The sequence below is a fragment of the Paenibacillus sp. FSL R7-0345 genome, assembly GCF_038595055.1.
Classification (GTDB): Bacteria; Bacillota; Bacilli; order Paenibacillales; family Paenibacillaceae; genus Paenibacillus_AQ.
Window position 1 is genome coordinate 5,607,672 of the sequence record NZ_CP152002.1, and the last position, 115,343, is coordinate 5,723,014.

96 protein-coding genes, 2 tRNA genes and 1 other annotated feature (2 of these 99 cut by a window edge) are annotated in these 115,343 nt (G+C 49.5%); of the genes, 20 read left to right on the plus strand and 78 right to left on the minus strand.

Annotated elements, in window-relative coordinates:
- The 28 genes from NST84_RS24155 to lonB form a co-directional block, all read right to left on the minus strand.
- Positions 1-19: the start of a hypothetical protein gene (locus NST84_RS24155; protein ID WP_342562644.1), read on the minus strand. Its footprint begins 137 nt before the window's first position; the window shows 19 of its 156 coding nt (coding positions 1-19); its start codon is at positions 17-19; its stop codon lies beyond the left edge, outside the window.
- A gap of 648 nt (positions 20-667) precedes the next feature.
- A complete protein-coding gene (locus NST84_RS24160; protein ID WP_342562645.1) occupies positions 668-1,210 on the minus strand; it encodes a serine acetyltransferase in 543 nt (180 codons plus the stop codon).
- 65 nt (positions 1,211-1,275) lie between these two features.
- Positions 1,276-2,289 carry a UDP-glucose 4-epimerase GalE gene (gene galE / locus NST84_RS24165; protein ID WP_342562646.1) on the minus strand — a complete coding sequence of 338 codons (1,014 nt, stop codon included), beginning with the start codon at positions 2,287-2,289 and terminating at the stop codon, positions 1,276-1,278.
- A gap of 20 nt (positions 2,290-2,309) precedes the next feature.
- Positions 2,310-3,530: a nucleotide sugar dehydrogenase gene (locus NST84_RS24170; protein ID WP_342562647.1), complete on the minus strand. Its 1,221-nt coding sequence runs from the start codon at positions 3,528-3,530 to the stop codon at positions 2,310-2,312.
- Positions 3,531-3,541: 11 nt separating this feature from the next.
- The gene (locus NST84_RS24175; RefSeq protein WP_342562648.1) at positions 3,542-4,687 is read right to left on the minus strand and encodes an acyltransferase; all 1,146 of its coding nucleotides are present in this window, start codon (positions 4,685-4,687) and stop codon (positions 3,542-3,544) included.
- Positions 4,688-4,706: 19 nt separating this feature from the next.
- On the minus strand, positions 4,707-5,969 hold the full coding sequence (locus NST84_RS24180; protein WP_342562649.1) for an oligosaccharide flippase family protein: 1,263 nt from the start codon (positions 5,967-5,969) through the stop codon (positions 4,707-4,709).
- A gap of 21 nt (positions 5,970-5,990) precedes the next feature.
- Positions 5,991-7,253: a glycosyltransferase gene (locus NST84_RS24185; RefSeq protein WP_342562650.1), complete on the minus strand. Its 1,263-nt coding sequence runs from the start codon at positions 7,251-7,253 to the stop codon at positions 5,991-5,993.
- A gap of 48 nt (positions 7,254-7,301) precedes the next feature.
- Positions 7,302-8,732, minus strand: coding sequence for an O-antigen polysaccharide polymerase Wzy family protein (locus tag NST84_RS24190; RefSeq protein ID WP_342562651.1), 1,431 nt, complete (start codon positions 8,730-8,732; stop codon positions 7,302-7,304).
- A gap of 16 nt (positions 8,733-8,748) precedes the next feature.
- Positions 8,749-9,879 (minus strand): glycosyltransferase, encoded by a 1,131-nt coding sequence (locus NST84_RS24195; protein WP_342562652.1) that lies wholly within the window; start codon positions 9,877-9,879, stop codon positions 8,749-8,751.
- Positions 9,880-9,996: 117 nt separating this feature from the next.
- On the minus strand, positions 9,997-11,088 hold the full coding sequence (locus tag NST84_RS24200) for a glycosyltransferase family 1 protein (protein WP_342562653.1): 1,092 nt from the start codon (positions 11,086-11,088) through the stop codon (positions 9,997-9,999).
- The gene (locus NST84_RS24205) at positions 11,088-12,236 is read right to left on the minus strand and encodes a glycosyltransferase (protein ID WP_342562654.1); all 1,149 of its coding nucleotides are present in this window, start codon (positions 12,234-12,236) and stop codon (positions 11,088-11,090) included. Before NST84_RS24205 ends, NST84_RS24200 begins: the two co-directional genes overlap by 1 nt.
- Complete coding sequence (locus tag NST84_RS24210; RefSeq protein WP_342562655.1) at positions 12,237-13,163, minus strand: transketolase C-terminal domain-containing protein; 927 nt, start codon at positions 13,161-13,163, stop codon at positions 12,237-12,239. It abuts the gene before it with no gap.
- The gene (locus tag NST84_RS24215; RefSeq protein WP_342562656.1) at positions 13,160-13,972 is read right to left on the minus strand and encodes a transketolase; all 813 of its coding nucleotides are present in this window, start codon (positions 13,970-13,972) and stop codon (positions 13,160-13,162) included. The genes NST84_RS24210 and NST84_RS24215 overlap by 4 nt, the downstream gene beginning before the upstream one ends.
- Positions 13,969-14,712 (minus strand): sugar transferase, encoded by a 744-nt coding sequence (locus tag NST84_RS24220; protein WP_342562657.1) that lies wholly within the window; start codon positions 14,710-14,712, stop codon positions 13,969-13,971. Before NST84_RS24220 ends, NST84_RS24215 begins: the two co-directional genes overlap by 4 nt.
- 11 nt (positions 14,713-14,723) lie before the next feature.
- Complete coding sequence (locus tag NST84_RS24225; RefSeq protein ID WP_342562658.1) at positions 14,724-15,482, minus strand: SDR family oxidoreductase; 759 nt, start codon at positions 15,480-15,482, stop codon at positions 14,724-14,726.
- Positions 15,483-15,504: 22 nt separating this feature from the next.
- Positions 15,505-16,503 (minus strand): copper amine oxidase N-terminal domain-containing protein, encoded by a 999-nt coding sequence (locus NST84_RS24230; protein ID WP_342566513.1) that lies wholly within the window; start codon positions 16,501-16,503, stop codon positions 15,505-15,507.
- A 10-nt stretch (positions 16,504-16,513) separates the two neighbouring features.
- A complete protein-coding gene (locus NST84_RS24235; protein ID WP_342562659.1) occupies positions 16,514-17,200 on the minus strand; it encodes a hypothetical protein in 687 nt (228 codons plus the stop codon).
- A gap of 24 nt (positions 17,201-17,224) precedes the next feature.
- Positions 17,225-19,069 carry a nucleoside-diphosphate sugar epimerase/dehydratase gene (locus NST84_RS24240; protein ID WP_342562660.1) on the minus strand — a complete coding sequence of 615 codons (1,845 nt, stop codon included), beginning with the start codon at positions 19,067-19,069 and terminating at the stop codon, positions 17,225-17,227.
- A gap of 43 nt (positions 19,070-19,112) precedes the next feature.
- Positions 19,113-19,799, minus strand: coding sequence for a CpsD/CapB family tyrosine-protein kinase (locus NST84_RS24245; RefSeq protein WP_342562661.1), 687 nt, complete (start codon positions 19,797-19,799; stop codon positions 19,113-19,115).
- Positions 19,780-20,559, minus strand: coding sequence for a Wzz/FepE/Etk N-terminal domain-containing protein (locus NST84_RS24250; RefSeq protein ID WP_342562662.1), 780 nt, complete (start codon positions 20,557-20,559; stop codon positions 19,780-19,782). The genes NST84_RS24245 and NST84_RS24250 overlap by 20 nt, the downstream gene beginning before the upstream one ends.
- Before the next feature lie 103 nt (positions 20,560-20,662).
- Positions 20,663-22,600 (minus strand): S-layer homology domain-containing protein, encoded by a 1,938-nt coding sequence (locus tag NST84_RS24255; RefSeq protein WP_342562663.1) that lies wholly within the window; start codon positions 22,598-22,600, stop codon positions 20,663-20,665.
- A gap of 185 nt (positions 22,601-22,785) precedes the next feature.
- Positions 22,786-23,568 (minus strand): CpsB/CapC family capsule biosynthesis tyrosine phosphatase, encoded by a 783-nt coding sequence (locus NST84_RS24260; protein WP_342562664.1) that lies wholly within the window; start codon positions 23,566-23,568, stop codon positions 22,786-22,788.
- Positions 23,569-23,673: 105 nt separating this feature from the next.
- On the minus strand, positions 23,674-24,261 hold the full coding sequence (locus NST84_RS24265; RefSeq protein WP_342562665.1) for a non-ribosomal peptide synthetase module: 588 nt from the start codon (positions 24,259-24,261) through the stop codon (positions 23,674-23,676).
- Between the two features lie 91 nt (positions 24,262-24,352).
- A complete protein-coding gene (gene yihA, locus NST84_RS24270; RefSeq protein ID WP_342562666.1) occupies positions 24,353-25,042 on the minus strand; it encodes a ribosome biogenesis GTP-binding protein YihA/YsxC in 690 nt (229 codons plus the stop codon).
- A gap of 14 nt (positions 25,043-25,056) precedes the next feature.
- A complete protein-coding gene (gene lon / locus NST84_RS24275; RefSeq protein WP_342562667.1) occupies positions 25,057-27,420 on the minus strand; it encodes an endopeptidase La in 2,364 nt (787 codons plus the stop codon).
- Between the two features lie 298 nt (positions 27,421-27,718).
- Positions 27,719-28,366, minus strand: a complete 648-nt coding sequence (locus tag NST84_RS24280; protein ID WP_342562668.1) for an acetyltransferase — start codon at positions 28,364-28,366, stop codon at positions 27,719-27,721.
- A gap of 869 nt (positions 28,367-29,235) precedes the next feature.
- Positions 29,236-29,376, minus strand: a complete 141-nt coding sequence (locus NST84_RS24285; RefSeq protein WP_342562669.1) for a hypothetical protein — start codon at positions 29,374-29,376, stop codon at positions 29,236-29,238.
- Between the two features lie 132 nt (positions 29,377-29,508).
- The gene (gene lonB / locus NST84_RS24290) at positions 29,509-31,215 is read right to left on the minus strand and encodes an ATP-dependent protease LonB (protein ID WP_342562670.1); all 1,707 of its coding nucleotides are present in this window, start codon (positions 31,213-31,215) and stop codon (positions 29,509-29,511) included.
- A gap of 172 nt (positions 31,216-31,387) precedes the next feature.
- On the opposite strand from lonB, the gene NST84_RS24295 reads away from it, so the two are divergent.
- Genes NST84_RS24295 through NST84_RS24310 form a run of 4 tightly spaced genes read left to right on the plus strand, consistent with a single transcriptional unit; the run spans position 31,388 to position 35,440 of the window.
- Positions 31,388-32,851, plus strand: a complete 1,464-nt coding sequence (locus NST84_RS24295; RefSeq protein WP_342562671.1) for a spore germination protein — start codon at positions 31,388-31,390, stop codon at positions 32,849-32,851.
- A gap of 27 nt (positions 32,852-32,878) precedes the next feature.
- Positions 32,879-34,087: a Ger(x)C family spore germination protein gene (locus tag NST84_RS24300; RefSeq protein ID WP_342562672.1), complete on the plus strand. Its 1,209-nt coding sequence runs from the start codon at positions 32,879-32,881 to the stop codon at positions 34,085-34,087.
- Complete coding sequence (locus tag NST84_RS24305) at positions 34,084-34,296, plus strand: hypothetical protein (RefSeq protein WP_342562673.1); 213 nt, start codon at positions 34,084-34,086, stop codon at positions 34,294-34,296. The genes NST84_RS24300 and NST84_RS24305 overlap by 4 nt, the downstream gene beginning before the upstream one ends.
- Positions 34,297-34,324: 28 nt before the next feature.
- On the plus strand, positions 34,325-35,440 hold the full coding sequence (locus NST84_RS24310; RefSeq protein WP_342562674.1) for an endospore germination permease: 1,116 nt from the start codon (positions 34,325-34,327) through the stop codon (positions 35,438-35,440).
- A 93-nt stretch (positions 35,441-35,533) separates the two neighbouring features.
- Here the strand turns inward: NST84_RS24310 and ispG are convergent, their stop codons facing one another.
- The 5 genes from ispG to NST84_RS24335 all read right to left on the minus strand — a co-directional run bounded on the left by ispG (position 35,534) and on the right by NST84_RS24335 (position 41,217).
- Entirely contained in the window at positions 35,534-36,667 is a 1,134-nt protein-coding gene (gene ispG / locus NST84_RS24315; RefSeq protein ID WP_342562675.1) for a flavodoxin-dependent (E)-4-hydroxy-3-methylbut-2-enyl-diphosphate synthase, read from the minus strand.
- Between the two features lie 116 nt (positions 36,668-36,783).
- Positions 36,784-38,040, minus strand: a complete 1,257-nt coding sequence (gene clpX / locus NST84_RS24320; protein ID WP_342562676.1) for an ATP-dependent protease ATP-binding subunit ClpX — start codon at positions 38,038-38,040, stop codon at positions 36,784-36,786.
- A 12-nt stretch (positions 38,041-38,052) separates the two neighbouring features.
- The gene (clpP, locus tag NST84_RS24325) at positions 38,053-38,643 is read right to left on the minus strand and encodes an ATP-dependent Clp endopeptidase proteolytic subunit ClpP (RefSeq protein ID WP_342562677.1); all 591 of its coding nucleotides are present in this window, start codon (positions 38,641-38,643) and stop codon (positions 38,053-38,055) included.
- Between the two features lie 294 nt (positions 38,644-38,937).
- Entirely contained in the window at positions 38,938-40,275 is a 1,338-nt protein-coding gene (gene tig / locus NST84_RS24330; protein ID WP_342562678.1) for a trigger factor, read from the minus strand.
- A 96-nt stretch (positions 40,276-40,371) separates the two neighbouring features.
- Positions 40,372-41,217: a hypothetical protein gene (locus NST84_RS24335; protein ID WP_342566514.1), complete on the minus strand. Its 846-nt coding sequence runs from the start codon at positions 41,215-41,217 to the stop codon at positions 40,372-40,374.
- 217 nt (positions 41,218-41,434) lie between these two features.
- Between NST84_RS24335 and NST84_RS24340 the strand changes: the two genes are divergently transcribed.
- Positions 41,435-41,508, plus strand: a tRNA-Arg gene (locus NST84_RS24340).
- Positions 41,509-42,027: 519 nt separating this feature from the next.
- Here NST84_RS24340 and NST84_RS24345 read toward each other — a convergent pair.
- Positions 42,028-43,896, minus strand: a complete 1,869-nt coding sequence (locus tag NST84_RS24345; protein WP_342562679.1) for a FapA family protein — start codon at positions 43,894-43,896, stop codon at positions 42,028-42,030.
- A 284-nt stretch (positions 43,897-44,180) separates the two neighbouring features.
- Here NST84_RS24345 and NST84_RS24350 point away from each other — a divergent pair, with 284 nt between their 5' ends.
- The gene (locus NST84_RS24350) at positions 44,181-45,128 is read left to right on the plus strand and encodes a DMT family transporter (protein ID WP_342562680.1); all 948 of its coding nucleotides are present in this window, start codon (positions 44,181-44,183) and stop codon (positions 45,126-45,128) included.
- A 112-nt stretch (positions 45,129-45,240) separates the two neighbouring features.
- On the opposite strand, the gene pstA is transcribed toward NST84_RS24350, so the two are convergent.
- From pstA to NST84_RS24375, 5 genes are all read right to left on the minus strand, one after another.
- Positions 45,241-46,119, minus strand: coding sequence for a phosphate ABC transporter permease PstA (pstA, locus tag NST84_RS24355; protein ID WP_342562681.1), 879 nt, complete (start codon positions 46,117-46,119; stop codon positions 45,241-45,243).
- On the minus strand, positions 46,119-47,063 hold the full coding sequence (pstC, locus tag NST84_RS24360; RefSeq protein ID WP_342562682.1) for a phosphate ABC transporter permease subunit PstC: 945 nt from the start codon (positions 47,061-47,063) through the stop codon (positions 46,119-46,121). The genes pstA and pstC overlap by 1 nt, the downstream gene beginning before the upstream one ends.
- A gap of 79 nt (positions 47,064-47,142) precedes the next feature.
- Positions 47,143-48,006: a phosphate ABC transporter substrate-binding protein gene (locus tag NST84_RS24365; RefSeq protein ID WP_342562683.1), complete on the minus strand. Its 864-nt coding sequence runs from the start codon at positions 48,004-48,006 to the stop codon at positions 47,143-47,145.
- Between the two features lie 60 nt (positions 48,007-48,066).
- The gene (locus NST84_RS24370) at positions 48,067-49,479 is read right to left on the minus strand and encodes a stalk domain-containing protein (RefSeq protein ID WP_342562684.1); all 1,413 of its coding nucleotides are present in this window, start codon (positions 49,477-49,479) and stop codon (positions 48,067-48,069) included.
- 201 nt (positions 49,480-49,680) lie between these two features.
- Positions 49,681-50,130: a hypothetical protein gene (locus NST84_RS24375; protein ID WP_342562685.1), complete on the minus strand. Its 450-nt coding sequence runs from the start codon at positions 50,128-50,130 to the stop codon at positions 49,681-49,683.
- A 373-nt stretch (positions 50,131-50,503) separates the two neighbouring features.
- On the opposite strand from NST84_RS24375, the gene NST84_RS24380 reads away from it, so the two are divergent.
- The 6 genes from NST84_RS24380 to NST84_RS24405 all read left to right on the plus strand — a co-directional run bounded on the left by NST84_RS24380 (position 50,504) and on the right by NST84_RS24405 (position 58,287).
- Complete coding sequence (locus tag NST84_RS24380; RefSeq protein ID WP_342562686.1) at positions 50,504-51,136, plus strand: hypothetical protein; 633 nt, start codon at positions 50,504-50,506, stop codon at positions 51,134-51,136.
- A 359-nt stretch (positions 51,137-51,495) separates the two neighbouring features.
- On the plus strand, positions 51,496-52,227 hold the full coding sequence (locus NST84_RS24385) for an ABC transporter ATP-binding protein (RefSeq protein WP_342562687.1): 732 nt from the start codon (positions 51,496-51,498) through the stop codon (positions 52,225-52,227).
- On the plus strand, positions 52,224-53,261 hold the full coding sequence (locus NST84_RS24390) for an ABC transporter permease (RefSeq protein WP_342562688.1): 1,038 nt from the start codon (positions 52,224-52,226) through the stop codon (positions 53,259-53,261). Before NST84_RS24385 ends, NST84_RS24390 begins: the two co-directional genes overlap by 4 nt.
- Positions 53,262-53,327: 66 nt before the next feature.
- Positions 53,328-54,017, plus strand: a complete 690-nt coding sequence (locus NST84_RS24395; RefSeq protein ID WP_342562689.1) for a TetR/AcrR family transcriptional regulator — start codon at positions 53,328-53,330, stop codon at positions 54,015-54,017.
- Positions 54,018-54,231: 214 nt separating this feature from the next.
- Positions 54,232-57,570 (plus strand): DEAD/DEAH box helicase, encoded by a 3,339-nt coding sequence (locus NST84_RS24400; protein WP_342562690.1) that lies wholly within the window; start codon positions 54,232-54,234, stop codon positions 57,568-57,570.
- A 135-nt stretch (positions 57,571-57,705) separates the two neighbouring features.
- Positions 57,706-58,287: a thioredoxin family protein gene (locus NST84_RS24405; RefSeq protein WP_342562691.1), complete on the plus strand. Its 582-nt coding sequence runs from the start codon at positions 57,706-57,708 to the stop codon at positions 58,285-58,287.
- A 222-nt stretch (positions 58,288-58,509) separates the two neighbouring features.
- Here NST84_RS24405 and NST84_RS24410 read toward each other — a convergent pair whose 3' ends face one another.
- Positions 58,510-60,012, minus strand: coding sequence for an exosporium glycoprotein BclB-related protein (locus NST84_RS24410; RefSeq protein WP_342562692.1), 1,503 nt, complete (start codon positions 60,010-60,012; stop codon positions 58,510-58,512).
- A gap of 33 nt (positions 60,013-60,045) precedes the next feature.
- Positions 60,046-60,396 carry a hypothetical protein gene (locus NST84_RS24415; RefSeq protein ID WP_342562693.1) on the minus strand — a complete coding sequence of 117 codons (351 nt, stop codon included), beginning with the start codon at positions 60,394-60,396 and terminating at the stop codon, positions 60,046-60,048.
- Positions 60,397-60,630: 234 nt separating this feature from the next.
- Between NST84_RS24415 and NST84_RS24420 the strand changes: the two genes are divergently transcribed.
- The 3 genes from NST84_RS24420 to argS all read left to right on the plus strand — a co-directional run bounded on the left by NST84_RS24420 (position 60,631) and on the right by argS (position 63,544).
- The gene (locus NST84_RS24420; protein WP_342562694.1) at positions 60,631-60,936 is read left to right on the plus strand and encodes a hypothetical protein; all 306 of its coding nucleotides are present in this window, start codon (positions 60,631-60,633) and stop codon (positions 60,934-60,936) included.
- Between the two features lie 33 nt (positions 60,937-60,969).
- The gene (locus NST84_RS24425; protein WP_342562695.1) at positions 60,970-61,095 is read left to right on the plus strand and encodes a hypothetical protein; all 126 of its coding nucleotides are present in this window, start codon (positions 60,970-60,972) and stop codon (positions 61,093-61,095) included.
- A gap of 78 nt (positions 61,096-61,173) precedes the next feature.
- Positions 61,174-61,393 (plus strand) — a binding site (T-box leader).
- A gap of 78 nt (positions 61,394-61,471) precedes the next feature.
- Positions 61,472-63,544: an arginine--tRNA ligase gene (gene argS, locus NST84_RS24430; protein ID WP_342562696.1), complete on the plus strand. Its 2,073-nt coding sequence runs from the start codon at positions 61,472-61,474 to the stop codon at positions 63,542-63,544.
- Between the two features lie 436 nt (positions 63,545-63,980).
- Here the strand turns inward: argS and NST84_RS24435 are convergent.
- Both NST84_RS24435 and NST84_RS24440 read right to left on the minus strand, forming a co-directional pair.
- Positions 63,981-64,054 (minus strand) — tRNA-Arg (locus tag NST84_RS24435).
- Between the two features lie 198 nt (positions 64,055-64,252).
- Positions 64,253-64,621 (minus strand): hypothetical protein, encoded by a 369-nt coding sequence (locus NST84_RS24440; protein WP_342562697.1) that lies wholly within the window; start codon positions 64,619-64,621, stop codon positions 64,253-64,255.
- 184 nt (positions 64,622-64,805) lie between these two features.
- On the opposite strand from NST84_RS24440, the gene asnB reads away from it, so the two are divergent.
- The gene (gene asnB, locus NST84_RS24445) at positions 64,806-66,650 is read left to right on the plus strand and encodes an asparagine synthase (glutamine-hydrolyzing) (protein WP_342562698.1); all 1,845 of its coding nucleotides are present in this window, start codon (positions 64,806-64,808) and stop codon (positions 66,648-66,650) included.
- 359 nt (positions 66,651-67,009) lie between these two features.
- Here asnB and NST84_RS24450 read toward each other — a convergent pair whose 3' ends face one another.
- The 9 genes from NST84_RS24450 to NST84_RS24490 form a co-directional block, all read right to left on the minus strand.
- The gene (locus NST84_RS24450) at positions 67,010-67,417 is read right to left on the minus strand and encodes a hypothetical protein (protein ID WP_342562699.1); all 408 of its coding nucleotides are present in this window, start codon (positions 67,415-67,417) and stop codon (positions 67,010-67,012) included.
- 214 nt (positions 67,418-67,631) lie between these two features.
- Positions 67,632-68,468 carry an aldo/keto reductase gene (locus NST84_RS24455; RefSeq protein ID WP_342562700.1) on the minus strand — a complete coding sequence of 279 codons (837 nt, stop codon included), beginning with the start codon at positions 68,466-68,468 and terminating at the stop codon, positions 67,632-67,634.
- Between the two features lie 211 nt (positions 68,469-68,679).
- The gene (locus tag NST84_RS24460; RefSeq protein WP_342562701.1) at positions 68,680-69,135 is read right to left on the minus strand and encodes a cupin domain-containing protein; all 456 of its coding nucleotides are present in this window, start codon (positions 69,133-69,135) and stop codon (positions 68,680-68,682) included.
- A 99-nt stretch (positions 69,136-69,234) separates the two neighbouring features.
- Complete coding sequence (locus NST84_RS24465; RefSeq protein WP_342562702.1) at positions 69,235-70,173, minus strand: SPFH domain-containing protein; 939 nt, start codon at positions 70,171-70,173, stop codon at positions 69,235-69,237.
- Positions 70,173-70,607 carry an NfeD family protein gene (locus NST84_RS24470; RefSeq protein ID WP_342562703.1) on the minus strand — a complete coding sequence of 145 codons (435 nt, stop codon included), beginning with the start codon at positions 70,605-70,607 and terminating at the stop codon, positions 70,173-70,175. Before NST84_RS24470 ends, NST84_RS24465 begins: the two co-directional genes overlap by 1 nt.
- Positions 70,608-70,848: 241 nt before the next feature.
- On the minus strand, positions 70,849-72,822 hold the full coding sequence (locus NST84_RS24475; RefSeq protein WP_342562704.1) for a glycosyl hydrolase family 18 protein: 1,974 nt from the start codon (positions 72,820-72,822) through the stop codon (positions 70,849-70,851).
- Positions 72,823-73,329: 507 nt separating this feature from the next.
- Complete coding sequence (locus NST84_RS24480; protein WP_342562705.1) at positions 73,330-73,971, minus strand: XTP/dITP diphosphatase; 642 nt, start codon at positions 73,969-73,971, stop codon at positions 73,330-73,332.
- A gap of 2 nt (positions 73,972-73,973) precedes the next feature.
- Complete coding sequence (gene rph, locus NST84_RS24485; protein WP_342562706.1) at positions 73,974-74,735, minus strand: ribonuclease PH; 762 nt, start codon at positions 74,733-74,735, stop codon at positions 73,974-73,976.
- A 164-nt stretch (positions 74,736-74,899) separates the two neighbouring features.
- Positions 74,900-76,018: a GerMN domain-containing protein gene (locus tag NST84_RS24490; RefSeq protein WP_342562707.1), complete on the minus strand. Its 1,119-nt coding sequence runs from the start codon at positions 76,016-76,018 to the stop codon at positions 74,900-74,902.
- Between the two features lie 173 nt (positions 76,019-76,191).
- Here NST84_RS24490 and NST84_RS24495 point away from each other — a divergent pair, with 173 nt between their 5' ends.
- Entirely contained in the window at positions 76,192-76,674 is a 483-nt protein-coding gene (locus tag NST84_RS24495) for a hypothetical protein (protein WP_342562708.1), read from the plus strand.
- A gap of 91 nt (positions 76,675-76,765) precedes the next feature.
- Positions 76,766-77,362 carry a phosphatidylglycerophosphatase A gene (locus NST84_RS24500; RefSeq protein WP_342562709.1) on the plus strand — a complete coding sequence of 199 codons (597 nt, stop codon included), beginning with the start codon at positions 76,766-76,768 and terminating at the stop codon, positions 77,360-77,362.
- Between the two features lie 942 nt (positions 77,363-78,304).
- On the opposite strand, the gene NST84_RS24505 is transcribed toward NST84_RS24500, so the two are convergent.
- The 15 genes from NST84_RS24505 to nifB form a co-directional block, all read right to left on the minus strand.
- Positions 78,305-79,333 carry an MBL fold metallo-hydrolase gene (locus NST84_RS24505; RefSeq protein ID WP_342562710.1) on the minus strand — a complete coding sequence of 343 codons (1,029 nt, stop codon included), beginning with the start codon at positions 79,331-79,333 and terminating at the stop codon, positions 78,305-78,307.
- A complete protein-coding gene (locus NST84_RS24510; protein WP_342562711.1) occupies positions 79,334-80,068 on the minus strand; it encodes a class I SAM-dependent methyltransferase in 735 nt (244 codons plus the stop codon).
- Between the two features lie 139 nt (positions 80,069-80,207).
- Positions 80,208-81,896 (minus strand): alpha-glucosidase, encoded by a 1,689-nt coding sequence (locus tag NST84_RS24515; RefSeq protein WP_342562712.1) that lies wholly within the window; start codon positions 81,894-81,896, stop codon positions 80,208-80,210.
- Between the two features lie 121 nt (positions 81,897-82,017).
- Positions 82,018-82,479 carry a hypothetical protein gene (locus NST84_RS24520; RefSeq protein WP_342562713.1) on the minus strand — a complete coding sequence of 154 codons (462 nt, stop codon included), beginning with the start codon at positions 82,477-82,479 and terminating at the stop codon, positions 82,018-82,020.
- A gap of 405 nt (positions 82,480-82,884) precedes the next feature.
- Positions 82,885-83,661, minus strand: a complete 777-nt coding sequence (locus NST84_RS24525) for a Cof-type HAD-IIB family hydrolase (RefSeq protein ID WP_342562714.1) — start codon at positions 83,659-83,661, stop codon at positions 82,885-82,887.
- Positions 83,662-84,015: 354 nt separating this feature from the next.
- Positions 84,016-85,158, minus strand: coding sequence for a homocysteine methyltransferase (locus tag NST84_RS24530; protein WP_342562715.1), 1,143 nt, complete (start codon positions 85,156-85,158; stop codon positions 84,016-84,018).
- Positions 85,155-85,907, minus strand: a complete 753-nt coding sequence (locus NST84_RS24535; RefSeq protein ID WP_342562716.1) for a HesA/MoeB/ThiF family protein — start codon at positions 85,905-85,907, stop codon at positions 85,155-85,157. The genes NST84_RS24530 and NST84_RS24535 overlap by 4 nt, the downstream gene beginning before the upstream one ends.
- A 34-nt stretch (positions 85,908-85,941) precedes the next feature.
- Complete coding sequence (locus NST84_RS24540) at positions 85,942-86,499, minus strand: DUF269 domain-containing protein (protein ID WP_342562717.1); 558 nt, start codon at positions 86,497-86,499, stop codon at positions 85,942-85,944.
- A complete protein-coding gene (gene nifX, locus NST84_RS24545) occupies positions 86,492-86,884 on the minus strand; it encodes a nitrogen fixation protein NifX (RefSeq protein WP_342562718.1) in 393 nt (130 codons plus the stop codon). The genes NST84_RS24540 and nifX overlap by 8 nt, the downstream gene beginning before the upstream one ends.
- On the minus strand, positions 86,859-88,187 hold the full coding sequence (nifN, locus tag NST84_RS24550) for a nitrogenase iron-molybdenum cofactor biosynthesis protein NifN (protein ID WP_342562719.1): 1,329 nt from the start codon (positions 88,185-88,187) through the stop codon (positions 86,859-86,861). Before nifN ends, nifX begins: the two co-directional genes overlap by 26 nt.
- Positions 88,177-89,538, minus strand: a complete 1,362-nt coding sequence (gene nifE / locus NST84_RS24555) for a nitrogenase iron-molybdenum cofactor biosynthesis protein NifE (protein WP_342562720.1) — start codon at positions 89,536-89,538, stop codon at positions 88,177-88,179. Before nifE ends, nifN begins: the two co-directional genes overlap by 11 nt.
- A 230-nt stretch (positions 89,539-89,768) precedes the next feature.
- Positions 89,769-91,328, minus strand: a complete 1,560-nt coding sequence (nifK, locus tag NST84_RS24560) for a nitrogenase molybdenum-iron protein subunit beta (protein ID WP_342562721.1) — start codon at positions 91,326-91,328, stop codon at positions 89,769-89,771.
- Positions 91,325-92,782: a nitrogenase molybdenum-iron protein alpha chain gene (nifD, locus tag NST84_RS24565; RefSeq protein ID WP_342562722.1), complete on the minus strand. Its 1,458-nt coding sequence runs from the start codon at positions 92,780-92,782 to the stop codon at positions 91,325-91,327. Before nifD ends, nifK begins: the two co-directional genes overlap by 4 nt.
- 49 nt (positions 92,783-92,831) lie before the next feature.
- Positions 92,832-93,698 carry a nitrogenase iron protein gene (gene nifH, locus NST84_RS24570; RefSeq protein ID WP_342562723.1) on the minus strand — a complete coding sequence of 289 codons (867 nt, stop codon included), beginning with the start codon at positions 93,696-93,698 and terminating at the stop codon, positions 92,832-92,834.
- A 6-nt stretch (positions 93,699-93,704) separates the two neighbouring features.
- The gene (gene nifB, locus NST84_RS24575; protein WP_342562724.1) at positions 93,705-95,078 is read right to left on the minus strand and encodes a nitrogenase cofactor biosynthesis protein NifB; all 1,374 of its coding nucleotides are present in this window, start codon (positions 95,076-95,078) and stop codon (positions 93,705-93,707) included.
- A gap of 649 nt (positions 95,079-95,727) precedes the next feature.
- On the opposite strand from nifB, the gene NST84_RS24580 reads away from it, so the two are divergent.
- Positions 95,728-96,555, plus strand: a complete 828-nt coding sequence (locus NST84_RS24580; RefSeq protein WP_342562725.1) for a TerC family protein — start codon at positions 95,728-95,730, stop codon at positions 96,553-96,555.
- 70 nt (positions 96,556-96,625) lie between these two features.
- Here the strand turns inward: NST84_RS24580 and NST84_RS24585 are convergent, their stop codons facing one another.
- Positions 96,626-97,600, minus strand: coding sequence for a family 43 glycosylhydrolase (locus tag NST84_RS24585; protein ID WP_342562726.1), 975 nt, complete (start codon positions 97,598-97,600; stop codon positions 96,626-96,628).
- Positions 97,601-97,746: 146 nt separating this feature from the next.
- Here NST84_RS24585 and NST84_RS24590 point away from each other — a divergent pair, with 146 nt between their 5' ends.
- A complete protein-coding gene (locus tag NST84_RS24590; protein ID WP_342562727.1) occupies positions 97,747-100,341 on the plus strand; it encodes a beta-L-arabinofuranosidase domain-containing protein in 2,595 nt (864 codons plus the stop codon).
- Positions 100,342-100,525: 184 nt separating this feature from the next.
- On the opposite strand, the gene NST84_RS24595 is transcribed toward NST84_RS24590, so the two are convergent.
- The 10 genes from NST84_RS24595 to NST84_RS24640 form a co-directional block, all read right to left on the minus strand.
- A complete protein-coding gene (locus NST84_RS24595) occupies positions 100,526-102,880 on the minus strand; it encodes an S-layer homology domain-containing protein (RefSeq protein WP_342562728.1) in 2,355 nt (784 codons plus the stop codon).
- 1,080 nt (positions 102,881-103,960) lie between these two features.
- Positions 103,961-104,458, minus strand: coding sequence for a hypothetical protein (locus NST84_RS24600; protein ID WP_342562729.1), 498 nt, complete (start codon positions 104,456-104,458; stop codon positions 103,961-103,963).
- Positions 104,459-104,536: 78 nt separating this feature from the next.
- Complete coding sequence (locus NST84_RS24605; protein WP_342562730.1) at positions 104,537-105,283, minus strand: ABC transporter permease; 747 nt, start codon at positions 105,281-105,283, stop codon at positions 104,537-104,539.
- Positions 105,283-106,065: an ATP-binding cassette domain-containing protein gene (locus tag NST84_RS24610; protein ID WP_342562731.1), complete on the minus strand. Its 783-nt coding sequence runs from the start codon at positions 106,063-106,065 to the stop codon at positions 105,283-105,285. Before NST84_RS24610 ends, NST84_RS24605 begins: the two co-directional genes overlap by 1 nt.
- Positions 106,046-107,059: a MetQ/NlpA family ABC transporter substrate-binding protein gene (locus NST84_RS24615; RefSeq protein ID WP_342566515.1), complete on the minus strand. Its 1,014-nt coding sequence runs from the start codon at positions 107,057-107,059 to the stop codon at positions 106,046-106,048. Before NST84_RS24615 ends, NST84_RS24610 begins: the two co-directional genes overlap by 20 nt.
- A 248-nt stretch (positions 107,060-107,307) precedes the next feature.
- Positions 107,308-108,408, minus strand: a complete 1,101-nt coding sequence (locus NST84_RS24620) for a Ger(x)C family spore germination protein (protein WP_342566516.1) — start codon at positions 108,406-108,408, stop codon at positions 107,308-107,310.
- Entirely contained in the window at positions 108,401-109,489 is a 1,089-nt protein-coding gene (locus tag NST84_RS24625; protein ID WP_342562732.1) for a GerAB/ArcD/ProY family transporter, read from the minus strand. Before NST84_RS24625 ends, NST84_RS24620 begins: the two co-directional genes overlap by 8 nt.
- A 4-nt stretch (positions 109,490-109,493) precedes the next feature.
- Positions 109,494-110,915 (minus strand): spore germination protein, encoded by a 1,422-nt coding sequence (locus NST84_RS24630; RefSeq protein WP_342562733.1) that lies wholly within the window; start codon positions 110,913-110,915, stop codon positions 109,494-109,496.
- Between the two features lie 143 nt (positions 110,916-111,058).
- Complete coding sequence (locus NST84_RS24635; protein WP_342562734.1) at positions 111,059-112,831, minus strand: cellulase family glycosylhydrolase; 1,773 nt, start codon at positions 112,829-112,831, stop codon at positions 111,059-111,061.
- Between the two features lie 1,340 nt (positions 112,832-114,171).
- Positions 114,172-115,343 carry the 3' portion of a beta-N-acetylglucosaminidase domain-containing protein gene (locus NST84_RS24640; RefSeq protein ID WP_342562735.1) on the minus strand. Its footprint extends 589 nt past the window's final position, so the window shows 1,172 of its 1,761 coding nt (coding positions 590-1,761); its start codon lies beyond the right edge, outside the window; the stop codon is at positions 114,172-114,174.

The following is a 115,343-nucleotide window of genomic DNA, read 5'->3' on the forward strand; positions in this document are numbered from 1 at the left end:
TGAAATAATAATTTGGCATAGGACTTCTCTCCCAGAAAATAACTAGATTTGAATCTAATTATAGACCGGGATAACTAATTTGTTTGTCAGAACCTGTCAATGGAAATATGAAATGTTTTATGATTTTTTATCAGAATCAGTGAAACCAGCGCTTGATTTCCTGCAAGGTCTCTTTGGCTTCGAGCCCATTATAGCCGAAGGCATTGCCGATCATTTTACTCGTTAAAGGTGGTTTCCCGGCTGTAGCGGTCGTTCCACCACCATTTTGCGTTATAGCGAGTTCGCACTTACGTAAGTTAACTTAATTCCAGAATTTTTATATACATGATCAAAGATAAACTTTACTCTTCGCATGTGAAAGTCTAATGATACAACTATCGCAGAAGTGAAACCTTGCTGTTGCATGATAGGTAACGTAAGTTCAGCGTTCTGGTAGGTGCTGAGGGCTTCGTTTTCGGTAAGAATGGCATCTTGGGGGATACGTAGAGAAAGCGCAGCCCCCCCCCGATGAGTCGAAAGGGCACAACCGGATTGAATCCTTCCAACGTCGTCATTACTTTACACGAAATCGAAACCACTATAAATCCGGCATTCTCATTGAATGTAACCGTCATCGGATGTTGGATGGATAGTCAAGCGCTGATTTTGAGATTGAACCGAAATTTCTTCACATAATCTTTTTCCTTCTAGAAATTACTTTTGCTGGTATCCCCCCCACACTAACGTCGTCGGGTACATCTGCATTTACTACAGCATTTGCTCCTATTTTAACATTATCACCAATTATAATTCCTCCGAATATCTTAGCTCCAGGTGATATGTACACGTTATTCCCAATACGAGGACACCCATTCTTGCCCTCTCCAATATTAGTAGCTGAATGAATTCTACAATTCTTACCAACACTAGATTTTCCATTTACAACGATACTCCCGTAATGGGCAATACTTAGGCCTGGTCCAAAAACATTTAAAGGAATAGTTAATCCTAATTTGACTGATACCTTGAGAAATCTAAACTGTAAAAATAAAAAAGCTATTCTTCCAAAAAAATCCTTTCGACAATTTTTATAATATTCACATTTTCTTAGAAGACGTTGAAAATAAAGATTGGGAATAGTATATTTATATTTAAATTTCCACTTTTTTATATTATGGGATTTCATATCTTCTTTTAAATAATAATAATATTCCTCCTTGCTACTAATCATTTTAGTCTCTCCTTTAAAGTTAATTTCTCCATTACTCCATAATTGATCTCCACTCAATAATACAGCTACTCATAACCGTTTGGGTTTAATTTTTGCCACTTCCAAGAATCCGCACACATATCCAATAATGTTTTTTTAGCCTCCCACCCCAATTCATCACGAGCTTTATTAACATCTGCAATAGATACTGCAACATCTCCTGCTCTTCGTTCAACAAATTTGTATTTTATATTAATCTTAACTACATTTTCAAAAGTTTTTATAACATCTAAAACACTATACCCTTTTCCTACTCCTAAATTATATATACTCAGGCCAAAATTATTAGATAATTTTTGTAATGCCTTCAAATGACCCTTGGCTAAATCAACAACATGAATATAGTCTCGAATACCAGTACCATCATGAGTATCGTAGTCATTACCAAATACTTTAATTCCCTCCAATCTTCCCATTGCAACTTGTGTTAGGAATGGCATTAAATTATTTGGCAATCCTGTTGGATCTTCACCAATTAGTCCACTTTCGTGGGCACCTATAGGATTGAAGTATCTCAGGATAATGACACTCCAATCAGGTTCCGATATACACAGGTCAGTTAGAATTTGTTCAATCATGAGTTTTGTTGTACCATATGGAGATGTAGTTTTTAGCGAAGAATTTTCCTTGAAAGGTATATTGTTTCCGGTACCATAGACTGTAGCAGAAGAACTAAACACTATTTTCTTCACATCATTTTTCTTCATAGTTTCTAGTAATTCTAAAGTTCCTGCAATATTATTTTTATAATATTTAAGAGAATCTGACACTGATTCTCCAACCGCTTTAAAACCCGCAAAGTGAATTACAGCATCGATATGATTTTCTTTAAAAACCCCGTCAAGTTTAGAACTATCTAACAAATCTATCTGATAAAATTTCAATTTACAACCTGATATATCTTTAATTCTATTAATTACTTCTGGCTTACTATTACTAAAGTTATCGATAATAATGATATCTAAATCATTGTTTAGGAATTCAATTATTGTGTGACTTCCAATGTAACCGGCTCCGCCTGTTATTAATACACTTGCCATTTTTCTGCTCCTTCTCTACTTTATAATTTATAGCTTTTGTTAAAAGAACAGATATTTTTAGTATCCAATATTAGCTTTCCTTCAATTAAATCCATGTTTTCTTTAATATGTGTATGAGAAACCATTATAACAAGGACTTCTATTTCATTTAAAAAATCTTCAAAATTCATAAATTGATGATCGACAACCCTTGATTTCACCATTGGATCAAAAACTTTAATTCCATAAGCAAGATGTTCTGCCATATTTTCTAATAATTGAAGTGTTGGACTTTCCCTAGTATCTTCGACATCCTCTTTATATGTTAGCCCATATAAACCAACTTTTGAAATATCTTTAATATTGTGCTCTCTCATGATGTCCCTAATTCTTCCTAGAACATGTTTTGGCATAGAGTCATTTATTTTTCTTGCAGCTAATATCAAATTTGTCAAATCAGGATAATCGCCCACTAAAAACCATGGGTCAACTGATATGCAATGACCTCCGACTCCCGGACCTGGTTGTAAGATATTCACTCTAGGATGCATGTTCGCAATTCGTATTATTTCATATACGTCCATTTTATCTGTACGACATATTTTAGTTAACTCGTTTGCGAATGCAATGTTAATGTCTCTAAATGTATTTTCAACAACCTTTGTCATTTCAGCAGTTCTAATATCAGTAATAATAATCTCCGCATCACAGAAAGAACTATAAATCTGTTTCACTCTCTCCCCAATAGACTTAGTATCAGCTCCAATAGTACGAGAATTAAACTTAAGTTCATGTATCATATTCCCAGGAATGATTCTCTCTGGTGCATGTACTAAGTGAATATCTTTCCCAGTTTCTAATCCAAACGCTTGAATCAGTGGTCTAACATGCTTATCAATTGTGCCAGGTGAGATTGTAGACTCAATTACAATTATCGCTCCATCAAAACAAACCTCCAAAATTCTATTTACTGCAGATATAACATAGTTTGCATCTATTTTCTTACTCGCTTTATCATATGGAGTCGGAACAGCAACAATATAGATATCAGTACTAATATATTCTGTAGTAAACAATACTCCGTTTTCATTTGCTTTAATAAATAATTTATCTAGCCCATCTTCCTCAAATGTAGTCATCCCTGAATTAAGGGTATCAACTAATTCACGATCATAATCTGTCCCAGTCACACTCACTCCATTTGCTGCCAAAATCAATGCTGTAGGCAAACCAATATAACCCAAACCAATAATATTAATCATAAATGTTCCTCCTAAATTTTTAACCTGCTATGCTTGTTGTTTTTTCGATACAGATCATATTTCTCTTTAAGCTTAATCCTTATAAATTCAAATAATAAAGCAACAATAAAAGTAATTACTACCACTAGAAAGATTATAATGACTGATGGCAGATATTCTGGATAATATAAAAAATTCTCATCAGATAATATAACTTTATAAACTATTGATAGAATAACACTATGAAAAACATACATTCCAAAAGTCATTTTCCCTATAACGTTAACAATAGTATTTTTAATTTTTAAAGATGAGAAAAAATAAAACAAATAAATTGATGACATTAAAACAAATACATTATTATATTTAAATATAGCTTCGTATAGATTATAAGTTCTAGTAATCTCAGAACGATTTAATAAACTACTTAATATATTTATAGGAGTAAAATTAAATGAGTATGCTAAACTAAAACTTGCTATGAATAAAGAACAAATTATATATTTAATAAAAGCATATTTAATTACGACCTTGTTTTTCCTAAAATATGCTCCAATTAAATATAATGGTATAAAGATAAAAAAATTATAAAATCCAAGTTCAGTAAATGATGGACCACTGTAGAAATATGTGACTTTCAGTCCAAAAAAGTCAGATATAGAAGATATAAGTACAATTGGCAAAAGGCAAATAAATATTAGATTCAATAGTTTTTTACTTTCCAAATTTCTAATTATTAGGTTTAAATATGGAGTAGCCAGAAGTAATAATATATATGATGCTATGTACCACAAGTGAAAAAAAACCCCTCCAAGCGTTGGGATATATAGTAGTGATAAGAGGAGTGATTTGATTAATCCGTAACCATTTTCATTCAAACTAATTATTGAGTAAAAAAATAAAACAGGCAGAAAAAATAGAATTGGTTGCAACAATTTATTCGTACTTTTTTTAATGTTAATTACTTTATCGCATAAAAAATACCCTGAGATAATAATAAAAATGTTAACTGCTGGTCTAGCGAAAGAATATATCAAATAAGTAACACCAAGATTAATATTACTTATTTCTCCAAGTTTAATTTTTCCTAATGGAGTGGCATGAATTAAAATCACAAGAAAAACCAAGAAAATCCTAAGTAATTCTATACTAGAGTTTTTTTCATTAATATTATTCATCCCCTTCCTCTTATCAAATTTATTTTGATCGAGTCCAATTTAACAAGTATATAGTGCTAATTGCAGAATTCAATATTATCACCGTTAATGTCGCAACTGCCGCACCTGTTATCCCATAGTTTTTAATCATATATATATCTAAAATAATGTTGATACCTCCCATTACTAGGCTTAGATAAAAATTAAAATTCACTTTTCTAATCATAACTATTATATTACCTGTAATAATTCTAAAGGTACCCGAAAAAAAATAACCTATTGCTAATAATCTAAATGCCAATAAGGAATCAGAATATTGCTCACCAAATATTGTATATATAATAAAAGGAGCACAGATAAACAAAAAACCAGATACAACCACATTGAATAGCCCTAAATACTTTAAAATATCACAGTAATTCTTCCTAATCCATTTTTTATCTTGATTACGACTAGCAAAATAGGGGTATATGTAAACAGCTATAGAATACGGTATAAAGTTCAAGGCAAATGGAATTAAAGTTGCAGTTTTATAAGTGGCAATAAGATTAGTATCTCCGATAAACACACCTATCAAAAACACATCAATAATATATAGTAGTTGCGATATGCCATTATTAAAGGTAGCTATTAAAGAAAATTTCAAAAACCTTGTTTTTTCAATTTTCTTTAAATTATATTTACTATTTTTTAGTTTTGATATAACCTTAGATAATTTCAACCCCATTAAGATTGTAATAGAATACGCAAAATAATTAAAACAGACTATTCCGTATACCTTTAAAATATAGGCTCCTAAAATTGTAAAACTAAATACCAATATAGTATTGGTTGTATTTAAAATCGCAAATGCTTTATTATTTGCATTTGCCCTATGGTATATTTGAATTGATTCAAGAATAAACGCAGCCATAGGTATGCCTGACATTAACAATAGGAGTACATTAGCATTTTTAATAGAAGGCTCAAATAAGAAAGAATATAATACTATTGCTACAGTTAAAATAATATTAAAAACAATTCCAATCCATGTTCCGAAACGGAAATACGCATCACCTACTTCTGGCTTATCTTTAAAATTTTCACTACCGAATTGCATCATGCCTGTATTAGTGCCCATTCCATTTACAAGCAAAAACATTGACATAATATTTAAAGCATAGCTATATAAACCATATTCGCTTTTACTCAGTAATCTCACAAGGATAATTCCACTAGAAAACGAAATGATTTTATTTAGAACATTTGAACCAAATACTAAAAAAAAACCAGATGTTTTTAATTTTTTTATAATAATATTCATTGTATTCATTATACTCCAATGCTATAAATTACATATTGTATTATAGAATTCATAATATTTTTTCTCCGCATTGCATTCACTTTCCCAAAACTGTCTTGTGCTAATTCTTAACTCTTCATACTCTTGTTCACTTAAATTATTTAAAAACTTAATCTTTGTTGCTAAACTCTCAGAGCTAAAATCCTTATCAATTAAATAACCAGTGACTCCAGTTATTACAATTTCTTTTGTCCCACCCACATTAGTAGCAATAGCAGGAATACCAAAAGATAACGCCTCCATAATTGAAACTGGAACTCCCTCCATTTCACTTACATTAAGAAATAAATTGTAATCATTATTTTTGTAATCTTTGATGATTTCGGAATTTGGCTTAGCACCTTCAAATGAAAAGCTTATATTATGTTTTAAAGAAAGTTTTTCATTAGAAAGTGCCCTTAAACCTTCAAGTAAAATACCATCCCCATAATGTTTCCAAATGATTTCAAATTCATCTATTAGATTAAGTGCTTCAATTATTTTGTGTACACGTTTAACCTCCACTAAGTTTGAACAAGATATAATTTTTAATGGCAGTCTGCTTAGCCTATTTTGATTAAAACCATTGTCTATAGTTCCCAATCTAGAATAAGCCACATTCATTGAAAAATCATTGTACTTCTGATCAATATATTTCTTACCATCCTCAGAAATCGCAAATATCGCATCTTCATTTTCTAATATATACTTTCTTAAAGGTATATAATTAGAGTCATGTCTAAATTCATATAAATCATATCCATGACATCTAGTAATAGCCTTGCTACCTGGAAAACTTTCCTTTAACTTCAGGGCTATATAAGCATGAATATGCATCCAATAGGAATAAAATATAATTGATTCGCTGCTATACTTTTTATTAAGAACCTTCTTTATTTCGCTGACTTTAATATCTCCTGTTACTACAAAGCTTAATAGTTCTTTTAGCTTAGTAATTGTAAAGCTACCCTTTTTAATCATTAATAATATTTCTTTTATTAATGTTAGATTAAACATACCTTTTAAACATTTATATACTAACTTTAAAGCAGATAATGTACGAATTGAATCTTCTAATCGGATAACATTAATATTAACATTATGAAATATAGAGTTTCTTAATACGGGAGGAATATCATCATGACATGGAATAATTACGACTTCTGAAAATTTATTAAATATTACTTGTTCACTTTCTATGAATGCTTCCTTATTACCATATGGGAACTCACTAGTCAACATTATTAAGACCTTTTCATCTTCCATGTTCACACTCCTCTACTATTAAATTATCAGCCATTATATAGTTAAGATTCATCTAATAAATTGAACTTTTCTTTTTAAAGAAAACAAACTAACTAAATATACCAATGCTATAATTGTAATATTCGATAAACTAAGAGCTTCAGTTATAAAAGCAAAGGCTGTAAATCTCGGAGTATACAAAAACCATCTAAGCATACTTAAAGCCAGTGCAAATAGAATGACTTTATTTTTATTAATATTTGATATGCAAGCAGATATAATACCGTAAAAAACGCTTATAATGATGACTCCAAAATAATTAAAATCAGTGTAAACCTCAGCCAAAAAACTGCTCCCCATACCTACGCCTTGTAAATAATTATAAGGTGTCACATAGTAGCTTATTGTTGCAGCAAAATTATTTGATTGCTGGGCTAACTCAATAGTATTATCTTTAAATGTTTGAAAGTTGAAAAAGAACTCAGAAAAAAGATTATTCTTCAAGTAATCTGTAATAGCAAACAAGCTGTAGTATCTCTCTTTTGAAAAAATAAAATCAACAGAATCAGCATAACCAATTAATTTAACACTTCCACCCGTTTGTTCAAAAAAACCAAAAAAAGCATCAAAAAAAGAACTAAAAGTATTTTCAGTTCCAGATCTTATGGACTGATATATTGCAAAATAAGACATAAGAAATGGCAATCCTATAACCGTGAGTAGAAATTCTTTTTTTCCAAACCAAATTTCTCCGTTAAGATTATTCCTCATTAGCGAATATATAATTATAATTAATAAAACTAAAGCTAAATGATTTCTTTGCCCATAACCTATGGCCAGTACACCATAAAATATATATAGGAGCAAAGGTATCCTAGATTCTTTTTTAGTAGGCAGCGTTGCAAGAAAAAGAAATAAACAAATTTCAGTCATATTCCCAGCCCTTCGGATTATAGAAGGAATTTGAGACTGAAAATCTGTATAGTAAGATAAATAACCCATTTTTTGCACAAAAATTACCTTTTCAATAATAGAAAAAATAAAAGGAGCATATAATAAATAATATAGGTTTCGACTAATTGAACGAATATTTCCCTTCAAAAGCACATGGAATTTATCTGAAACACCAAAATTATCAACCTTTTTTAAGAGACTTTTTTTAAAAACAACATTTTCAATTACGTATTGTCCTAAAAATACAAATAACAAAGATAGATATATTGTGAAAACTATATGATAATTTACTTGTATCGAGAATTCTGAATTTAATGCTTCTCCTCTAAAGTAGTTAGGCACCAGTCCTCCTATTAGAAAAATATACATTGTACATTGAAACCCTAAAAATACATTTCTCATTCTTAGGTTTTCTAAAGAAAAAACAATATTATGAATTAATAGTAGAAGAATAGACATGAATAGTATCTTATAAGAATTTAAATAAACACCAAATAAAGCGGTGATTAATGAAATTAAAAATAATAACAATCTCGCTAAAATCAATATTTCTTCCTTCCTTCTACTCAAATATTTTTTTCATTTGGATTATCCAATCATAATTTTCTTTTGCAAATTGGTACATTTCACTTTGATAGTCGGGTATATTCTGAATTCGAGCCCAAAATGCATTCACATCTCTAATATTAAGGGGGGCTTCGTTTGACTCTATTTGAAATGCAAATTGAATTTTTTTGTTTAAAGCTACCTCTTCATACCCATAAACAAATGGAAAGGCTTGTGCACAGTATTCTTTTGTTTTGAGTGTAGATGCTATTTTCAACCCAAGTCGATGCATTCCCAGAGATGCCATTGCGATGTGCGATTTTTTATACACTTCTTTCAATTCATTTCCTTGAAGATTACCTGTGAACTTCACCTTTTCTTTTATATTTAATTGCATGGATAGTTTCTCCAAATCTTCTTTTGCCTCTCCATTACCAACTATAATAAATTCAACATCAGGTTCGTTAATAGTTTTATATTTATAATATTCTGCTATTCCTTTTATCACTCTATCATAACCATGCCAAATCGAAAGATTTGCCACCCCAATTAGAACAACTTCTTCGGCACTAAATTCTTTTTTCGGCAAAATTTCATATTCAGATATATTAACACCATTTTCTATAGTAATAGTAGGCGCTCCCCATATACTTTCAACAGGTGAAAATGTTATTATTTTATCTAAGAATTTCGCGCACATTTTTCTTGCTATTATATGAATAGAATACGCTACCGAACAAGTAACAAAATCTTTAAATTTTCTTTTTAAAAAGGAATCTTTTAATCTTTTAGTCATTTCACCAACAATCGGATAAGTAGGAACTTCTAAGTAAGTAATGATTCCTTGTGTTTTGAGAGCTTTAATCATTAAGTACATTGCTATATCTATTGATCCAGGAAATCTAATATAAACCATCTGATATCCATCTCGAATAATTTTAGGGGCTACTATTTTGTAAATAGAATATCGATATTTGGTTATTCCTCTTTTCAACTCAATTATATTTTTAACATTCCCCACTTGAATAACGAGTCCACTTTCATTACAGTAAGCAACATCGACTTGATGTCCTAATTCTCTCATTGCTTGAACTTGACTATATACTTTCTTTTTGACTCCCAAATAAGGTGTATTATCTAAATTCATATATATAAGATATAGTATTTTCATTATTACGCTCCTGAATCCAATATTTAAATATTTATGATAAATATTAGTACGAACGATTTTACGGAGTAAGACATCCTCACTGAAACTTCTTTTTTACGACAAATAAAATTTCTCTATCCATTCAGTATTATTTTTAACATCAAATTTTGTTTTTCTTATTTCTTTATATTTACCAGTACGTTTATTATCAAAATTCAGTGCTTTAATAATTTCATTAACCCACAATTGAGACGAAGATTCCAAGGATAACCTAACAACTAAATCCGTAATAACGGCTTCATTAGAGATAGTATCAGATATTATACATGGTAAGCCCGATGCCTGAGCTTCAATCAATGTAAAAGGTAATCCTTCATACAGCGATGGAAACAAGAATACATCCATTATTTGAAACAAATCAGAAACATCATCTCGAATTCCGGTGAACAAAATATACTTTTTTATATTGAGCATTTCAGCTTCTTTTTCTATCTTACTTTTAAGTGGTCCATCTCCTACCAATAAAAGCACAAACCTTTCACTATTTCTTACCATCTCTTTAAAAATTCGTAAAACAAAAATATGATTTTTTTGATTCACAAATCTACCTACATGTCCCACAATAATTTTACCGTCTAAGCCCATTTGTTTTTTAATATTTGTTCTTTTATTAATATCGTATTCAAAGGTCTTCGCATCTATAGCGTTATTAATAATCATGGATTTTTCTTTTCCAAACATCCATTTTCCAGCTTCTAAAGAACATGCAAATCTATCAGTAATAATCTTATTAATAAATAATCTATTAATTAAATGTATAAATCTACTGATTCTATTAACTGACTTTGTATTGTGTGAATGAAGAACAATTTTATTAAATTTATTAATTCTTGCGAATAATAGTGGTATTATATAGACCAGTGAATTAGCATGAACATGCATTATTCGATAATCACTATTATTTTTAAAAAACTTAATTAAATCTTTAAAATTATTGAATGGTTGTCTAGGAAAAGGTGCTGTGAAAAATATTTTCCCTCCAAGTTTCTTTACTTCCGAAGAATAAACATCTCCATTTTGATTCCGTATTAAGAAGTCGAATTGGATATTATTGCGGTCTATATTTCTGTAAATATTCATTATAAAAGTTTCAGCACCGCCACTTTTCAAACCGTCAATAACATGAAGTATTCTTACTGGTTTCATCAATCCGTTCTCCCATTAGTCATTACTGAATTATAAATATTTTTAAAAATATGTTTAACATTACTTATATCGAAAGAATTAGCAACTTTAGCATTATTTTTCCCAATTTTTTTCCTTAATGCTTCATTTCCGGCTAGCAAGTCCATAGCTTTTGCAAAACCATCAGTATCTTGAGGATCTAAACAGAACCCAGTTTCAGCATTTTTAGTATAATCTCTTATACCATTAACATATGAAGAAATCAGTGGTAAACTAGCAGACATACCTTCAAGAGCTGCAATCCCTAAACCTTCTCTTTTAGAAGGAAATACATATATATCCGAAATATTACATAATTCCGCAATATCTTTTCTATAGCCTAGAAAAAAAACCCTATCTAATATATTTAGTTTTTTGCATAGATCCTTTAAATATCTTTCTAACTCGCCTTCTCCACATATGACATAAATAAGTTTCTTATTTTTTGTCTTAGATAAAGCCCGAATTGCAACTTCATGGTTTTTCCTTTCGCCAAGCTCACCTACACTAAATAATATTATTGACTTACTTGATACTCCAATCTCAGCGCATTTTTCTTCTCTGTTAGCATTAACATTTGAAAAAGCCTTAGTATCTAATCCTATACCGGGTATATAAAAGACTTCCTTAGCATTAAATTTTTGTGCTCTTCCGTAATCCTCTTTATTAATTGTTACGATTGCGTCAGTTATAAATGACATTATCCTTTCAATCGGATAAAACAAAATCCAACTGCTTATTGGTCCGCCTTTAAAAAAATGAAACCCGTGGGCTGTATAAATAACTTTTAGACCTTTCTTTCTTCTACCTCTAGCAGCTAGTCTTGTTGTAATACCCATTACAGGTTCATTGGTTGAAATCAGATCATAATTTCCTTCATTAATCAATTTTTTAAGTTGTAAATACCCTCTAATATTCCTAAATTTAAATGGACTTCGATTTAAATCCACATATTTAATAGGTATTAAGTATTTCCCATCCAATTTACTTTTTAAAAGCTCATCATAACCTTTAAGATTTGTACAAACAAGTTCAACTATGTTCCCGTCATCAATTAAACTTTTTATATGAGGAACTAAAAAATGATATGCCATTGCATTAGTTGAAGTAATGAGAATTTTTTTTCCCATTTATACTTCACCTAAACTTTCTATTACTTTTTGTGTAATTGCCATTGCGCTCATCCCATAAACTTCTCTTAAATATTTCTGTGAACCGACTATGCTAGAATACTTATCGTCAATGCCAATTCTTAAGACTCTTGATTTAACAGAATGACTCTCTGCAATCACTTCAGAAATAGCACTGCCAAATCCTCCTACAATATTATGTTCTTCGACAGTAACTATTAAATCAAATCTTTTAGAACAATTCACTATGGTTTCTCTATCAATGGGTTTGACGGTTGGAAATGTGTATAATTCGGGATTATATCCCTTTTTATTCAACATTTCACTTGCTTCAATAACTTCATCAAAAATCGCACCAGTTGAAAATATTGCTATGCGATTACCTTTATTAATATTAATTGCTTTACCAATTTGAAATTTGTTAATATTCTCATGAATTTGTTTTTCTCCACCTCTACCAAGCCTTAAATAACAAGTTCCAGGTTGATTATAAATAGCTTTAGTAGCTTCTTCTGCTTCAGTCAAATCACCAGGTGCCAATACTGTAACATCAGGTAGAGCTCTCATAATAGATAAATCTTCTGTAGCATGGTGGCTCATTCCTAAAGAACCATAAACAAAACCACCTCCAACACAAACAACTTTTACGTTGGCATTATGATAAGCACAATCATTTCTTATTTGCTCAAGACATCTAAGGGTCGGAAAATTACCAATTGAATATGTGAACACTATTTTCCCTTCTCTTGCCATGCCTGCTGCAATTCCTGTCATGTTTTGTTCGGCAATTCCAGCATTAGTAAATTGTTCAGGGAGTTCCTCCCAATATGGTTTAAGAACGCCAAACCCTAAATCTCCTGTAATCAGGTGTACATTTCTATCTTTTTTTGCAATTTCAATTAGTGTTTTGACAAAAGTGTCTCTCATATTTTATTATTCTCCAATTCTGCAACAGCGGCATCATACTCTTCTCCCTGAGGTGATCTATAATGCCAAAGTATATTATTTTCCATAAAAGAGATCCCTTTACCTTTTATTGTATTCGCAATTATAACAGTTGGATTTTCAACAGAATTATTAGCTATTTTGAATGCATTTTTTAGCTCTTTATGATTATGTCCATCAATCTCGATAACATCCCAACCAAACGCTCTCCATTTTTCAGGAAAGGGTTCTAGCGCTATCGTATTTTCACAAAAATCTAAACTTTGCATTTTATTATGGTCTATAATAGCAATCAAATTATTTAACTTATAATGATGTGCAAACATAGCTGCTTCCCATATTGATCCCTCATTACATTCACCATCACCACAAATCACATAAACCTTGTGTTTTTTTGAATCTTTCTTTGCAGCAAGTGCCATTCCACTAGCTACTGATAATCCATGCCCCAGTGATCCTGTTGAAAACTCTACACCTGGAATACCTTTATGAGATACATGACCAGAGAGTCTACTACCATCAGCATAATGGGTTTTTAGCTCTTCAACATTAAAAAAGCCCTTTTCAGCAAGGGCTGCGTAAATAGATGCACCTGCGTGTCCTTTACTTAGAATAATTCTGTCTCTGTCCAACATTAGTGGATTATCAGAATCAACATGAGCTATATCGTTATACAGGACCGCCACTATATCTGCTACTGATAGGATAGCACCGATGTGAGAACCTTTAGATATACTAGTCATTTCAATACCATGGCGTTTAATTTTCCATGCAAGTTGTTCGCTCGTCATGCTGAATATCCCCCTATTGAACTTTTCTCACTTTTTTGTATATTATCACAAACATCTTTACCAATTAGTTTCTGTTCATCAGTTGAAACTCTTAAGTGTTCCACTTGAAATTTGTTAACCAAGAAACTCAATTCTTTAGGAAGCCTTCTAGTACGAGTAAATACTTTATAAACAGTGTAGATAATTATTTTAAAATCTCCAAAAAACGAGTTATTATCTCTATAATATAATTGCAATTCAAGTTTTAATGGTCGTATCAATTTTAGATACGCTTCATCTGGATCTTCAGCTTTGGTAAAACTCTCAAACTGTTCGAAATTAGTCAGTGATGCCCAATCTGTAATTCCTGGCTTTAAGTCGAGTATTTTTTTTTCATTCTCGGTATACATATCAACATAATACTGTAATTCTGGTCTTGGTCCTACGAAACTCATATCGCCCAACAATACATTTATCAGTTGAGGTAATTCATCAATTTTCGTTTTTCTTAAAAAATGACCTATAGATGTAATTCTAGTGTCATTCTCACCTACATTCCACTTACCATTTCCTTCAGCATCTTTAATCATAGAGCGAAATTTATAGATTTTAAATGTTTTCCCAAACTGCCCTACTCGTGTTCCTCTAAAAAATACACCACCCGGTGATGTAAAAAATACAATAGCAGCAAATAATAAAAAAAACGGAGAAACAATTATCAGTCCTAATAAACTGAATGTGATATCAAATAAGCGTTTCAAAATTTCTCCTCCTACATGTTAGCTCCGTCTACAGGAATAAGTGCTGTTTGCATAAATGACGCTTGTTCACTCGCCATAAACAATACAACATCAGCAACTTCTTTAACAGTACCGAATCGTCCAGCTGCCTGATGGTGCTTTAGAAAATCCTCACATCTAGCTGGATCAGTTTGCGTATAATTATCCCAATAACTCCCCGGAAATGCCACTGCACCAGGCATAACAGCAGTCATAACAATCCCTTTGGAAGCTAGTTCACGTCCAACAGTTGTTACATATGCATTTAAAAACTCTTTAGAGGATGCATATAACGGATTTCCTCTAAGCATCTTGGCAGAAATTGAAGAAATATGTACAACTCTTCCCCACTCTTTTTCTAACATAGGGGGTATTAATATATTATTCATATCAATAGCAATTCCCGCATTAAATTTCCATGCATAATGCCATTCTTCCAATGTTCCAAGAGCGTTCCTACTTACTAGAGATCCACCAACATTATGAATCACAATATCAAATGTCCCACGTTCTTCCAGAATTTTCTTAGCAAGCATATTGGCATCATCATTCATTAGATCAGAGACATAATATTTATTATTTTGATTATTAATCACAGATATTTCCTCATGTAAGTTAACTAAAAGCTCCTTACTACGTGCAATCGTAGTAACTATAGCCCCCTCTTCAGCGAAAGCTACTGCAATTCCACGTCCAATACCTTTACTCGCCCCTACAATAAGTACATTTTTATCTTTTATTCCTAAATCCATCACGAACCTCCAAAATAAAAATTCAAGAACCCATTTCTTCAGCTACTTTCCTTGCACTTTCTAAATCAGCTTCAAATGCCGCTCTATATTGATTAATAATATCTGTACTGAAACCATTAGCAGTCAATTGATTCTCAGCATCAGCAACAATATTATTGAAACTAGCAGTAAATGAAGCTAACTGCTGTTTACCTTGAGTTAAAATACTTGCCTTACTTGTATCATCTGTAGCAGTAAAATATTGAAATGCAAGACTGGTCAAAGTAGACTGACTCTGAGCTTTTAATGCAGAGAGCTTAGCTTCAGTCGCGCTGGTAATTTGCTCATATGTTACTGTCCCAGTTCCAGCAGATCCGCCACCAGCTGATGGTGCACTCGTTGGTGCTGGAGTCGTTGTTGCTGAAGGACTCGTACCTCCTGTTGTGCCACTTCCAGTTGAACCGTTATTCTGCTCCTGATAACCGGCAGAGGTTGCTGTAATGGTCTTCGTCTTCTGATCCCAGGAAATCTTATTACCTACAGATTCAGAAAGAAACCGAAGTGGAACATATAAGGAACCATTCAATATAAAGCTAGACTGGCCTGCTGGAACTGCCTTCGCTGACCCATTGAAAACATAGCTTGCCTTCACTTTACTAAGAACAATATTCTTTGCAGCTGCTGCTGAAGAATTTGTACTTCCAGCATTCATAAGGTATTCCTTAATAACAACCAGCTCGGAGCTGCTTGGCTCAGCCACAGTAACTTTCAAGTTTTTGGCATCCCAGCTTACACTCTTCTGCAAGGCATAGGAGACGAATCTAATTGGAACATATGTTGAATTGTTGTATATGAAGACATGCTGACCTGTTGGGGGCTGTATGCTTACTCCGTCAAAGACCATTTTGACATCCATACTCTGCACCTTGATAGAATCTGTAACTGCTACTGCAGCCGCAGATGCCGACAACGGCGCTGAAGCCGTTAAAGGCGCTGAACCTATAAGTACAAACAGCAATAATGCAGCTGCCGGGAATTTCATTCTGGCCAACTTATTCACTCCCCTTTTCTTGTGCTTTAAGCTGCTCTTCTTCAGCTAAAATTTCTTTTTGAGTTTTACCTTGACTCACACCATATTTCTTGGCAATCTGTGACAATTCATTATACTGATCCTCAGACACTTTTCCTAGAATGATACTACGTGCTTCCCGTTTCTCTTCATTAGTTAACCCGCCCTTAGCCAACTCTTGAAGCCTCTTAATATCCGAAACACTCAATTGCTGTGCCACTATAGAAGCGACATTGGCTTTATCCTTCATTGAGACACTATCTTGAACTTCCTTGGCCTTGTCAGTTGATATATGGGCAATGCCATCTACAACTTCAGGTGTCGGTGCAGGAGTAGAGACAGGCTTATCGGCACTAGCCGATGATTCTGATCCCTTGGCACTGTTACTATTTGAAGAAGACTGATCTGTAGCAGAAGTACCAGAAGGTGTTTCAGTTGATACTGGCTCTCCTGATTGTGAAGATCCAGCATCGTCATTATTTCCAGCAGCCACAACAGGCTCAACAACCTCACCCTGCACTGCATTATCAGCAGCATCCTCCACCTCAAACCCGCCTGCCATCGAATTCATTAACTTATCCACAGCATAGTTAGCTGCAAACAGTCCACCAACGCCAAGCACGACAATTACAGACAAGGTCCAGATTAATACTTTCTTCCATCTTTTCACTTCATGTACCTCCACATACAATAGTTAGCTAATCGCCGCCTGGGCTACCGGCTGCATTGGCACAATCTGATTAATTACTTCACGGATGGCCTCCGGCTCTTCCGACAAGACACGTTCCAGTCGCTTAAATTCCAGCTCCAGCTGATTCTGACTAACCACATTTGGTTTACCTATAAATATGCGGTCATGCTGTGTAGAACCCAGATTCTCTTCTGCAGTAAGCAGCTCCTCATACAGCTTCTCGCCTTCACGGATTCCAGAGAATACGATATCGATATCCTTGTAAGGCTCATAGCCAGACAAGGTAATTAAATCTTCTGCAAGAGTTAGAATCTTGACCGGTTCTCCCATATCAAGCACGAATACTTCGCCGCCTTTGGCGAAAGCCCCTGACTGGATAACCAGCTGTACCGCTTCCGGGATGGTCATGAAGTAACGGATCATTTCCGGATGTGTAACCGTCACCGGGCCCCCGGCAGCAATCTGCTGCTTGAAGGCAGGAATAACGCTGCCACGGCTGCCCAGTACATTACCGAAACGGACTGCCGAAAACTTGGTGCTGCTTGTAGGATTTAGACTTTGTACATACATTTCTGCAATCCGTTTGGTTGCTCCCATAACACTAGTAGGGTTAACAGCCTTATCAGAAGAAATCATTACAAAGCGCTCGGCTCCGTACTGCTCTGAACAATCTGCCACATTACGAGTACCGAACACATTATTCTTAATGGCCTCGGAAGGATTACGCTCCATCAATGGCACGTGCTTATGCGCTGCCGCGTGAAAGACTACATGCGGTCTGTGGCTCTCAAAGACCTCCATCATCCGTGTACGGTCCTGCACATCAGCAATCACAGTCACAATTGGCAATTCAGGAAAGCTCTTGCGGAGCTCCATCTCAATTGTATAGATGCTGTTCTCTCCATGCCCGAGAATCAGAAGCTTGTCTGGTGCATAGGGAGAAATCTGGCGGCACAATTCAGAACCAATTGATCCTCCTGCCCCAGTTACGAGGACCGTCTTATTGTGTACATAACCAAGAATACTGTTCATATCTTCAACGATCGGTTCACGTCCAAGTAAATCCTCAACACTGACATCCCGCAGCTTCTTGACTGATACCTTACCGGTAATCAGGTCACTGAGCGCAGGAATAATCTTCAGCTTCACACCAGTAGCCTTGGATAAGCTAACGATCTCAGATATAATGCTGCGTGAAACCGAGGGCATCGCTATAATAATCTCGTGAATCTCCCGTTCCTTCACTATTCTAGGAATATCATACCGGTTCCCCAGAACCGGCACTCCAAGAATCTTTAAGTGGAGCTTGTCAGCATTGTCGTCCACGAAGCCTATTAAGCGGGTATTGGCAAAAGACACACCAGTCAGCTCTTTGGCAATCAGAATGCCGCAGTCCCCTGCTCCTACAATCAAGGTGTGAACCTCAGTCTCTGTATTATTTAATTTGCCCCTACGAACTACCCTCCAGAATAGGCGTACACCGCCTACTAATAAAAGAATAGTCTCAACTGAACGCACTTCTATACTGAAAGGAACACGTGCCGGGAGCATAACAAAAGCTACTGCGTATGAAATTACTGCCCCTACTACAATAGCCTTCATAACCGATACGATCTCGCCGATACTGGCATACTGCCACAATCTGCGGTACAGTCCGAAATAAATCAGACTTCCGCCAAATGCAAGCGTACAGATCACTCCGTATAACAGCATCTGAACTACATATTCCTGAGGTATACCATGAGGTATACCATTAGAGAAACGGAACAAATACGACGTTACAATGCTGAACCAAATAATAGCTAGATCAATAAGAAACAACATAATAACTCTGGTTTTCGCTGTCATTTTTAGTGCCTCCAAAAATAACAATTTGATCTATAGAACAATGTCAATTTCCATAGTAGTAATAATAGTAGCCTTCGCTGGCTTTACGCTTGACATTATTCAGCACTACCCCCAGCATCTTAGCTCCCACTCTATCCAGGTTCGCCTTGGCCTTGGCAGCGATATCACGCTTCACCTTACCGTAGCTGACAACCATAATAACACCATCACTCTTTGAGGCAACAATCTGCGCATCGGTTACAGCCAGCAACGGCGGAGTATCAAACATGATCACATCGAATTGCTGACGCAGCTCCTGCAGAACCATACTCATCCGGTTGGAGGCCATCATTTCAGCAGGGTTAGGCGGAATCGGTCCCGATGTCATAATAGACAGGTTAGGAACACCGGATTCCTGAATAACCTCACTTAAATTGGATTGCTGTGATAACAATGACGATAATCCGTAGCGGTTGCTGAGTGAGAACGTCTTATGTGCAGTCGGCTTCCGCAAGTCGCCGTCGATTAGCAGCACTTTCTTATCCGCTTGTGCATACGCAGCTGCAAGATTGGCTGTAACCGTGGACTTCCCTTCTTCCGGTCCTGAGGAAGTAACCATAATGATCTGAATCCGCTCATCGATTGATGAGAAATCAATATTCGTGCGAAGTGCCCGGAAGGCTTCCGATACTGGAGAGCGCGGATTAGTCACGGTAATAAGATGGCGTTGTTTATTTGGCTGTTGTGACATGTTCGAGTTCCCCTGCCTTTCTGGACTGCTTCTGTACCTGTGCTTCTGTACCTCTTGTTTCTTCCTGGCCGAGTCTGGTAATCATAGCAATGGTCGGCAGACCCAGATACTTCTCGATATCCTCTTCCGTCTTCAATGTATCATCCAGATACTCCAGCAGGAAGGCGATACCCAGACCAATCATCAACGATACGATAAAAGCAATGGCCAGGTTCATCACGACATTGGGCTCAACTGGTCCTGGTTCAACAGGCGGGTTAAGCTTAGCCTCATTCAGGATCGATACGTTCTGTACATTGAACAAGGAAGGGATCTCCTGTTTGAAAACAAGTGAAATCGCATTTACGAGTTCCGCTGCCCTCTGATATGAATTATCTCGAACGACAAGTGTCATCACCTGCGTATTATTGACAGAGCTCACATTAACCTTCTTAAGCAACTCTTCAGCGTTGGTATTAAACTCCGGGTAGTTATTGGCTACAACGTCCAGAATAGCTGGTGTCTTGATAATTTCCTTGTACGTATTAATCATTTGAATATTGGTATTGATCTGGTTCAGGTCGAGCTCAGATGCTGCAGTCTGAACTTGCTGCGTCTGGTTAACAATAATCTTAGTAGATGCTTCATACACCGGTTTCTTGATGTACAGGCTGTAAATTCCCGCAAGCAGACATACAACAACTACAATACTGACAATCATCAACAGTCTCTTCTTAACAATCTGGAAATAATCGCGAAGATCCAATTCTTGTGCTGACAAGTGAATTTCCCTCCAAGCCGTTTCTGTAATATTTCATTTCACGCTAAAAAAGTGCCTCCTCTCATACTGACGAGAGGAGGCTCTCCACTTGCTTAATTATTGCTTACTTGAAGTTGATTGTACGGTAGATAATAACTGCAGCTTCTGCACGAGTAGCTGTATCGTTAGGGTTAAACTTACCTGCATTACCGATTACCAGGTTGTTGCTTGCCGCAAATGCTACGCCGTCTTTCAGAGAAGCGCTGATCTTCGCAGCATCCGAGAACTTGCTCAGTGCGGAAGCATCTGTAGTTGCAGCAGGGTTAAGGGATTTAACTGCACGAGAGATCATAGTAGCCATCTCAGCACGTGTGATTGTTGCATTTGGATCAAAGGTCGAAGCGTTACGTCCAGTAATGATGCCCTTCTCAGCTGCTACGGCAACATAAGGAGCGTACCATGCAGTGGAAGCCACATCGCTGAAGCTTTCAGTTGCTGTGCTGTTCTCAAGGTTCAGTGCACGGATCAGCATCTTGGAGAACTCAGCACGGGTTACATTGCTCTTAGGAGCGAATTTACCGGAACCGATTCCTTCAATTGCGCCTTTAGCTGCTACAACCTGGATCTGTCTTCCAGCCCAAGCCTGTACATTGGCGATGTCGCTGAAGGTTACTTTGTTCTCAACTACAGCATAGGAAGAGAATGTATCACGCGGTTCAACGATGTAATCACCGTCCACAACACCACCGTGGTATTGCAGTTGACCGTATACAATCTTCGCTACCGACAGAAGCTCTTTATCAAGGCCTGTTGTATTAACCAGTGGAAGCTTGATAATCAGCGGTTGTTTGAAGGCTGTTGTTTCCACTCCGCCTACTGTCAGGTCAAAGGAGTATACTTTAGAAGCCAACTTCAGGGAAGTAATAGAAGTTACTGTAGTATCAGCTTCAGTAGAAACTGTCAAAGTTACAGCTTCACCGAATTGGGTTACTGGAATCGTTACTGTCAAACCATTGAAGGTTACAGCTACGTTAGCAATACCTTTAGCTTTGGCAGCTTCAATAATTGCTTTGGACAGCGGAACTTCTACAATCGCAGCACTTACAGTGCCCAAGTTCAAGGTAAGGGTAAGATCTGTCTTTCCAGCATTTGCTGCTACCAGAGCATCGAATGCTGCGAGTACATTAGCATCTACCAGGTTCAGCGTCGCTTTACCGCCAACAGTAGTCACCTGAGCAGATACATCATAGATGCCAGGAGTTGTAGTTGGTGTAGTGACTGTTGTCCCCCCACCATTACCGCCGCCTGTATTACCCCCGGTCGAAACAAGCGGATATGCACGGATGTAACCAAGTGCAAGGGCCTGTGCTGCCTGCTTAGCAGATTTGATCTCTGCATTCACATTATTGAATGTGGTTACAATGTCATCGGCAGTGATACCCAAGTTGTACACTGCGTCGCTGACTGTCAGTGCGCCTGCGCCAGTCTTGTGCTGAAGCACACTGTACACGGCATCCTTAACCAGTGTCTTCTGGGATTCAGGATTAGCAATGATATTGATCAATTCTGCGTTGGTCTTGCTTCCCAGCAAAGTACGCAATTCTGCCTCTACGCCGTTAGTAGCGAAGAAGAAATCAAGAATATCGTCGAAGGTAAGGCCTTCTACCTGGGCTTTGGCTGCAATGCTGTTGAACAGCTTAACGTTGTCCACATCGTAACGAATTTCTTTCAGGGCATCGAAATCATCGGCATATACATTGTATACTACGCTGGATACGCTCTTGAACAGTTTCAGGGAAGTCGCCTTATCCTGCTCATTCAGTTCAAGCTTGCCAAGAACCGGAGCGAAAATAGCATCGAACTTATCTTGGCTCAGGCCTGCTACTTCAGTAGAATAGGCTTTCAAATAAGTTGCTTCAGTTACAGTCAAGTTGGAGTAGATTGCTTTGATCTTGTTCTTCACTGTATCGTGGGATACGGAAGCTGCTGATGCCACACCGTTCAGGTGCTTAGCCAATCCTTCGCTACTGAATGGGAATCCAGCTACGGATGCTGCTGCCATGCTTACTGCTAGAGTTGATACTGCCAGTTTCTTCTTCAAACTCACTTGTCATCCACCTCTTCATATGTATTTATATTTCTTATACTACTGAACTACCAGTTTTGTTTCGCCCTGCAACAAAACTATTTTGATAAAATATAACAATAACCCAGTAATAACCATTCTACCATCATTCACATGATAGGTCACCCCTTACGGGAAAAAAATCCGAACATTCTATGAAGCTTCTTGCCAGAATTACTATAAATAACTCGAATTAGCTCCTCGTTGTCGATGATTTTCTGCGAATTTTGGCGTAAATTGTCGCAAGCCACAGCACCCAGTTCCTTCTCCACAACCTTGAAAGCTTCACTAAGTCCAAAAGGACGATGATTGTTATCGTGTGCATCCGATGCGATAACATGAACTGCGTTTCTTCGGCACAGATCAATCGACAATTTCTGCAGCTTGCTTCCAAAGGTTCCGGCCAGACTCTGGGCAGTCACCTGCCCTACTGCTCCCAGCTCTATCAATCTCTCAAGCTTGGCAGGATTACTGGCAACCTCAGCATTACGTTCAGGATGGGCGATAACCGGAACGAAGCCTTGAATGATCAGCTCGTGGCAGGTCTCCTCCATTGTGCGCGGCACACGCGAAGATGGCATTTCCAGCAGAATGTATCTTGTATTTGCCAGCGCCAGAAGTTCCCCCTGCCCCAAATCATCCAGCAGATCCCCGTAGACACGGATCTCCTGACCGGGAAGTACAAGCAGTGGAAGTCCAGCCTGCTGTATTCTATCATTTAGCAGCTCTACCGCTTGTCCGATAGTTGGGGCGGGATTCATATATACTCCGTTCGCATGATGCGGTGTGGCAATAACTGTGGAAATACCATCCTTTACAGCATCCTGTGCCATGGCGAGGGCCGCTTCCCAGTCGACAGCACCATCATCCATAAAAGGCAAAATGTGGCTATGAATATCTATCATATCCTATTTATCGGTCCTTTTCCAGTTTATTTGTATAGTTTCGTCAAAAAAATACAACCATTTCACTAGGAAATGATTGCTAAAAATGAGTTTTAACTGTTTCTCTTAGGCTTCTAAGTAAAACATACTTTTTGCTATCAACGCAAGTTTTCTATCAATTTCAGCGAGTTCCTCATTAGACTGTACCTGATTACGATGATCCAGCAATCCGTCAGCCTTACGGCGCAGCTCGTTAATCTCACGCTCTATAGCATCTGATTTATAAACATCCACTATCTCTGACAGGGAGTGCTTGTGCTGATAGATCAGCTTGCTGCCTGAAGCCGTCAATTCCGAAATCCGGCGCACTGATCCACGTTCATAATAATAGATCATTGTAAAGCCTTTATAGATTCTGTTTACAGTCCCCGTTCCTTTATAGGTAACGAACAGCTTGCGGACAGCATTATTTAGATGTGCATTAACCACACGGCAAGATAACGTACATACGTAGATTCCGTGCTTATTCTCGACTGTGAGGCGGACTTCCTCGCCCCCGGCCTCTTCAAGAACAATTACCTGTTCCCCGCCCCCTGCAACCTTTACCCGGTGGCTGATATAGCAGGTATCGGCTGTGAGCAGAAACTGGTTCATCTGAAACTCTGTCATCTGCAAAGTCACATTTACATATTCTGTAGCCAAACGCTGAGCCATAACCATCCCTCTATTCTTTGTAACAGCCTTTACAACGATTATACATGGATGAGTGCGGGTTATCTCATGATTGGGAACAGCTTAATAAAAATCAGGACTCGGCTTCCTCATCAGACAGTACTTCCTGACCGGCGGTTACATCATCTTCCGGTTCCCGCGGGTCCAAAGACTCCTCATCTGACTGTTCCGTTTCATCAAATCTGCTGTACTCTTCAATTAGAGCCCACAGCTCATCCCGTCCAAGTCCAAGCTCGGACGAAAATGAAATGAAATTATCGCCAGGCAATACGCCAAGCTCCTGCTTCATAATCTTGATATGCTTGGGCCAGCGTGTCTTGGGAATCTTGTCTGCCTTGGTCGCTACGACACAGAGCGGCAGATCATAATGCTTAAGCCAGTCAAACATCATTTTATCATTCGCCGTCGGAGGATGACGCAGATCTACGACCAGCAGAATGAGCTTCAACGTCTCGCGCTCTTCCATGTACTTCTCAACCATTTTGCCCCATGAGGCCCGCTGGGTCTTGGATACCTTGGCATAACCGTATCCCGGAAAATCGACAAAATACATATCCTGATTAACCCGGTAATAGTTCATATGCTGCGTCTTACCCGGTGTAGAACTGGTACGTGCGAGATTTTTACGGTTAATCATACGGTTAATAAGAGACGACTTCCCGACGTTGGAGCGCCCTGCCAGAGCAATCTCCGGCAAGGCATCCGTTGGATACTGGTCAGGGCCTACGGCGCTGATGATAAATTCGGCGTTGTTAACTTTCAATTGGAACTTCCTTTCTAATGCACACTACTCGGCGCTTTACTGCTTAGGCTTGCCTGCTGATCTACAAGCGCATGCTGGAGTACCTGGTCCATGTGAGATACCGGTATAAACTCCACGTCATTACGTACGCTCTCAGGGATATCCTTGAGATCGCGTTCGTTGTCTTTAGGCAGCAGAATTTTTTTGTAGCCGGCCCGGTGGGCGGCCAGTGACTTCTCTTTGAGTCCGCCAATTGGCAGAACACGTCCGCGAAGCGTAATTTCACCAGTCATTGCTACATCCTTAGAGACATAACGTTTGGTGAGTGCAGAGATTAACGCTGTAGCAATTGTAATCCCCGCAGACGGTCCATCCTTAGGTATGGCACCCTCCGGTATATGGATGTGGATATCGTTCTTCTCGTGGAAGTCCGGGGCGAGTCCCAGCTCCTCTGCCTTGGAACGGGTATAGCTGAATGCAGCCTGCGCGGATTCCTTCATGACATCGCCCAGTTTACCGGTAAGCGTCAGCTTGCCTGTTCCCTGAACGACCGTTACTTCGATCAGCAGTGTGTCGCCGCCGACTTCAGTCCAAGCCAGCCCAGTTACGGTTCCGATCTGGTCCTCCAGCTCAGCCATTCCATAACGGAACTTGGATTCACCTAAGTAATCCTTAACTTCTGCCGGAAGGACCGTAACATTATCCTTCTCACTGGATACAATCTGCTTCGCAGCCTTACGGCAGAGTGCAGCTATTTGCTGTTCCAGGTTACGCACTCCGGATTCACGGGTGTATTCGCGGACAATTTTCAGCAGAGTATCATCTTCAATTACTAACTGTGCATCTTCCAGGCCGTGATTCTTGCGCTGCTTCGGCAGCAGGTAGCGGCTTGCAATCTGCAGCTTCTCAAGCTCCGTATAGCCGGGGATATACAGCATCTCCATCCGGTCGAGCAGCGGACGGGGGATGTTGTGTACCGCATTTGCTGTAGTCACGAACATAACCTTCGAAAGGTCGAACGGCAGCTCCACGAAGTGGTCGCTGAACGTATTGTTCTGTTCGGGATCAAGTACTTCGAGCAAGGCTGCGGACGGGTCGCCGCGGAAGTCAGAAGCCATCTTGTCGATTTCATCGAGCAGGAAGACCGGATTAAGGCTTCCGGCTGTCTTCATTCCTTGAATGATCCGGCCGGGCATTGCACCGACATAAGTACGGCGGTGGCCGCGGATCTCAGCTTCATCACGCACACCGCCAAGTGAAATGCGGACGAACTTACGATTCAGTGAACGGGCAATGGAGCGTGCCAGTGAGGTTTTGCCGACACCCGGAGGTCCAACCAGACAGAGAATCGGCCCCTTCAATTCCTTGACCAGCTTCTGCACAGCCAAGTATTCCAGGACGCGTTCCTTAGGCTTCTCAAGGCCATAGTGATCGGCATCCAGCACCTGTTCCGCTTTTACAATATCAAGATCATCTTCCGTCTCTTCACTCCAGGGCAGACCAAGCAGCCAATCCACATAGTTGCGGATAACGCTGCCTTCGGCCGAGCTTGCCGGCATTTTCTCCAGACGGTCGATTTCCTTCTCAATCTTCTCCTGTACCCGCTCCGGCAGGTTCTTCTCCTGCATTTGCGAGCGTAGCTCTTCGGCTTCACCAGCCCGGCCTTCCTTCTCACCGAGCTCCTTCTGGATCGCTTTCATCTGCTCGCGCAGATAATATTCCTTCTGGGTCTTCTCCATCTGCTTCTTCACGCGCTGGTTAATCTTACGCTCAAGCTCCAGCACTTCACGCTCATTATTGAGAATGTCGAGCAGCTTCTCCAGACGTTTGCTGACATCGATGGTTTCCAGAATCTCCTGCTTATCCTTGATCTTCAGCGCCAGGTGGCTTGTAATGACATCAGCCAGACGCCCAGGCTCTTCAATATCGGATACAGCTGCCAGAGTCTCTGGAGTAACCTTTTTGGATAGAGTAATGTAATGCTCAAATTGGCTGAGCACCGTACGCATCAAGGCGTCGCTCTCCTGATCGACATCCTCCTGCTCCGGCAGCTCGCGTGCCATAACCTCGTAAAACTCCTCATTATCCGTATAATGAATAATTTCGGCCCGTTCCACTCCTTCAACCAGCACACGGATTGTGCCGTTCGGAAGCTTCAGCATCTGCCGCACGTTGGCGACGGTACCGACCCGAAAAATATCTTCTTGTCCAGGCTCCTCAATATTCACTTCTGACTGGGAGCAGAGGAGGATCAGGTTATCTTCAACCATAGCTTTTTCCAGTGCACGAACGGACTTCTCGCGCCCTACATCAAGGTGCAGAACCATGCTAGGGTACACAAGAAGACCTCTAAGCGGCAATAAAGGAAAACGACGACCTTTGGATTTATTGGGTATCATCGCTTTCGCACCTCCCATGGTTCTCAAGTTATGTCATATACATCATTTTAACAAAAGCAGGTTGAAAACACCAACTGGGTACTGACAACTTCAAGATAAAACCTTATCCTTAAACTACGTTTAAATTATCAAAGACATTCTACACGTTGTATATAACGTTATTGTTAACTCTTCCTTTCCTGAGTATGCTCCTTAAGTACCTAGCTATTCACAGTTTCATTAATATTAAATCATCCAATAGGTAGTCATAAAAAAAGAAAAAACGAAGGATACCCCCTCCGTTTATTGGATTTCTGATTTATGAATGTTCTGCATTATCAAGCTCTCTCGTCACTCTCGCCGGATTCCCGAATGCAACTACGTTACTTGGTATATCCCTCACCACAATTGAACCCGCTCCAATAATTGAGTTTTCTCCTAGTGACAGTCCTTGAATTACTCTCGACCCTATACCTACTTGTGTGTACTCCCCAACCGTCACGTTTCCAGCTATATTCACACCTGGGCAAATATCTGCACCATGACAGACAACTGTATCATGCCCGATGGTTGCACCACTATTAATTATCGAGTAATCATTAATCACTGAATCTACACCAACCACTACACCCGGAGCAATAAACAAACCTTTCCCAAGTTTCGCAGAATCATATATATTCGCTTTTGGATGAATCGCATTCACACATTCAAAAGGTTCATCTTTTAAATAGTCAGCAATATCCTTTCTAACTTTGTTATTTCCTATCCCGATAAACACGCCTGTTACTCCAGCGTCTTTTAATGAATCTAACTGTTCCCTCCCCCCTACAACAGGAAGATCTTTAATGATATCTCCATGTCTGTTCAAATCATCGTCAAGAAACCCCACTACTTCATAACCCGTTATTTGCAATATCTCCATAGCAACTTTTGCATGACCTCCCGAACCAAACACAACCACTTTCATTAATATCACCTAATCTGTCGAATTTTGTAGAATATATTATAGCACATAAAGTATACATTTCTCTTCCTTTCACTTTAACTTTAAGGATTTATTCAGTTTATTTGAGTTTTAGCATTAATAAAAATAATTATCCTCATTATTTCCCCTTATTTAAATTCCAATTATTTCTAAATAAAACAAAAACATTTAATAATACAAACCAAAGAATAGTCGACACAGTATGACAGCTTTCCCATTTCCATAAGAGTATAATATTCATCAGCTTACTAAAAAGGGTGGTTTTTTTGAAGAATACTCAAATACAGAACATACAACTACGACGATTAATCCGATACTTCTTAAATGTCGCCAGCGTTGAGCAATTAGAAACTTTATCGAGTGTCCTTGATAGATGTATAGAGAAGCGAAAAATCAAGCAATCCCACGATTTCAGCAAAGAGCATACATTATAAAGTTTTATTCAGGTCAGAGGAGGGTTCTTTTAATAAAAAACCCTTCTTTTTCTTAACGAATCTAAACCTGTTATGGGGGATCCCCTGCTACACAGTTTCAACCCAAAAAAAAGACGCCTCACGGCGTCCGGCTCAATCTATATGATCTATAAGAATACTCACGGGCTTTCATTAGCAGTTCCATCCGTTTCTCGGGAACCAGGCAGTCTGCATAAAGCGTTTCATAATATCCGGCGAGTAAATCATTCCATTTCCGTCTTAGTTCGTGTAACATGAGCATCCCCCTTTGCTGGATTGTCAGTATAGATCATTAACCAAATCTATGAGGGATTAAGCGCAAATATGCCCGCAGCACAAAAAAGCCGGACACCCTGTGTCCGGCTCTTTGGCACTTACATAATAATCGTGAACACTGATCTATTGGCTCGTATACCAATGATCGGTTAACTCCGGCCCTATTCCGAGAATATTTGCTTTAACCGGCAGCAGGAAAGAAAGGATGATTAGCAAAATAATCAGAAAAGCAATGATGTACTTGTTATGTATTAACTTATTCAACATGCGCACTCCTATTTGATAATTTCACCTTATACAATATCCTTAGTTTACCATTTTGTATGTAAAATTTGCTACTTTTACAATAAAATAAGGCTGCTCCGCAGAGACAGCCTTATATCATGCCACAACTTCCTACGCCTGTGCACTCTCCCCGGCAGCATCCGCCTTGAGCAGCGAAGCCGAGGAGAACGTCTCGCCCGACACAGCCGGTAGGCGGACGTCGGCGGTGCCGGCGCCGAATAGATGGCGGAACACCTCGTCGACAGTGTCGACGGGGATGACCTGGAGCGGGGCAACATCGGCGAATAGGGACTGCCAGTTGTCTTTAGGGATAAAGACAGTAGTTGCGCCGGCCTGGAAGGCAGCCTCGACCTTGGCGATGACGCCGCCGACCGGCTTCACACGGCCGTGAATGCCGATCTCACCGGTGATGGCAACGGTATTGTCTACCGGCAGCTGGCGGATGGCTGAGACGATGGCTACAGCCATTGCGACGCCCGCTGACGGGCCGTCGATCGGTGTGCCGCCCGGGAAGTTCACATGCAGGTCGTAGCAGTCCGGCTCCAGGTTCATCATCCGCAGCACGGTAAGGACGTTCTCGACCGAGCCCTTGGCCATACTCTTACGGCGGATTGTTCGTGAGCCGCCGCCAATTTCTTCTTCGTCGACGACACCAGTGATGTTCAGTCTGCCCTGCCCGTTCTTTGCAGGTGCGGCAGATACCTCAATCTCCAGCAGTGTGCCCATACCGGGGCCGTAGACGGCCAGCCCGTTAACCAGTCCGATCTGCGGGGAGGTCGGGATCTTGCGCTCGGTGCGCAGCGGCAGCTGGCTGCTGCCGGCTACCCATTCGACTTCAGCGGCACTCAGCGTGTCCCGCTGCTCGGTCAGCGCCAGCCCGGCGGCCAGCTGGATCATATTCACGGCTTCGCGGCCGTTTGTCGCGTACTGCTGGACTACAGCCACCGCCTCCGGACTCGGCTTTAGGCCGATCTTCTGGATCGCATCCCGGGCGATCACCTCAATCTCCTCCGGCAGCAGCGGCCGGAAGTAGATCTCCATGCAGCGGGAACGCAGGGCCGGTGATATTTCATCCGGTGACCGCGTTGTGGCTCCTACCAGCCGGAAATCGGCAGGCAGGCCATTTTGAAAAATGTCATGGATATAAGCCGGCGTATTACTGTCCTCCGAATTATAGTAGGCACTCTCCAGCAGCACCTTGCGGTCCTCCAGCACCTTGAGCAGCTTGTTCATCTGGATGGGATGCAGCTCACCAATCTCGTCCAGGAACAGGATGCCCCCATGCGCCTTCGTCACTGCCCCCGGCTTCGGCTGCGGTACTCCGGCAATACCCATCGCCCCCGCGCCCTGATAAATAGGATCATGCACCGAACCGATCAGCGGATCGGCAATCCCCCGTTCGTCAAAACGCGCCGTAGTCGCATCAATCTCCGTAAATTTGGCATCATGCTTAAAAGGCGAGAGCGCGTTCTTCTTCGCCTCTTCCATCACGACCCGGGCTGCCGCAGTTTTGCCGACTCCCGGCGGCCCGTAGATGATCACATGCTGGGGATTCGCGCTGCAGAGCGCCGCTTTGAGCGCGCGCAGCCCGTCCTTTTGCCCGACGATATCTCCTATTGTTGCCGGTCGCGTCTTCTCCGAAAGCGGTTTGGTCAGGGAGATCATCCGCATTTTCCGCAGCTTATCCAGCTCCTTGCGCGACTCCCGGTCCACCGCGGTCTTGTTGGTCTTTTGTCCACGCAGCAGATTCCAAAAATAAACGCCGATAACCAGCGCGAAAAAGAGCTGCACGATCATCAGCAATATACCTAATTGCATAGGTCACCCTCCTGTTTCATTCATTTCTATCTGTTCGGCTCTTTTGGCTACTACTTGGTAGTATAGCCGTTTAGGAAATTCGTAAACGCCGCAGAGGGGATTTGCGCTGCACTATTTTTTTGCATACTACCCTATCCAGGCGGAAATACTGAGCGGACAGGAGGAGATGGAAATGACTGAGAAGTACCATCCGGAGAAGCGGCGGGAGCAGCTTCCCGCTACGCAGGCGCTTTTTCTGGAGGAGATGCAAAGCCGGCTGGGGCAGAGCACGGATATCATCTACCGTTTTCTGGCGCTGGGTTCCTTCTCTGCTGCGGTTGTTTTCATAGAAGGGATGGCCGATCCCCAGGCGCTGATTGAGGCGCTGCACCGGGATCTGCCTTTATTCTCGAAGCTGGACGGCGAAGAGCCTGCCCAGGGAGTGAAGCTCCTGAAAGAACGGACGATCACGCTCGGCAAAGTAGGGGAAGTCCATTCTCTGGAGCAGATTGAAGCGGAAATCCTCAGCGGCAACACGGTTCTTTACATTGAGAAAGCTGCAACTGCACTGTCCGTCGGGACCGAAAATCTGAAACAGCGCGCCGTGGAGGATGCCGCTTCACAGTCCGTCGTCAGAGGCCCGCGTGAGGGCTTCACAGAATCGCTGCGCGAGAATACTGCGCTTGTGCGCAGACGGATTAAGAATCCGCAGCTGCGGATTGAGGAACGGAAGCTGGGTGCAGCCACCAGTACCGCCATATCCGTCATGTATATGGAAGACAGAGTGGATATGATGGCGCTGGAGGAGCTTAGGTGCCGGCTGAATGCTGCCAAGCTTGATAGTGTGCTGGAGAGCAACTATATCGAGGAAATGATTCAGGATAAGCGCTACAGCCCATTCCCCACAGTGTATAACACCGAACGGCCGGATGTAACAGCTTCCGCTTTGCTGGAGGGCCGGATTGCTATTCTTGTGGACGGCACCCCGTTTGTACTGATTGTCCCCGCGCTGCTGGTCCAGTTTTTCCAGTCCAGTGAAGATTATTACCAACGCAGTGATTTTGCCAGTCTGGTCCGCTTGCTCCGTTACCTCTGCTTCCTGCTTGCCCTGCTGACGCCGTCCTTCTATATCGCGATTACGACCTTTCACCAGGAGATGATCCCTACCAGTCTGCTGATCAGCCTGATCGGACAGCGTGAAGGCATTCCGTTCCCGGCTTTTCTGGAGGCCTTCATTATGGAGGTTACCTTCGAAATTCTGCGCGAGGCGGGCATCCGGCTGCCGAAGTCGATCGGCCAATCGGTCTCGATTGTCGGAACCCTGGTTATCGGCCAGGCGGCTGTGGATGCCGGACTCGTCTCTGCCGCCATGGTCATTGTCGTGGCCATTACCGCAATTGCCAACTTCGCCCTGCCGGCATTTAATGTGGGCATCTCCGTGCGGATCCTGCGGTTTGTGCTGATGGCCATTGCCGCCTCATTCGGCCTGTACGGCATGGTGATTGCGCTGATTATTCTTGCTCTGCATCTCTGCAGCCTGGAGTCGCTGGGCGTTCCATATATGAGCTCTTTCGCCCCGCTGCGCCGGGAAGCCCAGAAAGATACTCTGCTTAGGCTGTCACAGCGGATGAAGAAGCGGTATTTTGGCCGGGTTTGATTATAGCAGAAAGAGGAGGGCTGTCTTTTGCATACCAAATCACTAGGCTGCATCCTGCTGCTCATCAGCTTAACCGTTCTCAGCGGCTGCTGGAGCCGCAGGGAGCTCAATGATCTGGCCATCGTCATGGCACTCGGCGTGGATCTGGATAAGGACGGCTATGCGGTCTCAGCGCAGGTAATGAACCCCAGCCAGGCCGGCAGCCTCTCAGGCGCATCTAACGGGAGTCTGCCTGTGGTTACCTATAAAGCTACAGGCAGAACGATTCCGGAAGCGCTCCAGCGTATGCTCAGTACAACTCCGCGCAATTTGTATCTGGCCCATGTCCGGGTGCTGGTATTCGGGGAAGCTTATGCCAGGCAAGGAGTAGGCGATGCCATCGATTTCCTGACCCGCAGCCACGAGCTTCGAACGGATTTCTTTTTGCTTGCAGCCAAGCATACCGACGCATCCAAAATCCTGGATGTCATCACTCCCTTTGAGCAGATCCCGGCCAACTCCCTCTATTCCTCCATCCTTGTCTCACACAAAAATTGGGCGGGCACCGGAAAAGTAACGCTGCAGCAGTTCATTGTAGAGCTGGAGCGCGGCGGTTCAAATCCGATCATGTCCGGGGTTCAGCTGCAGGGTGACACTTCTGAGCAGGGCACTCTCAAAAATATACAGAACGTCATCCCCAAATCCCTGATCAAGCAGGCCGGCATCGCCGTATTTAAAAAAGACAAGCTGATCGGCTGGCTGGGGGAGGCTCCCAGTAAAACCGTCAATTATGTACTGAACGAGGTAGATACAACCGAAGGCAGCGTCGAATGCCCGGACGGCGGCTTTGCCGGCTTTATCATCACCGATGCCAGAAGCCGTATCAGGATTGCGATCAATGAACGGGATGAGCCTGAATTTGTTATCCATCTAAAAGCCGAAGCCAATCTCACCACGCTGCACAGCAGGCTGGATCTCAGCCAGACAGCCAGCATCAAGGAGCTGGAGCAGCGGATGGAAGAGAAGTTTGATAATCTGATGGCTGACAATATCAGGCTGGTCCAGGAGAAGTATGACTCTGATATTTTCGGGCTGGGTGAGGAGCTGCACCGGCAGTACCCGAAGCTGTGGCGCAGCTACCGCAAGCACTGGGATGAGAGCTTCCAGTCCGTCAGGGTCAGCGTCAAATCCGATGTAACCATCCGGCGGATCGGTTCAGTCGTGCAGCCGCAGCAAAAGGAGATGGAACGAAAATGAACTGGAGCCTCTTTTTATTCATTTCGCTCATACTGGTGCCTGTGTTCGAAACGCCGCAATTAATTAAGTCCCGCTCGCCGCGGGATCTGCTAGTTTTTTACGGGATGTGGGCCGTCGCCCTGGCATCTACAATCGGTATTATGGCCGGTCTGCCGCAGTGGAGGGTGCTCGACTGGGCCCGCAGCTTCATTCAGCTTTTTCCGGGCTGATTAATCAAGAGATGAAAGGAGGCTGCCTGTGAAGCGCCAAACAGGGATAAGTGCATTACAGTTCTTCATATTGACCTTCGGCCTAACCATAGGCACCTCCATTCTGGTCATACCCAGCGGCATGGCCCATATCGCCAGAGAGGATTCCTGGATTGCCTCATTAGTCAGTATGGCGATCAATCTGCTGATGGTCACTCTGTATATCGCCCTTGCCAGACTGTACCCCGGACGGTCCTTGTATGAGATTCTGGAATCTGTCACCGGAAAATGGCCCGGCAAGCTGCTGACACTGGTCTACCTGTTCTACTTCATCTCACTGATCGGTACTCTTCTGGGCAATCTCGGCTTCTTCGTCTCCGGTGAGGTGATGACGGAAACGCCGCCGGAGGTAGTGCAGATTATATTCCTGATCGCCGCTATTATCAGCGTCCGAAAGGGGATCATCATCCTGGCCCGGGTCGGAGAGCTGTTCTTTCCGTGGGTAGTGGTGCTGCTGCTTATCCTTATTCTGGCCCTGATTCCGCAGATCGAATGGAATTATATCAAGCCCGTGCTGGAGGACGGATGGATGCCGGTGCTGCAGGCCGGACTGCAATCCTCTGTTTTTCAGGAAGTGATTGTGCTGATGGTCTTCCTCCCGCTGGTCAAGCACCAGAAGTCCCGTGAACGCGCCTACTTTCTCGGAGCTGCTGCTGGGGACCTTGTCCTCGGTGCCATCGTGCTGCTCAGCGTGCTTGTGCTTGGCATTGAACAGACGGAGAACAGCACCTTCCCCGCATATGCCCTGGCCAAAACCATTAATATCGGCAATATCCTGCAGCGTGTGGAAGGTATACTGATCACTATCTGGATTCTGACCTATTTCATTAAAATCTCTATTCTGTTTCAGTCCATGCTTCAGGGACTGCGCAGTATATTCGGACTGAAGCAGGAAAATCATCTGATCTATCCGCTGGCCGTCCTGTTCCTGATTATCGCCTGGAATACCTATATCAACACTGTGTATGTTAATGACATCATCTCTACCGTATGGATGAAATTTTCTTCGCTCTTTCTGTTGGTTATTCCAGCCGTTCTCTATCTCATTGCCGTGGTCCGGTTGAAGCTCCTGAAGCAGCAGCAGGAAAGCCAAAAATCCCCTTAGACTCCGGAAACTCCGGAATTTAAGGGGATTTAATGTAATTAGCGTATGGTCGGATGAGTACATTCTTATAGGATAGCTCCGGGTGCAGCCGGCTCAGGCATTCCCCGGCTGCACAGCCGGAGCCAGATTGGCATGCTTACGGCCCGGAATTTCGCCTGTACGTTCAAAATGTTCGACGATTACATCGATTTCCTTCTTCAGCTCGGATACCAGCTCAGCCTCAGGGACCTTGCGGATCATCTGGCCGTAACGGAATAGCAAGCCTTCACCACGGGCTCCGGCAATCCCGATATCCGCTTCACGCGCTTCTCCGGGACCGTTAACAGCACAGCCCAGCACAGATACCTTAATAGGCACCTTGAGCTTGGAGATATACTCTTCTACTTCATTCGCGATGGAAAAGAGGTCGATATCCAGACGTCCGCAGGTTGGGCAGGAGATGAGCGTAGCCGCATTGGAGATCAGGCCAAAGGTCTTGAGCAGCTCACGCGCTACTTTGATCTCTTCTACCGGATCAGCACTAAGCGAGATACGCACTGTGCTGCCGATACCCATCGCAAGCAGCGCACCAATACCCGCCGAGCTCTTCACCGTACCGGCAAACAGCGTACCAGACTCCGTAATCCCGAGATGGAGCGGATAAGGAATAACTTCTGCTGCCTTACGGTAAGCTTCAATTGCCATTGGCACATCCGAAGCCTTCAGCGAGACGATAATGTCGTGGAAATCCAACTCTTCCAAAATGCCGATATGGTACAGGGCACTTTCGACCATCGCTTCCGGTGTAGGATAACCGTATTTCTCCAGGAGATGTGTCTCCAGGGAACCTGCATTAACCCCGATCCGGATCGGAATGCCTTTCTCTTTACAAGCTTTCACTACCGCTTCTACCTTATCGCGGCGGCCGATATTACCGGGATTGATCCGCACCTTGTCGATGCCGTTCTCAATCGCCAGCAGGGCCAGCTTATAGTTAAAATGAATATCCGCTACAAGCGGAATATGAATCTGCTTCTTGATCTCTTTGATCGCCGCAGCTGCTTCTTCATTGTTGACGGTTACGCGTACGAGCTGGCAGCCTGCTTCCTCCAGCCGCAAAATTTCAGCCACTGTAGCTTCTACGTCAGCGGTCTTGGTCGTACACATGCTTTGAATAGCAACTTCATTGTTACCCCCGATAATGACCCCGCCGACATTGACGGGCCGGGTCTGGTGTCTCAAGAACATGGTTTCTCTCTCCCCCATAACGATCAAAGCTCCACCCCTCCCGCTCCGCGGTGAAGCGGGATAAGCGGAAGAACGGTGGAGGCTGTGATGTAGATTATTGTAAGGTCAGCAGCCTTTTAGGCGCTTTCCTCTTTCTTTTTGTCTTTCTTGATGCCCAGCTCAGGCAGCGCCTTCTCTTGGACAACTTGCTCGGTGATCACGCAATCCTTGATATCGTCGCGTGACGGAACCTCGTACATCACATCGAGCATGATGCTCTCAATGATAGCACGCAGACCACGGGCACCGGTGTTACGTTTGATCGCTTCCTTGGCAATAGCTTCAAGGGCCTGCGGTTCAAACTTCAGCGCCACATTGTCCATTTCCAGCAGCTTGATGTACTGCTTGGTGAGTGCATTCTTCGGTTCGGAGAGAATGCGTACCAGCGTAGTTTCATCAAGCGGCTCCAGGGTAGAAATAACCGGAAGACGGCCCACAAACTCAGGAATGAGACCGAACTTCAGCAGATCTTCCGGCAATACCATGGACAGGTATTCGCCGGCTTTCAGATCCTTCTGGCCTTCAGCAGCCGCGTTGAAGCCGATGACTTTTTTGCCGATCCGGCGTTTAATCATCTGTTCCAGACCGTCAAAGGCACCGCCTACAATGAACAGGATGTTCGTCGTATCGATCTGAATGAATTCCTGGTGAGGGTGCTTACGTCCGCCTTGCGGAGGAACGGAAGCGACTGTGCCTTCCAGAATCTTCAGCAGCGCCTGCTGCACGCCTTCACCGGAAACGTCGCGGGTAATCGACGGGTTCTCGGATTTACGGGCTACTTTGTCAATTTCGTCAATATAGATAATGCCGCGTTCGGCCTTCTCAACATCGTAATCTGCAGCCTGAATCAGCTTCAGCAGAATGTTCTCAACATCCTCGCCCACATAACCGGCTTCTGTCAGGGAAGTCGCGTCAGCAATAGCAAAAGGTACGTTGATAATCTTCGCCATTGTCTGAGCCAGCAGAGTCTTACCGGAACCGGTAGGACCGAGCAGCAGAATGTTACTCTTCGTCAGCTCAACGTCCTCAATCTTGCTCTGGCTGTTAACACGCTTGTAGTGGTTGTATACCGCAACGGAGAGGGATTTCTTCGCCTGCTCCTGGCCGATTACGTACTGGTCAAGAATGTCACGGATTTCCTTCGGTTTCGGGATATCCTTAAGATCAAGCTCTTCCTCGTGGCCGAGCTCCTCTTCCACGATTTCCGTGCATAGCTCGATACACTCGTCGCATATATAAACGCCTGGTCCTGCTACAAGCTTGCGGACCTGCTCCTGTGATTTACCGCAAAAGGAGCACTTCAGCTGCCCTTTTTCATCATTAAATTTAAACATCTAACCACCCCTTTAAGATATGATCGGTGAAGAAAGTATCTGGTCGATAAGCCCGTATTCCTTCGCTTCTTCCGCGCTCATAAAGTTATCGCGGTCCGTATCCCGTTCGATTTTTTCAAGGGGTTGACCTGTGCGCTCCACATAAATCTGATTCAACTTCTGTCTCGTCTTGAGAATCCAGTCTGTATGAATCCAAATATCGGATGCCTGCCCCTGAACACCGCCGAGCGGCTGATGAATCATAACCTCGCTGTTGGTCAGCGCATATCGCTTACCTGGCGCTCCGGCTGTAAGCAGCAGTGAACCCATACTGGCAGCCATACCGACGCAGATCGTTGACACGTCCGGTTTGATATATTGCATCGTATCATATATACCCATGCCGGCTGTAACAGAACCACCGGGAGAGTTGATGTACAGGTGTATGTCTTTCTCCGGGTCATCCGCTGCCAGGAACAACAGCTGGGCAATGACCAGATTGGCAACATCATCGTCAATCGCATTGCTCAGGAAGATAATGCGGTCCTTAAGCAACCGGGAATAAATATCGTATGAGCGTTCGCCACGACTAGTTGATTCCACAACCATAGGTACCAGACTCATGCCACCAACCTCTTTTCTCTATACAGATTAGTCTTACCGTTTCAAAAATATTTTAACACGTTCGCGGCGTGATGTCATTTTTTCACTTTCAGCAAAAAATGCATGATACCGCGTGCCTGCCATTATAGCGCACTTCCTGGCAGAATGCCAATCACAGCTGCTGGTTATGTACACACAAACGTCCTCCACCGATAAAAAATAAGGCACGTAACAGAACTTACGTGCCTTATTGACTGCTATTATGGAGGCCGGCTTACCTGGCCGCTCTAGGTAAAATGGAGTTTACAGCTGAACTTACTCAGCGCTCGCTTCTTCAGCTGGTGCTTCTTCAGCTGCAGGTGCTTCAACTTCAACGCTGCTTGATACAAGCAGGTCGATTGTTTTGCGCAGGGAGATTTCTTCGTTCAAACTGCTCAGGGAACCATTCGCTGCCAGAATGCTGCGGATCTCTTCAGGTGTACGTTTGAAGGATTCAGCCATGCTAGCCAGTTCCTGAGTTACTTCTTCTTCGGAAACCTCGATGTTCTCTTCCTTAGCGATCACTTCAAGAACCAGGTTGTTGCGAACGCGCTTCTCGGCATCGCCCTTCATCTGGCCTTCAAGATCTTCACGGGTCTGACCGGAGAAGCTGAGGAACATGTCCATGTTCATGCCCTGCTGACGCAGACGGTTGTCGAAGTCACGAACCATGTTCGCAATTTCGCTCTTGATCATCGCTTCAGGAATTTCAACTTCAGCGTTTGCTGCTGCTGCGTCAACTACCGCATTTTCGCGTGCGCCTTTGAGTTCTTCCTGCTTGCGGGATTCAAGCGTTGCTTTCAGGTCTGCTTTGTATTCTTCCAGTGTGTCGAATTCACTTACATCCTTAGCGAACTCGTCATCCAGCTCAGGAAGCTGTTTGCGTTTGATTTCGTGCAGCTTCACTTTGAATACTGCAGCCTTACCAGCGAGGTTCTCTGCATGGTAGCTCTCAGGGAAAGTAACTTCAACATCCTTGAAATCGCCAGTAGCCATACCAACAACCTGCTCTTCAAAGCCAGGGATAAAGGAGTTGCTGCCAAGTTCCAGGGAATGACGCTCAGCCGAACCGCCTTCGAATGGAACGCCGTCAACAGAACCGTCAAAGTCGATTACAGCGATGTCGCCGTTAACTGCCGCGTCTTCTTCAACAACAACCAGCTCAGCATGACGCTCCTGCAGGCGTTTCAGTTCAGCATTCAGCTCGTCTTCACTAACTTCAGCCTTCTGGGCAGGAACTTCCAGGCCTTTGTACTGACCCAGTTTCACTTCCGGCTTAACAGTGATCTTCGCTTTGAAGATGAAGGCTTGGCCTTTAGCGAATTGCTCGATGTCCACTTCAGGACGGTCAACAGGGAAGATGTCAGCCTGCTCAACAGCTTCGCCGTATACTTCAGGAAGAAGGATGTCGATTGCATCCTGGTAGAGGCTCTCTACGCCAAAACGGGATTCAAAGATCGGCCGCGGCACTTTACCTTTACGGAAGCCAGGTACGTTTGCTTTCTTAACCACTTTATTAAAAGCTTTGTCGAGGGCAGCAGCTACGCGCTCTGCTTCTACTTCGACTTCAAGAACTCCAAGGTTCTTCTCTATTTTTTCCCAGGTTGCTTTCATAATATACTTTTCCCTCCAAAAATAGGTTGCATGTTAACTTTAGATTATTTATATCTTCACGCACAGAATAACCATTATATTATATCCAACATCGCCTTATTTATCAAGTATGGAACTCTTAACAAATCCCCTCAGAGACCGGTAAGCCCCTTCAAATTGAAAGCGCATGCCTCCGGTAATGCCATACATGGACCGGGTTTCCTCCTCCTGCCGGGTTCCGTTCAGGCTCTCTGATACCAGCTGATGCAGCGCCCCCGCCCAAATATCGAGCTGCTCATCCCCGCCATCCAGCAATTTACGATATTCACCCGACCCGTAAATCGACATAATAAACTGTCCCCAGAGCTCCTGGGCAAAATAATACAGCGTAGGCTCATGCACCTCAGCCTGCTCAGCCACCCGCTCCATAACCTGGGCAACCTGCAGCGGAAAATCCTCATTCTGCAGCGGGACCGCTTCAATCTCAATCTGCGCAAGCTCGCTGCCGCGGGCCAGCCTGATGACGCCCTGTACCCCGCGTTTTTTGAGCGTCTGCAGCGTGCGGAACTGCAGCAGCGGATGCACCGGGGTCTTTTGCAGCCAATTGGTTAGTGTATCATCTACATGGCCGCCCTCCAGATAAGAGAGCTGCTCCAGCGCCAGGATTGTTCCCTCCGACAGCGGCTCATTCATCACCTTGCGCAGCAGCTTATCAGGGTAACCCGCGTCATCCTTCAGCTTAGATTTTGCCAGTATACGGGCCATATCCTCTTCCTTCAGATCCTGCTCTTCATTAGAAGCAGCCCTGTCCGACTGTGTGCTTCGGGCATCGTACGGAAACGCAGCCTCCAGCCAGTCCAGCAGCGACTGCCATTCCTCGTAGTGCCGCTCTTCCTGTCCCTGGCATTGCAGCAGAAACCGCAGCAGTTCCATCGCTTCCCCGTAACGTTCACTTTCCAGCATCACCGTTAGCTGGATCTGGTAATAGTCCAGTGTCTTCGGAAACAGCACGATATTCTCTTTGGCAGGGGAATTGAATTGATTAATGAGGGCACCTCCTTTTTGTCCGAACCATGATCAATTGTAGATTATAGCATATCCTGTAACGCATTCAAAAAAACAAGTTGAAAAAATTATTCATCTATGATAACATAATTTTTGCTTGCTTTTGAGTATTCATGTCCCGGTAGCTCAGCCGGATAGAGCATGCGCCTTCTAAGCGCACGGTCGGGGGTTCGAATCCCTTCCGGGACGTACTAAGCTGAAACAGCCTTCCTTCGGGGAGGCTGTTTTTGCTTTCCGTGGCTTCCGGGGCAACACTGAGCCCCCCCCCCGGCTACTTCTAACGGACTCAGATAACGTTATTCGGCTCGTTTTCCGCTCAAACCCGCTTTAACGGACTCCACAGCCGCTATTCTGCTCCAAATCGGAACATTTGCTGCCCATCTGCATAAATAACGGCAACTGAGTCCGTTAAACGCAGAAAATGCCCCGAAACTAACCAATAGCGTCTCCTGAGTCCGTTAGAATTCGAAACGCAGGGTCGTTTCCCGGCTGTCAGCTAGGGGCCGTCAGTATACGTTACAACCCCGGCCTAAGGAAACAAATTGCAAAATAAGGTAGTTGAAATCCCCCGCCAGCCTCGTACAGGCGCATTCCCTACCTTCCAGCATCCCAAACTCACCGGACTCTTTTTGCAGACTACTCCATACAACGCACAAACTGCGCTCCAGCCATACCCTCTATACAAGCTCCCACAATAACGCGAGCGCGTTATTTCGACTCCATCTCCAGCTTAACCCCGCGGATATTCTCCGCGTCGAATGTGATGTTCTCCAGCGGCGTGGTGATGTCTGCGGTGTAGCGGTCGATGGTGATGCGGCCGGTGTAGATTTTGCGCACGGTAATGCTGTGCTTGGCTTTGAGAAAGGACTGCGCGACGCTCTCGCCGCCGACGTAATATGCGCTGATACTGCCGCCTGCTTCCAGCTTGGAGCCCCGGCACACCGCGAACACCTTGCGGAAGGTGATATTGCCGGAGGAGAACAGCTCGCTCTGTACGATCCCGTTCCGGTGGATATTGATGTCGCCGTTGGACTTGAGCGTGCTGTTCTGGCATTTACCGATGCTGATCTCGACTTTGTTCTCCTGCATCCGGGCCACGCCTGCGTGCAGCTCCTCGACCATACTGATCACCCCGCTCAGCGCAGCCTCGTTCATAAAATCAATCAGCTTCACCGGCTTCAGCATCAGATTCAAAAAATGCAGCGTTTGCTCCAGATCCTGATGATACGAAGCCTGGACGGTAGCCAGCAGGGAGAGCAGCTCCTTAATGAGCTGCGGGATTTTTTGAAACTTGCTCTCCAGCAGCAGCACCACCGCCTGACCGTACTTTACGCTTTGCTTGCGGGCCTGGACGGCCTGGATCAGCATGCGGACCGCTTTTTTGAGCAGAAGAGCCTCCTCGATCAGCAGCTTGGAGCAGTTAAAAATCCGGTTGTACATCACGCCGAAATAGCCGGAATACAGGTTGCTGTTGACAACATTCCCTTTTACAACAATACTTCCCGTCGCTGTAATAGTAGAGTTATAGATATTGCCTTCCACGTAGACATTGCCGAGCGATTCGATAATCATATTGTCTTCGACATTGCCGCGCACGACCACATCACCGGAGAAAAGGATATTGCCTGTTTGGATGCTGACGTTGCCCGGAACCGTGTAAGTAGTCGTAATATCAAAATATTTAATCTTCTCCCCCGTTACCCGGGGACGGCCCTCGCGCAGCGCACGGATCTCGTTGTTGATCAGCAGCACCGTGTTATTCTTGGCAACTATCGTAATATCGCCCGGGAGCGGCGGATACAGGATCTCCCCGTACACGTCACAGCCCGGAATCCCTTCCACACAAGGAATTTTGCGGGCGATCACCTGGCCCCTGATTACGGAAGGAATGCGGAGATGGCTGCGGAAGTCCACCTGGCCCTCAATCTCGCTGAACTCATTCTCAATCGTCTCCGAAAAAAACAGCTCCAGCGCCGCATTCTCCCCCGGAACCGCCGCCCGCCCCTTGGCCGCTGTAATCGGCTGGTAGGTTGGGTTTTGCAGCTCGGCATGAATGCCGGAAATGTTCAGGTTCTGCATAATGCCCCGCTGCTCAAAATCGGCAATAATCTGATTGAGGCCCAGCAGCCCGATCACGGTATCTGTATCCATCGCCGCTTCTACTTCGATCATGCTGGAGGAATAACAGTCACTTAGCTTCCACTGGTAACGCCGGGTTGAATACAAGGTGAAAAAAGCCTGCAGATGATCCTCGGATACATGAATCCTGTACAGCGGGGGCTCCGTTATCGACCATTCGATCTTATCGAGTGAGGTTACTTCGGCGGGACCGGAAATCTGCTGTCCGTTTACCAGGACTACGACTGGTGCAGCGGCAGATATAACGGCCGGACTGCCGCCGGGCAGCGGGTCCTGGACAAAGATTTTACCAGCCCGGACGAGCACCCGCCCTCCGAGATCATTTTCGAATTCAGGCTCAATAAAAAGATGATCCAGCTCGTTCTCATCCACATTCTCCGAAAGCTCCAGCATGTTGATCAGCTTGTTCAGTTCCTGCTCGTTCATGCGGTCCGGCATCTGAGTTGCCCCTCTCTGGTTATGCCTGTTTGTCGAAAAACTGCGGGTTCTGCGTATTTGCCTTCATTGTAGTATTATTACTAATTTTAAGCAATTACCGGAAGGGGCTATTTCGCCCTCTCTCCTCTCCCCTATCTAACACATAACAGAGAACTGTACCGGTACAATTCAGCGAATCTCCCGTTGCAGCACCCGGCCAATCCCTTTAATTTTAAAGTAACAGATGAGCGGCCATAACGGTCTTCTTCATCTCAAACTGCATTAAGGGAAAGGAATTTATCATCATGAAACAACCTGCCAGAGTTAAGCTTGCCTACCTGCTTGCCGTGTTAAATGCGGCGATCATCGGATTTTCATTTCTGTTTACCAAAAAAGCGCTCGATTTCTCCGGTCCGCTCGATACGCTGGCCTACAGATTCGCCGCCTCTTTTCTCGTAATGTCTGTTCCGGTGGCCTTCGGCTGGATTAAGCTTAACTACCGGGGCAAGCCGCTGTTCAAGCTGCTGCTGCTGTCCGCCATGTATCCGCTGGGCTTCTTTACACTCCAGGCGTTCGGTCTGCAGCATGCCACTTCGGCCGAGGGAGGCATTCTGTACGCCTTTACACCCGTGGTGACGCTGATTGTAGCTGCGCTGTTCCTGAAAGAAGCCACCACCCTGCTGCAAAAGCTGTCCGTCTTCCTCTCCGTCTTCGGCGTCGTTTTCATCTTCATTATGAAGGGCAGCAGCATCGATCTGGCGAATATGACCGGGATTCTGATGCTGTTCCTTACCTGTGTGGCCTTTGCCGGGTATAGCGTGCTGGCCCGCCTGCTGGCCAAGGCATTCACCCCGTCCGAAATCAGCTGTGCATTGATGGCGGCCGGATTCACCGTATTCCTCCTCACCTCGCTGATCAGCCACTCTGCTGACGGAACGCTGAACACTCTGTTTACCCCGCTTAAAAGCGGCACCTTTACGCTGGCGGTTCTGTATCTAGGTGTCATTGCCTCGCTGATCACTACGCTTACGTCGGCTTACATTTTGTCCGTCATCGAAGCATCCAGAATGAGCGTGTTCTCAAACCTGGCAACCATAGTCTCATTAGCAGCCGGAGCCTTGTTCCTGGGGGAACAGATAACCTGGTACCACTGGGCCGGGTCAGCGCTGATTATCGCCGGCGTGCTGGGAGTGAACCTGTTCGGGCGGAAGCAGCAAGTGCAGGCGGCGGCAGCCGGGTCAACTAAAGATTAAAACAGCTTCTCCATTAAAAAGCGGACAGCCGTAAACCGGCTGTCCGCAACTTACATCATCATTTACAGTCCCTTTTTCTTGAGGTCGTCCAGGTGGCGCAGCCGTTCCCATTTTAGTGTCCTTTTTTGCGGTTGCCCAGCCACAGCGGGAACCGGAAAATGAAGTTGATCAGCAGCACGACGAAGACCAGCACCGCCGCCGACTTGTCGGCGATCTGCCGTGCGTCTTCGACAATCGCCTCGGACTGCACATACCAGAGATGCACCGCGAGTGTTTCCCCCGGGGAGAACAGGTTAAAGTCCCACATTTCGCCGGAGGTACTTAGGCCGGCGGTCAGGATAATAACCGCTGATTCCCCGAAGGCGCGTCCGGCCACCAGGCAAATGCCGGTAACGATAGACGGCAGCGCCACAGGCAGTACAACCTTGCGGATGACGTGGAATTTGGTCATCCCCAGCGCATAGCCGGCTTCACGGATGTCACCTGGAACGGCGCGCACCGCTTCTTCGGTTACGCGGGCCAGCATCGGCAGGTTAAGCAGGGCCAGTGAGACACCGCCGCCGATAATGGTCAGGCCAATGTCGAAGTATTCGGCGAAGATGGCCAGCCCCAGGAGGCCGAATACGATCGAAGGTACAGAGGATAAGGATTCTACGCAGATGCGCAGCGCGCCGGTGAAACGGTTGTCCGGAGCGTACTCCGCCATATAAATCCCGGCTCCCAAACCAATCGGAATCGAAATCAGCAGCGAGATAAACAGGATATAGAAGGAATTGAACAGCACCGGTCCGATGCCGCCGCCCGGATCAATTTCCTCGGGCTGCCTGATAAGGAACTCGGGTCTGAGCTGCGGCAAGCCTTTGCTGAGAATCGTAAAGAGCAGCCAGAAGATCAGCAGCATGACCAGCGCACCCAGCGCATAGAAGCCAAATGTAGCGATCTTGTTGTTGCGGCGGGAGCGTGCAGTATGAGCATTACGCGTGAAGTTCATTATGCATCCTCCCGTTTACGGCCGATTACGCGGATAACAAGAATCAGCACAAAGGAAATCAGCAGCAGCAGGAAGGCCATCATATGCAGCGCGTAGTTCCAGTTCGAGTCAAATTCCACGTTCGAAATCTGCATTACAATGTTACTGGTCAGTACGGAGGACGGGGTGAACAGGCTTTTGGCCAGCTGCGGCGTATTTCCGATAACCATAACCACGGCCATGGTCTCACCGACAGCTCGGGTCATACCGAGGATAATCGCCGAGATAATCCCCCGCTTGGCCGCCGGCAGCACAACCCGCATAATGACCTGCAGACGGGTGGAGCCGAGGGCATAGGCCGCATCACGGAATTTGCGCGGAACCGCTAGTATGGCATCATCGCTGATCCGGCAAATGGTCGGCAGCACCATCAGTGCCAGGACAAGCGCAGCCGCCAGAACACCGTCGCCCAGTCCTTCACCGCTGATTCTGCGCAGGAAAGGAAGCAATACAGTGAGGCCCAGGTAGCCGTATACTATAGAAGGAATGCCGACAAGCAGGTCGAGCACGGGACGAATGAAGCTCTTCATCCATTTCGGGGCAATCTCCGCACAGAGCACAGCCATCCCCACAGAAATCGGCACTGCAATCAGCAGCGTTAGCGCAGTCAGTGTAAGTGTATTTACAATAAAGGCTGCTGCACCAAAAGCCTCCTCCTCCGGTGTCCAGTTAAAGGACAGGAAGAACTCAGCCGGAGAGACATCGCCGAACAGGAGCAGCGCCGTTTTTCCGATAAATATAATGACAAGTGCAAGCACGAAGCACAATGCCAGGATGCTAAAAAAGAAATAATAACGCGATAACCGGTTGCCAAGCAGGTGTCTTCTGTGGCGTTTTTCATTAATGTTGCTATGCTCAGCCTTCTTTGGCGATTGGGATGCCAGGCTTTGGACGGGTGCCCCCATACTTTCCCTCCTGTAAGCGGCCACCCCCGTACATTCCGGAGCTGGCCGCTGTTACCGTTCAATATAATGAAGCTTTTGCTTAGCCTTTCATTGCTGCGATCGGGATGAACTTAAGCTTTTTAAGCGAGCCGTTCTGGAACTTTTTGCTCTGTACGTACTCGATGAATTCTTTAGTAGCGCCGGTTGGCTGGCCTTTAGTCATGTAATAGCCGTATGCCCAGATCTTGTAAGATCCGTTGATTACGTTATCTGTAGTAGCTGCTACACCGTTATGCTTTACAGCCTTGATGTCGCTGCCGCTTACGTATACAAGGTCAATATAACCGATGGCGTTAGGAGTAGTGGCAACGGCAGTCTTCATGTCACCGCTGGAGCCTGTTTCCTTGTAGTTCTTTTCTTTCTTCACGATGTCTCCGCCGCCCAGTGCTTTAGCCTGGTAGTTAACGCGCGTACCGGAACCGAAAGAACGTGTGATTACTACGATGTTAGCATCCGAACCGCCAACCTCTTTCCAGTTAGTGATTTTACCGGAGAAAATACCAGCCAGCTGCTCAGTAGTCAGGTTCTCAACGCCGACATTTTTGTTAACGATGGTTGCAAAAGGAATAACCGCTACCTTGTTCGCTACCTGGCCGTCAAAAGCCTTGAAGCCCGGAACGTCCATGCTTGCATCCCAGTCGCAGGCGCCGATATCAGCGATGCCTTTTTTTACAGCCTGTGGTCCTGTTACGGAACCTTTACCGGAAGCGGCGATTTTCACCTTAGGGTGCAGCTTCTGGAATTCTTTAGCCGCCTGCAGTGTGAGCGGAAGCAGTGCCGTAGAACCGTTGATCGTAATTTTACCTTTGAGTGTGTCGGCTGCAGCCGCAATACCTGCGAATGATGCCGTCACCGCGATTACTGCTGTCAGTGCCGTTACCGTAAATTTTTTGAAAAGCTTCATTGTCTGAATTCTCCTCCCGGCGCTATGCCGTTATATTGTGTGGGCTATGAGGGACGTGTCTTATTTAGTCAGCTGCAGTGCTTTGCCGCCCTGGATCAGCAGGACTTTGCCATCGCTTACTACCGCCAGCTTGCTGCCGTCATGGGAAACCGCAACCTCGGATACATCTTCCGTTGTCTGGTACAGGACGGTCTTATTGCCGCTTGCATCGATGGAATAGATTGTAGTGCTGCCGTCCGCAGCCACACCGGATACGACCAGGCCAGTGCTTACTCCAGTAGACCAAGTAGCTTCTGTATCCAGCGCAATGTTCGTAATTGCTCCGTCTGCTGCGATAGATTTCAGGGTGTTAGCCGCATTTCCGTCAGCATCTGCGCTCAGATATACGATTCCGCCGTTAGCCAGAATCTCAGGGTACAGCTTGTTATCAAGAGCGGTGGTCAGTGCTGCAGGCTTGGCATCCTTCGTTACAATGTCCAGCTTGTAGAGCTGCTCTCCGGCTTTGCTGTAGTCTACAGTCAGGGAATCTTCAGTGCTGTCGGCATCGTTTTTGGCTACGCCGGTTACATTGACGATATACACTACGCTTTTTGCATCAGAAGCAAGACGCAGTTCGGATTTGTTTTCCACCTTATCTTCGAGCACGGTTTTTACCGTTCCCGTTTCAACCGCGATCTGGGCAATCTTCTCCTGCTTATCGCCCTGGATGAAGTAGATGTTCTTGCCATCCTGCGACCACACCAGATCCGTCTTCACGCTGGTATCCGTACCGAGGGAGGAGATCGCGCCGCTAGCCAGGTTGATCAGCTTCAGCTGGCCTGTCTCATCGGTGAACGCGCCCCACTTCTGGTCGGCGGAAACAGCGAAATCAAGTGCACTTTCATTGGAAGAAAATACTTCATAGTCACCCGGATATGCGCTGAACTTCAGCAGCTGGGCAGTTTCGGAATCACTCTTGTTCGCAATGATGTTGCCGTCTGCAGTCCAGTGCAGGGTATCAAACTGGCCTTCCGGACGGGCAAAGCTCAAAATGTCCAGATCATCCGCCGACAATTCGCCGCCCAGTGCGGTTACGAGCTTGGTCAGCTCCACATAAACTTTTCCGTTATATACAACAGGTGCTACCGTAAACTGCTGGGCGGCACCATCTACCACGAAGTTCTTGGAGCCTGCCTGAAGCTGTACGGTATGCAGCCCTTTGCTGTCGTTCAATTCAAAACCGCTGTTTGTGAGAATCAGCTTGGCACCAAGCTCACCGGCTACCTGGCTAAGCGAATACAGTTTGTAGCCGCTGCTGTCAATTGTGCTGAACTGGGCCGGATTGCTGTTTACAGTCCATGTAGCTGTACCCGTTTTAACTGTACTTGCCACGGCCGCGGCGCTAACGCTGCTTGCCCCCAAAATCGTGCCTGCTCCTCCTGTTACAAGAAGTGCAGAAGCCAAAGCCGCGCTGAACCATTTACTATTTCTCAATTAGATTCACCCTTTTCATATAGGTAACTGCTAATGCTATTTTCTGCTATATGTGTGAATTCTGTTCGAGAGGAATGTTTTGGAAATATTAAGTACGCAAAAAGACCAGCCCCAAAATGACCTGAGGATAGCCTGAACGTTAACGCTATGTAAAATCTCCGGCAAAAAATTCGATGGACCCTGTATTTAAGCACGAAACTTTTAATTTTCGATCCAGGTTAAGATGATTTCGGCACCGCCGGGCTTCGCCGCAGAGCTGCTGCCGATGATCGAATAGGAATAGCTGCCCGGTGCTTTTCCGCTGATCAGCAGGTTATCCTTATCCAAAATCTGCGTCCCGCTCTCAAGCGCTTTTTCCTTTACATATTTGAGGTATGTCGTGCCCAGTTCGGCCATCGTTTCGTCTGTCTCATAGATCAGCATGGATGATTTCTTGCCGCCCGTAAGCTCGCCCTCCGTAAACGTAATCCCCGCCCCCTCCGGAATCGGCAAATCCCCGGGAAAATACTGCGGCCCGCTAATCTGCTCATCAGCCAGCGTATGAAAACTGCGGGAGTCCGTTGCGGCTGTATCCGCCCGGCTGCACGCAGCCAAGCTTAAGCTGGCGGTCAACAGTACTAGCAGGGTCAATATTGGCTTCCTGTCAGACATTAGCAGAAACCTCCTCTTTATCATTAGGACAGAGATTAGTGAGTGCTGATAGGGCTGGGACTGGTGCTATAGCTGGAAATGATGATTAGAGTGCGATTAATAATGCGATTAATAAAATGCTGATTAATAAAATGCTGAGACTAACGATGATTGGGGTTATTTGCACATATATATTTATTTAACCGTATTAATCACGCGGAAAACGGTTTGTGTAAAATCAGGCCAAAGGGCTTATTAAAAATTTTAAATTTAATTATACCTGGCAAGTTGAAAGCAAGCTGAACGTTTACAATAACTTACTAACGGTTTCGCACACAGCTGCGAACCGGGCGCGCCTGCTTGTCGCGGAATCAAGGGCATTTTTGCCCTTGATTTGGCCGTTCCGCCTGCTTGGGGCGGAATCAAGCGCATTTTTGCCCTTGATTTGCCCGTTTCGCCTGCTTGGGGCGGAATCAGAGGCACTTTTGCCCTTGATTTGGCCGTTCCGCCTGCCTGGGGCGGAATCAAGGGCATTTTTGCCCTTGATTTGCCCGTTCCGCCTGCTTGGGGCGGAATCAAGGGCATTTTTGCCCTTCATTTGGCCGTTCCGCCTGCTTGTGGCGGAATCAAGGGCATTTTTGCCCTTCATTTGGCCGTTCCGCCTGCCTGTGGCGGAATCAAGGGCACTTTTACCTTTGATTTGCCCGTTCCGCCTGCTTGGGGCGGAATCAGAGGCACTTTTGCCCTTGATTTGCCCGTTTCGCCTGCTTGGGGCGGAATCAAGGGCATTTTTGCCCTTGATTTGTCCGTTTCGCCTGCCTGGGGCGGAATCAAGGGCATTTTTGCCTTTGATTTGCCCGTTCCGCCTGCCTGGGGCGGAATCAAGGGCATTTTTGCCCTTGATTTGCCCGTTCCGCCTGCTTGGGGTGGAATCAAGGGCATTTTTGCCCTTGATTTGCCCGTTCCGCCTGCTTGTGGCGGAATTAGAGGCACTTTTGCCTTTGATTTGGCCGTTGCGCCTGCTTGAGGCGAAATCAGAGGCACTTTTGCCTTTGATTTGGCCGTTGCGCCTGCTTGAGGCGAAATCAGAGGCACTTTTGCCTTTGATTTGGCCGTTCCGCCTGCCTGTGGCGGAATCAAGGGCACTTTTGCCCTTGATTTGTCCGTTCCGCCTGCTTGTGGCGGAATCAGAGGGATTTGGGATGTAGTTTATACCATAGGTGCGGCGGTAGCGGCTTTTTTTTGCAAACAGGAGTGGGAACAGGGAAAGTGCGCCCAATAAATACTGCAAATAAAGATTTACAACGCACAGGGAACACCCTACAATAATGAGTGAGTACTCACTCACAATGATTAAACCCAATCAAAGGAATCGAGGAGATAGTCATGAATCAGGATACTCCGGTCATTTCTGTTAGCCATGTCAGCAGGGCTTTTGGCAGCAAAACGGTGCTTGAAGATATCAGTCTGCAGGTAAACCGTGCAGAAACGTTCGGGCTGCTGGGCCCGTCGGGCTCCGGCAAAACGACGCTGGTGAAGCTTTTGACCGGCATCGACGAGGTTAGCTCCGGTGAGGTGCAGGTGATGGGCATCAAGATGCCCAAGCTTGCCATGCTGCAGAAGATCGGGTATATGGCCCAGTCGGATGCCCTGTACACAGAGCTGAGCGCCAAGGAGAATCTGGAATTTTTTGCCGCGCTCTACGGGCTGAAAGGAGGAAACCGCACGCGGCGGATTGCCGATGTGATGGAGCTTGTGAACCTGCAGGAGCATCTGCGCAAGCGTGTGGACCAGTATTCCGGCGGGATGAAGCGCCGCTTGTCGCTGGCCATTGCCTTGCTGCATGAACCGCCGCTGCTCATTCTCGATGAGCCTACCGTCGGGATTGATCCGCTGCTCCGCCAGTCCATCTGGCAGGAGCTGCGCTCGCTGAACCGCCAGGGGACGACCATCGTTTTGACGACCCATGTCATGGATGAAGCTGAAAAATGCGACCGGCTGGGCATGATCCGTGGCGGCGAGCTGCTGGCCGTGGATACTCCGGCGGGACTGATGCAGGCTACCGGCTCTGCAACGATTGAGGAAGCTTTTTTAACCTACGGGGGTGCCCGCAAATGAGAATCCGCGCGATAACCTTACGCATTCTGCGGCAGTTCATTCATGATAAACGGACGATGGCGCTGATGTTCATCGCTCCCCTACTCGTCCTGAGCCTGATGAGTCTTGTCTTTAACGGTGATGCCTATAAACCGAATATTGGTCTATCCGGCGGAGCCGCTGTCTTCTCCTCGGCACTGGAGGCGCAGGATGCTGCCGTTACAGGCTTCACCACAGCTGAACAGGGAGAAGCTGCGCTGAAGGACGGCGACATAGACGCCCTGATAACGCTCGACGGAACCGCACCTTCCGTAATGCTGGAAGGCAGTAACCCCACCGCTAACAGGGCGGTAATGCTCGCCCTGCAGGAAGCCGTTCTGCAGCTGCAGCCGGCCGGCACCAGTCAGGGACAGCTCCAGCCAGCCATCAGCTACTTGTACGGCGCTGAGGATATGACCACGATCGACCGGTTCGGGCCGATTATGATTGGTGTGTTTGTTTTCTTTTTCGTGTTCCTGATTGCCGGGGTGTCCTTTCTGCGTGAACGGACGACCGGTACACTGGAGCGTCTGCTCTCCACACCGCTGAAGCGCTGGGAGATTGTCATCGGCTATGTCTGCGGCTTCGGCATTTTCACAGTGGTTCAGGCGCTGCTGATCTCCTGGTTCTCCATTCAGGTGCTCGGCATCATGATGGCCGGCAGCTTCGGCTATGTGCTGCTCATTACACTGCTCCTGGCGATTACCGCGCTCACGCTCGGCACGCTGCTCTCGGCCTTTGCCGGCAATGAGCTGCAGATGATCCAGTTCATTCCGCTCGTCATAGTGCCGCAGATTTTTTTGAGCGGCCTGTTCCCTCTGGATACGCTGCCGCTGTGGCTGCAGCGCGTCGGCCTGGCGACTCCGATCTATTACGGCGCCCAGGCACTGATGGATATTATGATCCGCGGCAAAGGCTGGAGCGCAATTTCCCTGGATGCCTATGTGCTGGTCGGCTTTTCGCTGCTGTTCATGATTCTCAACGTGCTGGCTTTGCGCAAACACCGCAGAATGTAGCCCGGTGTAACTTCGTCCGCGCCCGTGATACTATAGAGGAACAGCAACATTTTGGAGGGCCATGACATGAACAATGAAAGTGCGGAGCAGCAAGAAAAAGAGCAATGGATCGAAGAGCTGCTCGCCGTCAAGGAAGACGGGCAGATGACGCCCAAGCAAATTTCCATCCTGGAGGCGGCAATCGAGATTTTTTCCGATAAAGGCTTCTCGGCAGCATCCACCAGTGAAATCGCCCAGAAGGCGGGCGTGGCTGAGGGGACGATTTTCCGCTACTACAAAACTAAAAAAGACCTGCTGCTGTCCATCGTCGGACCGACCATGAGCCGGATGATTGCCCCGTTTGTGATGCGTAATTTTAATGGGGTGCTGGATATGCCGTTTGAGAGCTATGAGGCTTTTTTGCGGGCGTTTATTGTAAACCGGCTTGATTTCGCCCGCAAAAACTTCAAAATCATCCGGATTCTCGTACAGGAAATCCCTTTCCAGCCGGCACTGCGACAGCAGTTTGCCGAAAATGTCCTGGATCAGGTGCTGGAGCGGGTGACCGCGATTACGGAGCATTTTAAGGCTGAAGGTGAGGTTATTGATGCGCCTACCCCGGCTATTATAAGGTTCACTATCTCCTCGGTGATCGGTTATCTGCTGGCCCGCCTGCTGCTGATGCCGGAAAAGGACTGGGATGATGAGGAAGAGATCCGTCTGCTGATCAGCTTCATGCTGCACGGAATCGGCGGGCCCGCGCTGCATGAGCAGTGAAGTCTGGCTGCATTTTGGCGTGATAGAAAGAACAGAGCTACCGCAGAAGGCAAACCTTCGCAGTGGCTTTTTTTCTATATACAATGAAATGGGTAACTTTCCCTTCACGCGCTCTGCAATCTGTCCCGGGCTTTAAGGCGTACGCGTGTTCTGCTAAGATAAATACTATCGAATATCCGGGAAAACCGGACAGGTGTGAGGAAGTGAATGTGACATGGGTTATTATGTTCCGGAGCGGGTAATCCGGCTGCTGTGCGGCAGTGAAGCCTTGGATAAGGGCCGTGCAGACTACGAGGCCGGGAGGGTCCGGCTGAATTATAGAGAGAACGACGACAGGCTCGATTACTCAAAATACCGGGCTGCAGTGCAAGGGCTGGAGAGCTATGATGTGGCGCTGGCCGTCGACAGTGACGGGGATGTAAATGCGGAATGTACCTGCCCTGCCTATTATCACGGGGGGGCTTTTTGCCGGCATATTGCGGCCAGCCTGTTCACCATTCTCCGTCTGGAGGAAGGTGGCGCGGACGATGAGATTGGCGGCCCGCCTCATGAGGAATCTGACCAGCTGCCGGCGGAGACTGGCGTTCTTACACCGCGCACCGCACATAACGCTACTACTGGTGCAGCACATAGCGGTGACCGTCAGCTGGTGAACGGCATGCTTGAGGTGTTCGCAGGCTTAAGCCGCTCCCGGCCGAGCGTTACAGGCAGCTACTCCGATCTCCGGACACCGCTGCAGGTGGAGTTCATCATCAAGCCGGTCACGGTCAGCTACAGTACGCAAATGCTCGGCGTCGAATTAAAGGTCGGTCCCAAGCGGCTGTATATCGTACAAAAAATCAGAACCTTTCTGGAGCATGTCCGGCGCGGCGAGCCGTTTGAGTTCTCCAGGCATTTCAGCTATGATCCTGCGCTGCACTCGTTCAATAAGGAAGACAACGATGTTCTGCTGAAGCTGATTGATATATCGTCGAATGAAAAGCTGTACCGTGCAGGTGTCAATCCTTATACTGCGCAATCTGCCGGGATGGGCGGGGAACGGCTGCTGGCGGTTCCGCCTTTTTTCTGGGAGGGCCTGCTGCCGGCGCTGCTTGCCGCCCCCTCTGCTTTGCTGCAGCAGGGTGATCTGATCCTGGAGAAGCTGGAGCTATCTGCCGAATCCCCGCCGTTAAGCTTCCGGTTCGACCAGTCGGCGGAGGAAGGCTATAGTCTGGACATTGAAGGCATAGCCCAGGTTATGGTGCTGGAGGATTACGGGCTGGTGCTGTCCGGAGGCAAGCTGCTGAAGCTGGATTCCGAGGAATGCCGCAGGCTCGCCGAGCTGAAGCGGATGCTGGCCGCTGCCCGCAAGGACGGAATTGCGATTGCGCCTGAGCAGATGGAGCCTTTTATGGAGCAGGTCATTCCCGGGCTGAAAAAGCTGGGCCGAGTGCACATCGCCGAAGCCATCGCTGACCGGATTGTCCAGACTCAGCTGCAGGCGCGGCTATACCTGGACCGGGTACGGGACCGGCTGCTGGCCGGCCTTGAATTTCAGTACGGCAGCATAGTGATCAATCCGCTGGACGAGGACAGCCGCAGCCGGGGCAGCGAGGTCATTCTGATGCGTGACGGGGAATCGGAGCGGCGGATTCTTGCACTAATGGCGCATGAGTCTTTTGTACGGACGGAAGGCGGCTTTATCATGAGTGATGAGGAAGCGGAATATGATTTTCTCTACCACACGATCCCGCTGCTGGAACCGCTGCTTCAGGTGTACGCCACCACTGCCGTCAAAGGCCGGATTGCCGCTGATACCTACACGCCTAAGGCTGTATTGACCTGGAACGAAAAGACCGACTGGCTGGAGTTCAAGTTCGCGGTGCAGGGCATCGGGGAAAATGAGATTGTGCAGATTCTTGAGGCGCTGCAGGAAAAACGCAGATATTACCGCCTCCCGGACGGTGCTTTGCTGCCGCTGGAAAGTGCAGAGTTTCTGGAGATTATCGCGTTCATGAATGAGCTCGGGGTACACAGCGTTCCTTTTAACAAACCGCAGTTCACTCTGCCGCTGGTCCAGGGTCTGCAGCTGAATCCGGAATCCCGGCATGGCGATGCTGTTACGATCGGACGTTCCTTCCGGCGGTTAATGGCCAATATGGCCAGTCCCGAAAATCTCGATTTTCCGCTGCCGGACAGCCTTGCCCCTGTGCTCCGCGACTATCAGCAGTTCGGGTTCCAATGGATGAAGACGCTGGCCCACTACCGGTTCGGCGGGATTTTGGCTGACGATATGGGACTCGGCAAAACACTGCAAAGCATCGCTTTTCTGCTCTCTGAGCTTACCGATATCCGTGATGGCGGCAAGCCGGCGCTGATCGTCGCCCCCGCCTCCCTGCTCTACAACTGGAAGAATGAGCTGAAACGGTTTGCCCCGGACATCAAGGCGGTCATTGCCGACGGCAGCCTGAATGAGCGTACCAAGGCGGTTCGCCAAGGAACAGGCGCTGACGTGATCATTACCTCCTACCCGCTGCTGCGGCGGGACATTGAGCTGTATGCCCGGCTGTCCTTTCATACCCTGATTCTGGATGAGGCGCAGATGATCAAGAATCATGCAACCCAGACCGCCCAGGCGGTAAAAATATTGCAGGCCCGCTACCGCTTCGCCCTCACAGGAACACCGGTGGAAAATGCGCTGGAGGATTTGTGGTCGATATTCAGCGTTGTTTTCCCTGGCTTGTTCCCCGGCAAAAAAGCGTTTCATGATCTGCCGCGCGAAACGGTCGCCAAGCGGACCCGTCCCTTCCTGCTGCGCAGGCTGAAAAGTGATGTACTCAAGGAGCTGCCGGATAAAATTGAGTCCCTGCATGCCTCCGAGCTGCTGCCTGAGCAGAAAAAGCTGTACATGGCTTATCTCGCCAGACTGCGTAAGGAAGCGCTGAAGCATCTCGACAATGAGAGCTTCGGCCACGGCCGGATCAAGGTGCTGGCCGGAATTACCCGGCTGCGCCAGCTCTGCTGCCACCCCGCCCTGTTCATTGAGGGCTACGACGGCGGCTCGGCCAAGTTCGACCAGCTGCTGGAAATTATCGAGGAATGCCGCAGCTCCGGCAAACGGATGCTCATCTTCTCCCAGTTCACGGAGATGCTTGGGATGATTGGACGGGAGCTGGCCCTGCAGGGCGTCCGGCATTTTTATCTGGACGGCAAGACACCGGCCGACCAGCGGGTCGAGTTGTGCAGCCGGTTCAATGAGGGGGAACGCGATCTGTTCCTCATCTCGTTAAAAGCCGGAGGCACCGGCCTTAACCTGACCGGAGCGGACACGGTGATCCTGTACGATCTGTGGTGGAACCCTGCCGTCGAGCAGCAGGCTGCCGACCGGGCCCACCGGATCGGGCAGAAGAAAGTGGTGCAGGTGATCCGCCTCGTTGCCCAGGGCACCGTCGAGGACAAAATGTATGAGCTGCAGCAGAAGAAAAAGAATCTGATCGAAGAGGTCATCCAGCCGGGGGCGGAGACGCTGTCCGCCCTGACCGAGCAGGATATCCGCGAAATTCTGATGCTCTGATAAGTTGAAAGATTTGGAAGCGCAGAAGAAAATAAAGTATAATGACAGGGATTGTTACTGCTTAAGCAGCAGGCTGTTTGGGTCTGCTGACGCTTCTCTCAATGGTTATATACTATTTTACGGAGGTGCATTAACATGAGCTTTACCCTGGAACCGGGTGCTTCAGCTCCCGATTTTTCTTTAAAGGCAACCGACGGTCAGACGTATTCACTGGACAGCTTTGCTACAGCAAAAGCACTGGTCATCTTCTTCACCTGCAATCATTGTCCGTTCGTCGTCGGCTCCGATGAAGTCACGCGCCAGACTGCCGAAAAGTACCGCGAGCGGGGAGTAGCTTTTGCAGGGATTAACGCCAACAGCGAAACTACCCATCCTGACGATTCCTATGAGCATATGGTCAGCCGGATGGAGGAGCAGAAATTCCCGTGGCTCTATCTCCGCGATGACACGCAGGAAACCGCACGGGCCTACGGTGCGCTGCGCACGCCGCATTTCTTCGTGTTTGACCAGGACCGCAAGCTGGTCTACACCGGCCGCGGCGTCGATAACCCGCGGGAAACCGGCAAGATGACAGTCAACGACCTGGACAACGCGTTGTCCGAGCTGCTCGCCGGACAAGCCATCAGCACACCGCTGACCAATCCGATCGGCTGCAATGTCAAATGGGACGGCCAGGATGCGCATTGGATGCCGGCGGAGGCTTGTGATCTGGTATAGATGGACTTTGAATGGATTGAGAGCTAATTAGGATAAATTCAGTTAAAAAAAGGGAAATGTATAGGTCTAGGCCGCCCGGGGTTCGTTGAGTTAAAGGGATTTTCCCCTTTATTCCGGGCTTGAGTGGTTGATTTATGCGTGAGCTTGCAAAAAAGAGGGACTTTCCAGCCGCAGGCGGCTGGAAAAGTCCCTCTTTTATGTTGCTGGTGAGTAATTTTGCGTTTAGACGATAGTCAATCCGCCGCTGGCGTATCCTGCTACTGTAGTAGCCACATCGAGGCCTGCCGTAACTGTGGCAGAGAAGACCATCAGCAGCCGTTCGCCTGCAGTAACCGGGATACTGAGCCCCGAGGTAAGGCCGCTGCTAATTGTACCTAAAGCGATGGCACCAGTCAGTGGCGGTGCCAAGGTAACCAGTGCACCCGGTACAGCGGTAAACGTATTATCCGGTGTTGTGGAACGGAATAATTGAGCTGTTATAGTTACTGTAGATCCTACCAGTGCCAATGCTGCAGTAGTACTAAAGTATGCGGCAAGGGAAGTAATTGTACCCGCACGCGGCACGGAGAAGGCAAAGTTAAGCAGTGTACCCGCAGCTCCTGTGAGGTCGATGGTTCCACCGGCGATGCTTACACCGGTAGCACTGTTTCCGAAGCCGATCAAACTGGAGGTATTAAGCAGACCGCCCAGCACAGTGGTCAGTGCAGCCGGCAGACCTGAAGCGTAAGGAATGATTGCGCCCGAACCGGTTGGTCCGGTAGCCCCTGTTATACCGGTCACGCCGGTTGCACCAGTCGCTCCCGCCAAACCCGTCGCACCCGTCACTCCGGTCGCTCCCGCCAGTCCAGTCGCTCCCGTCACCCCGGTCGCTCCATCCAAACCAGTCGCTCCCGTCACCCCGGTCGCTCCTGCCAACCCAGTCGCACCCGTCACCCCGGTCGCTCCATCCAAACCAGTCGCTCCCGTTACTCCGGTTGCTCCTGCCAGTCCAGTCGCGCCCGTCACTCCGGTCGCTCCATCCAACCCAGTCGCACCCGTTACCCCGGTTGCTCCCGCTAACCCAGTCGCGCCCGTCACCCCGGTCGCTCCATCCAAACCCGTCGCTCCCGTCACCCCGGTCGCTCCTGCCAACCCAGTCGCACCCGTCACCCCGGTCGCTCCTGCCAGTCCAGTCGCGCCCGTCACCCCGGTCGCTCCATCCAACCCAGTCGCACCCGTCACCCCGGTCGCTCCATCCAATCCAGTCGCTCCCGTCGCTCCGGTTGCTCCGGTCGCACCGCTGCCCGGGCCGGTTGCACCCGTTGCGCCTGTTGCACCTGGAGCCCCGGCTTCGCCTGGAGCACCTGTTGCACCGGTCACTCCGATAACCTCGCCCATCAGCTCAGCGGATACCAGCCGGTGGGCTGTTACGAGCTCGCCTGCACTATTTTTACCCCATAAAGAGATTTGGATCGGGTCATCAGGCGGGCTGGTAGGCGTAACGAACAAAAACTCAAAACCATCCAGATCTGCATAATAGTTAGTCGTAATCACCTGGTTAGGAGCCACATTCAGCGTCTCGCTGATATACAGATTTCTTACACCGCCAAGCAGATAGTAACCCTGTACAAGCACGTCAGATGCTGTGATGCTGCTGCGGTTATCTACACGGAGTGTAACTTGAGTGGTGGGTCTTACACCTGCAACCATATTGTTTTCAATCGGTCCAGTAGAATAAAAACTCATCTGAGCAGCTCTCCTTTTCTATAAAAGATCTCACTAATCTAAGATTTCGTGATCGACCACACGGTGGGCTTCCACCAGTTGTCCGTCTGTCTGCTTGCCCCATACCGAAATTCCCAGATCATTTTCCATAATCTCGCCGGTTGTAAAGACAAACTCATAGCCGTCCAAATCTGCAAAATAGTTCCGGGAAACCGCCTCATTCGGAGCAACATTGATAACCTCACTCACGTACAGATTTCTGATTGTGGTGAAGTAGAAGCCTTCAATTACAACACTGGCAGCCGTTTGGGAAGAACGGTTGATGATCCGTATAGTTACAAGCTGGGCTGGTCTGACTCCGGACACAGGATTGTTTTCGATCGGTCCAGTTGATAATATTGCCATCTTGTTTCATGCCTCCTTTCCATTCTCCCATCTATGAACTTTGAACTATAAATCTAGCGGCGCCTCTGACGAACCGCACAATATATTACTATTCCGGCACAGCGCCGGCGGTGTGGACATGAGACAGGCTGCAATCACCAAAATCTCCGAATCCGCATATGCTGTTCACTAGGGAAGAAATATCCGCAGTACTGCCGCTTTCCTGAAAGATTGTAAATGGAAGAAGGGAGTCCCATGCCCCCTGCCGGCAAAGGAAAGAAAACGAGTGTTAAAAAGCAGCCGACCAACCCCAAAGCTCAAAGCCCCAAGGGGCTGGAATTTGCAGTTGCCGCACTTTTGCTGACCGGTAAGCTGAAGGTGGATTCCATTCAGATGTTTACGGACGCTTCCCTCGTAGTCGGCCTGGTCGGCAAATATAAATCTTTGAGCAATCTGAGCCAAAGTAATATGGATAAGCTGGTCAGCTTTCTTGACGATAACAGCAGCCTGACGCTGAACGAGATCATGTCCGCCCTGAAGCAAAAAGCGGATAACACATAAGGAGTACGGCCAAAAAAAAGGAGGATAACAGAAATGGGAAAAGCCGATTTTGACGGGGAGGAATTCGCCGGCGGGCTTTTGCTGGTCATTGTGATTGCACTGCTGATCTATGGCTCCACAGATATTAAAAACCTTACTGCAGCACCGGCGTCGGATTAATTTTTTTACAAAAGCCAGCCAATCTTCCGCCCGCCTCTTGCTTTCTCGCGGAAATTCGCTATACTGATAAAAATCCATATGTAATCGATGAACGGGACAGTAGTGTGTTGGATCTAGTCTCAGCGAGCCGGGAATGGTGGAAACCGGTACAGATCCAGGCATGAAGCGCACCCGGGAGATGGACTTCTGAACTTACAGTAGGAAGCCCCGGCTGAAGACCGTTAACTTTTGAGTGGTTGAACCTCTGGTTCAGCAACGAGAGTGGTACCGCGAGCGCTAACAAGCCTTCGTCTCTTTGATGAGATGAGGGCTTTTTCTTATGTCTGGAGTGACGTTCACTGATGCTGCAGCTCTGCCTATTTAGGAGGTCCTATTCATGTTAAGCCAACTTATCAAAAACAGTCTGGAACACAGCGTCCGGCAAGTTTTCACAACCCTCGGAGCTGATGCAGAACCCCCCGTCATTCTGCTCGAGCAGCCTGCCAATCCCGATTTTGGCGACTACTCCAGTAACATTGCAATGCAGCTGGCCAAAATACTGCGCAAGGCGCCTATGGCAATCGCAGAGCTGATAACAACGGAGATAGAACAATCTAGCGGATTAGATGGACTATTTTCCAAAATAGACATCGCCGCACCGGGCTTCATTAATCTGTATATTAACTGGCAGGACTGGGCGGGGCGCCAATTCAGGCTGCCTGAAGCTGCCGGGGAAAAAGTAATCATCGAGCACACCAGTGTCAATCCAAATAAGTCCATGCATATTGGCCATCTGAGAAACTCCTGTATCGGGGATGCGCTGGTACGGATTTTGCGGAAAACCGGGTACAGCGTCGAGGTGCACAACTATGTGGATGATCTCGGCAATCAGCTGGCGGATACGGTAGTCGGGCTGCTGAATGTGCCGCTGTCCGGGGAGCATGTCCGTTTTGGTGATTACTGCTGGGACATTTACGCCGGTGTGAACAAAGAATATGCGCTGCATCCGGAGAGTGTACACAAGCGGACAGAGATCCTTCACGGGCTGGAAAAAGGGGACGGCAATACAGCCTGGCTCGGCAGCCTTGTCGCTGAACGGATTGTGCGGGAGCATGTCGCCGAGATGAAGGGATTTGACATCAGCTATGATCTGCTGGTCTGGGAGAGCAGTATTCTGAAGGAAGGCTTTTGGGCTTCGGCCTTTGCGCTGCTTAACCAGACGGAGGTGTTCGTGCAGGAACGTGAGGGCAAGCTGGCAGGCTGCTGGATTCTCAAGCAGGCGGCTGGAGAGCCGGCTGAGGCTGAAGTAGATGAGCATCAAAAGGATAAGGTGCTGGTGCGCTCGAACGGAATTTTGACCTATACGGCCAAAGATATTGCCTACCATCTCTGGAAATTCGGGCTGCTGGATAAGGATTTCAGCTACAGCGAGTTTAACTCGGGACTTTGGACTACGGGGCTGAGCGGGGAGCAGCGGGCTTTTGGCCGGGCTGACCGGGTAGTGAATGTCATCGACTACAGACAGGAGTATCCGCAGGCGATGGTCAAACAGGCACTCGAGATACTGGGATACACAGAGCAGGCTGAACAATTGCATCACGTAAGCTATGGCGTGGTTTCCCTCAGTCCGGCGTCTGCAGCCGAGCTTGGCATTGATATTTCTGACGGCAAAACCTCTTACGCTATGTCCGGCCGTCAGGGCATCGGCATCAAGGTCACCGAGCTGTTGCAGCTGATGGAGCAGACGATTGAAGCCACCCGCTCAGACAAAAGCGGCCTGTCCAGCCGGCACATCGCCACCGCTGCCATCCGTTACTACCTGCTGCGGTTTAATCTGGGGACGGAGATTATTTTTGACTTTAAGCAGGCGACCGAGATTTCCGGCAACACAGGCGTGTACCTGATGTATACCTATGCACGTGCGGGCAGTGTGCTCAGTAAAAGCGGGGCTTTGGCTGTAAAAGAGGACTCCAGTGCTGGAATAGTTAAGCCTAGTGATGATACAGCTGTAGTTGGTGAAGAAACAGTTAATACTGGGGAGGCGACAGCTTACTTTGGTGATGCCATGGCTAACTTCGGGAAGGCGGCAGCTAAATCTGGTGACGCCACAACTGACTTCGGTAATGCCACAGTGTACTCTGGTGGTGTACAGGCAAACTTCCCTGCAGCAAAAGCCGGCAGCCCTCCGGTCTTCCCGGCAGCGCTCCAAAAAGCTGAGCTCGCCCTGCTGAGACACCTCAGCACCTGGCAGGATACGCTCCACAGCGCCAGCGTACAGCTGACGCCAAATACAGTCTGCAACTACGCGCATACGCTGGCTTCGCTGTTTAATAACTTTTACTCGGCCTGCCCGATTCTAAAAGGCGAAGCCCAGTCGGTCGCCTTCCGTCTCTGGCTCACGCAGAGATTCAAGGATACACTTGGCGAAGCGCTGGAGGTGCTTGGCCTGCCGCGGCCGGAGCGGATGTAGCGGATGCAGTGGATGCAGTGGATGCAGTGGATCTAGCAGATGCAGCGGCTCGTATAGCGGTTACAACGAACTAATGAGTGACTGGGTTGTCTATCTGGCTGCGACAAATTGAACTAACTGCATTCTGTGCAGCTATTCCCCGCCGAAAAGCACGCTTCATGGGGTTTAAGTGTATTCCGTGCAACTATTATCAGCAAAATCGTCCATTTAGCCGGATTTCAGTAGTTTTAGTTGCACAAAGTGCAGTTATCCTGGTTATGGGGGGCCAAACAGGATTTTTAGTTGTACAAAGTACACTTAAAGCAACCTGCCCTCTCCGCAGCTGCTCCATTTCGGCCAGTTAACGAAGCGGAGGCTCCAACGCTCCTCTGTTCCGGAATTCTACTTCTCCGGACACAGAAACAGCCTTCCCGAAGGAAGGCTGTTTCTTGTGTTACGTCCCGGAAGGGATTCGAACCCCCGACCGTGCGCTTAGAAGGCGCATGCTCTATCCAACTGAGCTACCGGGACATATAAAATGTAGCAATACTTTTAAACTATGTAATTAACGCAACGTTATCTATTATACCGCATTGAAATAATTTTTCAAGGCTTACTCCAAGAAAATATACTTTTCTGCCCCCGGCAGCGGGTGAAACGGCAACAAACGCCGCTCGCACCTTTCGCCTCCCGCTGCCGGGGCAGTGACAACATTGCAGCAGCAGGCTATCAATGCCGCTTCAGCGATACTTGCCGGAAATGCTCACCAAGCTGCTTTTTCAAATGGCCGAAGATCAGCAGCTCACGCTGGAATTTGGAGCGCTCATCCTCCGGGCTCATGACAGGACTTCCGGTGAACGCACTGATTGTCACGTCCTCAAAGGCATTATGCATATTATTATCAAACCAGTCGGTCTGGGTGTCTGCATCATTCGTCAGAATACGTACAATTTCATACCCTTCCTCATGCTGGTCTTCTACAATGTATACCAAAAGCGCTGAATCCCCAACCGCTCCCGGCAATACGCCAACTTCGGCACATGGTGCACCGTCAAATTCAGTCATTCTGCGGATTTTGGCGTCTTTAATGTAATACACTTGTCATCATCCCTCCTGGCAAATTTTCCTCTACCCTAGTGTTCGGATAAGGACATACATTTTATCCCTTCAATCGGCATATATCTGTATTACTTGGCAAAAAAGAAGCAAGTGATTACACCTGCGTTTAAAGGGAGCCCTGCTTCCGGAGCAGCAGTATCGCACAAAAGAGAGGATGAACACCATGTGCGGAATAACCGGCTTTATCCAGTGGCGCGGTGACCTTACCCAGCACTCGCAGCTGCTCGTTAAAATGACTGAAACCTTATCCAACCGCGGGCCGGATGCCGCCGGAACGTGGATTTCGGGCCCTTGCGCCCTCGGCCACCGCAGACTAAGCGTCATTGATCCCGAAAACGGCGCACAGCCGATGATCGCCCGCCAGGACGAGAATATCTACGCGCTTGTGTACAACGGCGAGCTTTATAACGCAGATGAGCTCAAAAATGAGCTCAAGCAGCGCGGGCACCATTTTCTGACCCAGTGTGATACCGAAGTCCTGCTGCACGCCTACATGGAATGGGGGCCGGACTGCACCGGGAAGCTTAACGGTATTTTTGCTTTTGCCGTCTGGGACAGTGTGCGCGAGCATCTGTTTCTGGCCCGTGACCGGCTTGGCGTCAAACCGCTGTTCTACAGCCAGGTGGACGATGTATTTGTCTTTGGCTCTGAGCCCAAAGCGCTGCTGCAGCACCCCAAGGTTCAGCCGAAGGTCGGACCGGAAGGCCTGGCAGAAATTTTCATCGTCGGTCCGGCCCGCACTCCGGGACAGGGGGTATACAAAGATATATTCGAGCTTCGCCCGGGTCATGCCATGATTTATAGCCGCAGCGGCATCCGCAAATATGCATACTGGGAACTGGAAAGCTATGCCCACACCGACAACGTGGATGAAACAGCTGCCAGAGTGCGTGAATTGCTGCAGGATACGCTGGAACGCCAGCTCGTATCCGACGTTCCGGTCTGCTCCCTCCTATCCGGGGGACTGGATTCCAGCGCCTTGACTGCCCTCGCCGTGCAATACTACAACCGCACCGGCCAGGGCCGGGTGGACACCTATTCAGTCGATTTTGTCGATAACGACAAGCATTTTAAAAGCCATTCGTTCCAGCCCGGCGCAGACGGACCGTGGATTAAACGGATGGTCGATGAACTGCAGACAAATCACCATTACATTAATTTTGATACTCCGGATCTGGTGCCGGCACTCGATAATGCCCTTTACTCACGAGACCTGCCGGGGATGACGGATGTCGATTCGTCGCTGTATTTATTTTGCCGGGAGATTAAAAAGAACGCGACAGTTGCCATCTCCGGCGAAGCGGCTGACGAAATCTTTGGCGGTTACCCCTGGTTCCACCGTGAAGAGGCGCTCTCCTCCGGTACCTTCCCGTGGTCAGTTGCCCCTAAAATGCGTGCAGGTCTATTGTCGCCCGAAGTCCGCGAATGGATACGTCCTCTGGAATATTTAGGCGACCGGTACAGCGATGCAGTGGCTGAAGTGCCTAAGCTTGACGGCGAGACCGGCAAACAGGCGCAGATGCGCGTCATGTCCTACCTTAATATCACCCGGTTTATGCCTACACTGCTGGACCGCAAGGACCGGATGAGCATGGGCGTCGGGCTTGAGGTCCGCGTTCCCTACTGCGACCACCGGCTGGTACAGTACGTATTCAATATTCCCTGGGAAATCAAGACAGTCGGCAACCGTGAAAAAGGCATTCTCCGTAAAGCGCTGGAAGGTGTACTGCCTGATGATGTGCTCTACCGCAAAAAAAGCCCTTATCCAAAAACACATAATCCTGCCTATCTGAACGCCGTTCGTACACAGATGCTGAATATTCTGGATGACCCGTCCGCTCCAATCCTGCCGCTGATTGATCCGGCCAAAATCCGCGAGATCGCCGCCTCACCGGAATCCTCCAGCAACCTGCCATGGTTCGGCCAGCTGATGTCCGGTCCCCAGCTGTTTGCTTATCTGGCACAAGTGAATCTCTGGCTGCAGAAGTATAATGTATCCATTGGATAAATGGATACACGCATCTGCAACTATAGATAAACATATTTAGGTCATGGGGGTATTATCCCTGATGCCCAGCTATGCAAAACGTCCGGACTATCCGCTATTCAACTGCTTCCCTTCATTTAACTAACTGTGTTTTTACCTGGCCAGGCCGGCTGCCGCTGCTGACTAACAAGCAGCTGGCAGCCGGCCTTCCAGTGCTTCCCGGTCCATTCTATGTAGCTGATACCGTAGATGCTGCTGTCCCGCGGATCTCTCGCTGCGTAATCTCATGGGGCTATACGGGCAAAATCAAAGGCATTTTTGCCCTTCATTTGGCCCATTCGGGCGACGCGGGCAAAATCAAAGGCATTTTTGCCCTTCATTTAGTCCATTCGGGCGACGCGGGCAAAATCAAAGGCATTTTTGCCCTTCATTTGGTCCATTCGGGCGGCGCGGGCAAAATCAAAGGCATTTTTGCCCTTCATTTGGCCCATTCGGGCGGCGCGGGCAAAATCAAAGGCATTTTTGCCCTTCATTTGGCCCATTCGGGCTGCACGGGCAAAATCAAAGGCATTTTTGCCCTTCATTTGGCCCATTCGGGCTGCACGGGCAAAATCAAAGGCATTTTTGCCCTTCATTTGGCCCATTCGGGCGACGCGGGCAAAATCAAAGGCATTTTTGCCCTTCATTTGGCCGAGTCGGCCTGCGCGGGCAAAATCAAAGGCATTTTTGCCCTTCATTTGGCCCATTCGGGCGACGCGGGCAAAATCAAAGGCATTTTTGCCCTTCATTTGGCCGAGTCGGCCTGCGCTGGCCCTCCCTCAGCCCCGATGTATCTTCTTTGTCCGCCACAGGCACAGTGGCGCCTGGTCCCGTCAACTTCAAGTACAGCACAAAGAGAGCAGGCCCCGTACGTTCCGGTACATAAGGCCTGCTCTTTGCTTTGGCTGTCCACTATGGATTTATATCATCATGTACCCTTTTCCTGAACTTCCCCTGGCACTCTTAGAAATTAAAATTGTCCGGGTCCGGTCCGAAGCGGTGGTTCTGGTTCAGGTCTTCAATCGCCTTGACATCTTCGTCGCTTAGGGTGAAGTCAAAGAAGCCGGCATTCTCGACAATCCGCTCAGCATGCACCGACTTAGGAATGGTGATAACGCCTTGCTGGAGATCCCAGCGCAGGACAATCTGCGCAACGGTCTTGCCGTATCTTTCAGCCAGCTCCTTGAGCAGAGGCAGATCCAGGTTACCCTGCATCAGCGGGCTCCAGGCCTCTACCTGGATGTCATGCGCCTTGGCGAATTTCAGCACCTCACGCTGGGTCAGCAGCGGATGGAATTCAATTTGGTCGACCGCAGGCACCACGCCGGTATCGTCAATGATATCCTGGAGATGATGTACCTGGAAGTTGCTGACGCCGATGGATTTGACGAGCCCTTCCTTTTGCAAATGGATCAGTGCTTTCCAGGTATCCCGGTACTTGCCGGCCACCGGCCAGTGGATCAGGTACAGGTCGATGACATCGAGGCCCAGCTTTTTGCGGCTTACCTCGAAAGCCTTCAGCGTCGATTCATACCCCTGATCAGGGTTTCGTACCTTGGTTGTAATGAACAGCTCGTCCCGCGGCACTCCGCATTCGCGGATGGCTTGTCCGACGCCTTCTTCATTATTGTATCCGGCTGCCGTATCAATGCTGCGGTAGCCTGTTTCTATTGCTGTCTTAACCGCATGGATAACCTCTTCGCCGTCTTTAGTCTGCCATACGCCCAGGCCCAGCCACGGCATAGTTGACCCGTCATTCAGCGTCGGTCCGCCCGAAAATGGTCCATTCAATTCGCTCATTGTTAACCCTCCAAGCCTATTGGTGTGATCAAGCTTCTATAACCTTAAAAAGGGCCGAGTAATCAGCCGGGTGCAATAAGATTATAACAGATTGCGGCAGCGCTACCAAAAGTGCAGTCCCGGGACGTTCAGATCTCAGCAGCTTACAGTCTGACCGGCAACAACTGCACGAAAAAAAAGCGTCCGCTGCATCAGCAGCGAACGCTCTATATTATTTCTCGATCAGCTTGAAATCATCAAAGCTGAATTCCGGCGATACGATGCAGGAAACCAGCACCGGCTCATCGCCGAGGTTCCGTGCCGCCTGCCATACGCCTGAGGGAATAACGACCTGCGGCTGCTGTCCGGCCAATACGTCGGCGCCAAGCACAACCTCAGTTACGTTCTCCGGCTGGCTGCCGTCGCCGCCCAGGCTAAGTACAACCGGGCTGCCGGAATGCCACAGCCAGATTTCATCGGAGAGCACGGTGTGCCACTCCGAGGTTTCACCCGGATGAAGCAGGAAATAAATCGAGGAAGCCGAGGCTCTCGCTCCCGAATAGTTGCTGCCGAGCGTTTCTTGAGGAATTTCAAAGGATGAGTTCCAGAGTCTCTTGTACCATCCGCCTTCAACGTGGGGTTCCAGGCCCAGCGCTGCTACCAGCGGGGAAATTTCTTTTTGCGTCACAGTATCTTCTCCTTAAAGTATCGCCGCATATAAGCAACCACTTAGATTTGGGTTTGCTTTTACTTTAACGGAATGTGCCGCAATTGTAAAACCTGCCGTTTACTTACCGTCCTTGCCTGCCCTGAACACCTCGGCGATCGCTCCGAGCGAGCCCAGCGCCTCAACCGTGCTGCTTGGCAGGAACACCTTATTGGCCGGTCCTTTGGAGATTTCGGTCAGCGCATCAAAGGACTGGTACGCCAGCACCCGTTCATCCAGCCCGGCAGTGCTGATCAGCTGAATCCGCGATTTCTCGGCTTCGGCTACAGCCTGGATGGCCTTGGCCTGACCAAGGGCTTCCAGCTCCTGAGCCTGCCGCAAGCCTTCCGCCTGACGGATCCGCGCTTCCTTATCCCCTTCGGCTTTGAGGATCTTACTCTGCTTGTCACCTTCTGCACGCAGGATCATATCCTGCTTGGCAGCTTCCGCTTCAAGCACAATCGCACGTTTACTGCGTTCCGCCTTCATCTGCTTATCCATCGCTTCCTGGATATCGAGCGGCGGCTTGATATCAATAACCTCGACGCGCTCAATCCGCACGCCCCACTTTTCGGTTGCTTCATCCAGGGCCAGCCGGATATCAGCGGAGATTTTTTCACGGCCGGACAGGGTTTCATCCAGCTCCAGCTTACCGATAATCTGCCGCATCGTTGCGGTGGAGATATTGCGTACCCCATACACATAATCGGAAATACCGTAAGTCGCCTGTTCCGGGCCGACCACCTGGTAGAAGATGATCGTGTCAATCTGCACCTGTACGTTATCCTTCGTAATAACGGTCTGCGGCGGAACATTGGCCTGCTGAATCCGCAGATCATGATACGTCCGTACCTGATCAATTACCGGAATCAGAATGTTCAGACCCGGCGTAAGCAGGCGGTTAAATTTCCCGAGCCGTTCCACAACCCCCACACGCTGCTGGGGCACAACTTTGATCGTCAGTGCCACAAATACAACTACAACTGCAATAATAATCACAATAATGATCCATGAATCCATCAGCTAAAACCCTCCCATCGTTCTACTTCGATAATTGTGGAGCTTCTGCTTACGACTCTGACTAATTCATCTTTGGCCAGCACCTGGCCGGATACTGCACTCCAGGTGTCGCCGCCGACCTTAACCTGCCCGTAACGCCCCGGCTCAAGCGGCTCTGCCACAATCCCCTGCCGCCCGATAATCTCGGTTCCCACATCCTTGAAACCGCGCGAGTTCTTGAACCGCGCAACCAGCGGCTTCGAGAATACGGTCAGCAGAACCGTCACCAGCGCGCCCGCTATCACCTGCAGCAGAACCGCCTCAGGCCAGATAAGCGATACCAGCAGTGCTGCCACTGCACCGATGCTAAGCCAGAATAAATAAAAGGTAAGCGTGAACATTTCAATGACAAACAGAACACCGGCCGCAACTAACCACAGTACCCATGCAACCATAGGTGATCTCACCACCTTCCGCTATATACTACTATAAACGAATAAACCGGCAGCGCGTTGCATCATTTTTACCAATTGGGACAAAAGCAGGCATTTTTATTATATTTCGGGCTGTGGCAGGTTATGAACATAAATTCTTTTGTTATTCCGGCTGCACATGCGGTTCATGCAAAACAGCCTGCAGAGAAGTAGTGCTTCTCCGCAAGCTATTAGAAGTTACCGGTTGAGCTGATGTTATTTATTATTTCAGCTTCCAGAGCGCCGGCGTAGTTGCCGGTTCCCAGCCGGCAAGTGAAGTGTGCGCCTGCAGACAGATATACGACAGCCCATTATAAGACACTGTATCTCCTGCCTTATAAGCGGTGCCCGCTGCCCAGGCAGCGGCTCCCGGAGTCGCGGTAGCGGTAGCAGCAGGAGTAGCAGTCGGCGTTGGCACAGCCGTTGGTGCAGGGGTGACTGTGGCTGTCGGGGCAGGCGTTGCGGTCGCATTGCCGCAGACTCCGATTACCTTCCAAGCTCCATAAGCACCGCTCAGATCCGGACGGTCACCCTGGTTCCACCATTTGGCTTCATATACATAGCCGGCATACGAGACCTGCTGGCCCTGAGTATACACACCGGCCGAAGTCCAGGCAGGCGCGGTACATTGTCCCGGAGTTGCTGTAGGCGTCGGCGCTACCGTGGCGGTTGGTGCCGGAGTTGTGCTTGGCTTCGGTGTAGCAGTTGGCGTTACGGTCGGCACTGCCGTAGGCGCCACCGTCGCGGTTGGTGCCGGAGTTGTGCTTGGCTTCGGTGTAGCAGTTGGCGTTGCGGTCGGCACTGCCGTAGGCGCCACCGTCGCGGTTGGAGCCGGCGTCGGAATCACCCCGCCGCCCAGTTCGGCACTGAGTTTATTCTGAAGTGTCCGGTTGCGGTCACCGCTCGTCTCCCAGAACATCGCTCCAGCCAGTCCCTTGGACTTCAGGTAGCTGATTTTGTAGCCCAGGGATTCCGCATCATCATAGCTGATATAAGTCTGATTCGAAGGATTATACAGATAAGGCACCTTGGCTACGTTGTTCCAGTATCGGGTGTAGCCGTTTTTGTTGATATAATTTGCTTCCAGATCATTGAAGTCATAGTTGCCTTTTTCCCAGGTGCCGGTTGAGGAAATGCCGGCCGATATCTGGTATTGCCCGTTGCCTGCAGCCGGTGCACCGCCCCAGCCGCGGCCGTAAAACGGCATTCCCAGCACGAGCTTGCTTGCAGGAACTCCAGCGCCCAAATAGGTGGTAACGGCCTTGTCGATATTATAATTCGCAGGCTCAGTAAGTCCGGTGGAGGCGGTGGCAGGGTCATAATACAGCGGCGCATTATGTCCGGTCGTCGTATTCCAGCTTCCGTTGAAATCGTAGGTCATGATGTTGATCCAGTCTACCACCGCAGCAATCCCGCTGAGATTATTGTTCTGGACATACGCCGGGCTGGCGCCGGAAGCGATGGTCAGGAGATAGGTTTTCCCGTCGGCGGTACCTGCCGCGTTCAGCTTTTCACGTATTTTTTGCAGCAGCAGCACATAATTCTGTTTATCCTCGGGGCGGTAGCTGTTGCCGGCTAACCCGCCGCTGACCGGATACTCCCAGTCCAGGTCTACTCCGTCCATCTGGTATTTGCGGATAAAGTCTACTGCTGAATTGGCAAACACCTCACGGGTCGCCGCCGTTGCCGCCACATCGGAGAAGCGGTTCGACCAGGTCCAGCCGCCGACGGAGATCATGGTCTTCAGATTAGGATTTTTCTCCTTCAGCTTCCACAGCTGCTTCAGGTTGCCTTTGATCGGATCATCCCATTTGTCATCCCCGAAGCTTTTTTGGGCATCGATCCAGGGATCGCCCAGCACAATGGTGCCGTTCGGCACGCTGATTGCCTGCCCCTGCTCATTCTGGCAGGTCCAGGTGACCGGGTTAGGCCCGGTCGGGTCCGGATTGCCGTGTACCCCGTTCCAGCAGATGTCGGCAAAGGCGTAATTGATCACATTCATTTTGGTGGCATCGATATCCGTTACGTTAAATGCCCTTCCATAAGCGGCCCAGGATGCATAATAACCGACTATTTTATAGTTATTCCCATCGGCCTTAGCCGTCTTGACATTCCCGCCAAGTGCGGCAAAAAGCGTAATAAATAGTGCAGCCGCAAGCCCCAGCGCCACAGATTTCCGCGATTTCTTTTTTAGCATGCTAATGTTACCTCCCCGGTTCATTTTCACAGCACATTGCCTTTCCTAAGCCCGGACACTCACCCCGCTCCCGGATCTGGATTCACCCTCAGTCTCTTTGCTTTTCTGGTAACGCTGTTTAAATCTTTTAATAGATTGGCACCTGAAAAAAAGCGCGCGAAGCCGCCCTGCAGGCCATTCTGTTACCTGTAATGCTGAAAGTCTGCGGGTTCATAAATCTTATCGTAGGATGAACTGATGTCAGGCAGGAGATAGGAGGGGAGTTAAACTATAGATAATTGGATATTTATGACACCATTAAGAGAAGAAGGTAATTCTAATTTTCAGGCATTGCGGCTTGATCCGCCAGGGGGAAATTTCTGTAATCAGGGGATAAAATCATCTTATGCTCAAAAATAGTCGTTGCAGAGTATTGCATTTGCATTTTTTTTGATGGGATAGCACATAAAAAAGACCCTGACCGCCAATCAGGCAGACAGAGTCTTCAATACTAAATCATATGTGGAACTACCCGTTATTCCCCTGCTTCGCGGCCAGCTTATCCGTCAGCAGGCGGAGCGCCGTTCCGCGGTGGCTGATCTTCTGTTTCTCCTCCAGCGTCAGCTCGGCCATCGTCTTTTCATACTCCGAAAGGTAGAAAAGCGGATCATAGCCAAAGCCCCCGGCGCCTGCCGGCTCTGAGGTAATCCAGCCTTCCACTGCCCCTTCCGCTGTCAGCTCCGACCCGTCCGCCGGATCATAAAGGGACAAAGCACAGACAAAACGGGCCGTACTGAGCAGCGGCTGGCCGGTATCCTCGCCCTGCTTCATCCGCTCCAGCTCGCTTAGCAGCTTGAGGTTATTCTCCTCATCCTGCGCGCCTTCGCCGGCATAACGGGCCGAGTACACACCAGGTCTGCCGTCCAGCGCATCCACACACAGGCCGGAATCATCGGCGAGTACAGGGAAGCCGAGCGCTTCACCGACTGCCCGGGATTTCTTGAGTGCATTCTCGGCAAAGGTGGAACCGTCCTCCACTACATCCGGTAGCTCCGGGTAGTCGAACATGCTCTTAACTGTCAGTCCGAGCGGCGCAAAAGCATGCTGGAATTCGCGCACCTTGCCCTTGTTCTTCGTCGCAACAATCAGGATACCGCCGCCGTTACTCATACTTATACCTCTTGGCCGGGCTGGCCGGAAGGGATTTTGAGCGCAATCGGACCGAGCACTTCTTTTTGCACCGCGATCAGTTCATAAATCCCCTTCTCGCCGAGACCAAGCAGCTCGTCCAGCTCCTGGCGGGTGAACGGCCGTTCTTCGCCTGTCCCCTGCAGCTCGACAAAAGCGCCGCCCCCGGTCATCACCACATTCATATCCACCTTGGCCTTGGAATCTTCCTCATAGTTCAGGTCAAGCAGCGCCTTGTCTCCGACTACACCGACACTGATTGCAGCCAGGTAATCTGTAATCGGGAATACGCTCAGCTTGTGCTGGAGGGCGATTTTGTTAATGGCAAAAGCCATCGCTACAAAAGCTCCAGTAATAGAAGCTGTCCGTGTACCGCCGTCTGCCTGAATAACGTCGCAGTCCAGTGTAATGCTGCGCTCGCCGAGTGCATGCAGATTCACTACCGAGCGGAGCGCCCGACCGATCAGCCGCTGGATTTCCATCGTCCGTCCGGTCAGCTTGCCGCGTGCGGCTTCACGCTGGTTGCGTGTCTGGGTAGCCCGGGGCAGCATCGAATATTCGGCGGTTACCCAGCCTTTGCCCTGTCCCTTCAGGAACGGGGGAACCTTCTCGTCCACTGTTGCTGTCACGATAACCTTGGTGTCGCCCATTTCAATCAGTACAGAGCCCTCTGCATATTTATTAGTTTGGGTTGTAATTGTAAGCGGCCGGAGCTGGTCGCTGTTACGCCCGTTTGATCTTGTCATAGTCTGCCTCCTGCATCTTGAGTAGCTAAAGCCGTAAAGAACGCGTCTGCCTTAGCGCGCGAAACGGATAACACCCGGGAAGGGCATTATCCGTTTTTTGCTTAGCAAACTTTATTCTACCAAAGAGGAGGCACAAAAGCATCTTTTGCCCAGGTAAAAATCTTTTACAGCGCCAGCGCGTTCACATATTCCGGTGCGGATACCGGCTGTCCATAGTTAACCTTATCCGTTCCGGTAACAGTCTCCTGTCCGTTCAGGCGGATCTGGACCGGAGCATCCCCTGCATTTTGCGCTACGGTAAGTACTACGGATTCCAGCATTTCCGCCGGTACATTCTGCGCATCTGTAAACATATCATCGGTCAGCGACACCGTCACCACGCCGTTCTGGCCGGCCTCCACCGAATCAAGCACGGTTCCTCCGGTCATCACCATCTCCAGGCCGCCTGCCGACTCCGGCCCGGCAATCAGCTCATTCAGCGCAGCGGTCACCCGGTCTTCTCCGGCGGGTACAAAGCGCGTAACCGGAACATAATATTGTTGAGTGCCGTCAGGCGTTGCTGCGGAAAAATAAACGGTAACCGCACTCGAGTTCATCAGCACAGGACCATTACGCGGCAGATTGATTCCAAAAGAACGGGATAACGGATGGTCAAGCGGCGTGCCCTGGAGGGGCATTTCCGTCAGTTTTTTGCCGTCTACCCAGAGCTGCACGCCCTGAATGCCCTCCTGCCCGGTCAGGGTCCAGGTGATGGCCTCCAGAATCTTGCGTTCATCGGCCGGCTTGTAGTCGTTAAAGGACGAGTTGAACTCGACTACCGCCAGTTTGTCTTTATCTACAGAGACACTCTCCACTTGTGTACCTGCAGGAAGCACCCCCTGGAAGCCCTCCGGAACGGCTGAGGCATAAGATCCGTCACTGACCAGCGCGGTCAGCGAGTCCTTCAGCATCGCATTGCTCTCGCCTTCCGGCAGCTTCAGTGCTACCGGGGTCAGCAGGCCGTTGCCGTCCTGCAGATAAACCGTCGTCCGCTCTCCGGGAGCGATCGCTTCCGGCTGACTGGCGCCCTCTTCTGCAGCTGCCGTATCCTCCGCTACCGGACCGAACACACCCGTATCCAGCGTGGTGCCCTCGCTGATCTCCAGCATCTGCGCTTCGATCTCCTCCGGCGGCGGATCCACCGCTGCCGACTCCGAGCCGAACAAGCCGCAGCCGGACAGCAGAATCGGAACCGTGAGCAGGCAAGCTGCAGACAGCCCGCGGACTTTTGTCATAGGTTTCATTAATCATTGCCCCTTTCAACCACTAGGATCAGTTTGTACTGCTATGTATACGAGCCCTATGCGCAAAAAATAACACCGGCTTATCCTTAAATTTGGACAACGCACCGGGGCTGCAGCGGAACTGGTTGGAGGAGGGCAGACTCGGGGCTTGGTTACGGGTAAATGTGACTTGAGTGAAGGGCAATGAGCTAATCAGAGGCATTTTTGCCTTTGATTTCGGCCTCAGCGGGCAGAATGAGCACATCAGAGGCATTTTTGCCTTTGATTTTGGCCTCGGCGGGCAAAATGAGCTAATCAAAGGCATTTTTGCCTTTGATTTTGGCCTCGGCGGGCAAAATGAGCAAATCAAAGGCATTTTTGCCTTTGATTATGGCCTCGGCGGGCAAAATGAGCTAATCAGAGGCATTTTTGCCTTTGATTTCGGCCTCGGCGGGCAAAATGAGCTAATCAAAGGCATTTTTGCCTTTGATTTTGGCCTCAGCGGGCAAAATGAGCTAATCAAAGGCATTTTTGCCTTTGATTTTGGCCTCGGCGGGCAAAATGAGCTAATCAAAGGCATTTTTGCCTTTGATTTTGGCGCTGATGGGCGGGACAATTCCCCGGTTGACAAGTTTAAGGCAATAACAAGATGCGTCCGTTGCCAGCTGCTGAGGTAATAACGTTATAAGGCTGAGTTTTAAATGATAGCCATGGGTATATCCTGCCACTTACTTTTAGCCAGCCTACTCCTAAATCGAGGTGATTATTATGGATAAGATTAAAGCCCCTTACAGTCTCAACAGTAAAGCAGTTGCAGAAGCAACCAAGCACTGGATGCAGGAACGCGGTGTGACAGTGGATGAAATTGCTGAGCTTGTTATGTTTTTGCAGCAGAAATATTATCCGAATTTGACTATGGATGAATGTGTCCACAACGTCGAAATGGTGCTCAGTAAACGCGAGGTGCAAAACGCCGTGCTGACCGGGATCCAGCTGGACGTACTGGCAGAGGAGGGCAAGCTGTTCACACCGCTGCAGGATATGATCGAGAATGATGAAGGGCTGTACGGCGTGGATGAGATTCTCGCTTTTTCCATTGTGAATGTGTATGGCAGCATCGGATTCACCAACTATGGTTACGTGGATAAGCTGAAGCCAGGGGTGCTGACGAGATTAAATGACAAAAGCACCGGTCAGGTACATACTTACCTGGATGACATTGTCGGCGCCATCGCCGCCGCCGCCAGCAGCCGCATCGCCCACCGCAAACAGGCAGAACGCGAGCAGGAGCTCGGACTCCCGCATGCACCGGAGGACGTGGAGGAGGCCGCCAGAAAGCTGGCTGCTGAAGACAAACTGGAGTAACTTCCGCATGTGATAAATGAGCAGACGCCAGGTGTCGCGGGTTTTACAGTGGAGTGACAGTTTGATCGATGGCCAGGTATAACTGGAGGCGGATGGAAATTGCGGGTGGTTCGTGAACCTGATTAGTGGTGGGGAGTTCGATGACGGCTGATTAAGGAAACGTCGCAGGTCGAGGGCATCTTGTTACAAGACTAGTTAGTTAGTGGGGCGAGCGTGAACGGGATGGCGTATTGTGGTGCATCCAATATAAAGTTAGTCGCCGGACGTCAAATCGCGGCTCGCTCATCACGTGTTCATTGGTCGAAGGCGGTGTACTGAGCTCATAGGCGGTTGGCGTCATTCAGTGTGGACTGGATACGTGCGATATTTCCGTATATCCGTATACATGTGCAATTGGGGGATCGGCGGGTATTACATGCGGTCTGTTGGGCGTTCTTTGGTTGGCGTTCAATAGTAGATAGAGGGAAGCTACCTGGCCAGCTCCTTCTTGCATTACTGCTCACTCGCTGGCTTTAACTGCATTTTGTGCAACTAAAAATCCAGAAAAGACTGCTTTTTCTGTTTTAGTTGTATTTCGTACAATTATCAATCCACTTTTCGGGCCATTTGACCCTTTTTCGGTACATTTAGTTGCATGGAATGCAGCTATTGTAGCATTCGGGCCGTTTCCCGCCAATATAAGTGTACAATGTGCAACTAAGTTGCTCCATCAGCTACTAAATGACATCGCTGGCACCAAACTGCCAGCTCCGGCGGTAAACTTTAGCTCCGGTGCTAAATACAGTTCCAGCGCTTCATTACAAATAGCCGGGCCACGAAGCAGCGGGATTTTCCGCTTAGCTTAACCGAGGCCCGGCTGTTTAGTGTGTTTGTCTACTTGGGACATGAGTTCCTTCGGAACGCTGGCCTGTGTGGGGTGTGGCCTGCATGTGCAGGCCGGCGCTAACGCTCCGCCGCCGCGAACAGCAGCGGCCCGTCCGGCTCTGCCGCCCGGCCGCGGCGCACCAGCTCTGCCAGGTGCGCGAGCGCCTCGCTCATGGCGAAGCGCAGCTGATGCGCGCTGGTCACGCGGCTGCGGAACAGCGCTTCGCACACGGCGAACCCGCTCTGCGGTCCGCCGGCCAGCAGTTGAGCGGCAGTGTCCAGCCGCTCCTCATGGTGCCGGAGCAGGCTGTCCGCCCGCTCCGCCCACGCCGTGAACGGCTCCCGGTGCCCCGGGAACGCACGGCGCACTGGCAGGCTGCGCAGCACACGCAGCCCCTCCAAAAACGTCTGCAGCGGCTGCGGATCGCTGCCGGGCTGCAGGCCGACATTGGGCGAAATCTGCGGCAGTACAGCATCGCCGCAGAACAGGAGCCCGCTGCCGGCCTCATACAAAGACACATGACCCGGCGCATGCCCGCCGGTCACTACGGGCGTCCACTCCCGGCCGCCCATCACAAAAGCCGCCGCAGCGTCGATATAGCTAACCTCCGCCTGCGGTGTAACCTGGGTCAGGAAGCTCTCCAGATGCTCCCTGACCCCCTGGACCAAATCCTCCGGCATGCCGTGGCGGAGGAACAGCAGCGGCAGCGACTCGTTCAGCGTCGCCTCCGCTCCCCAGGACATGCGGACCTCGGCGTGGGCCCGCTCTGTCATCCAGACCTTACTGCCGCTGCGGGCCTGCATCCAGCCCGACAGACCATAGTGGTCGGGATGGTGATGGGTCACTATGATCTGCTGCACATGATCCCAGGAGAGATCAAGCTCATCCAGCACACCCTGCCAGGCCAGCTCTGCCTCCGGCGTATGCGGGCCTGGATCAATGACCGTAATGCCGCCCTCCGGCTCAGCCACGATATAGCTGTTCACCCAGCGCAGCGGGGGGTCCATTGGCATGCTCACCTGCAGGATGCCGCCCTCCCGGTCCTTGACCTCTGCCTTACGCATGATGCCGTCACCGCCTCTTTGAAGTCTTCTGCCTGTAACCATCTACGGACGGACACCGACAAAAATCATCCGCTTCGAATGCTCCTCGTCGTACTCCTCTTCATCATAGCTGCCATGGACGCTTTCCAGCTGCAGACCGGCGGCGGCAATCAGCTGCTTGAACGTCTCCAGCGGGTAGAGCTTCACCCGCTCATGGTATTTGCGCGGTGTATCATCCTCCTTGGAGGTGAGGGTGATATCTTTTTTGACATAACCGTCTTCAATGCGCCGGGATTCATCAATCAGATTCTCCCCATCCACACGGGTGGAATGGGGCACCAGATGTGAAATGACATAGGCGGGATTCAGAAAGTCGATTATACATTTGCCGCCCGGCTTCAGCATCCGGTATACCTCGCGCAGCACCTTCACCTGCTCTTCGTCATCCTCAAAATACCCAAAGGAAGTAAACAGATTCACCACCGCATCAAAGCCGCCGTCAAGCGGGAGCTCGCGCATGTCGGAACGCAGCCAGGTTACCGCTTGTGCGCCATCCTGGTTACGGGCTTCGTGCAGCAGGACTTCCGACAGGTCAACGCCGGTCACTTCAAAGCCTGCCTCAGCCAGTGCCAGCGAATGTCGGCCCATGCCGCAGCACAGATCTAGCACCTTCGAACCTTCCGGCAGATCCAGCCAGCCGATCATCTTCTCCACCTCATGCCGGGCCCCGCCGAAATCCCTGTGCCGGTACACAATTAAATAGTCCTCGCCAAAGCTTTTTTCATACCATTCACTCATCTAGCTTCTCCTCCCCGCGCCTCCTGCAGACTCTCTATGTATAATATTGTAACGATTGTAACCCCTTTTCTCCGTAAACTCAAAGAAGAGTCGCCATTCCGCCATATTTCCCGCGTCCTGGCAACTCCCCTTACCACGCCTAGATCTGCTGCAGATAGACCCGTGCTTCGTAGGGCCGCAGCTTCAGTGAATTCAGGTCATCCTCCTTCGCAGGAGGGTAGTTGGAAATCAGCAGCTCCGCCGGTCCGGCCGCAAGCTCCGCCGGCAGCTCAAACACCGGCTCATGCTCAAAGAAATTCAGGATGATCAGCAGCCGCTGACCCTCCAGCGTCCTGGTAAAAGCATAAATTTCCTCATGCTCCGCAAGCAGCAGGCCATATTCGCCGTAGACGATGACCGGATGCTTTTTACGCAGCTGGATCAGCTTCTTGTAGTAGTTATAGATGGAATCCGGGTCCTTGACCGCAGCCGCCGCGTTGATCTCCCGGGAATTGGAGTTGACCCTGATCCACGGCACACCTGTCGTAAATCCGCCCTCGTCCGAATCATCCCACTGCATCGGGGTGCGGGCATTGTCCCGGCTTTTTTTGTGAATATTGGCCATAATCTGTTCTTCCGGCATCCCCTGGTTACGCTTATCCTCATAATAATTGAGCGTTTCCACATCCCTATAATCATCAATGGAGTCGAACGCCGCATTCGTCATGCCGATTTCTTCCCCCTGATAAATATAGGGTGTGCCCTCCTGCATATGGATGAAAGTGGCCAGCATTTTGGCTGACGGCACGCGGTAGAACAGGTCGTTCCCGAAACGCGACACCGAGCGCGGCTGATCATGATTACACAGATAGTTGGCGTTCCAGCCCCGGTTATGCAGAACCGTCTGCCAGTTGCTGATGATTTTTTTGAGATCGGTGAGCTTCCAGGGTACAGTATCCCATTTGCCCCCGCCCGGAGCCGCGCAGTCCAGATTCATATGCTCAAACTGAAAGGTCATATTCAGCTCACGCCGCCCGTCCCCGACATAATCCAGCGCCTGCTCCGGCCCGAGACCTGAAGTCTCCCCAACCGTCATAATATCGTAGAAATACAAGACCTTGTCATGCAGGTTCTGCAGCATCGTGTGCACATCCGCAAGGTTCGAGAACATCTCATACGCCCGCACCGTCGCCGTTCCGCCGGGGTTAGCCGCATCCGGATACCCTTCCGCTTTGATGATATGGGCAATCGCATCGAACCGGAAGCCGTCAACGCCTTTCTTGAGCCACCACTCCACCATCTCATGCAGCTTGTCGATCACCACCTGATTTTCCCAGTTCAGATCGGGCTGGTATTTGGAGTAGAGATGCAGGTAGTACTCATCCGTCTGGGGATCGAGCTCCCACACCGAGCCGCTGAAATAGGATTCCCAGTTGTTCGGGGGACCGCCGTTTTTACCTTTGCGCCAGATGTAATAATCCCGTTTCGGATTATCCTTCGAGCTGCGTGATTCGATGAACCAGGGATGCTGGTGGGACGTGTGGTTCAGCACCAGATCCATCATCAGCTTCATTCCCCGGGCATGCATCTCCCGCAGCATCAGGTCAAAATCAGCCATCGTCCCGAATTCCTTCATAATGTCACAGTAATCACTGATATCGTAGCCGTTGTCATGGTTCGGCGATTTGTAAATCGGGCACACCCAGATGACATCCACACCCAGGTCCTGCAGATAATCGAGCTTGGAAATAATGCCGCGCAGATCGCCGATTCCGTCACCGTTACTGTCCTTAAAGCTGATCGGATAAATCTGGTAGGCCACGCTTTCTTTCCACCATTTTGGATTCACTTGGACTCTCCTCCGCTTCTCCGGTGTTTGCCTCAGTAAGGGATATTTAATATATCTTAACCAGACTGGTGGAAGACAATCACAGATTTTTCGGCAAGAAGCAGGCGGACGGATATCCGTTCTAGCTCTCTCTAAGCTTAAGCAGCTCCGGAATAACTTGCTCAATCTGCCGGAAAAGCCCCTGCCCAGTCCTCCCCTCATCATGAACATAAAAAATCAGCAGCGACTGCTCCTGGAACACTTTATGCTGCACCAGATCCGCTGTTGCCGTATGCTTTTCAAAATCAGCCCAGCCCGCTTTGCGCTCCCCGTTCCCGGCAAACTGATAGATAACCAGCTCCTCCTCATCCAGCAGAAAAACAAGCGGTTTACGCCCGTTCAGCTCCCTGTGAAAAATACTCTCCTCCCGCACTCCCACACTCTGCAGCTCCAGCCCCTGTCCGGTAAAAGCAGCTGTAATTTCGTCCGCGCTCAGCTCCTTCAGCTCTATACCCGTCTCATTACTCCCCTGACTGCAGCCGGCAGACAGCACTCCGAATATAAGGAGCATCAGCAGCACCGTTATCCTTTTTATGCCCGACATATGTGCTACTATGCTAGTGTTTTGGCTTGCGCCTTTCTTTGTGCGCATTCTATTTGTTAAAATCACATTCGCGTCCGCGTTCGCGCTAAACTTCATCCCCGCCACCCTCTTCCGCTTCTCTTATAAGTAACTGACGGCTGCGTTGCAGACTTTGTTGCGGTGCGGGGCAGAGCGGGCGGTGACAGTAGTAGTGATAGTAGCTTGCAGTATGAAATAGAACCGGACGCTTTTTCCACGCCAAAAAAGAGCTTATCTATCGCACATTCGGCAACAGAAAGCCCTCTGCTCTTCATATAACTGTAGTTTGTACACTTAAAAGCCGTGAAATTCCGCATCTGCACCAGATAACTGTAGTCCGTACAACTAAATATGCCCAAATCGGCCAGAACGAATAATCTCCTGCTCCTACAGCAGCCCCACCATTTTCAAACCTTCATAAATACCGCCCTCACTGACATGCTTGGTAACATAAGATGCAGCCGCCTTCACTTCGTCCTCCGCGTTGCCCATGGCAATCCCGTAGCCCACGTAGCTGAGCATTTCCACATCATTAAGCCCGTCGCCGAACGCATACACATCTTCTTTGTCCACGCCGAGGATTTCGAGCATCTTGGCAATGCCCCCCGCCTTGGAGCCGTTCCCCGGCAGTACGTCCATCCCCAGCGGGTGCCAGCGGACAAATTTGAGCTCAGGGTACGCTTCTTCATAGGCGGCCTGGCTCTCCTGCGGGCAGAAGATGATCGCCTGGTAAATATCGTTCAGCAAAAAATACTCCGCATCATAGGTTGGAAAAGCCAGCTTCAGCGAGCCGATGCTGGTCACGATATTCACATGCTCAGCTGTGTTGACCTTCATATCCGTAGCGTCGATATAAGCAACCGGATGGTCATTTTTATCAGCGAACAGGGTCAGCTCCTTCAGCACCTCCGTTTCCAGCCGGTTAGTATAAATTACTTCGCCTTTGTAGACCACATACTGGCCGTTGAGCGAGACAAAGGAGTCAATGCCCAGCTCTTCGCGCAGCTCCTTGAACATATAAGCGCCTCTGCCGGTCGCAATAACGACATTATGGCCCCGCCGCTGCAGCTCGGCAATCGCCTCTCTGGTGGAAGCCGGCACATTTTTATCTTCATCATAAATCGTTCCGTCAATATCAAAAAAAATGGTTTTCTTTGTTGTCATGGCTCTCCAGTCTCCCTTATGCGTCTCTGTATATATCCTGCCCAAATTGTAGAGGTTTACCGAAAACGGCGCAAGCTTTCATTTGCGGAGAGCAGATGCTTTTGTAAATTTCGCAGAATCCCTATAGCCCCTGTTAAACTCCATCCCCCTCCTGGCCAAAAGAAATAGCGGCAGCCCATAAAAGAGGCTGCCGCTGCCAAATAGTCATAACTTCCGTTTAATGCGCGCATCATCCTGCAACGTTCTCTTCCCGGTCCGGCTGTTCATCGACATGACAAACCGCCGTCCGGCAATACCAGTCACCTTGTAAATAGCCAGTGCTTTAGCTGCTTAAACAGCTCAGCTCCTATCAGCTCACACAGCACTCTGCGCGCGCTGCTGCTCCTCCATCAGCCACTGGAGCAGCATTCCTTCCGGCACATTGCTCTTGCGGGCCTCCGCGTATTCGCGGACCCGCTCCAGCAGCCGCGCTGCCGTCTCGGGGCTAATCTCAAGACCGCGCTGCTCCAGCACATGCGCCACCCCGCCGCTGCCGGAATGCTTGCCCAGCACGAAGCGGTGCGCCCGGCCGATCTCGGCCGGATCGAACGTCTGGTACGTCGCCCTCTCCTTCATCAGCCCGTCCACATGAATGCCGGACTCATGCGTGAACGCAAGCTGTCCCACAATCGGCTTGGCATCACCGACATTGCGGCCGGAGGCCGCAATCACTTTGTCAGCCAGCCTCTTGAGCAGGTCCAGCCGCACGCCGCATTCGCCGCCGTACAAATGCCGCCAGGCCATGGCAACTTCCTCCATGGCCGCATTGCCGGTCCGCTCGCCTATACCGGCTACTGTAGTGCTGGCCCAGACCGCACCGGCGGCTATGCCGCTCAAGGTGTTGGCAACAGCCAGCCCGAAATCATTATGGCAGTGTACTTCCAGCTCCACATCGGCGGGAACGGAGCCGAGCAGGTTCTGAATCCGCTCGGCCATCTGTCCCGGATGATGGGCAGATACCGTATCCGCGTAACGGAATCTGCGGACCCCTTCTTGATACAGAACGTTTACCACGTCAATCAGAAATCCCATATCCGCCCTGGAGGAGTCCTCCATCCCGACTGACACCGTCATTCCCTGCCCCAGCCCGTATTCTGCTGCACGAAGCAGCTTGTTCAGCCCTTCCAGCGGCGTCAGGCCCAGCTTGCCCTGTAACTGAATGTCCGAGACCGGTATGGATACATGGCTCCAGTTCACCCCGGTGCTCCGTGCCCTGTCAATATCTCCAAGGACCGAACGGTTCCAGGTCATCAGCTTCATCGGCAATCCCAGCTCTGCTATCGCCGCGATGTCCTCCTGTTCCCGTCTGCCCATGGCAGGGATACCCACCTCTGCCTGTTCTACTCCGCATTCCGACAGCAACTTTGCGATTTCCAGCTTTTCCGCCCGCGTGAATGATACTCCAGCCGCCTGTTCACCATCCCTGAGTGTCGTGTCACATAGCTTGAGACTTTTCACGGTTTACCTCCTTCTCCGCAGCAAGCGCAATCCGGATTACGGGTAATAGTGACGCTGTAACAGGCGAAGTCGAGTGAGCTGAAGCGATGCATTACGCCCGCATAAGTTGTCCCTACCCCTGTAATCCATTTTACGGCTTCCAGCGCTGCCAGACAACCGGCAATACCGGAGGTTGCACCCAGAACTGGAAATCCGAACGGTTCCCAATATTGCTGTTCATCCGGGTAGAGGCATTCCAGGCAGGGGGTCTGCCGGGGAATCATCGTCGTTAAGGAAATCTCGAAGCCATACATCGCTGCCTCCACCATCGGTGTAGCAGTCTCCACACAAAGCCGGTTCAAGACATACCGCTCCGGAAAATCATACCGGGCATCGATCACAATATCTGCGCATTTCACCCAGGGTTTGGCACGTTCATACTCGATTTTGGCGTTGTAGCCCTCGATTTCCACATGCGGATTGAGACGTTTCAGCTGCGCTGCAGCCGTACTGATCCGCTCCATCCCCAGGGATTCACTGTCCATCAGAATCTGCCGGTTAAGATCCGGAGGAAGGATGATTCCTTCATGGGCCAGAATAAGCTTGCCGACGCCTGCCGCTGCCAGATACAGCGCAGCCGTTCCTCCTAATCCGCCGATTCCGGCCACCATCACCGTTGCATCCTTCAGCGCCTGCTGTCCGCTCTCTCCGAGCAGCTTCAGCTGCCGGGCATACCGTTCAAGCTCCAAACTTCCGGCAAGCTGCTCCATCTCTGTCGCCTCCTATGGCTGATGTATATATCTGCTAGCCCTCCAGGCTCAGCAATCCGTGCAGAGCAGTCACTTCCTTATATTTGTTCAAAAAGGCCAGCCCCTCCTCAATACACTCGACCCCGTATCTGATTACTTTCTCTTCTGTCATGAACGGAAAAGGAAATCCCGCCCGCAGGCTTTTCAGCACCAGAACGACCCTGCCGCTGTAGAGCAGCCCCCGGCCGAAGCCTTCCCCGTTAATCTCGGCCGTACTCTGAACCATCGTGCCGCTTCTTTCCTCCATCACGCCGGCAATAGCCTGAAACAGCAGCGGTACCTGCTGGCGTACCTTCGGGGAGACGGCACAGTTGAAATCGGACTTGCTTTTGTCATCCGGGGAGGCCAGAAACTGGCGGGCCAGCTTTTCCTGAGGCGATAACGCAGCGTAACGGCCAAAGAAATCCTCCGCATCCAGCAGGCTGCACAAGCGGCGTACCAAAGCATCTGCGGTCTCCTGATCCGGCTCCTTGCGGATTGTACGGCTGCGGCGCTTCAGAATCGCCCCCTCCTGACGCGCTTCGTCACTATAGAAAGAATTCTGCTCAGCCATGGGTTCCATCGGCTTCCTCCTCTTCCGCCCGCAGCACCTTGGCCAGCCACATCGGCGGCTTGCCCTGCAGCATTTCGGTAAGACGCTTCACCTGTTCCTCTATGGGACTGCCGAACGGAACCTTTACCGGCATCATTTTGCGCCGCGTCACCCGCGCGGCGGCCGAAGCGCCGATCTGCATAATGAAGATCAGGGTACAGTCGTTTACCGCTTCCAGGCGGCTGTCGATTTTACCGGCTTCATCCTGGTTCAGGACCACCGGCAGCCTGCGCAGCTCTACCAGCTCTCCGCCGTTCTTGTTCACATTGTATACAGCGAACATCGGACTCTGCCCGAAGTGGGCATTCACGCGGATTCCGTCATCTGTGGCGAATGCTACTTTCACGGTGCCCAGCCTCCCTTTGCATTAGCAAATTTCCTGCTTTATTCGTCCAATCCATAGCTCCTCTATATCCTACCGATGCTGACATGTATGCCCCCAGCTCATTCCAGACCGGAAAGCCCGCCGGCATGAATGCAGCCCCGATCCGGGCGGCTCCGGCCATTCCGTGCGAATTACTGATCCACAAATCTGCGTCTTTGCCGAGCACCTCGGCATCATCCATGTCTCCTATCCACACCTCACGCTCCATGCCGGCAACCACCGGTGTTTCATAAGAGGCGATGAGCGCCTTCTGCTCCACGCCGAGCTCCTCCAGCCAGCCGGACACGGAATGCAGATGATCCGGCTCAAGCGCCGTAACCACGGACATGCCGGCGAACTGGAAGTGGGCATCCAGCATGCTGTCGAGCAGGTTTTCCCTTTGCCAGCAGTATCGCAGCGGAACCGGCTCGCCGCTGATCTGATGCAGGAAATGCAGGAGATCATCTGATGCTTTAAGGCCCATCGCTCCGCTGAATACTTTATACGGTGTGCCCAGCGCGTTATGCAGCCTTCTTGCCGGGCGCTCCATGCTGGCACCGACGGCAATCGTCAAGCCGGACTGCAGGCTCTGCAGCATCGAATCCAGCGGTACGCCGCCCCGGGTCAGCGGTGAGAAGCCAGTCAGCAAATGGCCGGAGAGTGAAGTGGAGATATCCGGCACCGCGATGACTTCAAATCCGAAGGCCGAGATCATTTCCTTCAGCTCCATCACATCCGCAGGCGTCAAAAACGAACCCGGTAGCAGAGTAATCTGGCGGGTGTTCACTGTTCTTGAGCCGCGGTGTCCTGCCTGCTGGATCATTTCATCAATCATTGCTTCCACCGCCCCGCTGAAGCCTGATTCAAGGGAGCCGCGGAAATCGGGCAGCACCACGGAGAAGGCAAGGCCGCCGCGCAGGTTCCGCTCCCGCTTGTAGCTCTTGAGCATGGTCGCATAATCCACTCCGGCCACATCAGTCAGCTCCGTTCCGATGATACCGATGATGTCGGGACGATGCTTGCTGAGCACAATATTCAGCGCTTCCTCCAGATTGCGGTTCGCGTCAAAGATCACATCCATCTCCTGCAGCGCCGAGGTCTGCACGGCGATCGGCTCCCTGAAATGCCGGGTCAGCAGTGCTTTGGGGAAGGCCGAGCAGCCCTGCGAGCCGTGAATTAGCGGCATGGCGCGGTAGCAGCCCTGCAGGGCCAGCACGGCACCGAGCGACTGGCCGGTCTTGATCGGATTGACTGAAGCCGGCTTTTTCCGTTTGTTAACGGTCATAAGGCACCTCCTTATCCCAGGGTGCCGAGCTCGCTGCCAACTTCCAGATCGGATTGGCCAGCGAATAGGTCAGTTCCTTAGCCAGGCGCAGCAATCCTTCATAACCGGCATAGGCTTTATGTCTTTCCTGATTGATATCGATGAACGGAATCTGCTCCTTCATGGCCACATACATATTGCGTCCGCCGGCGATCATAATGTCGGCCTTACGCTCACGGACGGTCTTGAGAATCCGGCTGGCACCGCCTTCCGGAATATATTCCGTGTCATCGCCCACCCGGTCGGCAATCCGCCGCACATCATCCTCGGTGCTTTTGTTCGTTCCCACTCCCACCACCTGAACGCCCAGCTCCTTGAGCGCGGAAATGACGGACCAGCTTTTGACACCGCCGGTATACAGCACCGCTTTTTTCCCTTTTAGAATTTTGCGATACGGACGTAAATCCTGGGCAAGACGGCTCTCCTCCCGTTCCGTCAGCCGGTCGACCCGGCGCTCCATTTCCCGGTCATTCATCAGATACGCCATCTGGCGCAGGGAATAGGTTGTCTCCTTGGCTCCATAGAAGGAGCCTTCGAAAAAAGGAATCCCGTATCTGGATTCCATTTCCCTGGCCAGCCCCAGCAGGGCGCGGCTGCAGACCACCATATTCACCCTGGCACGGTGTGCCCAGGTGATCTCCTGATACCTCGCATCTCCTGTAATGCGTGAGGTAACGGAGATGCCCGCACTGTTCATCAGCTTCTCGATATCCCACATCTCGCCGGCGATATTATATTCGCCGATCAGGTTTACACCGAGCGGAGTTTCCGGCTCCGGCTCTCCCGTGCCAATTACATACTGCAGCAGGGCATCGCCGGCCAGCCGGTTGCCCAGATTCTTGCTTCCGACGAAGCCGGGGCTGTTGACCGGAATAACGGGTATGCCCAGCCGGTCGCCCGCTTCCTTGCACACGGCATCCATGTCTTCACCGATCAGCGCAGTTACACAGGTTGAGTATACAAATATTGCCGGCGGCGCAAAGCGCCCGGCAATGTAGTCGATACTCTCCTTCAGTTTCTTTTCTCCGCCAAAAATAATATCGGAATCGTTCAGATCCGTCGCAAAGCCATACTGGGAGAGCGAAGGGCCGCTTGAGAGCGTCCCTCTGCTCTCCCAGCTGTTCCCGGCACAGGCAATCGGACCATGAACCAGATGAGCAGCGTCCATAATCGGCAGCAATGTGATCTGGGCGCCGTCGAAGGAGCAGCCTCCGGCTGCTTCACCGGGCTTGGGCCGCGGACAAGGCTTGGACTTCGGGGTCTGGCTCCCGCAAGCTTCGGAATCAAAATCGACTTTTCGAACAGGGTCCATCGGCTTTCATCTCCTTCGCTAAAGCTGGCAATAATCCCGGCCTGCCCTGCTACCGCACTCTGCAAGTGAGCAGAGCAGGCGGAGAACGGAATACAGGGAACGCCGGGCCGGATAATCCTTTACCATTTATGCATTTTAATGTATGTTAAGCGTAAGATATCATTACAGAAACTTTCAGTAATTTCCATCACTAATTCAGACTGTCAAACTGTAAAATCCGGTTCTGCTGTTTACCGCACTAAATCATAATTAAAGCCGGAATTGTTGCGGTCCAGCTCATCCAGCACAGTGTTAACGATCTGACTGAGCAGGTTCAGCGCGCCCTGGTAGCCGAGAATCGGATAACGGTGCATATGATGGCGGTCAAAAATCGGGAAACCGACCCGGATCAGCGGAACATTCGCATCCTTGGCGGCAAATTTCAGATGCGAGCTGCCGATCGCCAGGTCAACCGGATCTGTCAGCAGCAGCGAACGCATATGCCACAGGTCATTTCCGATATACAGAGCAGCTTCCGATCCGTAAGGGCTGGAGGCAAGCAGCGCTCCGGCTTCCTCCTTGAACTTCACTTCATTGAAATCCACATCCCCGTTGGAGCAGACGATGTGCACCGGCTCAATTCCCACTTCCAGACAGAAGCCGATCAGTCCGATCAGGAGATCAGGATCACCAACCAGTGCTACCCGCTTGCCGTGAAGATACGGATGGCTGTCAGTCAGCGCATCCACGACCCGGCCGCGTTCTTCCAGCAGCGAGGCCGGAATCGGCAGTCCTGTCAGCCCGCTGACTGCTTCCAGCAGCCTGTCGGTGCCGGTAATGCCCAGCGGCGTGGACAGCGCAGTGACCTGCTGCTTCCAGGTTCCGCTGATGTAATCCTGCGTCTTCTTCAGCGTGTACTTCTGGAGCGACAGCGTACCAAGCGCATTGGCAGCCAGCGGCACATCGGCCAGCCTGGTTCCGCCATAGTAGTATTCGTATTCTCCGGTAGCCGGAGAATCATAATTGCCGCTGTGATCACCGAGCAGCGTATATTTTGTATCAAATGCCTCAAGGATTTTGCGGATTTCGGCGAAATTGCCGGTGTAAGGCTCGAAGCCGAGCATGACGTTCAATTTCTCTCCGGTCTCCTCACCGCTGCCCGGAGCCGCTTCAAGGCCCGAGCGTTCATACAGATAGCTCAAAATGCCCTTCATCATGGCATCGTAGCCGGTAATATGTGACCCGACGAAGCTTGGCGTATTGCAGTACGCAACCGGGAAATCCTCCGAGATTACGCCTTTGTTGCGGGCATTGCCGATAAAGGAGGACAGGTCATCCCCGATAACCTCAGCCATACAGGTCGTACAGACCGCTACCATCTCCGGCTTATACAGGGCGATGCTGTTCTCCAGACCGTCGATCAGATTGCTCATCCCGCCGAAGACGGCTGCATCTTCGGTCATAGAGGATGAAACAGCCGGAGTAGGCTCTTTAAAATGGCGGCTTAAGTGACTGCGAAAATAGGAGTTGCAGCCTTGTGAGCCGTGTACGAACGGCAGGGTTTTCTCGAAGCCGAGCGCAGCCATAATGGAGCCGAGCGGCTGGCAGGCCTTATGCGGGTTAATGACAACCGCTTTACGGTTAAAGTTCTTCTCCATATACTCCGCGGATTGCGAGTAAGCGAGCGCTTCAGCGGTTTCCTGTTCACTGCAGGGCGCCTCGAACTGCTGTTTGTTCAGCCGCTGCTCCACGAACCGGTGCTCCGAGAATAGCGTGTTATAATCCGGAATGCTCAGTCTGTCCTTGCTCATACGCCCGCCTCCTCTTTTTGGACTTTTTCCCGCTTCTTCATCAGACTCCATACCGGGCTGTTCACAGTCATATCCATATCCTTGGCAAAAATCTTAAAACCGTCAAAGCCGTGATACGGGCCGCTGTAATCCCAGGAGTGCATCTGGCGGAACGGAACACCCATTTTGTGATACACGTATTTCTCCTTTACACCCGAGCCTACCAGGTCAACATTCATTTTCTGGGCTAGCTCCTCCAGCTCGTAAGCAGTCGGGTCATCCATAATGATCGTGCCCTCCTTCATCATCGGGAAGGTCTTCTCGTAATCATCCTTATGGGCGAACTCGTAGCCGGAAGCCACGATATCCATGCCAAGGTCCTCATACGCGCCGATGGTGTGGCGGGAACGCAGGCCGCCGATCATCAGCAGCACCTTTTTATTTTCAAGACGCGGTTTGTATTTATTGATAACGGCATCCATTTGCGGCTTATATTTAGCAATCAGCTGCTCGCAATTCTCCTGAATGGTCTCGTCAAACAAAGCGGCGATGGCACGCAGGCTCTCGTATGTTTTGGAAGGGCCAAAGAAGTTGTATTCCATCCAAGGGATACCGTAGGCCTTCTCCATATGCTCAACCATGTAGTTCATGGAACGGTGGCAGTGGATCAGATTCAGCTTTGCTTTATGGGCGATTTCCAGCTCATTCAGCGTACCGTCACCGGACCACTGGGCAATGACGCGCAGGCCCATTTCTTCCAGCAGGATGCGTGAAGCCCAGGCGTCGCCGCCGATATTGTAGTCACCGATAATATTGACGTCGTATGGACCTGTTTCGGCCAGATCCGCTTTGCCGAGCACAAAATCGCGGATCGCATCATTGGCGATATGGTGGCCCAGCGACTGGCTGACACCGCGGAAGCCTTCACAACGCACCGGAACAACCGGCATTTCCAGCTCCTTGGACATCTTCTTGGATACCGCTTCAATATCATCGCCGATCAGACCGACAGGACACTCGGATTGGACGGAAATCCCTTTGGCCAGCGGAAACATTTCGGTAATCTCACGCATAATGACTTCCAGCTTTTTGTCACCGCCGAAAACAATGTCTGTCTCCTGAAAATCACTTGTAACCTGCATCGCAGTAAAATTATCGATCCCAAGTGTACCGCTCGCATAATTGCGCCGGGTACCCCAGCTGTATTGCCCGCAGCCGATCGGGCCATGGCTGATATGGACCATATCCTTGATCGGGCCCCAGACCACACCTTTTGAGCCTGCATAGGAGCATCCGCGCGGTGTCATCACACCGGGGCGGGATTTGATATTCGACTTCAGGGCACAGGTCCCGCAGGTTTGCGCTTCTTCTGTGTTGATCTGATAGTGCTTTTCCCGGTCTTTTTTTGCTTTTTTCGGATAGGCCTCCAGCACTTCCTCAACAAGCTTTTTGTTCGCTTCAATATCCAGTCCCATTCATGACCCTCCTGTTCTTGATGCGGGCGCCTTTAGCGCCCGCCCTCGCTTATTGTCCGGAAGCCTGCAGCTTCTGGATGGCCGCTTCTTCATCTTCGATAATGCCGAATTCCATCAGCAGCTCCTCCAGCTCTTCCATGGAGATCGGGGTAGGAATGGTCAGCATCTTGTTGTTCAGAATCTTCTCAGCCAGGATTTCATATTCCTTCGCTTGCTGATGCTCCGGATTGTACTGGGCAACGGTCATTCTGCGCAGCTCGGCATGCTGGACGACATTGTCCCGCGGTACAAAATGAATCATTTGCGTATTCAGCCGGCGGGCCAGCTCCATGATCAGCTCATCTTCACGGTCCGTATTGCGGCTGTTGCAGATTAGCCCGCCCAGCCTTACGCCGCCGCTGGTAGCGTATTTCAGAATCCCGCGGGCAATATTGTTTGCCGCATACATCGCCATCATCTCGCCCGAACAGACGATATAGATCTCCTGCGCCTTGTTCTCGCGGATTGGCATTGCAAATCCGCCGCACACGACGTCCCCGAGCACGTCATACGATACGAAATCCAGATCGCTGTAGGCACCCTCCTGCTCCAGGAAGTTGATGGCGGTAATGATTCCGCGGCCCGCACAGCCTACACCCGGTTCGGGCCCGCCGCACTCTACGTTGATAATGTCGCCGAAGCCGGTCTGCAGCACATCATCCAGCTCCAGATCCTCTACCGAACCCAGTTCAGCGGCCAGATGAAGTACGGTCTGCTGCGCCTTGGTGTTCAGGATCAGCCGGGTGGAGTCCGCCTTAGGGTCACAGCCGACAATCATAACACGTTGTCCAAATTTGGTGGCTAACTGAGCCAGGGTGTTTTGCGAAGTTGTTGATTTACCGATACCGCCTTTACCGTAAAAAGCTATTTGTCTCATTGTTCATCATCCCTTCGATATGTTTATATTTTCAAAATAGGAGCTGTACTTGACACTTTCGAGAATAGCTTCCTGTATTCCGCCTTTGCGGACGAGCGGCAATACCCCGGTTTTGTTCAGGCTGGTCCTTGGGCCGTCTCCGATCCCGGAGCAGAGAAGAAGGCGGCAGTCACTTAAGATAGAGATGATTTCCTGCAGCGTAGCAGCTTTATCACCGTTACAATCCGCCTTACCTTGGCAATATGCCTGAATCTTGCGGACCCCGACCAGCTTGACCTCAGCTCCGTCGGTATCATAAATCAGGAACTCTGTCGCATGGCCAAAATGCTGATTGACCTTGTCGCCGCCTCTGGTAGCTACGGCAACTCTGGTTGTGTGCGTGCTGTCCCAGCGCCCTTTGGCTCTGGCCTGCTTCGCAGTGACGCGTTCGCGGATCTTGGCATCCAGATCACTCTGGAACTGTGCCCTGGCTTCCTGGTTGATGACCGGATCAGCCTCCATCGCCTCCAGCGGAAAATCCTGGTTGCGGTCCTGGCCGAGCAGCCCGATGGCATCAGCCCGGCATTGCCGGCAGTGGCGCATCACCTTCATCCCGTCACGCCCCAGCAGCTCCTGCAGATTGTGCAGCTCCTTCGGACGCGGCGCCTTGCGGCCGTCCGCCTCATACTGGCTTCCCGGTGCGATAATCAGCGGTGTAACATTGTGCAGCGTGGCTCCCAGCTCTTTTACTCTTTTGGACACTGCAGGCAGATGATGATCGTTGACCCCCGGTATCATAATGGAGTTAACCTTGACGAGAATCCCCAGCTTCGCCAGCATCTCCAGCCCCTGCAGCTGACGGCTGATCAGCAGCTCCGCCGCTTCCCTGCCTTCGTACCGCATCCCTTCGTCAAATACCCAGGGATAAATATGCTGTCCCACGTCAGGATCAATCGCGTTGATCGTGATGGTGACATGGCGGATGCCAAGCTCAAGAATCTCATCTACATGCCGGTAGAGCGTAAGGCCATTGGTGCTGAGACAAAGGCTGACATCCTGCACATATTTCTTCACCCTGGCAAAGGTGTCGAAGGTCTGCTCCGGATTGGCCAGCGGATCGCCGGGGCCTGCTATGCCGACAACGGACAGTTGCATAAGCTGCGCTGCAACACCTTTAACCTTACGTTCCGCCTGCTCCGGTGTCAGCACCTCACTCACCACACCCGGCCTGCTTTCATTGACACAGTCGAACTTGCGGTTACAGTAATTGCACTGGATGTTGCAGGCGGGCGCAACCGGGATGTGCATTCTGGCATAGAACCGGTGAGCTTCCTCGCTGTAGCAAGGGTGGCGGCTGATCTCCTCCTCTGCTTCATTTGATATACACGACGGCTGCATCATTTCCCACCTCCTGAAAGATTAACGTCATATTACCTAACAACATTCTCGCTTACATGCTTGAATTACTCTCATCATATTTTTCCAGCCCTATACCGTCAATTATATCTAAGCCTAAAAAGCCTTTATTTCCCTTGTGTTTGCAGTATCGCCATATCGTACGTCATATTTCCTAACTCCTATATATCATGTTTCCGTTTGCAAGCTAGTCTGCTGTACTGCTGATATTTGTTTTCAGGACCATTGACAATCTTCCGGGGCTCATATATGATACTTTTAGGTTAAACGCAGGATTAATAAATACGTCACAATTTAATAGATCCCGTAAAGGGGAGTAGCTGCTTAAACAGAAACATCTGCCGGTTCCTTTTGAAACCGCGCCGTTTCTGTGGATGATATAAGACAGTTTCAGGCTTCGTGCTGTAACTGCTTATATTTCAGATAAAGTCGTCAATACGAGAATATGAGGATATTCTCCGGCTTTATCGGCAATGAACTATTGCTAGCGAGACCTTTACCAATCAGGTTAGACCTTTATCCCAAAGGCTGATCTGTTTGGTAAAGGTCTTTTTTATATACATTTGGGTCAAAATAAGGTATTGCAGGTATTTTTTTAAAGGGGTATTTACATCCACATGAGGAGGAAACAGTAATGGATTGGGGATTATTATTGGAGTACGGCTGGGTACTGCTCGTTCTGGTAGCACTGGAGGGGCTGCTCGCCGCAGATAACGCACTGGTGCTGGCAATTATGGTTAAACACCTTCCTGATGAGGAACGTAAAAAAGCACTGTTCTACGGTTTGGCAGGGGCATTCGTATTCCGGTTCGGTTCACTTTTTGTCATCTCGTATCTGGTGGATATCTGGCAAGTACAAGCTATCGGGGCCATTTACCTGTTATTCATAGCAGGGAATCATATCTTCCGAAAACTTCTGTTCAAAAAGCCGGTCACAGACGAAGCAGTGGAAAGCGGCAGCGCCAAAGCTGTCGACAAAAAGAAAGCCGGCTTCTGGTTTACTGTACTGAAGGTTGAAGTTGCTGACATCGCGTTTGCAGTCGATTCCATCCTGGCTGCAGTTGCCCTCGCGGTTGCCCTTCCGCCAAGCGGCATCGGCCACATCGGCGGCCTCGACGGCGGCCAGTTCCTCGTCATCTTTGCAGGCGGATTTATCGGACTAATCATCATGCGGTTTGCGGCATCCTTCTTCGTTAAGCTGCTGCATACGCGTCCGGGCCTGGAAATCGCCGCCTTCTTCATCGTAGGCTGGGTAGGGGTTAAGCTTACTGTTATTACGCTGGCCCACCCTTCCCTGGGTGTTCTGTCCGAGGACTTCGCCCACAGCACCTGGTGGAAGACAACCTTCTACGTTGTGCTCATCATCATCGCCGCTACCGGCTGGTTCCTCAGCAGCAAGGTTGAAGAAGTAAAAACCGACGAAAACCCGGTTAAGGAAGTTGACAAACAGCTGGGCAAATAAAACAGCACTGCATCACAATAATAACCCGGAAGCTTCACCTTTAGAGGTGCGGTCTTCCGGGTTATTTGCATTATCGCTTCAATTGGCTATCCTTGACGGGAACGCCGAAATCCGGCAAACCGTCTGCCTTCCAGCCAAATACCTGGACCCGCGTGTGACGGTTCGGATCATATAGCGGATCACCTGCAATTTCTTTATAGTTTCTGGCATGATAGACGAGCACATCCTCACCATACTCATTTACGGTGAAGCTGTTGTGACCCGGCCCGTACTGCCCGTTCTCTTCCGAGGTTGCGAACACCGGTACCGCCGACTTGGTCCATGACCCGGCATCCAGCAGATCGCTGTCCTCATCCGCTGCAAGCAGCCCCATGCAATAGTTGTAATCTGTAGCGCTGGCAGAGTAACTGATATAAATCCGGCCGTTACGCTTCAGCACTGCAGCCCCTTCATTTACCCGGAAGCCGATAACCTCCCACGGATACTCCGGAGTTGAAAGCATGGTCTGCCGGCCTTGCAGGGTCCAGGGGTTACTCATCTCCGAAATATACAGATTGGAATTCCCTTCAATTTCCCGATCCTTTTGCGCCCAGACATAATATAGCACACCCCGGTGCCCGAACACCGTCGCATCCAGCGCAAAGGACTCCCAGGCGGTTATTACCTGCCCCTGCTCCGTCCATTTCCCTTCAAGCGGGTTCGCAGAATCATTCTCCAGCACATACATCCGGTGGTCAAACAGCCCTTCCTTCGTTTCCGAAGTATGTGCCGCTGCAAAATAGATGTACCATTTGCCGGCGATATAATGCAGCTCAGGGGCCCAGATATTGGCGCTGAGCGGTCCGGAATCATATTTACGCCAGACTGTGATAGGCAGTGCAGCAGTCAATCCTTCCAGGGCCAGTGCCCGCCTTATTTCAATCCGGTCATACGCCGGTACGGAAGCGGTGAAATAATAATAACCGTCTGTATGCTTATACACCCAAGGGTCAGCACGCTGCTCTACCAGCGGATTGATATACTCCCGATTCCCAGGCATGGACATTCTCCTTTTTCATCCACATTGATATTCCCTTTTTACACAAATTCGAACGTTGTACTATTTACCTCTGATCCTATGAAACTTTAAGCTGAATTATGAGCATAAACGGAGGTACGGCTCCGTAATTCAAGAGTCAGGAGAGCTTATTAATGACAACTAACAATACCGTTCCACTTAGTCATAGCCATTCCTTGCTTCATGACTTCCGGATGGACCAGGTGGCAGTGACCGATCCCTATTTCGTCAACGCCTTCTCCAAAGAAATACTGTACCTCAAAAGCTACGACCCTGACCGGCTGACCGCCGGTTTCCGTGAAAACAGCGGACTGCCGGCCAAAAGCGAAAGATATCCCGGCTGGGAAAGCACCGAAATCCGCGGCCATACGCTGGGCCATTATCTGAGCGCACTGTCGCAGGCTTATGAGACTACCCGCAGTGTACATCTGCTGCAGCGGCTGGAGTATCTAATTGACGAGCTTGCCGTGTGCCAGCTGGATAACGGCTACCTGTCCGCTTTTCCCGAGCAGTTATTTGATAATGTAGAGAACCGGCAGCCTGCCTGGGTACCCTGGTATACGATGCACAAGATCATTGCCGGACTGACCGCAGTATACCGCGCTACCGGCAGCAGTACCGCCCACACTCTCGTTACCGGACTCGGTAACTGGGTGTATCAGCGCAGCACAGGCTGGTCAGCGGAGATTCAGGAGCGTGTACTTTCCGTTGAATACGGGGGGATGAACGATTGTCTGTATGAGCTGTACAAAATCTCCGGGGATGAGCGCCATCTGCAGGCAGCCCATATGTTCGACGAGCTGAGCCTGTTCACTCCGGTGCAGGAAGGCCGGGATATCCTGAAGGGCAAGCATGCCAATACAACGATCCCCAAATTTCTCGGGGCTCTGAACAGGTACCGGGTGCTGGGCGAAAGTGAGCGGTTCTATCTGGAGGCGGCGCAGCAGTTCTGGGACATGGTGGTGCTCCACCACAGCTATGTTACAGGCGGCAACAGCGAATGGGAGCATTTCGGCGATCCGGACCTTCTGGATGCAGAGCGTTCGAACTTCACGGCGGAGACCTGTAACACCTACAATATGCTGAAGCTGAGCCGGGAATTATATAAGATCACCAGTGAAGCGAAATACATGGATTTCTATGAAAACACGTTCATTAATGCGATTCTTTCGTCGCAAAATCCGCATTCCGGGATGACGATGTATTTTCAGCCGATGGCCACGGGTTACTTCAAGGTGTACAGCTCGCCGTTTGAGCATTTCTGGTGCTGTACCGGAACAGGGATGGAGAGCTTCACCAAGCTGAATGACAGCCTCTATTTCCATGCCAGCGGCAGCATCTATGTGAACCAGTATATAAGCTCAAACGTACTTGCCGAGGAATACGGGATTGAGCTGACCCAGACTGCTAATCTTCCCTATGAGGATACAGCTGAATTCAGCATTCATACGTTAAAAGAGTCCGGCCAGCCTTTTGCCCTCTATCTGCGCCTGCCGGACTGGCTGGCCGGCACAGCCGAGCTGACGCTGAACGGGCAGAAACAGGCCCTGAACCGGTCAGGCCGCTACGCCGTGCTGGACAGAACATGGTCTGACGGGGATACCTTCAGCCTGCGGCTGCCGATGAAGCCGTCATACCGCACGCTGCCGGATGCACCCAACGTCGCCGCTTTCCGTTATGGTCCGGTCGTTCTGAGTGCCGCACTTGGCACGGAAGATATGGCTGAATCCGCGACCGGCGTAGCTGTCAGCGTACCGACCCGCAACCTGCTGGTCAAGGATTTCATCATCCCTGCCGGCCGGAGTGCGGAGAGCTGGCTGGAGAATTTTGAGCAGCATTTTGTCCAAAAGGACGGTGAACCGGTCTTCGTACTCCAGGGGACGGATGAAGACAACCGGCTGGTGTTCACCCCGCATTATAAGCAGCATTCAGAGCGGTACGGAATCTACTGGAAGCTGGTAGAAGCAGATTCTGCAGAGCTGCAGACGCATATCCTTCAGGGCAAGCAGCGCCAGCGCGTGCAGGAAGCTACCATTGACAGCCTGCCGGTCGGCAATGACCAGTATGAGCTGGAGCATAAGATCAAAGGTGAGAATACTACAGTCGCCACCTGGGATGGTTACAATATCAGACAGGCCGAGCATAACGGCTGGTTCAGCTATCAGCTTAAAGTCCTGCCGCAGCAGGACAACTATCTGTCGGTCACCTATTTCTCCGGCAACAACGGCAAAGCCATTGACATTTATGCAGACGGCAGGCTGTTGGCCAGTGATACGCTCATGAAGGATAAACCCCGTTCTTTCTATAGTAAAAGCTATCTGATTCCTGCAGCTGCCGTTCAGGACCGTACAGCAATTGAGATCAGATTCGTCATCCCGGGCGCTATGAACGGCATTTTTGACCTGCTGCGGATGATGAGCAGCTTCGATCAGCGGGCAGAGCTGGACAGTCTGAGCTTCGATGCCGGAATTCTTGACCAGCTGTTTACAGCAGACGTCAGCAGCTATACCCTGACTGTTCCTTACGGGACGCAGACGGTAGAGCTTAGTGCCCGACTTTCGCATAAAAACGCTTTGCTTTACTGCGGCGGCATTCTGATTGATGATACACAGCCAAGGGCCGTTTCCCTGCCGGAAGCCAGCACCCTGCTGACGCTAACCGTCAAAGCCGAAGATCATATTACCGCAAAGGATTACAGCATCACTATTATCAAGAGTCCGGTACTGTAGAAACAGCGGATAAACCGGATTAACAACCCAGGATACGTTCACCATAAAAAAGACCGTTCTGTCAGCTCAGCTAATCCTGCGCTCAGAACGGTCTTTTGGTAGTAAAATAAAAAACCGGCAGCTTTTCCAGAAGAAGAACTGCCGGTCCTGTACTCAGCCGCCGGGGCAAGATCCCGGTTACTGCTTACATGTATTGCTGGCCTATAGCCGTATCCGTCTTGCCCTGCAGCTCCACAAGCTTCATAATAACGGCGGCTGCCTGAGCTTTGGTTACATGCTGCTGCGGATTGAATTTGCCGTTCTCGCCCTGGAGCAGACCCAGCCGTACAACAAGTGCTACAGCGCCTTTATTCGTAACAGATGCGCTGTCGCTGAAGCTGGTAACTGTAGCGTCATTGTCCAGGAAGGCGGACAGCTTGCTGTATTTCAGGAAAGAAGCCAGCAGAACCGCCAGCTGCTCACGGGTCAGGCTCTCCTCCGGCTTGACTACCTTATCCTTATCCAGCCAGCTGCGGCTGACGGAGTAATTCACAGCCTTATAATAAGGGCTGTCAGGGCTGACTCCGGCAACTGTCTGGCTGTCCAAGCCTGTAGAATATGACGTATAATACGGCGTTGAAGCTTTAGCAATATAACCCAGCCAGTCACCCACAGTAATTACCTGATCCGGATTTACTTTACCGTCAGCGTCCGGCGTAATGACCCCGTATTTCAGCAGCTCAGTCAGCTGCTTTTCTGCGGCATGTCCTTTAATATCCACCGCACTGGCTGCAGCAACGTTCTGTCCGATCAGGTTGTAATCGTACAGGGAGAACCAGTTGCCGGTCTGGGCATTCAAGGCCTCAAACGGCTTGGTAGTATCAACTAGTGCCGGAGAATAGACCAGTCTGACCTTAAGATCTGTGTATCCGCCGGTGGTGCTAAAAAAGCCCCCGGTTGTACCGTATTGCAGCTTCAGGGTGTATAGGTTCAGGTATTTTTGCAGCGCTTCAGCTTTGGTGACTACCGGCGCCGGCTGTTTGGTAATTTTACTGAAGGAAGCCGCCCCATAGTTCGCATACGTCTGCAGCTTGCCATACAGGTCCAGCGTAACCATAATCGTGCTTTCACTTACCGGAAAACCGTCGAAGTAGCGGAGGAATTCAAACCGGAAGCCTTTATCGTTCGGCAGAACGCTCCAGTTTCCTCCGTGCTCGGCCAGCTTCAGGCTGCTGCTGGCCTGGTCGTACAAGCGGTTAATCAGCGACAGGGCCTGTTGCTTGGCTTCCGCCTGGCTCAGCTTCTTGCTTCCGGCAGGAGCCGCTGTTGTCTGCTGCGTGGTCTCTAACGGATAGTTGTACTGCTCAAGCTGGAACTGGAGCACTTCACCGGTTGTAGCGTTCACCTCTGCATAGGTGCGTCCCGGTATTCCGGAAAAGGCGTTCTCCGCTGTATCACCCCAGGCCAGTGTCCACACCTTCTGCTTGCTGTTCTGGTAATTGGTAGAGAGCGTCTGCCAGATCAGCTTGCGGTTCGCCGGAATGGCCCCTACCTTCTGCACCTGCTTGACCGCTTCATCGACGGTGAGCTCCTTGCCGCTGGTTACCGGCTTGAAAATATCCTTACCGGCCGGTACAGCTTCATAAACTACCGGAGCAGAAGCATCACTGCCTTCATTATCAACCCGCTTGCCGGTCTGGGCATCAATCGGATACAGCACTTCATTCTGAGGTCTCCAGCTGAGCACCCAGCTGTCCACTTCGCCTTTTTTGAACACAGGGGTGTAATACAATGCGACATCGAAGCTGTCCTTAAATGTCTTCTCTGCCTGTGCCTGGGTGACTGCAGGTTTCGCGGACGGATACTTCAGCCCGGAGGTTGATTTATTGAACTGCATGACATTGCCGCTGCCGTCTACAGTAACCCGTACGGAATCACTGGATGAAGGAAGTCCGTTAACCAGAAGATTGAAATAAAAGGAATACTGCACAGGACCAAAAAGTGCCGAATCATTCGCAATTACATTCTCATCCAGCTGCAGATCGCTGCTCTTAAGCGTTGGCACCGCCTGGGAAACGAAACTCTTCGCCTTCTCCAGTGCCTCTGCCCGCGACACCTTAGGCGGATAGAAATTATCCGTCTGCCCCGCAAACGGGAAATAAAGATATGTAGAGATCAGATCTCCTGTCATGGCATCAACTTCACTGGAAAAACCATAGCCTGAACTGCCAATCTGATAATTCCACTGGATATTCCAGACCAGCTGATTCGGATTCTGCGGATAGGAATTGCCGGAGCCCAGTTGCGTGTTAGAGACAGTAGCATCTTTCAGAACAGGGAACAACACCTTCAGCTTCGCCACAGCCTGCTCCTGGGTGATTTTTGCTTCTGCCGGATCAGGTGTCTGCGCTGCGGATGCCGGTGCTGCTTGTACAGTAACACTGGAACTGGAATCTGCAGCAGCGGCTAAACCGCCGGGCAGCATTAACGCGACCGCCACCGAAGTAATCAAAGCGGCTTTGGCAGACTGTTTAATAAAGGGTTTCCTGTCGTTACTCAAAAATATCTCCTCCTCAAAGTTTTGTTAGCGTAAGCTTCCTAGACATCCTTCGTACAAAACTCGCTTCGGAAGCATCGGCTTAGTTTTGTTAGCGTAAGCTTCCTAGACATCACTTCGTACAAAACTCGCTTCGGAAGCATCACTTAGTTTGGTTAGCGCATGCTTCCTAGACATCACTTCGTACAAAACTCGCTTCGGAAGCATCGCTTAGTTTTGTTAGCGTAAGCTTCCTAGACATCCTTCGTACAAAACTCGCTTCGGAAGCATCGGCTTAGTTTTGTTAGCGTAAGCTTCCTAGACATCACTTCGTACAAAACTTGCTTCGGAAGCATCGCTTAGTTTGGTTAGCGCAGGCTTGGGTTCGTAGGTAATAGACTCTGCTGTGTCAGCAAACGCTTACTTTCTGTTCGAATAGAAAACGCCACTCCCCTAAATTATAAACATTTATACATAACTTTTCCATATTTTATTTATGACAGGAAATTTCAAGGACATGCACAAGCCGACCCTGTTCTTTCAGATCTGCCAAAAACAAACCCTCAGCCCGCCAGCCCGGCCGTAAACCCCAGATCAATCTGCCGGCCCCAGCCCGAGGTCTGAAGATATGGATTCGCCAGGCCGGTAGACAAATTGCCTGAGGTTGTAGCGGTAAATCGAATTGTCCGTGCTTACCGCCGAGGACATGTAATAGCTTAAGGAGAGGAAATCCACGAGATTCTCCTGCAGAATCCCCTCTTAGCCGGGCAGCATTTCAAAGCGCACCCCGTGCTTTTTCAGAAGCCGCTGAATATAGGAAGGATGATAGCCTCTGACCTGAACATCGGAGCAGAACTGGGCCATCTGGTTCTCGGCCTGGGCTTGCGTACATCCTCCGGACGGCAGGAATACAGGTAGAGCAGCTTGCGGGCCAGCATGCAGCCGATGCTAAACTGCGCGTTAATCTCGCAGCCCCGCAATAAGACTGCTATAACGTTACTCGTTAAGACAGCATTTAGTGAGGCTCGTAGTGTGCAGGGTAGGAAGCGCCGCCTAGCTGATCCACCTCCTTAGCACATACTTTTAGTACGCCCCACCTCCCATTCACGGCGTTAACGGTATTTTCCCCTTCATTTCGCCCATCCGGCCACTCCGAGCGGAATCAAGGGCATTTTCGCCCTTCATTTCGCCCATCCCGCCATTCCGAGCGGAATCAAGGGCATTTTTGCACTTCATTTCGCCCATTCCGCCATTCCGAGCGGAATCAAGGGCATTTTTTCCCTTCATTTCGCCCATTCCGCCATTCCGAGCGGAATCAAGGGCATTTTTCCCCTTCATTTCGCTCATCCGGCCATTCCGAGCGGAATCAAGGGCATTTTTCCCCTTCATTTCGCCCATTCCGCCATTCCGAGCGGAATCAAGGGCATTTTTGCCCTTCATTTCGCCCATCCGGCCACTCCGAGCGGAATCAAGGGCATTTTTGCCCTTCATTTCGCCCATCCGGCCACTCCGAGCGGAATCAAGGGCATTTTTGCCCTTCATTTCGCCCATCCCGCCACTCGAGGCGTAATTAAAGGCACTTTTCTCCCTCCTATCGCTCATCCCGCCAATCCCCCCGCCACCCAATACAAAAAGACGGCCCCTCACCGGGCCGCCTCACATGACACATTATATTTACTTTTAACGCCGCCATCTCATAAACCTGTAATCCAACAGGTCCACCAGCAGGAACAGCACGAAGCCGACCAGGCTGAACAGCATGATGCCCGCGTACATCTCCGGGTAATCGAGCCGCAGCCAGGCATCCATAATGAAGAAGCCCATGCCATGCTCCGTGCCGTAAATTTCGGTGAAGAACAGCACGGAAATGGCGGTGCCGAGCGACACCCGGATCGTGCTGAGAATGACCGACAGCGCGCCCGGCAGCGTCACATTCCAGAATTTCTGAACGGAGCCTGCGCCGATGCTGGTCAGCACATCATATGTAGTTTCGGGAATTGCCTTGATCCCGTCGCGCACAGAGATGATGATCTGGAACAGCAGGATCAACATAATCATCAGCACTTTGGACGTTTCACCAAGCCCGAAGAACAGCATCACCACCGGCAGCAGGGCAATCTTCGGAATTGGATAGGTCAGATAAACGACCGGATCGAGCAGTTTGTTCCAGAGCGGCGAGCGCCCCATCAGCAGTCCAATCATCAGACCGGCGATCAGCGCCAGCAGCACACCTTCAAAAATCCGCAACAGGCTATAACCAACGTTCAGCAATACCTCATGGCCTTCCAGCTGAAACATTGCCTTATACACAGAGCCGGGAGACGGCAGAATCGGATGGTTCATCAGCAGATAGACGATGTACCAGACCAGATTCATGCCCGCAGAAACAAACAACAGCCGCAGCACGTGGTTAATCCGCTTATTCATCACCATTTCTCCTGCATTACCTTTCTGATCACTTTCGTCTGCTCAAAAAACTCATTGCTCTCCCGCTTCGCCTCATGCCTCATACCGAACACCGCAGTATTGTCGAGCACCTCAAGCTCCGTCCGCTTCCCGTTGCCTGCCGGCAGGATAACAATCTTTTGTCCCAGCAGGATCGCCTCGTCCACATCATGGGTGACGAACAGCGCCGTTGCCGGATGAGCCAGCCAGTTATCCAGGAAAATCTGCTGCAGCGCCTCGCGCGTCACGGCATCCAGCGCCGAGAACGGCTCATCCAGCAGCATGATCTTGGGTAAAATCGCAAACGCCCGCGCGATCGCCACCCGCTGCTGCTGCCCGCCGCTCAGCGAGAGCGGATAACGGCCAGCCAGATCAGCGATTCCCATCGCCTCAAGCCAGCTCATAATCCGCGCTTCCCGCTCACTTTTGTCTGCCGCGGCAGTCCCGGTAATCTTCATGGCAATCCGGATGTTATCCCGGACTGTCTTCCAGGGCAGCAGGCCGTAGTTCTGCGGCACAAGCCCGATCAGCGTATCCTTGTCATGCACAGGCTTGCCGTTGTACAGCAGCTCCCCGTGATAGCCAGGCAGCAGGCCGGCAACCGCCCGCAGGAGCGTTGATTTACCGCTGCCGGAAGGCCCGATAATCGTATAAATGCCGTGCTCGGGCAGCGTCAGATTAACCTCTCCGAGCGCCACCTGGCCGCCTTTATACTCGACTTGCAGGTCCCGGATGCGGAGTCCGCTATTTTCCAAACTGGACATCGGAGATCACATCTGCAGGCGTAATGTCTTTGGTCAGCAGCCCGGTTTCCCGCGCCCAGGCAAAAGCCGCCTCTACTTCCTTCACATCCACCTGGTTCGCCGGTTCGTACGCAGGCACTGTGATCTGATCCTTCAGTGTTTCCGGGTAGCCTACTTCTTTGATAATAAGATCGATATATTCCGATTGGTCATGGGACTTCATATACTCCACCGCATCATCATAGGCAGCGTACATATCACGGATCGCCTGCGGTTTGGCATCAATTACACTTTGCGGAAAAGCGAACACGAACGGGTTCATGCCGGCAGTGTGAGTAGAGCTCAGCACGCGCAGGCCGGAGGTTGTACCCATCGTCACGAACGGCTCAGGCAGCACAGCCGCATCAGCTTTCTTATTCTTCAGCAGCTCAAGCCGGGTCGGAATCTGCGGTACTTCGCTGACGGTAATATCCGCTTCGCTCAGTCCCGCCTGCTTCAGCATCATCGCTACCGTATATTGAGTGGAGGTGTTTTTGGACAAAATTACGGTTTTGCCCTTCAGATCCTTCACATCCTGAATCTCATCATTACCGGTCAACAGGTCGAATTCACCGGTTGTTGTGCTGGTAATTTTTACGTCCAGTCCCGCTTCGTTATAAATCGAGATCGCCACCAGATCGGCGCTGATACCTTCTACCTTCCCGGCCTGGAATGCCACGTCGCGGTCCTTGGCGCTTTTAAAGGTCTGGATATCCAGGTTAACATTGTGCTCCTTGTCGAAGCCCTGCTCATGCGCAATGATGAACGGAATCGCATCGATTGAAGGCAGCAGACCCAGGGTTACTACCGCCGCTTCCGCCGGTGCCGCCGTTTCTGCAGCTCCGCCCGAATTCGCCGGATTCCCGGCATTGCTGCCGCTTGCTGTATTGTTATTGCCGCAGCCCGCCGCAACCATCCCCACTGCAGCGGTTAGCGTAAACAGCATCATAAGGTGTTTCCAGTTCTTTCTTTTCATCAATCTTCCTGCCTCCAAATCTCTCTGATATATTTCCTTGCGCATATTTTCACATAAGGGCATAGAGAAGCCTCTATACCTCCCACGTCAGCGTAAGTACTGCAATTTTACACCCATTGTCTCATTTTGTATATTTATAAATTTAAATACTAACTCCTGCTCACGCCAAAAAAAGACGATAGTCCGGCCACCGTAACGGCCCTGCACTATCGCCTTATCAACCAGAAATAATAATCCCGGCAGCACACTCAGCTATACTTTCCGTAATCTTTAATGGTTACTTTGACATGACACTCCACTTCGATCTGCGGGTAGACCTCCCTCCAGTTCAGGCTCGTCCATTCCTTGTAGCTAAGGCTGTTACGCACATACCGTCCGATTCCCAGGGCATCCGTCTTCGCCTGCTGCATCTGCCGGATCAACTCCTCTGCCTTGTCTGTAATAGACTTGGATATTTGCGCTTCCAGCTTATGCCGGGTCCCGCTGTCACTCAGCTTCTCCTCTCCCGTATATTCAAGCACCGACCCCTGCACGGAAACGGAGAGATCAACCTTGAACCGGCCTTCTTCCAGCCGGTGCACCTTAACCTTGCGTTTGCCCGCCAAAGAGCTGAACATGGCGGTTAGCGGTTTTCCGTTCTCCTCGCCTAAATTTACGGTCGCTTCACCCTGCTTGAGATCATCACGGAATAGGGCAAAAACAATACCGTCCTCCACAGGTATTTTCATGACATACTTATCCATCTGAAACAAAGCAATTCCATCAACAGCCACCTTTTTCCCCGCATCCCTCACTATAGGTGCCACAGCATCAACACCATCATCGTTGTAGTCTCTGGAGAACTCATAAAGTGTTGTAGCCGGAACACTGTTACCCATGGATTCCTTTTCCAAAAGGTGTGTGATGTAACGCCCGGTATCTGAATGAGGCTTGTAGGTTTTGGACAGTAGCTCTCCTGCATCTCCCTCCACAATGGTTACGCTGACTCCCAGCGCTATGGACGGATCACGCAGCAAGGTGTCGATATAGTCGCCGATGCCCGCTTGGGCCAGCGTCGTTCCGAATAAGGTTTCCCGGAGCTGCCCGCTGACTACCATCAGGTCCGTTTGCCGGGAAAACTGAAGCCTGGCCCCTTTGATACTGTCACTTTCAGCAGTCAGCAGCTCGCGGCGGACCGGAGAATCCGGATCAATAACCGGAACGCAAGAGACCACCTTGAGCTTGTTATTATCCAGCAGATCATAGCTCGACGTCTGCACCATACCCAGATCTTCAAGTATCCGTTCATCTCTTTTACAGCCGGTTAACAGCAGCAGCAGGATTACAGCAACTATCTTCAGTTTACCCAGTAGAGGCGCCTCCTTTTTTCTGAACCAGCAAAATCAGAATGAGCAGCATTGGCAGACCAAAGGCAATCCCTGTAACGGCATAACCTAAATTCATGATCCAGACGTTTACCTGATCCAGCGTTTTAGGGATAAAGGAGATTAAGTAGGATATGGAGATCAGAATGAGCAGCAATATTTTCATATTTAGTTTCGGCATCATCCGCTGGGCCGTTATCTGCGCAGCCCACCAATACATCACCAGCGTGATCAGAATCAGGAAGAGAAAAAAGCCGTAAAGCAGGTTCTCCAGCCGTTCAATAAAAGGGAACTGGATATAAGCCAGCAGATCAAGCACGGGGTACAGCAGTTTTTTTAACTGGCCCAGACTGTAGAAGCCGAAACAGATCAGCGTCAGGCCAAGATAATTCAGAGTCAAAAAAAGATTTCCGGCATATATCCCAAGCATCGACTTTTTATTTTTGTTCACATATGGAAACAGGAAAATGGACAATTCGTAGCCTAAAAAAGCTGAATACACCTCGATTGCCCCTTTTACCTGATCATGGCCGCCCTTAAGAAGGAACGGAGTGAACCGCTCCCAGCGGAAAGAGGGAACGAACCAGACCAGCAGTAGAATCATCCAGGCTGCCATCCAAAAGAAAAGGGTAGCCGCTTTGGAAATCCCCTGAATCCCCTTGATCAGCAGCAAGAAGGCCAGTACATCGATAGCCAGCTTGAACATCATTGGATTGGTTGACGGAAAAGACAGCATCTGAAAGACCAGCACATATTTTTTGCCGATCATACAGCCGAATATCAGCCATGTACCTGCCAGCAGCAGATAAAAAGGATACAGCAGCAGCTTCGGAACCGACTGCTCCAGAATTGCAAATACAGAACGCCCCTGCCCGAGCCGGAAAACCAGCGTGATCAGCCATATATTAAAGGATGACAGCAGGAAGCAAGGGATCAGGACAAGCCAGCCGTTCGTTCCGAAATAATCCGCCAGGCTTCTCGGCAGTGTAAAAAGCACCATTCCCGCCTGTGCCATATAGGTAAGAACGGTTATATGAAATGGGCTGATCTTCTGCTGCATAAGCATATGCCTACTTTCTGTTTTTTTGCCGGACCAGGTTAGCCGTTTTTGTCTGCGATGGACGGGTTCTCAGCGAGGAAAAAGGCGCCCGGATAAAAATGTCTTTCCAGTCTTTGGGCTTCATAGGTGCAACGGGAGTGATATAAGAAGTTCCCAGACTGGTTAGCCCGGACAAGTGAATGACAATCAGTGAAATTCCCATGACCAGACCCATATTGCCCCAAATGCCGGTAAGAATAATGACTCCAAAACGGATCAGCCGGATCGAGGCGCTCATCATATAGCTGGGGATTACAAATGATGCAATCGCCGAGGATGCGACCGCAATAATCAGCACATTACTGGTCAGACCCGCCTGAACCGCCGCCTGTCCAATGACAATACCGCCTACGATACCGATCGTCTGGCCGATTTTAGTAGGAAGCCTGGCCCCTGCCTCACGCAGCAGCTCAATCATAATCTCCATCAGCAGCGCCTCATATACTGGCGGAAAAGGTACCCGGTTGCGTGATTCAGCCAGCGTCCTCAGCAGCGCTTCCGGAATCATCTCATAATGGAAGGTGGTCACGGAGACATACATCGCCGTAAAAGTTATCGTAATGATCAAAGCCAGAAACCTGAGCAGCCGCAAGGCCGTGCCAAGCGCCCAGCGCTGGTAGTAATCATCAGGAGAAGAGAAAAATTCAAAAAAGGAAGCCGGAGCACTTATCGCCGTTGGACTGTTATCTACAATGGCAATTACCCGCCCGGCAGCCAGCTTGGATACAACAACATCCGGCCGCTCGGTCGTCAGGAACTGGGGAAATACCGAATTGGGCTGGTCTTCAATGAATTGGGTCAGCTTGCCGCCATCGTTCAGCTCATCGGTTTCGATTTTCCGGATGCGCTGCTCCAGATCTTCAACCATGTCCATATCTGCAATTTCTTCTATATAGAGTACATACACAGCCGTTTTGGATATTTCGCCGACCGCATATTTGCGGACTTTGAGATGCGGACTTTTGAGTCTGCGGCGGATCAGGGACAGATTTGTAGAGGCCGACTCGACAAAAGCATCATGGGGACCTGCAATAACGGTCTCCGTCTCTGACGACTGTACACTCCGTTCTTCCGGGCCGGAAATATTCAGTAAGTACATGCTCTTCCGGTGAAAAACAGCCACATTGCCGTCCAGAATACCGACAACTGCCGTTTTGGGATCACTCATCTTCACAAATTGTGACTGCTGCAGCATTCTCTCAACTTCAGGCAATTGAATGCGGGAAAAAGGCTCGAGGATTTCCTGAGTGAACAACGTATTGTCCACACTATGCTGGAAATAGACAAGGTCCGCCGCAAGCTCCGGAAAGCTCCGGTGTTTCAGATCGGCGCATTGGTCGAGTTCCTGCAGAATATGGTCAAGTGTAAGCTCTTTAGGCTGATTTTTCCCCATCACCACCGCTCCTTCCCCTGCACTCAGATTCCGGTAGTATCTCCAGATCTTTCTTGGATATTTATAACGACTCAGGTTTTCAGGCAAAAAAAAGCCCCCTTACCCGGTTAGGGTAAGGGGGCCTGGGCTGCGTGGCAGTTAAGCTAGAGCGCTACACCGCTAACGGCGGTTCCGCTCTTCGTCATTTTATAGCTGACAATTTCACCGCTCCAGAAATGGAATTTCAGAATCACTTCACCGTCGTTAACTTCCTTGAAAAAATTCTCTGTGAGGTTGATTTCCCCCGTGCTGTAGGAAGGGCTGAAGGTATATGCGAACTCCTTATACGGTGTCCAGTTTTGCGGTCCGGCGTTGCCGCCTGCGGCATACACGGCTTCCATGGTTGCCAGGCTGTCACCGTTAAATGCAGCCGGAATCTTAAAGGATGTGGTCGTTCCGGTTGCATTGTTTAGCTTAGGTTTAGCATAAACAGTCAGCTTAAACGTCCAGGCCGCACCTTTATTAAATTTTGCTGCAAGAGTCGCATTCACACCCAGCTTCCCTGACTTGTTGAGGCTCTTCAGCTTGGCAGCCTTGATCGTCAGCTTATTGCCGCTAAGAGTATAATCGCTTCCTTGCTTCAGCTTGCTGCCGGCAACGCTAAGCGAGGTGAGCTTGTTTCCGTTCAGGTTCAGCAGGATGGAAGTATCCTTGACCGCAGCACCCTTTTCAAGATAGATCAGATCGCTTTCAGCAGTAGCCGAGCGTGTAGTCCAGCTGCTCTTGATCATGGTGAACAGCTGCGCATCGGACCACTTATAGGTTGTACGGCCAAAGTGCTGCCCGTTGTCCCACAGCATGGACGTAATCTTTTTCTCCTTCAGGTAATAGCCGAGGAATTCAAAAAACTTCAGCTTCTCCCCCTGCTCAATTGCAGCCGTACTCTGGTCGAAGCCCAGCAATCCGTACTCACCAAGGATGACCGGAATGCCTTTGGCGGTAAAGGTGGCGTGTACCTTGTCAAAGGTCTGGATAATGTCATTTTGCGTATCAGCGTCGAATTTCGTGTAGCCGGCAATATTTACACTAAACGGCCAGAAGCCGTAGTAATGCACAGTAGCAATCAGATTAGGATCCTTCAGCCCGGTTATCGTCTGGTACAGCACATCCATCCGCTCCTGGGTCGGGGAAGATTCCAGCGATGGCAAAACCAGCGGCCGGACGGTATTTTTGCCGCCTGAGCTTCTGACGATGCTGTGGAAGGACTTGTTCAGCTCGTTCAGCATGGCGGTAGCCTTTGCTTCATCTGTAGTACCGCCGTCAGTGAACCGCGGTTCGTTAATACTCTCAAACATCAGCTTATCCGGGTAGTTCTTAAATGTGGCAGCCACCTGTTTCCAGACTGCGTTGTAGCGGGCCAGCACCTCATCATGCTTCTGCTCCATCCCGCTGACCCACAACCAGGAGTCATGGTGGACATTGATCATGACATACAGCTTCTCGGCAAGCGCCCAGTCCACCACCTGCCGGACTCTGGCCAGATAAGCAGCTTCAAGGGTATAGTTCGGAGCCGCACCGATGTGTACGTCCCAGGTTACGGGAATGCGGATGCTTTTAAAGCCTTGGTCAGCGATTTTCTTGATCAGCTCTTTGGTAACCTTCGGGTTACCCCAGGAGGTTTCGTCGGCACCCGTAGCATCAAGCGTATTACCCAGATTCCAGCCGGGCTGCATCGCATCAACGTAAGTCTGCATAGCGCTTGGCTTAGGTTTCTTGGCTGCTGCTGCGGATACGTCGGGTGCTATAAGCGCAAGCAGCAGGAATGCGGTTAATGCGAGCGGCAGCAGTCTGGTTAGTGCGCTTCCTGAGAATTTGGGTAGCAGGCGTGACGAAAACGCGGATGTTGAATGTGATTGCAATGATTTCTTCTTAAGCATGAGTACGTTATTCCTCCCTTATGAATGAATGATCATTGTCCTTAGGTCCCCCCGGAGCCTGGTACACCTGTCACCTCCGCTGCTTATATGTAAACACTCCAATGTAAGCGTTACACTTGGAAACGTTTACTCAAAAGACTATAGCATTTTTCCGCCATAGGAAAAATCCCGATTATTAGTGGAAAAATCCCGGGGGAATTATAGTTTTTGCTGTTGAGTGGCTGGTGCTGTAGTATATATAGCTGCACGATGTTACTCAAAACCTATACACTATGAGAATAGGCGGAAGTTATAACGCACTCGATAGCTGATTGCTTATTCCTCTGGCGCCACTGCCGGGCATGGAGGTATCTAAGCGGATTTTGGCAAACTAATCTCCTGCTAACTTTGTTCGAACGCAAACTATACGGGGTTTGACACACTAACTTCCTCTCGGCCCGGCCTCAGGCTGAAGCTAAGTGGATTTTTGTATACTAATTTTCGCTAACTCTGGCTCGAGCGCAATCTAAGTGGATTTTTGCATACTAATACCTCACATGGTGGCTAAAACTAAGGTTTCTGCTCTAATTAAGTGACCTTTTTCCACCTAAATTCCCGTTTCAGGACTATACAGCTGAATTAGTGGTCATTTTTCCAACTAAATGCATTAGAGGAGGGAACAGTTTGCCTAGAACTCCCTTATTGACTGCCATCATGCTCTGCCCGTAGCCTTTTGCCCTTGGAATATGCTGCGGGCTGAGCTTTACCCAAGGGAGCGTGATTGGTATGAAGCCTTACCGGACTAACCGGAACCGGGCCTTGATCCGGCATCACAGAAACAGGGTCATTCAGCGAAAAAAACGATTGGCCGGCACGTCGGGCTGGAGCTTGGCGCATGACGGAAGCCTCAGCAAAGGAAAAATTCACTGCTCCTGCTACTGGTGCAGTGAAAAAACCAAGCGGCTTGGGTTTCCTAAACCGGAAGCTGCGAGGATTGCTGGCTGCCGGGAGCAGATTGCGGAAGTGAATGTTAGCCGTTGAAATGACAAGATCAGCCGGCCGGCAAAGTCAGCGTAATCGGCGGAATTAGTATGGTTGGCGGAGTCTTTCCGGTTACCGGGATTGGCCCGGGCAGCAGGAACGGCGCGGTTAGTGGCATCAACAGGTCCCCGGATAACAACGCTCCAAAAAGAAGGGTTATCCCGCGTCTGGGATAACCCTTGTTTCTTGCATAAAGACCTGTGAAATTGCATAGAGGCCTGTGAAACTCTGACCCCTCATTATACTTTCACCTCAAACAGCCTAACGTGCTCTACACCACATTCTGTCTGTTATCATTCTGTCTGTTAACATTCTGCCGGTTAACCTGCATCCTCAGCCTCCAAAGCCAGCCGGTAGCCGCTCTTTCCCTCCCGGACGGCCAGCCCCCAGGCTTCGGCTGCCCTCCAGGCCGGATCACTGCCCAGCCGGACCTTAAAGGCCTGACAGGCTTCGGCCCGCCGGCGCAATTCAGCACTGCTTCCGGGCTCAGCCGACTCTTTTCCGTCGCCATCCCCATTCCCGTTCCCGCCACCAGTCCCGGTAACCTTCCGCCGGACCGCTCTCCACAGCTCTACATCCGCCAGCGCTCTATCCAGCCACGGTCCTGCTTCAGCCTTAAACTTGCTGTTGTCCCATTGCAGTAACCGGGAGACAATGCTCTCAAGATGCTTGAAATACACATCAAGCCTGTCGATATCTTTGCTCTGCACAGCTTCTTTCAGTTCCTCATATCCGCCGCTGTAGAGCTGGCTGTTTAAATTCTGGCGGCAGAAGAACATCATCTCCTCTTCCAGCGCTCCGGCAAATTCCCGGACCGACAGCTCCCAGGACAGCTCCGGCATATAACGCTCGCTGTTCCACATATAGTGGGCCATTGTGTTCAGCGTGATTTTGGAACATTCCCATTGAACCATCGGGTTGGCGACTACTGCCTGATGTCCGGTGCGGCCAAGCTGTGAGTACCGTCCGCGTACCGGGTCCAGAAACAGCCGGTCATAGTCGGCATCATTAACGGGGATGTTATCCCACAGCCACAGCTCATGCCCGTAATGACGGTGATTATCCTGTGCGTGCCTGCTGCCGATTTGCGGGGCAAAGACGGAATAGCCGGTCCAGAATACCTTGATGCTTGCATGCAGCTGCTCCCGGATATCCCTTTTGTATCCGGTATCCCAATAGGACCAGTATTCCGAAGGGCACATCGCCAGCGTAAACTCCGGCAGCTGACTGTTCAGGTAAGTGAAAACACGGTTTGCCACATAAGCATGAGCCAGCCCGGAGCGCTCCAGATAATGAAAGTTATCCCCGGACAGCTCATAATCGATGTCATCCATCAGCAGGGCAAAATGCCGGACACCGATGGAGATCATCGCTGCCAGCTTATTTTCCAGACTGGCAAAATCCGCGCTGCTGCGAAACTGCAGATCGTTCCCCGGACTAATGCAATAATAGAAGTCCACCAGATGATCATCACATTCCTGCTTCAGCTCCG

Bases quoted from the DNA above. Each gene is read 5' to 3' on its own strand.
- NST84_RS24160 (WP_342562645.1), bottom strand. From the start codon at position 1,210: ATGATTAGTAGCAAGGAGGAATATTATTATTATTTAAAAGAAGATATG.
- galE (WP_342562646.1), bottom strand. From the start codon at position 2,289: ATGGCAAGTGTATTAATAACAGGCGGAGCCGGTTACATTGGAAGTCAC.
- NST84_RS24170 (WP_342562647.1), bottom strand. From the start codon at position 3,530: ATGATTAATATTATTGGTTTGGGTTATATTGGTTTGCCTACAGCATTG.
- NST84_RS24175 (WP_342562648.1), bottom strand. From the start codon at position 4,687: ATGAATAATATTAATGAAAAAAACTCTAGTATAGAATTACTTAGGATT.
- NST84_RS24180 (WP_342562649.1), bottom strand. From the start codon at position 5,969: ATGAATATTATTATAAAAAAATTAAAAACATCTGGTTTTTTTTTAGTA.
- NST84_RS24185 (WP_342562650.1), bottom strand. From the start codon at position 7,253: ATGGAAGATGAAAAGGTCTTAATAATGTTGACTAGTGAGTTCCCATAT.
- NST84_RS24195 (WP_342562652.1), bottom strand. From the start codon at position 9,879: ATGAATTTAGATAATACACCTTATTTGGGAGTCAAAAAGAAAGTATAT.
- NST84_RS24200 (WP_342562653.1), bottom strand. From the start codon at position 11,088: ATGAAACCAGTAAGAATACTTCATGTTATTGACGGTTTGAAAAGTGGC.
- NST84_RS24205 (WP_342562654.1), bottom strand. From the start codon at position 12,236: ATGGGAAAAAAAATTCTCATTACTTCAACTAATGCAATGGCATATCAT.
- NST84_RS24210 (WP_342562655.1), bottom strand. From the start codon at position 13,163: ATGAGAGACACTTTTGTCAAAACACTAATTGAAATTGCAAAAAAAGAT.
- NST84_RS24215 (WP_342562656.1), bottom strand. From the start codon at position 13,972: ATGACGAGCGAACAACTTGCATGGAAAATTAAACGCCATGGTATTGAA.
- NST84_RS24225 (WP_342562658.1), bottom strand. From the start codon at position 15,482: ATGGATTTAGGAATAAAAGATAAAAATGTACTTATTGTAGGGGCGAGT.
- NST84_RS24230 (WP_342566513.1), bottom strand. From the start codon at position 16,503: ATGAAATTCCCGGCAGCTGCATTATTGCTGTTTGTACTTATAGGTTCA.
- NST84_RS24240 (WP_342562660.1), bottom strand. From the start codon at position 19,069: ATGACAGCGAAAACCAGAGTTATTATGTTGTTTCTTATTGATCTAGCT.
- NST84_RS24245 (WP_342562661.1), bottom strand. From the start codon at position 19,799: ATGTCACAACAGCCAAATAAACAACGCCATCTTATTACCGTGACTAAT.
- NST84_RS24255 (WP_342562663.1), bottom strand. From the start codon at position 22,600: ATGGCAGCAGCATCCGTAGCTGGATTCCCATTCAGTAGCGAAGGATTG.
- NST84_RS24260 (WP_342562664.1), bottom strand. From the start codon at position 23,568: ATGATAGATATTCATAGCCACATTTTGCCTTTTATGGATGATGGTGCT.
- NST84_RS24265 (WP_342562665.1), bottom strand. From the start codon at position 24,261: ATGGCTCAGCGTTTGGCTACAGAATATGTAAATGTGACTTTGCAGATG.
- lon (WP_342562667.1), bottom strand. From the start codon at position 27,420: ATGATACCCAATAAATCCAAAGGTCGTCGTTTTCCTTTATTGCCGCTT.
- NST84_RS24280 (WP_342562668.1), bottom strand. From the start codon at position 28,366: ATGAAAGTGGTTGTGTTTGGTTCGGGAGGTCATGCAAAAGTTGCTATG.
- lonB (WP_342562670.1), bottom strand. From the start codon at position 31,215: ATGCAATTAGGTATATTGCTGATGATCGTGCAGCTCTTTTTCGCGCTG.
- NST84_RS24295 (WP_342562671.1), top strand. From the start codon at position 31,388: ATGACTGAGAAGTACCATCCGGAGAAGCGGCGGGAGCAGCTTCCCGCT.
- NST84_RS24305 (WP_342562673.1), top strand. From the start codon at position 34,084: ATGAACTGGAGCCTCTTTTTATTCATTTCGCTCATACTGGTGCCTGTG.
- ispG (WP_342562675.1), bottom strand. From the start codon at position 36,667: ATGTTCTTGAGACACCAGACCCGGCCCGTCAATGTCGGCGGGGTCATT.
- clpX (WP_342562676.1), bottom strand. From the start codon at position 38,040: ATGTTTAAATTTAATGATGAAAAAGGGCAGCTGAAGTGCTCCTTTTGC.
- clpP (WP_342562677.1), bottom strand. From the start codon at position 38,643: ATGAGTCTGGTACCTATGGTTGTGGAATCAACTAGTCGTGGCGAACGC.
- tig (WP_342562678.1), bottom strand. From the start codon at position 40,275: ATGAAAGCAACCTGGGAAAAAATAGAGAAGAACCTTGGAGTTCTTGAA.
- NST84_RS24335 (WP_342566514.1), bottom strand. From the start codon at position 41,217: ATGCTGGAAAGTGAACGTTACGGGGAAGCGATGGAACTGCTGCGGTTT.
- NST84_RS24345 (WP_342562679.1), bottom strand. From the start codon at position 43,896: ATGCCGGACCGCATGAACGAGCAGGAACTGAACAAGCTGATCAACATG.
- NST84_RS24350 (WP_342562680.1), top strand. From the start codon at position 44,181: ATGAAACAACCTGCCAGAGTTAAGCTTGCCTACCTGCTTGCCGTGTTA.
- pstA (WP_342562681.1), bottom strand. From the start codon at position 46,119: ATGAACTTCACGCGTAATGCTCATACTGCACGCTCCCGCCGCAACAAC.
- pstC (WP_342562682.1), bottom strand. From the start codon at position 47,063: ATGGGGGCACCCGTCCAAAGCCTGGCATCCCAATCGCCAAAGAAGGCT.
- NST84_RS24365 (WP_342562683.1), bottom strand. From the start codon at position 48,006: ATGAAGCTTTTCAAAAAATTTACGGTAACGGCACTGACAGCAGTAATC.
- NST84_RS24375 (WP_342562685.1), bottom strand. From the start codon at position 50,130: ATGTCTGACAGGAAGCCAATATTGACCCTGCTAGTACTGTTGACCGCC.
- NST84_RS24385 (WP_342562687.1), top strand. From the start codon at position 51,496: ATGAATCAGGATACTCCGGTCATTTCTGTTAGCCATGTCAGCAGGGCT.
- NST84_RS24390 (WP_342562688.1), top strand. From the start codon at position 52,224: ATGAGAATCCGCGCGATAACCTTACGCATTCTGCGGCAGTTCATTCAT.
- NST84_RS24395 (WP_342562689.1), top strand. From the start codon at position 53,328: ATGAACAATGAAAGTGCGGAGCAGCAAGAAAAAGAGCAATGGATCGAA.
- NST84_RS24400 (WP_342562690.1), top strand. From the start codon at position 54,232: ATGGGTTATTATGTTCCGGAGCGGGTAATCCGGCTGCTGTGCGGCAGT.
- NST84_RS24405 (WP_342562691.1), top strand. From the start codon at position 57,706: ATGAGCTTTACCCTGGAACCGGGTGCTTCAGCTCCCGATTTTTCTTTA.
- NST84_RS24410 (WP_342562692.1), bottom strand. From the start codon at position 60,012: ATGAGTTTTTATTCTACTGGACCGATTGAAAACAATATGGTTGCAGGT.
- NST84_RS24415 (WP_342562693.1), bottom strand. From the start codon at position 60,396: ATGGCAATATTATCAACTGGACCGATCGAAAACAATCCTGTGTCCGGA.
- NST84_RS24420 (WP_342562694.1), top strand. From the start codon at position 60,631: ATGCCCCCTGCCGGCAAAGGAAAGAAAACGAGTGTTAAAAAGCAGCCG.
- NST84_RS24425 (WP_342562695.1), top strand. From the start codon at position 60,970: ATGGGAAAAGCCGATTTTGACGGGGAGGAATTCGCCGGCGGGCTTTTG.
- argS (WP_342562696.1), top strand. From the start codon at position 61,472: ATGTTAAGCCAACTTATCAAAAACAGTCTGGAACACAGCGTCCGGCAA.
- asnB (WP_342562698.1), top strand. From the start codon at position 64,806: ATGTGCGGAATAACCGGCTTTATCCAGTGGCGCGGTGACCTTACCCAG.
- NST84_RS24450 (WP_342562699.1), bottom strand. From the start codon at position 67,417: ATGAAGGGCAAAAATGCCTTTGATTTTGCCCGCGTCGCCCGAATGGGC.
- NST84_RS24455 (WP_342562700.1), bottom strand. From the start codon at position 68,468: ATGAGCGAATTGAATGGACCATTTTCGGGCGGACCGACGCTGAATGAC.
- NST84_RS24465 (WP_342562702.1), bottom strand. From the start codon at position 70,173: ATGGATTCATGGATCATTATTGTGATTATTATTGCAGTTGTAGTTGTA.
- NST84_RS24470 (WP_342562703.1), bottom strand. From the start codon at position 70,607: ATGGTTGCATGGGTACTGTGGTTAGTTGCGGCCGGTGTTCTGTTTGTC.
- NST84_RS24475 (WP_342562704.1), bottom strand. From the start codon at position 72,822: ATGCTAAAAAAGAAATCGCGGAAATCTGTGGCGCTGGGGCTTGCGGCT.
- NST84_RS24480 (WP_342562705.1), bottom strand. From the start codon at position 73,971: ATGAGTAACGGCGGCGGTATCCTGATTGTTGCGACGAAGAACAAGGGC.
- rph (WP_342562706.1), bottom strand. From the start codon at position 74,735: ATGACAAGATCAAACGGGCGTAACAGCGACCAGCTCCGGCCGCTTACA.
- NST84_RS24490 (WP_342562707.1), bottom strand. From the start codon at position 76,018: ATGAAACCTATGACAAAAGTCCGCGGGCTGTCTGCAGCTTGCCTGCTC.
- NST84_RS24500 (WP_342562709.1), top strand. From the start codon at position 76,766: ATGGATAAGATTAAAGCCCCTTACAGTCTCAACAGTAAAGCAGTTGCA.
- NST84_RS24505 (WP_342562710.1), bottom strand. From the start codon at position 79,333: ATGGTTACAGGCAGAAGACTTCAAAGAGGCGGTGACGGCATCATGCGT.
- NST84_RS24510 (WP_342562711.1), bottom strand. From the start codon at position 80,068: ATGAGTGAATGGTATGAAAAAAGCTTTGGCGAGGACTATTTAATTGTG.
- NST84_RS24520 (WP_342562713.1), bottom strand. From the start codon at position 82,479: ATGTCGGGCATAAAAAGGATAACGGTGCTGCTGATGCTCCTTATATTC.
- NST84_RS24525 (WP_342562714.1), bottom strand. From the start codon at position 83,661: ATGACAACAAAGAAAACCATTTTTTTTGATATTGACGGAACGATTTAT.
- NST84_RS24535 (WP_342562716.1), bottom strand. From the start codon at position 85,907: ATGGAGCAGCTTGCCGGAAGTTTGGAGCTTGAACGGTATGCCCGGCAG.
- NST84_RS24540 (WP_342562717.1), bottom strand. From the start codon at position 86,499: ATGGCTGAGCAGAATTCTTTCTATAGTGACGAAGCGCGTCAGGAGGGG.
- nifN (WP_342562719.1), bottom strand. From the start codon at position 88,187: ATGACCGTTAACAAACGGAAAAAGCCGGCTTCAGTCAATCCGATCAAG.
- nifE (WP_342562720.1), bottom strand. From the start codon at position 89,538: ATGGACCCTGTTCGAAAAGTCGATTTTGATTCCGAAGCTTGCGGGAGC.
- nifK (WP_342562721.1), bottom strand. From the start codon at position 91,328: ATGAGCAAGGACAGACTGAGCATTCCGGATTATAACACGCTATTCTCG.
- nifD (WP_342562722.1), bottom strand. From the start codon at position 92,782: ATGGGACTGGATATTGAAGCGAACAAAAAGCTTGTTGAGGAAGTGCTG.
- nifH (WP_342562723.1), bottom strand. From the start codon at position 93,698: ATGAGACAAATAGCTTTTTACGGTAAAGGCGGTATCGGTAAATCAACA.
- nifB (WP_342562724.1), bottom strand. From the start codon at position 95,078: ATGATGCAGCCGTCGTGTATATCAAATGAAGCAGAGGAGGAGATCAGC.
- NST84_RS24580 (WP_342562725.1), top strand. From the start codon at position 95,728: ATGGATTGGGGATTATTATTGGAGTACGGCTGGGTACTGCTCGTTCTG.
- NST84_RS24585 (WP_342562726.1), bottom strand. From the start codon at position 97,600: ATGTCCATGCCTGGGAATCGGGAGTATATCAATCCGCTGGTAGAGCAG.
- NST84_RS24590 (WP_342562727.1), top strand. From the start codon at position 97,747: ATGACAACTAACAATACCGTTCCACTTAGTCATAGCCATTCCTTGCTT.
- NST84_RS24600 (WP_342562729.1), bottom strand. From the start codon at position 104,458: ATGAGCGATAGGAGGGAGAAAAGTGCCTTTAATTACGCCTCGAGTGGC.
- NST84_RS24605 (WP_342562730.1), bottom strand. From the start codon at position 105,283: ATGAATAAGCGGATTAACCACGTGCTGCGGCTGTTGTTTGTTTCTGCG.
- NST84_RS24610 (WP_342562731.1), bottom strand. From the start codon at position 106,065: ATGTCCAGTTTGGAAAATAGCGGACTCCGCATCCGGGACCTGCAAGTC.
- NST84_RS24615 (WP_342566515.1), bottom strand. From the start codon at position 107,059: ATGAAAAGAAAGAACTGGAAACACCTTATGATGCTGTTTACGCTAACC.
- NST84_RS24625 (WP_342562732.1), bottom strand. From the start codon at position 109,489: ATGCTTATGCAGCAGAAGATCAGCCCATTTCATATAACCGTTCTTACC.
- NST84_RS24630 (WP_342562733.1), bottom strand. From the start codon at position 110,915: ATGGGGAAAAATCAGCCTAAAGAGCTTACACTTGACCATATTCTGCAG.
- NST84_RS24635 (WP_342562734.1), bottom strand. From the start codon at position 112,831: ATGCTTAAGAAGAAATCATTGCAATCACATTCAACATCCGCGTTTTCG.